Raw genomic sequence first — 82,991 nt, 5'->3', positions numbered from 1 at the left:
GAAGGGTAATCCACGGCGGATTTATTCCAACCGTTTCAAGCCCTTGAGCGTAGTTTGGCGTAGTATTGGAAAGGAACGAAAAGGGTCCAAAGCTCCGCTCTTAATCAGCGAGTCCACGGTTCGAGCCCGTGATCACCCACCAATTAAATCAAGCGGATAGACCATCGTCGCGGGTTACGGATTGCTATCGGGCAACCAACGGGCAACCGGACGAGTGTCCGATTGCCCCTGAAATGACGACGGATTGTATCTCGTGAAGCCCTTTGACTTTTAATCAGAGAGTCGTTGGTTCGATCCCAATCGGGCTCACCACCAATATCAATGCGTTAGCGAAGACGGCAAACGGTCGAATCTGGTCTCGGGTGTGATCCGGGTGCCATCCCGTTTCTTTCTTGGCACCATGTATGGAAGCTTTTCGGAGTTCGCCTCGCCGTCGAACCAAGTCGCTCAATGCGGCTCCTCGAGATGAATGCGAATTGCCCCGATCCGGTAGCCAAGTTCTCTCCGCCAAAACAAATCAGTGCTCAACGAGCGGTTGGTTCGAAACCGACGTGGAGGAGTGGATCCGGTCGAGGCCGACAGTTTTAGACGTCGCGCCTAAGCGCGATAGCGGGCCAGTCATCGCGTCTTTTCTCAGCGTGCGACTAGCGCCCGGGATGCAGCGTACCTACCGAGTTGCAATTCACCGCGCTTCCCGGAGCGAACTAGGCATCTGACAACGACCGCAGCAAAGACGTGTCATGCAAAGCAGATAAAATCATAAGCCCGGCCACAGGTTTGGAAGAAGCTTTATCGACTTCATTCGGTAATCGTTCATGTGGCACCTGCTTTCTTGCGGGCCGCAGGCCGTATTTTCATGGGATATTGCTATGGGCGTTGATGAGAAAAGACTGGCGGCGGTGAAGCGTGCCTACGACGAAGTGATTTCAGATCTCTTCGCCGACAAAATTCCGGATAAGCGTGTCCGAGAAAGCATCGCAAGCGCAGTTCTTTTCGCGGCCAGAGCAAACCGCTGCGACTGGGAGCAGATGGCTTTTCACACAGGGTCGCTCGCCAGCAATCTTATGCAACAACGAAAGGTCCTCGTCCGTGACGAAGGGCGTGTTGCAATAGTGTGATGGATACTCGGTGTCGCCTTCGGCGGTTGAGATGAACCGTGTCCCGCTAGGACGTCGTTTAACCATCTTTTTCTACAGGTCGTGACGGTTTGCTTCAGGCCAATAGCAGCTATCATACATAATCTGGCCTGACCGTCAGGGACGGTCGCTCAATCCCCGACGTCTAGCGGCTCAAGTCCATACCGTCGGAACCGATCACGTTCACGCCCACTTTGGCATGAACTTCCGACGTCAACGTCGCGCGCTGATCAAAAGTGACCTTAACGCCGTCCCAACTCTAAAAGGATGAAGTCAGTGAGACTAAGAAGGTCCTCGTTGCGCCAGGTAGCAGATTGTCATTGTTGTCGGCTGAGACAATGTAGTTCTCGTTGAAGATATTGGCGACGTTAAGCTGTGCACGAACGTGATCATTGATTTGATAATATAGCGCCGCGTCGACGGTGGTAAACGCAGGCAGCTTCACGAGATTGGTGGCTGGCTGGAGCGACGCGTAGAAGTTAGTGTGATGCACGACCCCCAGCCCGGCTGCCCAGTCTCGGGTAAGTTGATACCGGTTCCAAAGGGAAATCGTATCGCTCGGTAACAACGGAAGCGGCGTTCCCGCCGGCAATGTTGCCGAAGTCGCACTCGTAAGCTCGCCAGTTTGGTGACCGTAACCTGCTGCTACCTGCCATCGATCGGTGACGTAACCTGTAAGCGTGACTTCCACACCATCGACTTCCGACTTGCCTGTCTGAATGAAGGTATTAGCGCCCTGGGCAAATCGGACGTTGGTTCGATCAACCTCATAGACTGCCATCGCAAATGCGAGAGCTGGCGTGATGTCCCACTTCAGACCGACTTCTTTATTCACGTATTTTTCGGGCTCAAGGTCCTTGGTTGCGTTCGTGACACTTCCAAACTGGTCGCCCGAGGCCGGCAAATGCGTAACCGAGTAGCTTACGTAGAGCGATAAGTTATCCGTCGGCTTTACGATGACGCCAGCTCTTGGTGAATAAAAGCTGTCATCCTGATCGAAGGTCCTGGGCGGCACCGCGCCCGGCAAAAGGTTTGTGACCGAAGTGCCAAAGGAGTCATGACGAACGCCGCCGATGATCTCGAGGTATCGCCCGATTTCCCACTGATCCTGAATGTAGAAGGACCTGGCATTGGCCGTCACGCGATTTTGCGTCGTCGGTGACGAAAATGAAACCGGCGGCCAGAAGATTGTGGGGGCCGCGAAGGGGACGAAGCATGTGCCATTGGGTAAACTGTTTCCCATGCCAAAGCTGACGCATCCTCCATTGCCACTCGAGACATCAAACTGGCCGCTACGCCTGACGTTGAAGGAATGCTGTACGCCAAACTCAGCGCCCGCCAAAAGCGTGTGACGTGTCCACCCATCTGAAAATTTGTAGATGAAGTCCGTCTGGTTGAAGAGGTTTTCCCTGTTGTTGATGCTGTTGTAGGCGACAATCGGCACGAGCCCCGTTGTTGGATCAAATGGGCCACCAGCATAGATGTTTTGGTACATCTTTTGGTAGTTGGCGTACTGCGTGACGTTCCGGATCTTCAGGCCAAAATCCGTCGTATGTTCGACGGTGGCAGATGTACGATCGACAACGGCATTGGCAAAGCTATCGTCAGGGTTTCCAAAAAAGGTTGATGCGGATGCCGGCGATGGTCCGACCGTTCCCTTAAAACCTGATGGGCGTTCCGAAGGAATACCCCGGTCCGCGGTTCTGTGATCCTCAAAGTGTTCATAGTCGAGGATTACAGTGGTGCGCTCCCACGGCCTGAAGGCAAAGGTCGGATTGACGCCCCACCGCTCGAGATCGACATAATCACGGTAGGAGCCGCTATCTTCATACATCGACGTGATGCGGGCCGCGAAGCCCGGCGTTATTGCGCGATCGAAATCGGTCACAACTCTCTTGTGATCAAAACTCCCGAATTCCACCGTTGCTTCATTGTGGGTGTCCCAATCCGCTTGTTTGGTAACGCGATTGATCACACCACCGGCACCGCCGCGTCCGAAAGCAAGTGCGGCTGGCCCTTTCAGGATCTCCAGTCGTTCGGTGTTATAGAGATCGCGAAAGATCTGGGCGTCGTCGCGAACCCCATTGACAAAAAAGTCTGCGGACGATGCCACCTGCCCGCGAATTGAGACTTGGTCGCGGTTTCCCTCACCCGGATGTACTTCTATGCCGGGCACGTATTTGACGACGTCACCAATGCTTTGGCTTGCCTGATCCCTTATCTGCTTGTCGGTCACCACAGAGATCGATTGCGGCACGTTTCTGAGCGGCGTGTCAGTCTTCGTTGAACTGCTGGATTTTGTCGCTCTGTAGCCGATATCGCCCTGCGCATCTGGCTGCGGGATTCCCGTCCCATCGGAGGTGGGCGTCGACGCGTCTACAGTGCTCGTATTTGACGATGGCTTTGCTTTAGCTGACGTGCTTTTCCCGGGGCGAGTATTTGATGTTTTAGATTTCTTCGCGTTGTTGCCCTGGGGATTGTCGTCGACCTGGACAGAAACCGGAGGCAGCGGAACAGCTTCGCCTTCTTGCGCTTCTGTCTCTACCGGCATTACGGCCAATAGAGAAGCAACGCTGAACGAAAGCAAATAGGCGGCAGCTTTGGAGCGAACAAAAGATCGTCCATTGGTGTTGCGCACAGAGATAACCCTCGAATTTCCTAGCTCCTCTCGATGGCAATTCTTGCCGTAGCAAGTCAAGAATTTTTGGCAATGGCTTCGTTCTAGGCAGTTAGACGAATTCTAAGTGGGGCTTTCGGGCATCACGACCATATCGCGCGCATGGCGGATGAATTGCCTGCCACTATCAAGTTACTGAGAACGCCTAAGGCCTGTGCTGCGCAACAACCGTTCATCTGCAGACATTATGCGCTTGTCGCTTAGGATCGCACACGCCACCTCAGCAATCTCAACGCGTTCGTGGTGACCAGCACCGTGGCACCGGTATCGGCAAGGATCGCCATCCAAAGCGTCGTCACGCCCAGCAGCGTCGTCACGAGAAACACCGCCTTCAGGCCAAGTGCGATCGCGATATTCTGCCAGATATTGCCGAGTGTGGCCTTCGAGAGCGCGATCAATTCGACAACGCCGGTGACGCGGTTTTTCAGCAACGCGGCATCGGCCGTTTCCAAGGCCACATCGGTCCCTCCGCCCATGGCAATACCAACCGAGGCGGCAGCGAGCGCAGGGGCATCGTTTATGCCATCACCGACCATGGCGACGAATCCCGCTTCCTTCAATCGAGCGATCTCGGCGAGCTTAGCATCAGGCAACAGCTCGGCGCGTGCCTCCATGCCGAGCTGTCCGGCGATGGCGTCTGCTGTGCGCGCGTTATCGCCGGTCAGCATCAAGGCTGCGATACCTCGGGACTTAAGCTGTTTGATAGCTTTGACCGCGTCGGCGCGCGGCTCATCGCGAAGCGCAATCAGCCCCTCAATAACTTTGCCAGACATCAAGACCACGACCGTCTTACCCTCGCTTTCGAGCGCTGCAATCCTGTCAGCCAGCTCCGGCGCGACAGTCGTTTGCTCTGCCGCGTGGCGCGGGGATCCGACGGATGCGAAACCGCTCTTCAAGCGAGCGGTCACCGCTTTGCCCGGAATCGCCTGACTGCCGCCGAATACGACGGGAAGCTCGAGCTTGCGCGCCTTTGCGGCTTCGACAATTGCCTGTCCGAGTGGATGACTGATGTTTCCTTCGACGGCGGCGGCGCGGGCCAGGACCGCATTCTCTTCAGCGTTGACGGCAATGACATCCGTCACCTGAGGCCTGCCTTGCGTCAGCGTGCCCGTCTTGTCGAAGGCGACAGTCCTGACCTTGCCGAGCGTTTCCAGGGGCGCGCCACCCTTGATCAGCAGACCCTCGCGGGCTCCTGTGGCCAAACCGGAAGCAATCGCGGCTGGTGTGGAGATGACGAGCGCGCACGGACACGCGATCAGCAGCGTCGCGAGCCCACGATAGATCCACGTCATCCAGTCGCCGTCGAAGGCCAGCGGCGGGATTACGATGACCAGGAGCGCGCCGAGCATGGCAAGCGGCGTGTACCACTGGCTGAACCTGTCGATCATGCGCGCCGTTGGCGCCTTGGACTCCTGTGCTTCCTCGACGAGGTGGATAATGCGGGCGATCGTGTTGTCGGCCGCCGCGCGCGTGATCTCAATGCGCAGTTCGCCATTGGCATTGATGCTGCCGGCATACACCTTGGAGCCCACGGTCTTGGCGACTGGCACGGATTCACCCGTGATCGGCGCTTCGTTCACGTCCGAGTCTCCCGCGATCACCTTTCCGTCCGACGGGATGCGGTCGCCGGGACGGACAATGACCACATCGCCGACCACCAGATCGGCCGCCGGAACCTCTTGTACTTCGCTTGTCCCGTTGCGCAGCATCAGTGCGCTGCGCGGTACGATGTCGATCAGTGCCTCGATACCGGCGCGCGCACGACCGGCCGCTACGGTTTCGAGCCATTCGCCGATCGCGAACAGCACGATGACGACGGCTGCCTCCTCGGCCTCGCCGATGGCAACCGCGCCAAGGACTGCAACCGTCATCAGCGTTTCGATGGTGAAGGGAGAGCCGGAGAGTGCTCCGCTCAACGCCCGGCGGGCGAACGGGATGACGCTGACTAACGCCGCAGCGGAATATACCCAACGCTCGTGTGCGGGCAGAAACCATGCAAGGATGAATGCGAGAAGGAAGATAACTCCAGTCGCAAGAACAAGCTGCGTCTTCGCGTCCTGCCACACGGGCAACCGCACGCGCTTCCGCGGGACACCGCTAACAGATGCGGCGTCCGCAACCGGCTGATAGCCGAGCGCCCGGACCTTCTCTTCGATGACGCGCGGCGACGTCCGGTCCTGATCAAGCTGAAGTGCCAGGGTGCCGGCCGAATAACTGACGTTGATCTCTGAGACCCCCGGCAGCCGCTGCATGGCGATCTCGATCTTGAGGGCGCAGGCGGCGCAATCCATGCCCTCCACGCGAATTTTAAAGGCGCTAATCGCCGCCATCGGTGTCACCTCGACAATGTGTTGTGACACCCTATATGCACCTTGTAGCAACTACAGGGTCAAGCCATGCAGGCCGGAAATCTCTCGATCGGTGATCTCGGGCACCAAACAGGCACGAAAGTAGAGACCATCCGCTACTACGAGCGCATCGGCCTGCTATCGGCGCCGGCCCGCACGGCGGGCAACTACCGCTCTTACACGAAGGACCATCTCAACCGCCTGAGCTTCATCCGCCGCGCGCGTGATCTCGGTTTTTCGCTCGAGCAGGTCCGGGCCCTGCTGGACCTCTCCGACGACCGGAAGCGGTCCTGCTCCGCCATCGACACCATAGCCAAAGAGCATCTATCCGAGGTCGATCGCAAGATTGCCGATCTCAAAGCTCTTCGCCGCGAGCTGAACAATATGATCACGCAATGCAGTTGCGGCACGGTCGCCGACTGCCGCATCATTGATTCGTTGTCGCCGTGAAGAGAGCGACCTTGGGTCCGTCGCACGTGCGCTGTTGCTTTTTCTGGCTATGTCTGCGAAGGGTCACGCACGGTAGGTTTACGGCCGGTGATTTTTGCGCAGAGGCCCTGGTTTAAGAAAAATGGAACGCAGCGTCTGAGAAGCTGATCTGGGGAAGCCGGATACACTCGGCGAAATAGTCCTGCGTATGCTGCCATTCCGGTTTGTTGAGTCGCTTCGGCATCAGGTGCATGTCGCGCATAAGATAGCCAGGATTGAAGTTTTCCTCATCGATCCATGGCAAAAGCGGCTCGCCTTGATCTTCCTTTCTGAGTTCAACCGTCACCATTTCCCTGCCTATGTTCCGCATATGCTTCAGAAGCCGGGTCACGAAGTCCGCAATCAATTCAACTCTGAGTGTCCAGCTCGACCGAAAATATCCGAAAACCCATACAAGGTTCGGTACGCCCGTGAACATCATGCCGTGATATGTGACGGTATCAGCTAGATTTAGAGGCGCGCCGTCTTTCGAGAATGCTATGCCTCCCAAAACGCTGAGCCTGAAGCCCGTTGCGGTGACAATGATGTCGGCTTCGAGCGTTCGACCAGACTTCAAACGCACACCCTGCGGCGTGAACCTGTCGATGATGTCGGTGACGATCGATGCTTTCCCTGCGCGGAAAGGCTGGAAGAAATCGCCCTCCGGTATGAATGCAACACGCTGCTGCCATGGCCGATAAGCGGGCGTGAAGTGTGCTGCCACGTCGACCGATGGACCAAGATTGGCTGCGACGGCGGATATCATTTCCTTCGCCACAGCGTCGGGTTCGTTTTGGGCGCGCAGAAGTCTCCCTTCCTGCTCCTTCAGCAGCTTCTTTCGTATAATCGCGTGGATCCAATTCTCGTCGATTTCGAGTGCGCGCAACTGATCGGCCAGCGCGTCTGCGTTTGTTCCTGGATTGAAATAGGTCGGCGACCTTTGCAGCATCGTCACGTGAGCTGCCTTCTCGGCAAGCGCCGGTATCAGCGTCGCTGCGGTGGCGCCGGAGCCGATCACCAGGATGTTCTTGCCGGTGTAATCGAGGTCGGATGGCCATGTTTGCGGGTGGACAATCTGGCCTTTGAAATCGGCCATTCCCGGCCAATCCGGCGTGTAGCCCTCGTCGTGGCGATAGTATCCCTGACACATCCAAAGGAAGTTGGCCGCAAACGCCAGATTTTCACCCGTTTTCTCGTTGCGAACGACGAGATTCCACCGTTTCCTTTTGCTATCCCAATCCGCCGAAATAACGCGGTGACGGTACCGGATATGACGCTCGAGATCGTCCTCCTTAACGACTGCATTCAGATAGGTGAGGATCCGGTCGCCGGTGGCAATGGGGGATTCCACCCAGGGTTTGAAGCTAAATCCGAAAGTGTAGAGATCACTGTCCGAACGCACGCCGGGATAGCGATGCGTATGCCATGTTCCCCCAAAGGTCTCCTGCGTTTCAAGAAGAACGTACGATAGCTCGGGACACTCCCTCTTGAGCTGATGGGCGCTGCCGATGCCGGAAATGCCGGCGCCGACGATGATGACGTCAAAATACTGAACCTCATCCGCCTGCCCCTTGTGGGTCATCGTTTCCATTTGGCTATCGCTTTCTTGTGCAGGTCGGCCTAGACGGTTTCCATGTACCGGCGCCGCTCGAGATCAGTCACTGTTCGCTCAAATACGCCGAGCTCGAAATCAGCGATGCGGAGAGCGTTGTCGACGACCTCGGGCGACAGCACCTCTCGGATCCCCTTATCGTTGGCAGCGCATGCAACGGCCGCGGAGAGGGTAGTCGGAACCTTATCCACGTTGTCGTCATACGCATTGCCGCTTGCGGGCGGCGGTGGGACCAGGCCAAGGCGAATGCCGCGCAATCCTGATCCAAGCGCAATCGACAATCCGTAATAGGGATTGACGTCCGCGCCCGCCATGCGCACTTCAAGCCGTGTGCTACGGGGCGTTGCATTGATCGCGCGGAAGCCGGTCGTGCGATTGTCTATGGCCCAATTGCGTGTCGTTCCGGCGAACGTCATCGACTGCAGACGCTTGTAGGAATTCACGTTCGGCGCGTAAAAAATCATCGAAGGCGCGAACACGTCGATGTTGCCCGCAACAAAATTCTTGAACGTGTCGCTGAGGCGCAGCGGTTTACCGGCGTCGTAAAACACCGGATCTTTTGTAATCGTCTTCTGCAGGCTGATGTGGATATGGCCCGAACATCCGGACAAATCTTCGCGAAACTTCGCCATGAACGTCGCCATGGCGCCGGCCTGAGATGCAATCTGCTTCGTCGCCAGCTTGAGCATGATCGAAGTGTCGGCCATCTTCACCGGATCAGAGTGATGGAGGTTCACCTCGAACTGACCTTGCCCCCACTCAGGCAGGCAGCCTTCGATCTCATTCGGAAAACAATCTCTCAGCTTTCCGATGATGGGCTCCCAGTAGTGACCTTCCAGAATCGAATAGCAGTGAATATCGCGAGAGCCGGGCTCGATATCAGACCACCGGCCTTTGCGAACTTCGGCCATTGATACCGGCAGCAGGTAGAATTCGAGCTCGAGGCTGGCGCTAGAATCGAAGCCCATGGACTTGGCTTCTGCCACCTTGCGCTTCAACATCGAACGTGGGCAGAGCGGGTGGGGGGAACCTTCAGGTGTCGCCCAATCCATGAAGACAATCGCGGTATTTGCTTCCCACGGAGCAACGCGGAAGGTCGATAGATCAATTACGCCCTTCACGTCCGGAATGCCGGTATCAAACAGCCCCGGCAATACTTCGTCCATCGTCGTCGTCCCCAAAAGAAACGACGCGAAGTGCAGGCCATCCTCGATGGCATGATAGAAATAGGGAACCGTCAGCCGTTTGCCGCGCAGAACGCCCGCTGCGTCGGTTGCCGCAATGATGACCGTCTTGACCTTTTCTCGCGTTATGATCTCGCGGACTTCTTCGATTGTCATTTCAGGCTTCCCTTTCGTTCGCGTTCCCACGCGACGCATACATTCCGGCGACGATTAAAATGATCGAGAGGAAGACGATGAGCGTGGCGACGGCGTTTACTTCTGGCGTTACCTCGCGACGCAGGAGCGACCACAACGTCATAGGCAGAGTATTTTCTCGACCCGTGAGCAGGAAGGTGACGGCGATCTCGTCGAATGAGATCGAAAACGCTATCAACATCGCTCCGAACAGCGCCGAGCGGATGCCCGGAAAAGTTACGTTCTTAAAGATCTCCCAATCGTTGGCGCCGAGATTTGCAGCGGCTTCCGCTTGGCTTTTGCCCAGCTGCTGAAGCCGCGCGAATACCTCGGTGATCGTGACGCACATCAGTGCCGTGCCCTGGCCAAGCATGATCGTGTACAGCGAAAGGCGCAGGTGAATGGTGAGATAAAACCCGAGAAGAGCGATGCCCGTGATGATGCCGGGGAGAACGATGGGCAACATCACGATGCGCCGGAACATACCCTTTCCCGGAAACTCGTAACGATCGAGTGCGATGGCTGCGGGTACGCCAAAGAGTACACTGATAACAACGACACCGAGACCGACATAAACGCTGTTCCAGATGGACGTCAGCATTTGATCGTCCCTGAAAAGTGCTTCGTACCAACGGAACGTGAATCCATTGAACGGCAACCCGGTGTACTGGCTGTCGTTGAACGAAAAGACCATCATCACCAAGATCGGCGCGTATAGAAATGCGAGCACCGACATGGCCAGCGTGGTTACAAGTGAACGATTGCCGAAAGCGCGCATGAGATCTCTCAGAACCGGGTTTGCGTTCTTTCTTCCAACCATCCCGACGCCGAGATGAGCAGAAGACCGAGCGAGATAATCACCAATCCGATTGCGGCAGCCATCGGCCAGTCGAATGCCACGCCGAGGAGATTGATGACCACATTGGAGATCATCACGGAGTCCGGGCCACCAACGAGAACGGGGGCGACGAAATCTCCGAACGCCAGCGAGAAGGTGATGATCGCTCCTGCCACCACACCTGGAACACTGATCGGCAGGATGATGCGCCTGAAGATCATCCAGCCGTCCGCACCGAGATTGCGGGCGGCCTCGATCAAGGATGTCGGCACCCTCTCAAGCTGCGCGTAGATCGATAGAACTGCAAATGGCGTGAAGATATACGTCAGCGTCATGTCCACGCTGAATTCGTTGTACAGAAACAACCGCACGGGTTCGTGAACCAGGCCGAGGCTCTGCATCCCTACATTGAGTATCCCGCCCGATCCAAGGATCGTTTTCCAAGCGTACGCCTTGACGAGATAGCTGGCCCACCAAGGCACGATCACGAGAAGATAGATGAGGAACTTCAGCCGCTGCGTTCGAACGTGGAAAGCCAGATAGAATGCCAGCGGATAGGCGACGATCGAGGAAAAGACGGCTGTCATCAAGCCAATCCGAGCCGATTTTATGATGACGCTGAGGTACGGATCGACCGTGAAAACGCGCACGAAATTGTCGAGTGATAGTCCAGGGATGAACCGCATGTCGTCCACATGACCAAGGCTCGTGTAGAGCAGCGTGGCGTATGGGATCAGCATGAAGATCGTGAACCATGCCAACGGCGGCACCAGCCAAAGAAAGAGCCTTCGGCGTTCAATCGCTCGGGCGCTGCGGATGCTGGTTCTCTTGATCTCGACCGTCTGTTCAATCGTCGTCATCGCCGTCATCTCAATGCACCACAACGTGTGCCTTGGCCGGGTTCACCTTCAAAGCTACGGTCGAACCGTGCGCGACCTGCGGCAGATCCGTGCGTGCATGGACGTGAACGACGCCAGAGTTTCCGTTCAAGGCGACGACGTACTCAACATATTCGCCGCGATAGAGGCTATCGACCACCTTTCCGCCGATTGCATCTGCGGCGGTATCCGTGAATGTGAGATCTTCCGCGCGCAGCATGAGACCCACGGCACTTCCCGGAGCCGCGTCGGCTTTGCCTCGCACACCGACGCGATCGCCGTTTCCGAGACGGACGGTCAAGGAGTCCGCTTGTTTGCTGTCAACGGTAGCGTCCACGATGTGCGCGTGTCCGATGAAGGACGCGACGTAGCGATTGGCCGGGCGATCATAGATTTCCCTGGGGGTGCCAAACTGCATGACCTTGCCTTGCGACATCACCGCGATCGCATCGCTCATCGCCATGGCTTCGTCCTGGTCGTGCGTGACATAGACGAATGTTTTGCCGAGTTCTCGATGCAGGCGAATGAGCTCGAGCTGCATGATCTTGCGCAAGTTGGCATCGAGCGATCCGAGCGGCTCGTCAAATAGAACCACCTTTGGATCGGTCACCAGCGCTCGGGCTAACGATACCCGCTGCTTCTGACCTCCAGAGAGCTGATGGGGCTTTTTGTAGGCATGATCTTTCAGATGCACGAGATCGAGGAATTCAGCGACACGCTGTTGAATTTGCGGTTCCGTATATTTTCCCCGCTTGCTCTTTACGCGTAGGCCGAATGCGACGTTGTCCTGAATTGTCATGTTCGGAAACAACGCAAAATCCTGAAACACCATTCGCATATCGCGATCAGTGACAGGCTGATCTGTGATGTCCTGGCCGTCTCGCAAAATCTGCCCTGACGTTGGGATCTCGAGACCGGCAATCATTCGTAAGGTCGTCGTCTTCCCGCACCCGGAAGGCCCGAGAAGAGTGACGAATTTGCCGGCGCCGATCGTCATGTCGACGCCGTCAACTGCCCAAGAGGCGTGCCCGTGGCCCTCAAAGAGTTTGCGAAGATTTCGAAGTTCAATTCCAGTGGTCATCGCACTCAATGGTCCTATCGTTAGCAAACTAGAAGACGAGCACGCCTCTCGCAGCGCGAACCTTCAGGGGACAGCAAGAACTAATTTGCCGCCGCCTTCACCTGGTTCCATATTTCGAGATACTTCGCCCGGCGCTTCACCGGCTGCCACCAATCGACGTTGGTAAGCGTTGCGGGATCGGTCATGCCCAGTTCGGTATAGGTCGCCCTGGTTTTCTCATCGAGCTCGTCGGCCACATGGACGTTGGGATAGCCAAAGCCCGTGACCTTGTGCGCCAAAGCTTGCGCTTTCGCTGAAGATACGTAATTGAGGAACGGATAGACGCAGGGGTTGCTTTCGGCTCCCTTCACGATCATCCAGCTGTCACTCCAGCCTCCCCGACCCTCTTTGGGCATGAGGTCAGCGATCTTCTTGCCGTCGGCCCGCAGCTGAACGATCGTGGACTCCCACGAGTTTCCGCCCACTGCTTCGCCGCTGGCCATCAAGGTGCCCATCTCACCGGTCGTGAACCAGTATTTACGAATGTTCGGTTTCATCGCGATGAGCTTGGCCTTGACTTGCTCGAGCTGCTCGTCGCTCAGATCGTACGTGTTTTTGAATCCCAGATACCGCGAAGCCGTGTAGACCGTCTCGATATCGTCCCAAACCGAAAGCTTGCCCGCGTACTTCGCGTCCCAGAGGAAGCCGAGTGTATCCGTCTTGGGATCTACGACGGCAGGGTCCGCAATGACGCGAATGATGCCCCAGCCGTAAGGAACTCCCCAAAGCTTGCCGTCCTTCACGTCCCACGCCGGCCGCTTAAACTGCGGGAGAAAGTTCGCCATGTTGGGAACTTTGCTTTCATCGATCGGAGACACGGCATCGGCGCTCACAAGCCGCATGGTCGTGTCATTGGAAGGAGAGATGAGATCGGCGGTTCCGCTTCCGCTCATGATCTTCGACACGATCTCGTCGTTCGTTCCGACATAGACCGCATTCACCTTGCAGCCGGACTCCGCTTCGAAGGGCTCGATAAAGCTCTTGTCCGCATACCCTTCCCAGCAAAGAACAGTGAGCTGTCCCGCCATTGCAGTGCTGGAAAATGCGAAACTTCCAACAACCGCGGCCGTAACCAGACGGTGTAATTTACGCGTCACGCAGTCCATTACTCTCCTCCTTCGTCAGCAGTTGAATGGGTATTTCGCCAATCCGGCTCACCGTGTTGACACGGAACTTGTCCATGATGGCGTCGTAGGCTTCCGAGATATGGCGCGCGATTTCCGTATCCAACGCGCGTGCGTCGCGCTTTCGAACGGCCTCGATGATCGGTGTATGAGAACGAGCGGTTGCGGCTTGCGCCTTGACGTCGTTGGTATTGGTCATGAACCAAAGCCGGTAGGTGACGCCGGAAAGGTTATAGAGTGCCTGAGTCAAAAAGGGATTGCCGCACTCCTGGTAGACCTGGGAATGGAATTCGAAATCCAGATGCAGCAGGCCTTCGACATCTCCTTCGCGCGTTAGCGCCGGCACTGCATCAAAGGTATGGGCGAGACGGCTGATCTGCTTACTCGATGCGTTCTCAAGCCAGAGCCGCCACGCGAGCCGTTCCAAATGCAGCCTCAACGTATAGAGGCTGTTGACCTCTGATACCTCGACGGGTGCAACCTCGATCACTTGGTTGCGCTGAAAGATAACAAGCCTTTCGCCAGCCAGGCGAAGCAAGGCTTCGCGCAACGGCGTACGGCCATATCCAATCTTCTCTGTCAAAAACCGATCGTTGATGGCTGAGCCAGGCTGAAGCTCACAGCGGAGGATCATTGCGCGAACAGCGTGATACGCCTTCGTCGCTTGCGTTTCCCGCTCGCCTTCCGCCTGAGGCAGTCGAAATGGCTCTCTCTTCTTCGGCACAAGCAGCCTCGATGCATCAACAAACGCGTGCAGTAAGGACGCTCTAAAATATATTGTCAATATTTTTATGTGGACTTTCTTGCTCGATTTTTGGACGTTGCATTGCAGCAAAATTATGCGTGTTTGCGAGGAAAACTCGATAATTGACGACACCAATATACTGCTAATATACCTTGTATCCGAAGATGATCAGACGACCCCGTTGTTGCCGTCGACTAAGCCGGAGCCAGTGAGATGACCGTTACATCGTTGAGGGCAGCAGCACGTCCTCAAATGCTCCGACGTCAGTCGATTGGAGATTGAGCGTGGTCGTATCAAGGGAAGCGGATGACGTTCCTGCTGCCGATTTTGATGGCTGGAATCGGAATAGTTGGAAGCTTTTGCGGTCGGGATTCCAAATTTCTCTACCTTTGATCTCCCGCTTTTTTCGGTTCACATCACTCGCGCGTCAGATGCCGGGGATTGATCCGCGGGCCGGCATGCATGCCTGGCTCGTGAAGCGTTTCAGCAGGCCAAGCGGAGATACAGTAGAGGACAGGAGGAGGCCGGCCTTCCTCTCTCTATCTTTGCTCGAAGCGCAAGCCTCAACGAGTGTTTCCGTCTCAAATCTCGAAATCGAAGGACCGGTCACCACCGTGCCGGCACGTCTCTACCGACCGAAGGGCGCAACCCGTTCGAACGTGCCGTTATTGATCTACCTCCACTTCGGCGGTTGTGTTCTTGGCGATCTTGATACCTGCCATACGGCGTGCAGCATCATCTCGGAGCGGAGCGGTTGTCTCGTGCTGTCTGTCGCATATCGACTGGCTCCCGAGCACCGGTTTCCTGCAGCTTTAGAAGACACTTTGGCAGCGTTCCGCTGGGTTCGAGCAAACGCTCAAAGCATCGGCGCGGATCCAAACCGCGTCGCGGTTGGCGGAGATTCGGCAGGCGGATATCTCGCGCTCGCGGCGTCGCTGAGCCTTCGCGATCAGCAGCAGGACATGCCCTGCCTGCAACTGCTGATTTATCCGGTCGTCGATATGGATCGGCGTGCGATGCCGATCACTCCTTTCGACCGGAACTATCCGTTGTCGCGTTCGGATATGATCTGGTTTGCCGAGCAATATATGCGCTCACCCGGCGATGCGGATGATCCAAGATGCTCTGTTGGGCGCGCGAAAAGCCTTTCCGGATTGCCTCCCACCATAATGGTCCATGCGGGCAATGACTTGCTCCTGGCAGAGGGCCTTGCCCTCAGCGATCGCCTGGCACGCGAAGGCAATCATGTGACGACGCTCAATTATCCTTCATTGCCGCACGCCTTCACCGCCATGTCCGGTGGAGTGCCGCGTGCCCGCGAAGCGCTCGTCGAAATCGCGAATACCTTATCTGCACACATCAAAGCATCCGCACAAGGAAGGATCGAGAGATGAAGATCGCGAACGCGAATTGGAGCTACCCCACGAAGGTCTGGTTTGGTCCAGGTCGCATCTCCGAGCTGCCCGCAGCTTGCAAAGAGATCGGTATGTCGCGTCCTTTGTTCGTCACCGATCCAGGCCTTACCAATCTGCCCATGGTCCAATCGACATTGGCTCTGCTGCGAGACGCCGGCATAGAGGCGTCTGTCTTCGACAGGCTTCAGGGCAACCCGACATCGATCAACCTCGCAGACGGTGTGGCCGCCTTTCGCGATGGCAAACATGATGGCGTCATCGCATTCGGCGGCGGAAGCGCTCTCGACGTGGGCAAAACGGTTGCCCTCATGATCGGTCAATCGAGACCGGTATGGGACTTCGAAGACATCGGCGATAATTGGCGTCGCGCCGCGACAGAGGCCATTGCACCCATCATCGCAATCCCGACGACGGCAGGAACCGGTTCGGAAGTCGGACGTGCCACCGTGATCACCGATGCTGACAATCATGTGAAAAAGATCATTTTCCATCCTGCAATGATGCCGCGCATCGCGATTCTGGATCCCGAGCTCACCGTTGGCTTGCCACCATTGTTGACCGCCGGAACTGGCATGGACGCACTTTCCCACGCCATCGAAGCGTTCTGTGCGCCGAGTTATCATCCGATGGCCGATGCAATTGCGATCGAAGCCGTGCGCTTGGTCAAAGAATTTCTGCCCCGCGCTGTTCGCGCCGGAGACGATATCGAAGCGCGCGGGCAGATGCTGTCGGCTGCGGCAATGGCAGCAACGGCCTTTCAGAAAGGCCTCGGCGCAGTTCACTCGGTAAGCCATCCCATTGGCGCAATCTACGGCGTCCATCACGGACTGACGAACGGAGTCGTCATGCCCTACGTCCTTGCATTCAACGCTCCAAACATCGGCGAAAAAATGCAACGGCTGGCCATTTACCTCGGGTTGATAGATGGCAAGTCGTCCGGGGCGAACGCTGTTCGGGCCATCAACGACTGGATCCTCCAATTGAGATCAGAGATAGGTATCCCGGCGACGATCGCCGATATCGGAGTCGAGAATGAGAAATTTGCAGATATCGCGCGGCTCGCGGTCGTTGACCCGACCGCAGGTACAAATCCAATCCCGCTAACTGAAGACAACGTGTTAGAGCTTCTCGGTGAAATGCACTCAGGCACCATTCGAAAGATCGCCTAAGAGCCCGCGCTCCACTCACAACCAAACAAGATCAGAGATATCATGAAGTTCAGACGCGAATTTTACATCAACGGCACCTGGGTCAAGCCGCATAAAGCGCGGGATTGGGAGGTCATCGATCCCTCGACCGAGGAACCCTGCACAGTAATTTCTTTGGGAGACCAGGAAGACACGAACGATGCCGTGAGCGCCGCCAAAGCCGCATTGCCAAAATGGGCTGCAACGCCGCCATCGCAGCGCGCGGCAATCATCAAGAAGGTACTGGAGCAATACGAACTTCGCCGTCAGGAATTCGCCGAGTCGATTTCGTTGGAAATGGGCGCGCCGATAGACTTCTCCTTGGCGGAGCAGGCCACCTGCCTGCCCTGGCACACGCAGAACTACTTGAATGCTTTCGAGCAGATCAAATGGATCCGTCCCCTCGGCCCGCAGGCGCCGAAGACTGCCGTCACCCTCGAACCCATCGGTGTCGTCGGCCTCATTACGCCCTGGAATTGGCCCGTGAACCAGATCGTTCTGAAAGCCGTTCCGGCCATGCTCGCGGGTTGCACGTGTGTGCTCAAGCCCTCAGAAGAAGCGCCCCTCAACGCCATCCTATTTGCAGAGTTCTGCCATGACGCTGGCGTGCCGCCCGGCGTGTTCAATCTCGTGAATGGTGATGGTGCCGGTGTTGGTACCCAACTATCTGAACATCCCGACGTGGAGATGATTTCGTTTACCGGTTCCACGCGCGCGGGAAAGGCCATATCGCGAGCCGCCGCTGAAACCCTAAAGCGGGTCGCGCTCGAACTTGGAGGCAAAGGCGCGAATCTAGTGTTCGCCGATGCCGACCATCGATCGATAAAATGGAGTGTCGATCGGATGATGGAAAATTCCGGCCAGTCCTGTAACGCGCCATCTAGGATGCTCGTCGAGCGCAGCATCTACGAGCAAACGGTGGAACAAGTCGCCGCACTGACGGAAGCTATCAAGGTCGGACCGGCTCTCGAGCCGGGGGCGCACATCGGGCCGCTCGTCAACAAACGTCAGTGGGACCAAGTCCAGAACTACATCCAAAAGGGCATCGACGAAGGAGCCCGCTTACTCTGCGGCGGACCTGGACGCCCGGAGGATTTCAATCGAGGCTTCTACGTCAAGCCCACGGTGTTTGCGGATGTTAAGCCCGGCATGACGATCGAGCGCGAGGAAATTTTCGGGCCCGTCATGGTGATGATCCCGTTCGATCATGAAGAGGATGCGATCCGGATCGCGAATGATACGCCTTATGGCCTCACAAACTACGTTCAAACGAGCGATGCGAACCGCGCCAATCGTCTTGCGCTGTCGCTCAAGTCGGGAATGATCGAGATGAACGGAAAATCGCGCGGCGCCGGCTCTTTCTTCGGCGGCATGAAACAATCGGGACGCGCTCGTGAGGGCGGGATATGGGGCATCGAGGAGTACCTCGAATCTAAGATTATCTCGGACTACCGCTTTGGGTGAGTTGCGCGGCTAGCAATGGCAGCTTCTTGGATAAAGCAACCTATGCATGGCCGTAGCGTAGCTAAGGAGTGGGCGGCGGTTAGCAACTCATGGCTCCCGGTTCTGACGTGTGCCTCGAGGTTGCCCACTCGTATGCCGTTCCGACATATCGATTAAGCCATTGATGTTCTGTGGTAGGTATTGGGCTATAAAAGTCGGAATGACTGTCGATCTACAACATAAGTGTGCTGACTCCTAATCAGCGCATTGTCGGGCAAAGTTGCCGAGTTTCTCATTCGGCTTGGCGCCCCGACTTAGATTTGCGTCGCCGTTTCTGAAGTAGTCCGTCGATGGAAAGTGGGCCAGCGCCGCCGATGCACAGCGCGACGAGCCCGGCGAGATAGAGCAGGTCGGTCTCATATCCCGGTTGGCCAAAGTGGGCGCCGGAGGCATCGAAGGACTGAAGCTTTATGGAGCTAAAGCCGTTTGGCAGATGAACCGTGACTATCGCGACGAGAAGGACGATGCCCATCGGGATCGCCGCGACCGGAACAAAAGCTCCGAGCATGATCATCACACCCCCGACGACTTCGACCGCTATCGTCGCCAAGGCGAGAAAACCGCTAAAGGGCATTCCGATCGCGTGAAGAATATCCGCGAAGTTTTCCCATCCCCGAGCGAGTTTTGCAGACCCGTGCTCGACGAAGCCGAACCCGATAATTAGCCGGAGCGGCAGGCCGTACCAAGCATTCGGGAATGGCAACGGCGTGGTGCAAAGTTTGACGATGTCAAAATTCATAGACTTCCGAGTTCCCTCTCGCTGTTCCCTGGGTTCATTCGGCTGTCGATGAGGAAATGTTACGCGGTAACTCCAAAGCGCCGCTGGACGCGGATCCCGAGCTGAAGATATCTTTCGTCGTAAGCGGACCAGGAAGAACGCGATTTCTGATGAATGACACCAGCCTGGACGGCGCTTTCCGGCGCATCTGTTCGACTGAGGCACCCCTGAAGGTGCGCTTGGCCGACTTCTCGTCTGCCGTTCGCCAGTTCTCCGCACCATTCGCGGATGCCTATGACGATCTGGTCGCGAGGCTAAAATCTGCCGATGCAGGGGCCGGCGCGCCCAGGCCGGGCGAAGCAATGCCCCCCTTCCTACTTCCCGATGAGAACAATCGGCTCGTCGCTTTCGAAGAGCTCATCAAGGAGGGTCCGGTCGTCATAACCTTCAACCGCGGGCACTGGTGCGAGTACTGTCAGATAGAGCTCGCCGCCTTTAAGGCTGCGCTCGGCGAGTTCGCAAAAACTAGCGCTCAGGTGGTTTCGATCATGCCAGAAACGAATGAATACCTTTCGAGCCTGGAGCCGTGCCGCAATTTTCGCTTCCTTGCGGATGTCGATAATGGCTATGCGCTCGAAGTCGGTCTTGCAATCTGGCTGGGCGATGCTGTTCGCGATCTGTACCTTAAGCATGGGATCGAGCTGCAGAGATATAACAGAAGCGACAGTTGGTTTTTGCCCATACCGGCCACCTTTGTGGTCGGCAGAGATTGTGTGATTATTGATCGCTTTGTCGATCCGGACTTCCGCGACAGGATGGAGATCGAGGATATCCTGAAGGCTCTAGGTGAAGCCCTGCAATAGCATCAACTCTCGTTGCTTCGGACGCAGGTATCGTGCTCGATCGCGCTCATGCTTTCGAGCGGTCTTGAGTCTCCCGCCTCGTGAAGGAAAACGCCCTCGATAGGGTCAATTTCTCGCTGCCAGGGCGCCTGCTCGATAACGCGCATCGTTTGGTCGTACCCAGCCTGCCACCGCTTCTTGATCCCGGATGAGGTGAAATCGACGTCCTTGGTGTGGTCTTCGTTTTCGTGTCCGGGCCACAGGAGACGCACGAAATGCATGCGGGTGAGGCATCCGTAGCTTGCCAGCTCGCGAATATCTTCTCGCGAGCGAAGCTCCTCGGGGATACGCATCGCGAGTTCCTTGATTACATGACGCAGACGATGAATCTGCGCTTGGCGCATGATGTGCGTTGCGACCCGGCTCGAATATTGGATGTTCTTCTGGCGGTGAAGCACTTCCCAGATCGTTGCAGGTTCGGGACCGGTCGGGTTCCACATGTGCACGGCAAAGACGAGAGAATTCTTGCGCGGATGATCATCGAAAATCGCCTCGGCGGGCGTGTTCGAGAGAATGCCACCATCCCAATAGAGCTCACCATCAATGCGCACGGCGGGAAATGCGGGCGGCAACGCGCCGGACGCCATGATATGCTTCGCCGTGATTTCGGTCTGAAGGCTGTCGAAGTAGTGCATTCTGCTGGTCCGCACCTGAGCAGCGCCAACTGTCAATCGTGGTTTGCTGCGTCGTATGAGGGAGAAATCGACGAGGTCATTAAGCGTCGCCTCGAGTTCGGATGTGGAGTAGTAGCCTGCTCGTTCCGGGCCGAGCGGGTAATGCGGATTGAAAAAGGCAAAGAGGTTTGGCTTGAAGAAGCCCGAGATGCCGCTGGTCAAAGCCTGCCAGTAGGACAACGATGTCGCGGCTTGAGGCCACAACATCATCGGATCCCAAATCGAGCGTCGAGACATTCGCTCCCAAAATTCGTTCAGCGCAGCGAGCCTATCGCCGGGTTCGTTGCCGACGATGAGCGCGGCGTTGATGGCTCCTATCGATGTTCCGATGACCCAGTCCGGCTCGACGCCGGCTTCGTGCAGCGCGTGATAGACACCCGACTGATACGCACCGAGCGCGCCGCCGCCTTGCAGCACCAGTACGATCTGGCCATAACCTGCCGTGCGATTATCGCGATTTCGTCGTGGCATGTTGGTTGCCTTTATGTTGGAAAGTGCGGTCATCGTAGCCTCTCATCTACTGCTTGGAGGCGACGCTCGAGGTGATCGAAGCGATCACACTTGATGCCATCTTGAATTGCGCATCGCGGTCGCGAATGCCGTGGCGACGGGCGATCCACCCGAAATCGGTGTACACTGCCCAGACTTGTCCAGCTTCATCCTGCCGAACGAGAAGGCGAACGGGCCAGTCAAGGCCGGAATCCGGATTCGATGTGAGAAATTGAATACCCAGTGGCGGATTGCCGAAGATCAGCAGGGTCGACGGCCGGAGCTTGATGCCTGAACCTGCCCCGAGCTGTGATTGATCGATCGCAGAAAAGAACTTGATCCCTTTCTGCGCGATATCGGCTTTGAGCCGAGAGATCGTCTCGCCGAAGCCGTAGACGCTTTTCACCTTGACGATACCGTCTTCCGGCGACGCAGTAGCGGGCTCAGCCGGATATCCAGCCTGAGGAAGGGCGAAGACCATCAATAGAGCCAATGCGAATGCGCTGCAGGCTGAATATCTTCCGAGCATGACCATCTCCCTTTCTCGTTCACCAATTCAAAGCAATCGGCTGGTTGTGACAGGATGGCTAGGACGCTCACATAGCGAAAATATCGATTGGCTTCGGAGTCGATAGTCGCCGCCTATTGCTTCTTGCGAACTCCCCCGCTGGCTGCATTCTCATTGCGGTTCTGGGATAGCGCCGAGCTATCAAATCCAGTCCCAAACGGCATTTCAGTCGCGCGTTCGAAGCTCATAGGTTCTCGGCAGCCCCGCTCCAAAGGGGGCGATGTTAAATCAACCAGGAGAGACCCAATGAAGCTTCTTTCAGCAGCAACGCTCGTTGCCCTCTTTGCCGTTCTCGCATCTCCGACCTATGCAGCCGAAGACTGTGACGGCGGGTTCAAGACGCATATGGGCAAGATGTCGATCTTCATTAACAAGATGTCTGGCTACGAACTGGCCGACGCCGTTCGCAAATCTCTCGACGCCTATGATTCCTGCAAAGCCGGCGACGGGTTCTCGCCTCATGGCGTTTGGGATCAGATCGAGGCCGACATGCAGGCGAAGCACGGCAAGTAAACCGCTGACGCAATGCATGCGAAAAAGCCTCGCAGACTCAACTGCGGGGCTTGTTTGTTCTGGAGGTTGCGATGGTTCCAGCGCGTCGAGGTCGATACGTAGCATTATTCGTCGTTGCTGCTGCGAGCGCGGCCGCAATGTTCGCCAAAGCAGCTAGTGCGGATTCAGTCGATGTCATCTTATCGAACCTGCCGCTGAGGGAAACTGCCGCCTATTCCCGGATGTACGAGGCCGCAGGCCGCCCGAAGCGAGAGATCCTGGAGATGAGCAGGGCGGAAGTCTGGACGATACCAAGTGAAAAATGGGGAGAGATTCTAACTCTCGCGCGAGATGCCGGAACAAAGATCAGCAAGCTCGATTCCAATTGGAATCACGCTCTCGTGCCTATGCAAAACTCCAGCGCGATGACCGCGTCGCAAAGCGCGCTGATGCACGCGACCATGGCCTCGAAGGCCGTCACCGGCGCGATCGTCATGGCGCGGCCTCCGGTTGGACTCGCCGAGAACATGTTGACGAAGAGCGAACTCGTCATTCCGATTGCCACGGGCGTATCGGTTACTGCCAGACGGATGAGCCTGCACAAAATTGAAGACGGCTATGCCTGGCATGGCGTGGTGTCCGAAACCGGCGAGCCAGTCACGCTGCTCTGGTGGGCGTCCGGTCGCATGGCAGGATCAATCACCTATCGCGGGCATGTCTATTCCGTGCACGAGCTAGGTGGAGGCGCTGACGCGATCGTTGAGATGAATCCTGCGCAAATGCCTCAAGAGCACGCGGCCATGCCCCATGGCATGATGGAGAAGATGCATCTTAAGCAGGACCCGCTCGTCACGAAAGGCGATCCGAGCGATCTCACAGAGCCTGGAAATGCAGCCCGTGAAAATTTTCATATGGAGCGAGCTACCACGAAGGACGCTCACGATGCATCGCGGACGGCTGACGTCACCATCGCACCGGGGCCGCTGGATATCACGCAAAAACAATCATCGCCGCAAGTATCTGGCCAAAAGGCAGTCATCCGATTGATCGTCGCTTATACGAAAGCTGCCGCCGGTCACTACGACGACATAAAAACCGATTTGATTCCGTTAGCGATCGAGGATGCGAACGAATCCTTCCGCATGAGCGGAATCAGCAATGTCGAGCTGGAGCTGGCTTACGCCTACGAAACGGACTACGTCGAGAGCGGCTCCCATTTCGAACACGTCTTTCGCTTCGCCGGGAAGAACGACGGTTATATGGATGAAGTCCACGGGTTGCGTGACAAGTACAGGGCCGATGTCGGCATTCTTATTGTCGATGATCCGAATGGTTGCGGTCTATCGGCCGGTGTTCATGTGAACGCCGAGCGGGCATTTGCGGTCGTGCATCATGAATGTGCAGCAAACATGTACTCGCTGGCTCACGAAATCGGTCACATCATCGGTGCGCGCCACGACGAAGCCCTCGATGACAGCAAGAAGCCATTTTCATACGGCCACGGTTACGTCTCCGGCAAGAACTGGCGCACGATGATGGCTTATAAGGACAGCTGTGACGGTTGTCCGCGCGTGCCAGTGTGGTCGAGTCCGAACATCGTGATCCGAGGTATTCCAGCAGGGGATGCGGAAAGCGATAATGCTCGCGTCATCACTGAGAATGCTGCTCGCGTCGCTGGCTTTCGATAGCTGTTGAGGAGGCTATCCTTGGTGATCCGGACGAAAATCCAAATGCCGGGTCAGCCAAGCTGCAGCGGCGAGCGATGCCCCGATACCCGCTACACACGCACCCCATCCAAAGTTGTCGAAGATCTGGCCAAGGACGGCGGTGCCGATCAGGCCGCCTGCGAAATAGCTTGCGAGATAAATGCCGCTCGCGGAGGCGCGATTGCTTTTCGCTGCGCGGCTTACGAAACCAGGCGCCAAAGCCTGGGCGAGGAATGTTCCAACTGCCACTAGAATCATTCCGATGAGTATTGCGGGAAGCCGAGGAACGATCAGGAGAGGTAGCCCGGCTGCCGCGATCGCCAACGCAGCCCAAAGTGAAACCTTGTGGCCCGCCAATTTCGCGATGGTTCCAGCGAGGGGCGTGGTCACAATTGAGGGCAGGAAGACGAAATAAATTAAGCCGAGTGTCATCATGCCAATGCCCAAAGGCGGAGCGACGAGAACGAAATTGATGTAGGTAAACGTTCCGACGAACGCGAAGAGAATGCAAAAGCCGATTGCGAAGCCGGCACGCATCTCTGTCGCCTGCACGTGCGCCCACCATTTCTGCGAACAGACGGCATCCGCGTTGCAGGCTGTCTCCTTCATCGGCGTTTGCCGTATGGTGCCGTAGACGAGTGCGGCTCCCAGCAAATTCAATCCTGCGAAGAAAATGAAGTTTGCGGCAAGTCCGGCATGATCGGTGACAGCGCTTGCAACAAGGCGCCCGATAAGATTGCTCGCGACGTTACCGGTAATGTAGGCCGCAAACGCTCCGGCCGATTGCTCCGCAGTGAAGTGTTCGCCAAGATAGGCGAGCGTCAGTCCAAATGCAGAAGCCATGCACAGGCCCTGCAAGATGCGCAAAGCAGCAAACACACCTATGGTCGGTGCGAACGCAAGTAACGACGTTGGCACGGATAGCGCAATCAAGCTCGCTAGAATTCCGGTACGGCGGTCGATGCGATCACTCAACAGGGCGATCGACAGGCCACCGATCGCCATTCCTAGCGTACATGCGTTGACCGCCAGTCCCATAGCTGCAGCGCTAACACGGTAATGCTCAGCGAGCGCTGGAAGCAGCGCCTGTGTCGCGAAAAGATCAACGACCGTCAGGAACGCCGTGACCGCGATGATAAGCAATTCGAACGAGGAATTCGTCTTGCCGTCTGATTTCGATGGCACATCGAAATCATTGGTCTGCACGGATGGGAGCATGGCTTTGTAGCCTCCGAAGTGCGGATCACTGCCAGAGCATCCGGCCTGGCAGTGATCCGCCAGATCTTTGGATTACATGTTGTGATCTTTGGGATCGGCGGCGATGTCTGCCGAGATCAACACCGTCGGCTTGTCGGAGTTGTTCTTCCACCAATGAGAAAGGTGGCTCTCGACCGAGAGATCGCCGGCTTGGTGCTCGATCGGGACAGAGCAGGTGCTGGCATATTCGGTGATCTTTCCCGAGACGACATAGATAAGCGCCGGCCTTTCGTCGTGACTGTGCCACGCGACTTCGCCGCCGGGAGCAACCTCGAGGCGCCGCATGCGGAAGTGATGATCTGCGACGGCCACTTTTTCGTTTGTGAGATTGATTTCGCCGAGCAGCTTCTCGGTTACGCTTTTGTGCGCGGTGGCACCAGGCTGTTGCCCGTTGGATGTGACGACTTTATTCGCCGGGCATTCGCCCGCACTCGCCGCATTTGCGATGGCCAAGAATGCGCCCGTCAATGCACCGGCGAGCGTCAACGCAATCCACGATTTGCTGAGGGAGGGTGTCATGTTGTGTCTCCGAATTGGAATTTACTCATGAAGCGCCGCAGCGCGTTCCGAAGACACAATGGCGAGGTCGGGCCCTGATTTTAAATATCGGTTTGTTTGCTGTTCGATAGCGCCAAGCTATTGCTGCGCGTGGCAATAAAAAAGCGAGCCTCCTTAGGCTCGCTGAAATCGTCTCGGTTCGCTCGCCGCTATTGAGCAGTCCAGCCACCTTCGACTGGAATAGTGGAGCCAGTGATGGATTTGGCGCCGTTGCTGCAAAGAAAGGCGGCCACTTCCCCTATCTCTTCCGTCGTGACGAAAGCTCTCGTCGGCTGTGCGTGCAGCAGGACGTCGCGAATTACCTGTTCTTCGGTGAGGCCACGCGCGCGGGCGGTTTCAGGAATCTGCTTCTCAACCAGAGGCGTGAGGACGTAACCAGGGCATATAGCATTCGCGGTGATGCCGTGTTCCGCAAGCTCGAGTGCTACGGTCTTCGTAAGTCCAAGGAGGCCGTGCTTCGCGGCAACGTAGGCGGACTTGAACGGGGATGCGACGAGAGCATGTGCCGACGCAACATTTACGATGCGGCCCCAATGCCTCTTCTTCATCTCGGGTACGACGGCGCGAATGGTATGAAAGGCCGCCGACAGGTCGATCGAGATGATCGCATTCCATTTAGAAACGGGAAACGTTTCAATCGCCTCCACGTGTTGAATTCCGGCATTGTTGACCAGAATATCAATTTGACCGAACGCTGTTCGTGCATCTTCGACCATTTGAGCGATTGCCGGCTCGCTCGACATATCGGCGCCGGAGAAGGCGGTGGCAATGCCGCTGCTTTTCTCGAGTTCGGTCCGTACATCATCAATATCGGAAGGGGAACCGAACCCGTTGAACATGATGTTCACGCCGCGCGCCGCAAGTGCGCGGGCGATGCCCAGCCCAATCCCACTGGTCGAACCCGTGACGATGGCGGATTTTCCCTTGAGTTCGCGGGCAAGGCTGGGCAGACCGGTCATGACATTTACGTTCATGGCGATACTCCTAAAGTGAGGTAAGGGAGGATCCGGCCAGCACGGGGGAGGGCTTGCCGGATCCTTGGGCAGACGACAGGAGGCATGGCGTCTGCTGAATTCGCGTTGGCTTGAGCCGATGAGATTGGCTAACGGCGTCCGCGCCTTCGTTTGCATGCAAACTATCTGCGGGGACGCTGGATCAGAAATATCGTTTGAGCTAAGTTTCTATGCCTTTTGGCTATCGGGCGGCTTTTCTTGCCCGGTGATATCCCGCGGACTGAAGTTCGGACCCAACCAGATGGAAATGCATCAAGTTCGATACTTCCTTGCCGTGGCGCGGGAGCTGAACTTCACTCGTGCGGCCGAGAGCTGTAACGTCGCGCAGCCGTCGCTGACGCGCGCAATCAAACAACTTGAAGATGAGCTGGGAGGGGAGCTCTTCCGCCGCGAGAGAAATCTCTCGCACCTGACGGAACTTGGCCAGCGTATGCTGCCGATGCTGCAGCAGTGTTACGACAGCGCCCTCAACGCGAAATCGCTGGCGCAATCGATCAAGAGTGGCGCGGTCGCGCCGCTCACTATCGCGCTTTCGGTGACGGTGAACATCATGCTCCTAATCCCATTTCTATCGGAGCTGATGCGCGTGTTACCCGGTCTTGAACTGCGTTTTTTTCGCGGTACCAACAATGAGATTGCCGAGCTTCTCAAAAAGGGTGACGCCGAAGTCGGGGTTGGCGGACCCCTCGAAGGGGCTTGGGAACGTCTGGACTCGTGGGAACTGTTCACCGAGCCATACCGACTTGTCGTCGGAAGCCAGCACCGTCTCGCATCGCTCGGTGAGCCGATAGCGCCTTCGGAACTGTCTACGGAGCGACTTCTGTGCCGGACCAACTGCGAAAATTCCAAGGACATTCTTGAGTTCCTTGATGCGCATGGCGGTCAGCCGAAGGCAAAGCACGATATCGCGACGGAACCGGATCTGGCGGCTCTCCTAGAGAACAATTTCGGAATCGGCATAGCACCGCGGAGTTCCGTGCTCAGCGCAAATTCCCAGCAGCTGCGGATAGATGGATTGGAAATCGACAGAACCGTCTACGCATATGCTGTTGCCGGAAGACAGCGTTCGATGGCTGCTAGCACTTTCATAAAGATGCTCCGTGCCGCCGACTGGCGTGCCGTGGAAAAACAACTTGCCGGTCCTGAAAGGGGTTCAGCGGTTTCCGTCAGTTCGCAAGTCGCTTGAGCGCGGTGAGGATTTCCGCTGTATCCATCCGCTTGCGGTAATCGGGATCGATGAACCGCGCCTTTACCAGGCCGTCCTGTCCCACGATGAACGTGGCCGGGATTGGAAGCGTCCAATGCGTGTTGCCTTGGAATGTCGAGAAGTCCCATCCGGCAGCAGTCATAGCGCGCCGCTTTTCGTCGCTCACCAGGAACGCCAAGTTGAGCATCAACGCGTATCCGTTGTCCATATCTGAGAGAATGGGGAAGGTGTCTCTGCTTCCTTGCGTCAATTCCGCATTGAAACGCTCACTTTCCGGGGTGATCGCTACGAGTTCCGCGCCGAGCGACTTTACTTCGCGGTAGATTGCTGCGAGGGCTTGCGCATTGATCCGGCAATATGGACACCAGTGCCCGCGATGGAAAGCGATGACTAAGGGACCTTTCGCGATCAAGTCATCGAGCGTTTGAAGCCGGCCGTTCTGATCCGGCATCATGAAGTTCGGCAGAGGCTCACCCGGCTTGGGAGCGTTTTCGCCAACACCCGTCGCCTTCAAATGCTCGATCATTCGATCGACGATGTCCGCGAAATCCGGACTAAGCTTACGGACGTCGTTGGCGAAGGCTTCGAGCCTTGCCGTCAGCGGAGCTTGCATATTCTGGCAACGGACCGTGCAGTCTTGTAGGGCTTCCGAAAGCGTCTTCTCGGCCATTCTGGAGGCTCCACGCTCGAGAAGGATTAGGGCTCCAATCCTTGTCTGCGCCCGAATGTAGTTCGGATTGATCGGAGTCTCAACGGCGCGAAGACGACCCCTTGAGTGCCGCTAGGATCTCGTCAATTTCCATGCGCCTACGGAAGTCGGGGTCGACGAAACGAGCCAGAATTCGAGCATCATTATCAATCACAAACGTTGCCGGCACGGGCAGGAACCAACCGTCGTTGCCGTGAAACGCGTCAAGGTGGTAGCCGCGCCCCTTCATCAGGGTCTTAAGGTTCTCGCCAACCCAAACCACCAAGCCGAGCGATAGAGCATAGCCGCTATCGATGTCAGTAAGGATGCGGATCGTATCCTGCGTTCTGCGTCGCAGTTCGTCCGTGAACTGCTGCCGGTCAGGGATGATCGACACAACCTCGGCGCCGGCTTGCGAGATCTCTTGATGGTGTTCTGCAATCGTCTTGAGCGCGATACGGCAGAATGGACACCAGTGGCCACGGTTGAAACTCAGAACGATGGGACCTCTGGACGTCAGCTCTTCCAGACTGACGAGTGTTCCTGATCTGTCGGGCAGAAGAAATTGGGGCATTACGTCCCCAAGTGCCGGCGCGGCGCTGCCAACTTCGCCAGAATAAAGTCTCGCGACGAGCTCGTCATAGGCGTCAGCGAAAGGGAAGTTCAGTTCGCGAAGCTTGCTTGCATACGCGGCTAGTCTGGCATTCAGAGGCGCAGTCATCGCGCAGACGTCCGCGAAAGCTTCTGCAAGGGTCTCTACGCGCGTCAAGGGTTAATCCTTTTTGACTGGCGACGTCCGGCTCTTCTGGGGCAGCCTTCCCGATTTATATTGATCCGGGGAAGTGTCACGCGCCAATGCTCCCTGGGCGTTGTTTCCATAGGGAGTGGCTATTCTGCATTCAGCGGCTGACACACCTCGTCCCACGGAAAAGGAAACTATTGCGCGTGTGTGTGGTTTGCATCGTCCTCATTGCGGCATCAACCAGGATTGAGGCTTCCACGAGGACGCCGACGCAGCTTGGCGGCCATGCGCGTCTTGAACTTTCAGAATTTTTGAAACGGAGGTTCGGTCTGGGGCGTATCGGCCAGTTGGGTAAGTTCAACGTTGAAAGAGGGGCACAGTTGGCCGGTATTCAGATCGCTGTTCACGAAGATAGTCGGTTGCGGTTGCTGCCCTTGTTTCGCTTGGCGGACGAGTCGGAGAGCCAAATCCTCAGCTACTTCAAGATGGGCAACGTCTTTGTGGCCCATGATCGGGATCTGATTGTCGGCATAACTCAACTTGTGGAAGAAGATAATGCGATAGAAATAGTCAGCCTGGCAGTTGTTCCCGAACGGCGCGGAGAAGGCATCGCAACGGGGCTGATAGAAGAAGCCGAGACGGTTTGTCGTTTACGTGGTGTTCGACGGCTGATCGTTTGCACCGGGTCGTGGGAGACCGAAAACATTATTTTCTACGTGAAGCGCGGTTTTCGCATCTTCAATGTGGTGCCGGACTTCTTCACGCCCGAAAAGGGATATGATCTGGCGATACGCGACCAGGTACAACTTGAGAAAGCTGTGACGGGAGCTTAAGCCAGGATCATTCTGATCGCCGCCGCTCAGCTCAATCCTTCACGGATCCTCACTCTCCGCGAAAGCCCATGTACGGCCTCTTGGTAGGCCCCGTGCTGTAAAACCTTAGTGATTTTGCTCGAAATCACATTGGCCTGGGCAGGCACTTCTACTTGTACCTGTCGGGTCTTTGCCGCGCACACGACGCTCCGGAAACAAAATTTGCGCACGATCGCAAGACCGTGCGCAAATTCTCTGTGCCTCATCGTTGGCGCTCAATCGTTGCTACCAGCCGTACGACAGGCGAGCGTAGTAGACCGATGGCGAGGGCTCGATGCTGTGGGTCCGGGCTGTGATCGTCCCGGCGGAATTCCGCGTCGTCAACGTGCGATCATCGTCGGGGTGAAGCAGTTGCTGGCCGACAAAGTCAGAACGACGTGCTCATCGAGCGAGATGCGTGCCGAAGCATCCAAGCGGTCGAGATTCGAGAAGCTCGTATGCTGGGTTGTCCCGTTCACCTGCTCGATGTTTTGATCGTAAGCGTATGTGCGGTTGTAGCCCAAGCCGAACGTCGTCGCCCATGCTCGCACGTAGTAGTCGGCGCCGACGTTCGTGATCAGGTCAGGTTGCTCGGCGAAGCGGCGCGTTTGGCCGGTCTGCTGATCGGTGAGTTCCGACTTGATTGCCGTTCCGCTAGCCCAGAGAGTCAAATCCGGAAGCCCGATCATATGCATCGGCAGGCGGCCTTCGAGTTCCACACCGTAGAGTTCGCCGTCGCCGGCGTTACGTGGCGTTGAGATCCAGCGGGGGGATCCACCCTCCTGAGTCAGGATTCTCTCGATCTTGTCCTCGAAAGAACGGGCAAAGAAATTGGCCGACAAAAGTCCAGATCGCTGGAAGAGGAAGAAATCGGTGCCGACATCCAAGCCCCATATCTTTTCCGGCGAGATGTCGGGATTGCTCCGCTGATCCGGATCGGCAAGCGTTCCGCTGCCGGTAACGATCGTAGGCGTCAGGTCGCGCAGGTCGGGACGACGCAGCGTCCGGGCGACGCCTACCCTGAAGTCGAGGTTCGGGGCCGCCGAGAGCTTGTATTGGATCGACGGATTTAAATCTGCTGCGTCGTTATCGAAGCTGTTCTTCGCAAAATCTACCGTTTCGGTGACGCTATATTCGAACCGCAGGCCAAGCGTCAGCTTGTCATGGCCGAAAACCGAAAACGCATCGCTGACGTAGGCGTGATAAATTTCTTCGCTGATCTCGTAGTTGCGCTCGGGAAGCGGAACATTGGTCAGACCGCGCACCTCGTTCTCGGCCCGCTGCGTCTGCGCCCAGCCTATTCCGGCTTCGAGTTCATGGCGACCGACGCGCGTTGTGACAGAGCCACCGGACGCGATGCGTTCGAGATCGATGGGTACGAAGCGTGGCGCCTGTACGACGGGCGAGCCGCCCGGCAGGCTCGTTTGCGTGGATTTTCGTGTCGTGTCCTCGCGCGCGCGCTGGTAGTCAAAGAAGACGCTTGAACTCGAAAGCCCGCTGAATGCGTGCTGCCATTCCAGATAGCTGCCGTATGTTTCACGGATGCGATTGCGAACTTCATGCGTATCGCGGTTGGCCGAACCTTGGTCGTTATTAAGCCGTAGCGTGTGCTGGTCGCGGAATTCGTCAGTGCGAAGATACGTGGGTGACCGCGGAATTGTTGACCGCATTGCCGGGATCAACGGTCGGAGTTGCGGACTGGGAATCCGATGGTTGCGTTGCTGGCGCTTGTGCGGAAGCAGACGAACCGCTTTGAGACGCCTTTGACTTTTTGCTTGCTGCTTTCTTGGCGGGGGCTTGTTGGTCGGTCGCCATAACGGTAACCGGGGGGAGCGCCGTTCCTTCTTCTTGCGCATTGGCAACCGTGAAGGAACCCACCAAAGCGCAGCGCTGCGCACGCCGAGTGAACACGCACGTCCCAAGTCATTCCGTTTCCCTCAATACGAAAATTTGAGGGGTAAACATCATGCGGAACACAAGCTCACAATAATGTATACAAAAACACAAAACATTATGGCGCGCGTTGGCACAAAAGTGTCACATAAGCAATGTGTGCTGATTAATTGGCCGGGAATTTTTCCTGCCGAATCCGGGGTGATTTCACGGCGCCGCGTGAAGGTTGCGACGCCTTAGCCGGCGTCGCGCCCACAGAAGAAGCCCGGTCGAAAGCAACAGGTTCAGTACAAGCGAAGTTACCGCGTTGGCCGAAGCGGACCAAATGCCCGCCCAGTTGCCTTCATGAAGCAGCTTCGGCCAATTACGCGGTTTGACAACGAGTCCGCCGGTCGAAACGGCATAGTTGCGAGATTCGCCGTCTTCGATGAATCGCGCTTCGGCACCGTTTTTTCTCAGACGCAGGGTCAAGAGCGTCGACAGATCTCGTTCGCGTGCAACGATGCGCAGCGCTTCGATGATCGAGCGCGGCGTAGCGTCGGCCGCAATAATCGGCTCCGGCCCTGAAAACGTGACTTTGTATAGCATCGCCAGCCCGGTGAGCGGCGCGATGAGGATGAGCGGCAGGGCAGTCCATGCGGATGCCGTGTGCCAGCCGCTGACCGTGTTGCGTAATGGTCTGATACCCATCACGAGCCCGATCACAACCAGAGAGAGCAACGCGATGGTGGAGATAGTGACGCCCCAACCGCCGTCCTCGAGCAGTAATGTTTTGTGAATCCGGCGCGCCAGCGAATACACGGCAAGCGTGGTGCTCGGTTGGCAGGCGATCTCGCCGGTCTCAAGATCGATTTCCGTACCTCCACGGTCGCGGAGGACAAGCGTGCCGAGATGACCGTGAACAAAGATGCGGTCTACGGTGCCTTGCGGATCATGCTTTGCGAGAGCCGCTTCGATTTTGGTCGCGTCGACAACTTTGGGCTTCAACGTCGAAGCCACAATCGCGGGCTCGAATGCCAGGATGAGGCCCGTCAAAAAGATGATCATCAAGGGCAATGCAAAAAATCAGCGCCAACCATCGGTGGAGGCGGAGTGTCCAGGCTTTCAGCAACGTCAGACTCGGATTGTTTGGTGTTGTCAGGGCGTAAGGGGAAGCTGGTAAGCCGCACTTCCGCACGCGCTTGAGGCTTGCTTCATGTTTTCTACAGCGAATGGAGCAGTCTTAGCCAGCGGAGTTTTTGCTTTCGCGATTGGATCGTTTGCAAAGTGGCATCCAGTGCCGCTCGATCAGTTGAATACGTCTCCTGAGAAATGTCGGCGCGTCAGTTGCTATCGACGAACTCCAGAAGTCAGTCGTCCTCATCGAGAAGACGCTGCGCGATGTCCCCTCTACGAGCTCGACTGGGAACCCTGTTAGGTCGCTCTAATCAACCGGCAAAAAACTGCGCGCCCATCGCTGCGGCGGCCGCGCCCATCACAATCACAGTGATCCATCCTAGCGTCAGCAGCATTCCTTGAATGCGGAAGGTTTTCATCACTCGAGTATCGCGGGCGAGAATCAGCATCGCGATCAGGACTGGAACGGCGACCAAGCCATTGACAACTGCGCTATAGAAAAGCGCCTTGATCGGATCGATTGGTGTGAAGTTCAGGATCGTGCCGATGATGGTCGCCACTGCGATCGTCGCATAAAACGCCTTTCCCTCGCGCGGATCGAGAGCAAGTCCGGTCCGCCAGCGGAAGGTTTCTCCCGCAGCATAGGCAGCCGAACCTGCCAGCACAGGAATGGAAAGAAGACCTGTCCCGACTATGCCGGCGGCGAAGAGCAAGAATGCATAATCTCCGGCAATCGGTCTCAGCGCTTCGGCAGCCTGCGCCGAGCTTTCGATATTCGTTTTCCCTGCCACGTGAAGCGTGGCCGCAACCGTCATCATGATCGATATTGCGACCAGATTCGAGAAGGCCATGCCAACGGCCGTGTCGAGGCGGATACGCTGGAGTGCGCTTTTCGCTTGCTGCGGCTTCCGGTTCAGCGGCTGCCGCCTCGGAATTTCATTGATATCTTCGACCTCTTGAGAGGCCTGCCAGAAAAAGAGATAGGGACTAATCGTCGTGCCGAAGATCGCAACTACGGTTTGCCAATAGTTGCTCTGCATGGAGAGGTTCGGCAACAAAAGCCCTGTCAGGGCGTCGCCCCAAGAAACCCGTACGGCAAACAGCGTCGCGACATAGGCGAAGAGCGCAAGCGCAAGCCATTTTAGAACGGAAACGTAGCGTGCATACTGGAGGAAGATCTGCATGAGGATGCAGATCGCGCCCAAGCCGACAACATACAGAAGGCGGGGCCCGCCCATGAGCAAGACCCCGGCGTCGCCCATCGCGCCAAGGTCGGCGCCGATGTTGATGACGTTGGCGAAGAACAGAAGCCCCACCAGCGCGTAAATTAGCGGAGCGGGAAAGCGGCCGATAATGTTGCCGCAGATCCCCTTACCAGTCGTCCGGCCGATGCGCGCGCTGATTTCCTGCACAGCCACCATGAGTGGGTAGGTGAGGAGCATGGTCCACAGCAGGCTGTATCCAAACAAAGCGCCTGCCTGAGAGTACGTGGCGATGCCGCTTGGATCGTCGTCTGAGGCTCCGGTGATCAGCCCCGGCCCGAGCACTCTGAGCAATCTCGGCTTGCTTGGTCCGACCACGGCATCTGCTTGTACTTCGGGATCATCCTTATTCATGCGGCATCATCCGAAGTTAACTCAGCGGCAAGGTCCGCCGATCCTCGACCGACGGCGGAGTTTTTCGGCCAGCGAGGTAAAGCAAGAAGGCCAAGAGTGTTGCTGCCGCTATGGTATCCAGCGTGCTGAGAGACTTAGCGGGTTTAGACGTCACGGCTTTAATCGCGGTTGAAGCGGCGCTGACGCTCGCCGAAGCTGTTTGCTTTGCCGTCTCCAGCTCGTGGTTGGCGACGTTTGTCTTCGAACGCCCGATCAGCCAGAAGATGAAAGCGAGAAGCAGAAAAGCTCCTCCGAAAATCACGCACGACAAAATTGGGCCAACGTACGTGGCGAGCCCCATTGTCCCTGCCGCAAGAGCGAAGCCGGCCGCGGCGACAATGCAAGCGATCATCGCGGCCGAGGCTTCGTAAGACTGTTTCTTGTTCTCAAAAAACTGTTTCAACCGAGCAATGATGGACACGCAAACGTACCTTCTTAAGGGAGTGTCCAGACGTAACCCCATGAGGGTTTGAGCTGTTCCGCCTGTGCCTTGAAGAAGTGCGCTTAATGATGCCGCTGCGAAGTTCAGCGCCCCCAGGCATCGCCAGGTAATCGTCCTGAACTTCCGTCAGTCTGGCACCGCAATGTCTGTTAACGATGAGTCTGCTTCGGTGTTTGGTCAGTTCAGGGAGATAATCGACCGATCCTGGAATGCCTGCATCGCCGCGCACTCAGTCTGTTGGCTCTATCACAATCTCGGCCGCAGCGAGTCGACGATAGAGGTCACGGCGTCGTTTCAGGGGCCACCAGTCGTAGAGAAATGTTTCAATTGGCTTCCAGTTCGCAACCCAACCGACAAGAAGGAAGCTTTCCGCAATAGTGCTGGCAAGAGGACCGGTGCCAAGTCGCGAACGCACGATCTGGCTCAACATGAAGCAGACGACGAGAATCGGCAGGCCGATAGCAGCGTAACGGCGCCCGTTCCGAAAAAGCTCGTTAAGTTCGCGCTGCTCGGCCTCGGCACGTTGTTGGAAGTAATTTCGAAGCGCCAACCTTAGACCGCGCTCCTCTGCCTTCTTGGCTTCAAATGCGGGAAGATGAATAGCTATGGCAAGCTTCGCGTATCTTGGGAGTTCCCGCGCCCACCCCACGATATATTCTGCAGCTTTGTCGTCGAGATCCCTTTCCGTGAATGGCGAAGGATCAAGCGAGTTGAAAAGTTGAGCGAGCTCCGCCACGCGTACTTCGATGATTTGCCGATCTGAGAAGTTTGACGCCATATCGACCGACAATCGCTGAACTGCTGCCTGGCGTAAGTCAGCGTACGGCCAGGGCGCGGGCTCCAGCGTACCGGTCGTCAGGCCCAGGAAATAGCAGGGATTTCGCCATGACAATGCTCCAGCTCGAATGGGGGCGGGAAGCAATTCTTGAATGCACTCTCTGCCGGCGACGCTCATAGGATGGCCACCGATGAAGCTGCTTTAGTGCAATTTCAGCAAGCTGTCGAATCTACGCTGCAGACATCACATGCGGTCACACTCCGAGAGGTGGTGGCGGGAACGTTGTCGGTGACATGTTGTTCGCTGTCGTCCAAGTGCGTGCGCCGCACGCGACTGGAAGCGCTGAAAATCTGGACCGGCGGCAGCGCATATCAGAACTTCGACGATGACAAGGGATTATTCGAAGAGGGGAAGGTTGCCGATATGGCGGTATTGAGCGCCGACCTGCTGCAGGTCTCTGATGCCCGCCTTCGATGGATGAAGTCAGCGATGACAATCGTCGGAGGCAAGATCGTGCACGAAGGCGATTGGCCGGACTATGCACAAATCGGAGATGATTTCTTCTACACTGGGACATAAATCCTTCAACGAATCGAGGCGAGCATCCGCGCGGGGCGATATCCGCGTCGCGTTGGTGCTCGTCGACGACTTCCGCACGTGTGCGCATGGCCAGCTAAAGGCCATGTAGGGCGACACGCCCTAACACGCACAGACCGACAGATGTCAGAGGGGTCGCGGGACATCGATCCGGCCGCGTGGACATTCCAAGGATGCTCGATCCCAATTGGCGAGCCGCGCGGCTGCCTCGTATGTTGTTTCGAGGAAGCCCAGCAGCAATTGATCGGGATCGGACGCGTTTTGCACAACACTGTACGGCAGGATGAACTCGCCCGCCTTCTCGTCAAAGAAGGCTTCGCCGGGCGTGACCCGTTGCGATGAAAAGCCGTTCGGCGCCGGATAGGCATACGAATAGAATGCCGGGTAGTCGACCGGGCCGCCTCCAGGCCAGAAGCCGGCAGAACTGACTTCGTGTGAATAGGCTTCATGCGTTACGGGATCTGGCAACCCAGGAACGCCGCCCGGATGAAGGGGGGCGCGGCGTCCCGAAAATCGCGTTACTGCAAGATCGAAACTGCCCCAGAACAAATGGACCGGGCTGACCTTGCCCAGGAAGCCTGTTCGAAAATACTTCAGCACGCGATCAACCTGGACGAGCGCATGCCAAAATCGGTTCACCGCATCCGCGTCGTAGGACTTATGCATCGTGTCCCTCGCGAATGGAATCGCGTCAGGGATTTCGTTTGGTTTGCCATCGATTGTGGTCGCTACTCCGAGTTCATCCGTCAGTTCACCGAAGCGCTTGTAGAAATCAGCCACGCTCATGGGCTGCAGTGCGAAAGCTCCTCTCGAGCCGTCGGTGACGGTGCCGATCAGGCTGTGATCAATGAAGTCGAAGTCGAACTGCACGCCCCGATTGCCGGCAGGGATCAAGGACGTCGTGAGGCCGCGGGACGTGACATAGAACGTCGCGTGCCACGAGTGGTTTACCCATGGGGCGCGCGCGAGGCGATACTTGCCCACAATCTGCGTCCATAAATGCAAGGTGGCGCAGGTATCCTTCCATGGTGCATAGGGAATGTCGGGCCACGCATTTGTCATGACTGGTTACCTTTTATTTCTGGAAAATAGAGACCTTCCTGTCGGCGGATCCACCACTGGCCGGTCTTGGCGCGTGTGGCCGGATCGGCAAATCGATAGTCGAAGAGAAGCGCACGCACGTGTTTGGGCGGATGGTCGGGAAACGGGTTCTGACCTAGCAACGCAAGCACGGGTGGGCTGCCTTCGAGAAGGCGTCGAAGCAGACGTTCGAACCAAGGATTTTGCGCGAAGTTGCCGTATGCCGCGAACCACATTTGCCAATCGAGCCGCGGCTGATGCGGGATATTCCACGACGGGGCGCGATCGATTGGCCCGGGCTTATACCGGAAGTCGTACTCGCGCCAATTCTGACCGTCGTCCGAACCTTCAACAATGATCTCCGGCCGGCTCGTCGTCGTTGTTGCGAACGGTCCGTAGGCATTGACGATGAGCAACGGCGAAATTGCTTGAGTTATGGAATCCACAACGGGCAGATTTGGCAATGCGAGTGCCTGAAAGATGCGATCGACACCGACAGGGACAACCAACAGCGTCAGCAGAAGCGCGCAGGCCGTCGCGGCTTTTCCCGGATGCGGCGCACGATTTTGGATCCACAGGCTCAGCTTTTGTGGAATAGCGTGCCGGATCGCGGCGTCATCGAAGAGAAAAACGCAAAGCGCAATCGTCAGTAAGTTGAAAAAGCCGTAGTTGCCCGTGAGTATGATCAAGGTTTGGAATATCAGGATGCACCAGGCTGCAAATGCACGCAGCCGGCGCGGCAGAAAGATCAGAAACACGAGAACGAGCTCAATGACGAGCGTCGCCGCGGTGCCGACCGCAAGAATCCCGGGCGGCAACTGAGCGGCATACCACGCAAGAGGCGTCGGGAGAGGCTGCGACATGAAATGGTACTTGAGCGCAGTGAGATCATGCCACGTCGGCTGCGCGGAGAGGGCCTTCACGATTCCGGACATGAAAAGATAGCGGAAGATGAGCCAGCGGTAGAGCCAGACGACGATGCGCGAGCCCGCCGTCAGGAAAATTGCCAGGAAGCCGGATTCGAGCAACAGCAAGTCCCACTGGTAGCTCATGAAGATTTGGCCGGCGTAAACGCACGACAGGTAAAGAACGAATAGCGCGATCAGTGCAGCGCGGGTCCATATTCCGAATACAACGAGAAGCCCCAAAAGAATGCCGAGGCCGGTCGCCGCGAAGAGCGCGTCATCGTTGGCATTCAGCCAGAAGAGTGTCGGCATTTGCCAATAGGCCGACACGCCCCATCCCTGATGTGCCGCATTCAGATATTCGGCGGCAGGACGAATACCACGCTCGCCGACCAGCCCCTGGATTTGCACCGCTAACGATGCGAATGCGATGACGTAAATGCCGCCGAGCAACCGCAGGAACAGCCACGAGACGAGCTCATAACGTTCGGGCTCCGGGTGTGCTCCCCACAAGAAGTAAGAAAGCCGGCTAAGCAGACCTCTGCGCTGCGCGAAGAACGCGTAGGCCCGTTCGCTCACAGCGGCGAATCCCGGGATGTGTTCGTACATCCACCACCAGGCGGCGCGACCCGGCGCGTGACGCAAGGTCCTGTAGGTCGCCGCCGCGCCCGCGTAGATCGTGCCGTCGGGCTCAATGAGTTGAATGGCGCGTGCGAAGTGTTCCCGGGGGATGGCGGGAAAATCCCCCGCGGCCTCTTGGTAAGGCCGATAGACGACGCGGTCGCCGGTCTGCTGCTTCCAATAATTTACCCAATAGCGACAGATCCCGCAGTCGCCATCGTAAACTAATGTTGCGTGTCGTTCTGCGGCCATGATCGATAGTCCTGCAGGAGCGGACAGGCAAACGCGTTAGCCTTCAGAACACAGAATGCCGGAAGAGGTTTATGGTTTCCGAAAGGCGCTGCTTCCTGCGTGACGTTTTTCACCCGACGATAGCGATCGCCCGTTGCACTTAGCGACGTCAGAAAACAAAGTCACCGGTTTCGGTTACTTGCCGTTCGGAAACGGATACCACCGGAAACCGATGGAGGCGGTGGCATTGCATCGAAAGCCGCCAACGAAGCGCCAAAGGTGAATGTCGAGGCCGATGCAATGAGGACAACTTCCAAAAGCGAATTGAACCCCGCATGGACCTACTCCTGACGTTACCGGTTAGCTCCGATTTTCAGTCATCTCGCGCGAGGTTCCGGTCGGGCTGCGCCAAGCGGAGTGCCACCCAGCGTCGGCAGGACGGTAGCTTCTGATTGCACTTGACCTCAATCCTCGGGCGGGCGGGCGAGGCGTCCGCTGCAATGCCGGCCACGCTGGCGGGATCGACATTGAGGTCGCGGGCGCACTTGGTAATGAGCTCTTGTGCGGTCATGCGCGCCAAAAAAGTATTGGCGGCAATAGCAGCGGAGCTGAGCAGTGTTGAAACCCTCGCTTGGGGCGGCGCGCGCAACACGCGCACCGCGCCGCTTGGGCCAGCGATGAATGCGAGGCGCAGATTTGTGAAGCTCGTCGCCAGGCCTTCGCTCGCAAGGTGTGCGGCATTGTCTTTTGAATACGCCTCCGCGGCTCGCCGGGCGAAAGCGCGGTCCTGGCGCAGTCCTAGCAGGGCGACGGCCGAGAGCGATGTCGTCTCCTCAGCGAAGTGCCGTCGGACGACGTCGAGAAACGTTTCCTTGATGAATTGGAATGGGCCGACGGCGGTGGAACGCGGATTGCGAGCCCCGTCTTGACCGCTCGACTCCGCCATCATGAGGCGGTCGAGAAATGTCTCAAGCGTCATCGCAGGCGGCGAGGTTTCAGCGGCCGCGTTTGTTTCGATCCGCTCCGGCGCCTTTTGCGCTTTGTCGGTTTCCTCGGCGGAAGCTGAGACTAGCCCGATAGCGAAAGCCGCAAGTGTGGCCCATGCCAGGGCGGTGCACCGCTGCGGCGTCGTGAGCAGATGCTGACTGCATTCCAGCATCGCAAGCCATCCCGTGACTAATCCCAAGACTAGACAGGCTGTTCCAGCTTATCCAACTCTACTACCTAATTCTATGTGCGCCAACCGGCACACCTCAGACGAGGTCCCTAAGGTGAACCAGTGCCTGCTCATTGGCCCGTTCGCTGACGTGACCGGAGAAATCGAGAAAGCCCACGTCAAGTCTCCGGGCGCGCCGACCCGTCATTGGAGGAATTCGCGGCGGATGCGAATGGTTGCTTCCGGATTTTCCGTTCTTGATTTTGGTTGCATTCGATCCAAGCGCGCCACCGCGTTCGGCACGTTTCCGCATGGATAACGGTGTCCGCGACTTCTTCAGCGTCATCTGCTGTCTTGCGGACTACCTTACATGGCGGCCGAAGTGCGCAGTTGCAACCCTATCATTATGACGCCCACTGCGGCGACCCAGCTTCCGCTTGCTCGCAGTGCGATCAGTCGCCAATCCCTGCCGCCCTGACGGAAGGAAATGGCGAGAGCCGTAATCAACGTGACGAAAACATAACCGATAGCTCCGACCCCGCAGATAAACAGGAGGCGGTCCGTGTCTCGCGTCATCGCTTGGCCGTTCTGGTAGCCGTGCAGCAAAGCGATGAGCGTGCCGAGTCCTAAAAAGATCGGAAAGGGAAGTTTGGCGGCTGCTGCAACAGCCAGGCCGGTGACGACGATGACTGCAAGGTTCCAGGCTGGAGAGATGGACAGAGCCGGTGCAACGACCGACAGCAGCGCTCCTCCGACAAGGGCGACCGGAAATGCGAACAACAGCCAGCGTGCGTTCCGCGGATCCTGAATAGAAGCAAGTATTGCGAGCGCAAACCATGGCACGATGTCCTCAGGACCGGAGAGCGGATGAAGAACGCCGCCGTAAAAGTCGCCGAGGGTCGTGTTGATCAGATGTGCATCGGCGCTCGCCGGCACGCCTACGAGTGCGAGCGCCGCAGCAAAGCCGCGGATCAGCGTTCTCTTTTTCAAGCGACCAATCCCATTGCGCTCAAGAGGAAGTATCCACCGATTGCACCGATCGCGGCGCCGCTGGCGCGAACGAGCTGTGCGCCGACCGGCCAACGGGTGAGTACGCCGATCAAGATACCGCAGAGATGCAAGAGGCCAGTGGCGATGACGAAGCCGACACCGAAGGCGAGGGGATCGGCGGCCTCAGGCAGCTCGCGTCCATGCGCGTAGCCGTGGAAAACAGCGAAGACGCTTACAAGGAGGGCAGCGACCCAAAGCGGAGGGCGGATATTCATCGCGACCGCTAGCCCGAGCGCAATTCCTGAAATCGCAATCATGATTTCCGTGAAGGGCAGATCAAATCCCGAGACGCCGAAGAGGCCGCCGATCGCCATCACAAGCGGGAACGCAATCGGCAGTATCCAGATCGCGGGATTGCCGAGTTGGGCACCCCATAGACCGACTGCCACCATGGCGACGAGGTGATCCACGCCGGTGATCGGATGCATGAAGCCGGACAGCAAACCAGCGGACGTTCCCGTTCCCGTGTGCGCAAACGCCGGCGCGAGGGGCATGAGCGCGAATATCGCGGCCCAAGCCAAGCTCGTTCTGAGCGAAGCGATTTTCATATCCTTACTCCTTCGGGAAATCTTTGGCTTTCAGATACGCGAGAGAAACCAAAATGAGGCGACGCTACCGATGACGTAGGCGGGTAACGCCGCAGCCCATTGAGGCAGCATGGATTGCGTTGTGCGGTGAGCCCACATCAGCGCGAGGACGAGTAAGACGAAGAGGAGTTGTCCGATCTCGACGCCGACATTGAAAAACAGGAGGGCCATCGGCAGGATCGCCGACGGAATACCGATGGTGGTGAGCGCCGTGGCGAAACCCAGTCCGTGCAGAAGACCAAACATGAAGGCGACAAACCAAGGATAGCGAGCCGTGAGGCCTATCTCACCGCGCTGAAGCTTGACGATCTCCACGCCTAGAAAGACGATGCTGAGCGCGATGGCTGCATTGAGCGGCCGCTCGGGAACCCCAACCCATCCGAATGTCGCTGCGGCCAACGACAAGCTATGCGCGACGGTGAAAGCCGTGATGGTGCGAACGAGCATCCATGGGCCGCGCACAAGCCAGATCAACCCGAGAACAAACAGAAGGTGATCGATGCCACGCAGGATGTGATCGATGCCAAGATTGATGTACGTGTTGGCAAGGTCGAGCCAGGCATTCAGATCGTGACCAGGATCGCGAGCGACGTTCACGACAGGATTGGCCGCGCTGACGGTATAGGCTTGGACCGGGCCTTCCATAGTGATGACCCGGATCATCGCCGCCGATTGCTTGCTGCCGAGGCCGGTAAAACTGAGCTGACCGACCAGGCCCTTTTCTCCACAGTTGAGATCGGGCGCATTCCAGACGCAGTGTTCAGGAAAAATCGGATGGTAGCTCAGTTCCGTCGGCGGCATCGTCCACTGCGTGAAGTAGCGGCCAGGCGCCATCTCGCGCAGCGTCATCACGGCCATCGAAGCCTCGTGAGCCGTTGCCGTACCCGCTGAATAGAAATGGGAGCCGAGGAAGGTCAGCAACGTCAACAAAAGTGCTGGCGCACCGGCGAACACGTTTCGCGCAGCACCGATCATGGCTCACCGCGCTTGACGACGTAGGCCTTCGCCATGTCGCGTATTGCGGCCACGCCCAGGCGGCGCGCGCGGTCGTCTTTCCACTCGTTGATGAGCTGGGTCTGGATCTCGTCCATTCGAACGGCGTGGCCGGGAACGAAAGAGTCGAGACGGATGATATGCCAGCCAGCAGCTGACTGCAGCGCCGTCCACTTGCCGACTGGGAGGGCGGCGATCTGGTCGACAAATGTCTTGCCGAAGGATGACTCGAGACTTGGCTTCGGGCGGTCGGCAAAAATTTGCGCGCGCAACCGCACCTCTTCCGGCTCGCTGCCGGATTCGATCTGTTGAAGCGTCGTTTTGGCCTGGGTTTCGGCTTCCGGTCCGGTGAAAGGGACCTCGAAGAAGCTGACAAAATCTGGAACGTCGTACTGGCCGCGTCGCTCTTCGAACCATTCCGAAAGTTGTTGTTGGGTCGGCTCTTCGACGTTGACGTTGCCAAATACGAGAAGGCGCATTTTCTGCATGATCCGCTCGCGGATCATGTCGTCGCCGCGGTCAAGGCCCTGTGCGAGAGCCTCGCGATAGGTCACCTCGTTGAGGATCCAATTATCGATCAAGCGCGAGAGCTCGGCTTTGCTCGGCTCGATGTCGTGCTTCTCTTTGTAGAGGTCGATGATTGATTGCCGAACCTCAGGCGTCACTTCGATGAGTCGCTCTTTGCTCACTGATGGCGTAACGGCGGCGTGGACTGCAAACAATAGTGCGCCGATCAGCAGAAAGTGCAGAAGCGGTTCGCGCGCCAAACTTGCAAATGCTGAATTCCGTGGAACGTCTGTTGACGGCATCGTTCTGCCGTCGGCAGGCGGCGTGAAAGTCATAACGGCTATTGGACTCCCTAACATCTCGGTCGCGGAATTCGGCCGCGTGTGGCCGGCACTCACTGCGCGAGCAAACTGCGATTAACCGCACCGAGATGTCGGGCCTATGACAGTGCAAAGCGATGGAGCGAAATGAGTTTCGTTCAATTTGCGCCGACGGGTCGCTTTCCTGGGACGCTGTTATTTTTCCTTCAGACCTCTGTCATCGTCAGTAGTTATCCGTCGCGCGGTCCGCTCTGAAGCGGTTTAATCAAGAGGCTAAAGGGAAGTTGAGGGGTATGTCTAAATCAGATTCGTACAGTCGCCGTGTCGCGCAAGCGTCCGCGCTGGTGATCGCAGCGAGCGTTGCCGGGTTCGCGCCGGCCAACGCCGGAAATTCCGCTGAAACTGACAGCTATATGGCGGGTGACTTTCACAACCACACCACCTGCACCGACGGCACCACCTCGCTCGAGACGATGATCACCAAGTCGATCAATACGTTCGATCTTGACTGGATGGCACAGGCCGGCCACGGCGGCAGCTACACACGTGATTGCCGTTACGACGATCCGGAAGGTGATTCCTCGAAGACGGGCAGTGGCAAGCTCTGGGAACAGACGATCGGCGCCGGCGCAATCAAAGGCGACGTCGTGAACTCGACTTCGAGCTCTCCGGATGGACTCCCTCACCGCGCCATGTGGCGTTGGCAGATGCTTCAGGAAATCGTGTATCCCGAAGTTTCGCGGATGTCGAAGAAGCTCAAAAATCCGATGCTGTACGTTGGCCTCGAGACAAACTCTCCCGGCCATGAGCACGTCAGCAGCACGGTTCTCGGCGCGCAGCGTTCTTGGGATTGGAAAGGCCGCACGGGCAACGCCGACGCGCTCGCCGAGTTCGAATACCGGTTCGATCGCAGCGACACGGATATGAGCGGTCCGGGCGGTACGCCGGGCGTCGCCAATAGCGGCATCTGGAAGGGCAAGGTGGCGAATGCCACGGGCGCCGGTCTGGGCACTGCGAACCACATGAACAAAGCCGTTCCCAGCGTTGCCTGGATGCAGGCCCATTATCCGCTGCAGAGCTACTACGTTCCTGCTCACGTCGAGCGCGCTGGCGTGTTCGACCCGAACGGCAACCGTGGCTTCAACGTCGAGCACTTCCGCGACTTCAATAATGCGGGCCCGACGGTTGCAGTCGGCTTCGAAACGATGCCGGGCCATCAGGCCAGCAATAACCGCGGCGAGTATCGCAAGAATTTCGGCGGTGCGGGCATCGACTCCGCTGGCGTAACGACCTTTGGCGGCACGGGCATTTACGGCGCCAAGATCGGCGGCCTGTGGGATGCAATGCTGGGCGAAGGCCGCAATTGGTTCTTCTATGCGAGCTCCGATTGGCACAACCGCGGCGCGTTCAGCCCGTACGTTCGTGAATCGACGCAGGACTTCTATCCTGGCGAATATCAGAAGCTCTACATCCCGCGTGCTGGCAGCCGTTCAGTTCTGCTGCGTCCGCAATACATCGTCGATGCGGTTCGCGCCGGCAACTCGTTCTCGGTTTCGGGTGACCTGATCTCTGGCGAGTTGTCTTACAAGGCAGAGATTGTCGAGGAATGCGAGAGCCACAACAAGAAAAAGCCCTGCCCGAGTACGGCAGCTCCCGCTAAAATGGGCGAGACTTTGGTTGTTCCTCGCGGCAAGTCGGTTCGGATCACGCTCACGGTTACCGATCCGGACAAGGCGAATAACTCGCCGTACAAGTTCAACAACCCATCGCTGCTCCAGGTTGGAATCAAGCAACCGCTGAACAAGCCGAAGCTTGACCATGTCGATTTCATCCGCGGCGAAATCACGGGCGTTATCGCGCCGACTGATGCGAAGTACACGGACGCGACCAACTCCTCGGCTGCCATTTATGCCACGTTCGATGGCAGCAAGTGGACGAAGAAGGGCCAGACGCGTACGATGAGCTTCGTTATCCCGAACGTCCAGAGCAACCAGTACATCCGTGCGCGCGGCACCAACCTGCCTCGTTCGACGCCGGTCGAGACCGATGCTCAGGGCAACCCGCTGGCGGATCTCGATCCGACGGCAGTTACGGATGCGAAGAACACGATCCCCTGCACCGACAAGTCTTGCCCCGCGCACATGCAGGTCTTGAACGGCCAGAAGATCTCGAGCTACGACGTCGCAGCTTGGGCGGATCTGTGGTTCTACACGAACCCGATCTTCGTCCGTGTATCTGATCAGCCGAAGCTTCTGGTTGAGAAGAACGCCGAGCTCGCACAGCAGCTCGCGAAGAACTAAAGGCAGAGGTGCGATCGTTATCTAGCGGTCGCACCGTCTTATCTAGAGATGCGACTGGGGGCCGGGTTCCGGGCCCCCAGTTTTCTTTTTCGCAAGCGCTATGCAAAGGCGGATACGGCGGAGCCGCGGCCCTCGGGGCTGCGCCATGTATCTATTTCAAAGCATGAAAAATTCTGAGCGGCTCAATAGCCGCGCGCCGCGTTGCCGTCTATTGGCGCGTCTATTACCGATTCAACGAAGCAGACGCGAGGGAGCGTGATGGCCGGACGAGACCAAAGCAGGGCAGCTTCTGAGGCTACAACCTTTCGGCCTTGGCATAGATGTTCAAGGGATATCTGGCGGCGCGGCATTTTCAGGAGGTACTGCCACCGGCATTAGTGGATTGCTCTGGTGCGGCAGGTCTTGGGACGTGACGGTGAAGGGAATGACGCCGCCATCCGAGTGATGGTGCTGCCGCACATCGGCAATCCATTCGATCTGATATTTGCCTGGCGGCAGCGGCTTGGTCACCGCGATCTCGACCTTGAAGACATCCTCATCCGTCTTTGGCCATTCGATCGGCCATATCTCGCGCCCGTTGTCGACGCCGACAAGCCGGACCTCGGTCACATGAATTTCCTCCGAGAAAGTGATCTGCATCTTCGTCGGGGGATCTCTGAGGATATCGCCGACGGAGGGAACGGAGGCGTCATACATTTCCTGAGAGCTTGCCTGCGCCGGCATGAGCAGCGATGCTCCAAGTACCAGCATGGGGATGTAGACGCCGATCACGGTAACGGTCCTCATGATCATCTTCTTTTGGACGAGGGGCCTTGGTCTGGAAAGCAAGCGTCATCAAGTTTCAAGAGAAGTTGACCGCATAGCCGAATGAATCGAGCCGTTTGGGAACCGCGTTGAAGGCAACCGAAATGCGCCGGTTGCCGTGATTCACCGGCACTTCGTGAAGCAAATAGCTCGGAAACAAAACGAGGTCCCCGGCAGAGATCGCCGGCATTGCCCATTTACTGCCGTTGAACGGACCGTATTTCACATTCTTGTTCTGATTGCTGAAGATGAAATCGGTGCCGCCGAGGCTCTTGTGAAATACCAGATTCGCAGAGCGATGAGAGTTTGTCAGGTAGAGCACGCCTGATACGAAGCTATTCGCATGCGTGTGGATCGCTTGCTTTCCGCCGGTTTCCAGGATGTTGATCCAGATCTCTTTGATCATCCACTCGAGGTCTTCGCCGAATAGTAGAGCACCGAACTCGACAAGCTTGGGCCGGATGAGCTCGCTCACCTCGAGAAAAGACTCTCGACCGCCCGGGCTCATAATTTCGCTATGCGACAGCTGGTTCGATTTGTCGTTATCAAGCTTGCGGGAAGCTGCGAACTCGCCTGTCAACCGGCGTATCAAGTCTTCATCCAAAAGCTTTTCAACGCGCATCACCGGAGTGGGAAATAGCTGAGCAATTTGGCTCATGAATGCTGAGTGTCTCCGAAGTTAGCCGCGCCCTTTTGCCTTTGTCATGTGAACAACCGATGACAGTAAAAGCACCGGAATATTTCGGTAGCGCGCCAACCGGCATCGCGCCATTGTCCCGCCCGAAAAACGTTTCGGAGGGGAAATGCTGAAGGCTTATCGCCATCTTCTTATTGTGGCTTGCGTCTTCCCACTTTGTGCGCAACCTCTGCAAGCTGCCGGTCTGACTGTCGCTGGCGATAGTCCGCGTGACAACGTAACGCTCACGATCGAAGACATGGCCATGGGCGCTATCCTTCAGAACCTCGGAGCAAAATACGGATTCAAAATTCTGGGAGTGGAGAAGGTCGACGAGGGCGGCGACACGCTGTCCGCAACTCTCTCTGGAAACCTCAACAGCATTCTCGAGCGCCTGCTTCGCAACCGCAACCACGTTATCGTTCGCTCAGCCGATACCGTTAGCGGCATCGAGAAGGTCATCGTCATCGATGCTGTTTATGGCGCCCGCCAGGCGAAGGCCGCTGTGAATGGGGCCGCAGGCCATGCTCCGGAAGCGCCTAGTCAGGCATATTCCGACGACGGGAAACGCACTCGTCCGCGAAATGTTGGAAGCGGTCCGGACGAATGAGTTTTCTGAGCATGTGCGTGTAGATCCACATGCCATGTACTGCGCCGTTTCTCTAGTGACTGAGGTTCACGGAGAGCGATGTGCCATCGCTGCGCTCCAGAAACACGGACGCTGTTTCCACCCTCGCAACGCGCCAGCTGCCCACCATATCCCCGCTCTCGACTCGAAAGCTCGTTCCATCGGCCGCATTGCGCAGGAGCGCTATTGCACGATCTCCGTTGAGAACCACGCCGAGTAATTCGTAGACTGGCTTCTCACCGGCCGGCGCGTCCTGGTGCTTGGCAGTCTTGGCCTCGTCCGGGCGCCTGCGGCTTGGCGCGAGCAGAGGGCGCTCGACCGTATCCCTCAGATCTTCTTTCGCGATCGCTACCAAAGGATTGCCGATTGAGATTTGTCCCGGCGCCTCGTTTCCATCGTCTGATGACAAGTCGGGATCGGTTTGTTTTTGCGGTTCGCCGGATGCGATGGCCGGCGCGGAGGCTATGGGGTTTGGCTGCTGGTTGTCGAACCAGACCAGGCAGGCAAGAGCCAGACAAGCCACGATCATCAGGTGGAGACGGTACTGCTTCATCCCTCAGGGCGTCCCGTTCTTTTTGGAGAAACCGCTCAACTGAAGCGTCACATCGTAGGGGCCGATGTAATTCGGATCGGGGGTGTTGAAATCGCCCTGCTTGGACCGGATGGCAATCTCATCGAGGAAGATCAACGGCGTGCCTGTTTCCAGGTCGTAAAGAATATCGCGGAGCCCATCGACTCCGACGCTGATCGAAAGACTCATCGGAATGCGCACCAAATTTCCATCCTCCTGCGGCGGCAGGATTTGAAAGCTTGATGCGGCTCCGTCGTGCGCGACCACGAGATTATTCAGCAATTTTTGCAGGTTGGCGCCCGCGATGCCTGTGGTCTCGCCTTTGAGAAGCAGATCCGTGTCCTGCCCGAGCATGGCCAATTCGCTGTTCTCCTTACGAACCCCTCCCTCCGTGGCCAACTGCTGTTGGAGCTTCGATAGTTCCACCTGATGTTCCGCTATGGCGGCATCGATTGTGCTCAAGCGCACGAAAGGCGCGGCTGCGAATAGCACCATGAGCGAGAGTGCGGCGGCCAATACAGAAAGGGAAGCGACGCTGGCGGATATCTTAGAGCGCGCGTTCATGGCTGGGCTTCCAAGTTTGCGCCGCCTTCGGCGCGGCCGACGATGGAGAATGTCCCGACGGTGTCGCCTTCTTGGCGTGTTGTCGGAGCGGAAAAGCGAACGTCCTCAAAATGCGGGCTGTCCTCGAGTGTCGTGATCAATGCCGTTGGGTCATCGGACTTTCCAACGATACGAGTCTCGCGGCCGTGGATTTCAAACTCCGTAAGGTAGGCGCTGTCCGGCAATGCCCGGCTCATGGCTTCGAATAGGAGAAATGCAGGCGGCTCGGTGATTTTGCGCTTGGTCAGATGCTCGCGCTGTTCCTTGAGGCGCGTATTTTCGTCGTTGAGCTTCGTGATCTCCTCGACTTGCGATTTGGCGGCGGTAATTTTCTCTTCGAGGCCATCGTTCCGGGACGTACGGTCGAAGTCCAAGTAGAAGCCGAAGCTTCCCATCGCGACGCTTGCCGCGAGAAGAACCATCAACACAATGTGCAGCACATGCCCGGTCTGCTTTAGCGCATCCGCTTCCAGGGACAGGAGTTCGATACCAGTCGCTGCTGCGGGTTCCGATGCGAAGTCGACCGCGTATGGTCTCAGTCCGAGCGCGTGAGCTCGATGCAATGCGTTGTCGACGATCTTTCGCGTCGTTGCAGCGACGTAGATGTCGAGTTGGTCCGGCGCGTCCGCATTGGTGCCGACGATCTGGTAGCCATAGTGGGTCTCGTCCACCGGCCACGGGACGATGCGATCCATCTGGTTTCGCAGAAGGGGCTCGACGAGATCACTTGCGGCGGTTGGAATTTGAATTGTACGGTCGACGATATCGCTTGCCGACAGCCGTAATAGAATCTTCCTGCGGTCTTTGCTTGCTTCCTGAATGGCACGCTTTTTCAGTGCCGCGATCTCCTCGGGGGCGGCGTTCGGCGAGAGTTTTAGGACAAGTCCGTTAGCGCTCGCGTCGTTGGCGTGCACAGACATTCCTTCAGGGGCGTTTAGGATAAGCGTGCTCCAGCCGCGCGGTCCCGAGTTGCGGGCCGTCAGTATGCGGCTCAAGTCGCGGATCCATCGCGAATAAAGTTGAGCTGCGGCGCTGGAGAGTTCGTCTACGGTCATGGTTCTGCTCGGGCGATCTCGTGCTGCATGTCGGTCAATTGAGGAGTGCAATGGGACGTTCGGAAATCACGCGGTAGGGGGCATCGTTATCGAAAGCGGGGATGAGAACGAACGCTTTGGCTGCACGATAGTCCTGGCGGGGCGTCTGCGTTTCGACAGACACCAAGTAGGCAGGGCCGGTCTCGTCGGTGAAGAAGGAGCTGACTTTGTCCATCACTGCAGGAGCACTCGACTGGTCTTCGACGGCGGTCCGCACGTACGTCCGCACCTTCTCGATATCGAATAGGGTCATGTTGGGAATTGAGGAGAGAACGGAGTCTGGTGCGAACCGAGGATTTACAAGACCCTCGCGGCTATAGACGGTGAGGTACGGCAGGAGCTGCTTGTAGAGTTCGAGCGTCATGCCCTCGACGTAACGGAGTTGCGTGACATCTAGGAAAGCTGCAGGTCGCGATGGATCGATCGATTTTGCGCTGCTAATTTTAGTATTCTGGTCCAAATCGCCGACCGTCTCGCCGCGGACCTGGAGAATGCGATCGCGGATTTCTCTCGCTTGTTGGTCAGACGAGGTGAATTGCCGAAAGAGGCCGAGTAGAAGGTCGCCATCGGCTCGGTTCAAGTCGATGAGACCGTTGGGGTCCGCCATGGTGATCTTCAGGTTAGCGCCAGCAAACACCACATGGTGGGGCCTGCCGTCCGCCAGCCAACGGAGATCCTCATCGTCATCGATCAAATGTGCGGCCGCGATTTCGGCGCCCGCATCGAGAAGCGCTTCTGCACTCGTTATCTGAATTTCAGACGATGCCAAGGACGCTCCGCTGCGGGCGGTGACACCGAAGGCCGACACGAGAAGAGCCGCGGACGCGACGATCCAGAGAACGATGAGGAGCGCTACACCACTTTGTCTGCCCGTCTCTGTGTCGCTGCACCCGTCCGGGAGTGGAAATATCGGTCTACTCATGTCCAGCTTTCTCTCTGGCGTTGGCTTCGTCTTGATCACTGTTTGATGCTTTCCCAAGTGCGCCGTCCGTCGAGGCGCTGCAAAGCGGAGACTTATCCTCGATGCAGGCAAGTTCCGCATCGGCGCGAATGGCGACTACGAGCGGCGGCGTGAGGGGCTTCTTCTCACTGACGTCGATGATCTCGAGGCGGACGAGACCGGGCAGCCGGTTCGCGTAGGGCCACGACATAAGCCAACCTTTCTGGCCATCGCTCGCCACGGCGTAGGAAAATCGATAGACGAACGATCCCTCGAGCAAAGACACGCGATTTGCGGGCGTCGCGCCCGGAAAAGTCTGCATGGCGGTCTGATAGGGTGCGCGCGCTCTGATCAGCTCTGTGCCTTGGCCTGCTGCTGCGGCCGAATAGCTGACGAAATAGAGACCCGTTTCAGATGGGTAAGGCGGCTCGACGGTGACGAAGGAGAGCGCATCGCGCGTGCCGGAAAAGACGTAGCGCGGATATTCCCCGTTGGCGTTGATCAAGCGCTGCAGGCCGGCTGCATCTCTTTTCAGGATGTCATATGCGCGGGAGACCATGTCCAAGGTCTCGATATGTTTTGAATTCGCCTCCCAGTTCGTCGAGAAGGTTCGGATCCCAACACCCAAGAGCCCGAGGACGACGCTCAGAATCGTGATGCTGACGAGCAATTCGATGAGCGTGAAGCCGGCTTCGTCAGCCCGCTTGAAGCGGAACTTCGTCTGGTTCTGAAGCATCGGTGCGAAGCTATTCATCGACACGACCGAACTTCAGCGTATCAAGTTGGAGGCGTCTCGCGCGGTCCCAGGTGACAGCGACGCGGATGCGGTTGAGGCGCCATTGTTGGGATTTGATACTGGCCCAAGGAGCCTCCTCCCGCGCGATATCGATTGACCAGTTGAAGCGGCCGTCCGAGCCTTTGCGGGAACCTGGATGAATATTCCACCCGCGGGTTGCTTCGGCGAGCATGGATTGTGCAATAATTCGCGCTCTCGTTCCGTCTGTCGCAGCACTCGCCGCCCGCATGGCGGTCGCGTGCGCCTCGTATAGGCCGACGAACGCAATTGCGAGGATCGTCAGAGCCGTCATGGTCTCGAGAAGCGTGAAGCCTGCTTGAGGATCCGCAGCCAGCTCCTCAATTGAGCACCCTTGTCGACACGCGGCCTGTGAGCCAGTTGACGCGAACCTCATAGGCTTGCCTTTCAGAACTCAGTTTAATCGTCGCTCCCGTGGAGCTGCCGTTCGGAAAGAAGCGAATTCCGCTCGTCGTCGGGGAGCGGCGTTCGCTTTCAGCGGCAGTCACGTCGACAGCAATGGCGCGATTGATAGTGACGGGCGCGCGTCCATCGTCGAACGCGACCCGGCGGGCATTGACGTCGATGATGGCGACGCGGTCCTTTCCCCTGGCGATGGCAGTGGAGCGCAGATCGCGTAAGCGGGAAGCTGTCTCTATCGCAGCCGCCTTCAGCTCCAGCGCGGCCGTTCCGGGGCGATTGAATGCCGACAACGCGACGACCATCATGCCGACAACAACCATAACGGCCAGAACCTCGAGCAGCGTGAAGCCGGCGGCGTGATTGCCGGGCGCGCTAATCCCCGGTCGAAACATCCTGATCCTCGCCTGCTCCACCCTCACGCTTATCGGCGCCCAGCGAAATGATGTCGAAGGCGCCGTGCTGGCCCGGGAAGCGGTAAATGTAGGGCTGTCCCCAGGGATCGAGCGGCACCCGATCGATCTTGAGATAGGGGCCGTTCCAGGCATTGACGCCGGAAGGCCGCTGCACGAGCGCGCTCAGTCCCTCGCGTGCATCTGGATAACGGCCTGTATCGAGCTTGAACAATTCAAGCGAGGTGCTCAGGCTCGCGATCTGGACCTTGGCGGTCTTCGTACGCGAGCTGCCGAGATAACCTATGACGCGCGGCGCAACGAGGCTCGCGAGAAGCACGAGGATCACCATCACCACTAGAAGTTCGATGAGCGTAAAGCCTGCCTCGTGGGATCGGTCCCGTGTGTTGCGGCCGTCGTGCTTGCGGTGACGGTCCTTTGACTCTCCATGGCGTCTGCGGCGCGAAAGATGCAGCATTGAAAACATGGCCTTCCTTTTCGATCGTGTGTCGATGTTGCTAGAGCGCCAAGTCATTGACGCTGATGACGGCGCTCAGAATGGACATGATGATGCCGGCGACAAATCCGCTCACGAGCAGAATGATGACGGGCTCCAGGATCGTGAAAGTCCGCTGCACCGACGTTTCGAGTTTTTCCTCGAACATGTCCGCCATGTGGGAGAGAGAGGCCGTCAGGTTGCCGGTCTCTTCGCCGACGCGGAGCATGTTGACGACGACGGGCGGGAACAAGCCGGAGCGTGACAACGGTTCGATGAAACTCTTTCCTTTGCGAAGCGCGTCGTAGGTTTCGTCGAGAACGTCGGCCGCGAACTTGCTGCCGATGACGTCACGCACAAGCTTCATCGCGACGGGCAATGCAACTCCATTCTCAAGCAGAATTCCGAGTGCGCGACAGAAGCGGATCGTGAGATTGAGCTGCATAATGGTGCCAATCAGCGGCATACGAAGCAGCGACGTCTCGATCCTTTGCCGGCCGAGTCCCCGTTGCCAGGCAAAGATGATTGCCAGTACGGCGATGCTGAGCCCGATGAGCAAATAGTGGCCATTGGCGATAAGCCAATCCGATGCTCCGATAACGACGCGGGCCTGTTCAGGAATAGTTGTCCCGCCCTGAATGATCATTTGCTTGAAGCGCGGCACGACGAACAGAAGCATGATCGCGACGGCGGCGATGGCGACGACAATCAAGATGCTCGGATAGAGAACTTGCGACAGGGCTTTGCCGCGGAGCTTTTGCGCTTTCTCGCGCCATTGCACGATGCGATCGAGAACGGGCTCGAGCGTGCCGCTCGCCTCGGCGACGCGCACCATGCTGACGTAGATGGGCGGGAATGCCTTGCCTTGGGCCTCCAGTGCTTCGTGGAAACTCTTTCCACTCCTGATCAGCCCGGCGATGTCGCCGATGAGCCGCTTCATGTTTTTGGAGCGTGCATCACTTTGCAAGAAGCCGAGACATTGATCGAGTGGCAGGCCCGCTTTCAGCAGCATGGCCAGCTCGCGCGTGAAGAGGGTGATCTGGCTGTTGGAGGTTTTGACGGAGATATTTCCGATCGCGCCGTTCCCTTTGCCAGCGCGCTTACCTTCGCTGACATCGATCGCCATGTGTCCGAGTTTGTTCAGGTACTCGATAACGCTGGCGGGACTTACGGCTTCCATTTCGCCGGTCAGCTTGCCGCCGCTGCGGGTAACAGCGCTGTATCGGTAGAGAGTCACTGGAGATCCTCGCGGCGGCTATATGTCAAGCGCCACCCGGCGCACTTCCTCGGGCGTGGTCAGCCCGGCGCGGCACTTCGCGAGCCCGTCCGTGATCATTTTGGTCATGCCGTTGCGGCAGGCCACGTCCTCGATTGCTGCCGGGCGCGCATTTGGCTGGATGAGATTGCGGATCTCATCGTCCACGTCGAGCACCTCAGCGATGACGATGCGATCGCTGTAGCCGGTGCCGAAACATCGATCGCAACCGACCGCACGCCACTGCTCTTGCACGGCTAACTCCGACGCCATCGAACCGTGGTGCCGGGAAAAGAAGGCTTCTTCCGGCGCTGCCTCTATTTTCTTGCAGTGGGAGCACAGGACTCTTACGAGCCGCTGACCGATGACGCAGCGGAGCGATGAGGCAAGAAGGAACGCGTCAATGCCCATATCGAGAAGGCGCGGGATGGCGCCCGCTGCGGTGTTCGTATGGAGCGTCGACAGGACGAGATGGCCCGTAAGTGCCGCATGAATGCCGATGCTTGCTGTTTCGGCATCGCGCATCTCGCCGACCATCATGACGTCGGGGTCGTGCCTCAAGAACGAACGCAAGGCGCTCGCGAAGGTCAGGCCGATTGCAGGCTTCGCCTGCGTTTGATTTACGCCTTTGATCTCGTACTCGATGGGATCCTCGATGGAGAGGATTTTCCGGTGCGATTGATTGAGTGCGGAAAGCGCGGTCGCGAGCGTGGTGGTTTTGCCGCTGCCCGTCGGCCCCGTGACGAGGATCAGCCCATAGGGGGCTGAAAGCTGGCTGCGAATGACGTTCTCATCGCGTGGTGAAAAGCCGAGTGCGGTGAAGTCCAAGACGCGACGGACGTTGTCGAGCAAACGGATTGCGACGGCCTCGCCATGGATCGTGGGTATGGTAGCGATGCGCAAATCGAGGCGGTGGTCGTCGACGCGGATGCGGGCGCGTCCGTCTTGGGGCAGGCGCCGCTCGGCAATGTTCAGGCCAGAAAGGATCTTGATCCGCGAGATGATCGCCTTCGACATTTGCGATGGAGGCGGCGTCGTATCACGAAGCATGCCGTCCACGCGCATGCGAACGGCAAGGAGTCCGTCGAACGGCTCAATATGGATGTCGGTGGCACGCGCGTGGACCGCATCCTGAAGCATTTGATTCACAAATCGTACGACCGGCGCGCCGAGGGCCATGTCGCGTAAATGCTCGACGTCGTCGCCTGATGTTTCAGTTGGCGCCTCCGTCCAAACCGACGGCGCATCGCGGCGACGGGCCGCATGCTCGATCGCGTTCTGAATGTCTTCGGCCGATGCGGCGAGTGGGACGATCGGGCGCTCCAATGCGAGACGCACGGCGTTGATCGTCTTGACGTCGGACGGATCCTCCATGGCGAGGAGCACCGCGCCGTCGACCTCTTCGAGCGGAAGGACTTTATTCTCGCGCAAGAACGCATGAGAAATACTGCTGAAAGCGGATGGCTGGTTCAGCCATTGGTCTTCGCGGACCACCCGAACGCCGTGATACTCGGCAGTCGCCTGAACCAGAGCGTGCGTTGTCAGCGCAGAGGACTTTCGCAAAGCGGCATGCAGCGTCGCGCCCGTCTCCCGACGAAAGCGCTCGACCTTCTCGAAGTCAGACCTCGATATGAGGCCACGCTCCAGCAGATAGTCCTCGAATGCGGGCGCGCCATCGCTCGCGACGCTCGCGTGATCGCTCGTTCTAGCGCTTTGGATTTGAGTACCGTCCACCGTGGGCCAAGGGGGTTGCGCACTACCAGACCCGCTCGAGGCAGTGGCCGTGGATGCAAAGCTACGATTACTCAATGCCGTGCGGCATCGCGGGGCGGACATTGTCGCAAAGCTGTGACAGGCGGATGTCATGGCATGGCGGGGGACATCAACAAGCAGGCGATGACGGCATTCGGACTCTGGTCTCGGCGAAGTCGCCGACGGCTATCGTTCGGCTGATGCCTTCGTTGATGAACCTTCGTGGGGGTGAGCGCGAACGGTGGACGATGACGTGGGATGCGAAGGCGCGCGTTGCGAAGGATTTATGACGTTACGTGCGGGCAACAGGCGAATTTCAAAGACGAAGAGCGATGAAGGAAACTCGTGCGATGTGCAAAGCTATCGCGATAAGGCGTCGCGCGCTCTGTTTCGAGTCATCGAAGGTCTAGCGTCGTGAACGAGAAAGAAGCGGGAATGCTCGCATTTTGGCTGGTCCTGGTATCGCGCACGCCGCGTGAGCAAGAGAAGTTTCGACCGGTCGACCGCGTTCGAAGCTCGATCGCGAGAGGGTAAGATCCTGCAAGTTTCCGATTCAGCACTTAGCGGCGCAAGGCGCTCGCTAATGATTTGCCGGTTGCGTTCGTTCCTGGCGAGCCTTGTTTGTGCGGTGCTTGCCGCCTGTTCGGCTCCGGGCGTGGTGCCCTCGTTGGCGCCGCCGGATATGATCGACCAATTGTCGAATGCAGATCTATCCGCCAATGGCGGACGGCCGACGCGACAGCAAAGTCCGGAAAGGTCGAACGTCGATGGATATGCCGAGAAATATCCAGGCACGGACACGGTGGCTAAGCCCAGGCAAACATCGCACGGTGTCACGCAGGGGCGGAACGGCTTTGAGCTGAATTTCAACGATGCCGAGCTTTCGGATCTGACGAAAGTCATATTGAAAGACACGCTCGGCATCCCGTTCGCCTACGACCCCGCCGTGCAGGGACGTGTGACGCTATCGACCGGCGGCGCCGTGTCGCGTGAGGAATTGCTTGCGATACTCGAAAGTACGTTGGCGATGAATCACGGCTCCTTGATCGTCGAGGGCAGCCTCTATCGCATCGTCCCGATGACGGAAGGCAATCTCAAAGCCGTCTCTTCCTTCGACTATGCGAGAGAACGTGAGTCCGTCGGTCCAGGGTTCGGCGTGACGATCATGCCGCTCAAGTTCGTTTCGAGCACGACGATGATGCGGATGCTCGAGTCCGTCTCGGCGCGCCAGGACGGACTCGGCGTGAGCGTCGAGAAGAACCTGCTCATCATTCGTGGCACGGGCCGCGAGCGTGAATCGCTTCTTCAACTGGCATCGACGTTCGATGTCGATTGGATGCGGGGCCAGTCGGCCGGCATCTATGTTCTAAAGAACGCGGCGCCCGATGATGTCATCAAGGAACTGCAGCAGGTCTTCCAGACTGAAGGGCAGGGCAAAGGGCTCGTGCTCTTTCAGCCGATCGCCCGATTGAACGCGATCCTGGTTCTGACACAGAAATCGAAACTCCTGGATGAGATCGAATCCTGGGTCGCCCGTCTCGATCGCGCCGGTGGCGAGGGTGAGGACTTTTACGTCTACCGCGTGGAGAATGGCCGGGCCAAGGATCTTGCAGCATTGCTCATGGAGGCGTTCACGGGATCCAGTGGAGGCGGCGGGGGCCGTCAAGCCGAGGAAACGCAGGTTGCGCCGACCGAGATCGCCACCACCATGAGCTCGCAAAGCCGTGGAAGTAGTAGCAGCGGCACTAGTAACAGCATTGGCGGAGAACGGGAGGGCCCAGCGTCGTCCGACAAGCGGGCTGGTGACAATGCCATTGCGTCGGCGGCAACGTCATCGCTTGCAGCCGATACCATGGTGATTTCGGGAGGCGGAGGTGGCCAGTTGCGCGGGGCGGGGGTTCGCGTCACGCCGGATGAGCGCAACAACAAGCTGCTCATCAAGGCCTCGGGCTCGGACCTGCGGAAAGTCCTCAGCATTCTGCGCCGCATTGATCAGCCGCCCTTGCAGGTTCTGATCAATGCCACGCTAGCGGAAGTGACGCTCAACGATAACCTCAAGTATGGCGTGCAATTCTTCCTGCAGAAGAACGGCGGTAAAGGCGGCGGCCTTGGCTTCACGAATGGATCGCAGATCGAGATTTCGCCGGCCGCTCCCGGCCTGAACTTCATTGTCGGCAACATCGCGTCGAACCCGAGAGTCGTGCTCGATGCGCTGGCGACCGAAACCGCGGTGCGCGTTGTCTCGTCACCGTCGGTCGTGGTGCTCCATAATCAGACGGCGACCCTACAGGTCGGCGACGAGGTTCCGATCACCACGCGGCAGGCGACGAGTGTCATCAATCCGGACTCGCCGGTCGTGAACGAGATCATGTTCAAAAATACCGGCGTGATCCTCAAGGTGACACCGAGGATCAATTCGAACGGTCTCGTGACCATGGAAATCGAACAGGAAATCAGCGCCGTTACCGGCGCCACGAATTCCGAGACGTTGACGCCGACCATTTCGCAGCGTCGCATCAGCAGTACGATTGCGGTGCAGAGCGGCCAAATGGTTGTACTCGGTGGTCTCATCAGCGAGCAGGTCGATCGCGAGAAGAAGCGTGTTCCCGTTGTGAGCAAGATTCCTTACCTCGGCGACTTGATCGGCAATACCACCAACGGGCGATCCAGAGCAGAGCTCGTCGTGTTCTTGCGGCCGACCGTCATCCACGATCCGCAGGACGCAAGCAACGTAACGGAGGCCGTTCGCAGCGGAATGCAGTCCATGGCACCGCGGGCCGCGGCTTGGGATACCGGGGGCGATAATCGGAAGCTCAAATAGCTGGCTACAGCCGGGCGGCAGGAAAGCCCGGTTGATTGAAGAAATAAAAAGTCCGGTTGCGAAATTTATTCAAGCAGCCCTTTTGCACGGGCTGCTTGCGCGTTCGAGTTCGTGCCGCCGCGCCTTTCGGCTGCCGCACTATGCAATTGCAAAGTCGAATTCCGATCGTTCCTCAATTCGATCGCGAATCTTATCGAATGTCGTGCGGGTATCAAACCAAGGTGAAATTGCACTTCTCAGCCGCGAGTTTATTTCGAAACGACGGCCACCAGTCCAGATTGGTGCGCATGGCGTCATCCATTCTGCGAGCCGAGACTCGACCGGCGCGCCATTCGCCCAAATTACATGATGGTCTTCCAACTCGATGTGGAAATACGTGATCGAGTCGCAGTCATAATCCGAGCAACGCACGATCGATCTGCCATTGACCAAATTGCGGGCCGGTATAAGGACGCCATCGACGTAGAGAGAGTGATTGGGCGAGAGGTAGAGATCTCTCCGGGGCTGGTTCGGACCAAGCGCACCCTGACACACTTTGATAGGAGCAACGTCGTCACTCCATTTCTCGTTGCCACGACGTTCAGACGTCCAACTTCGAATTTTCTTAATTGCTCGAGTGTCGCCTGAAATCGTCGGGAGAGCATCTCCCGCTCGAAGGTCCTCGACCGTTCTTTCGACGTTTGCCGTGAGGATCTTGGTGCCGGCTAGAAAGCAAGCCAACCGACCTCCACCGCCACCGCCGCCGCTCCAGCCCGAGCCACCGGAACCGGGGCCGTCTCCGAAACCAAAGTCCCAGCCACCGCCGCCGCCGGAATTCCCGCCACCACCTGAATTGCCACCGCCACCGGCGTTGGCGCTGCCGCCACCGGAATTGCCACCGCCGCCCGCGTTGGCGCCGCCGCTGCCTGAATTGCCACCGCCGCCGCCGGAATTCCCGCCACCACCTGAATTGCCACCGCCACCAGCGTTCGCGCTGCCGCCACCGGAATTCCTTCCGCGTGACCTGGTGGTGCCGCCACCGGAATTGCTACCGCCACCGGCGTTGGCGCTGCGGCTGCCGGAATTGCCGCTGCCGGCGTTGCCACCGCCACCGCCGCCACCACCAGCGTTGGCACTACCGCCGCCGGAATTTCCGCCACGACCGCCGCCGCCTTGGCAGACATGATGGGAAGAATCCGAATTGCCGCGCGAATTGCCGCCGCTTTCGCCACGGGTTTCGCCGCGGGTGTCGCAAAATCGATCATTTTTGTTGGCGCTATTCCCTGGGCCGTCGGCCGCTGGGTTCCATCCGGCTAAAGCGCTTTTCGCAGCAAAACTCGATACGAGAGCCGTAGAGCCGACTATACCCGCAATTGCAATGACATTGCGCCGTGTTCTTCCAGGGCGGACCTTCGTCACATCGCCGGACTGAGGCATTTGCGTTTTAATATGGGACATTTTTCATTACTCACGACAACTTGGACGCCCACCTTGCAAGATAGGTGACAACGTAAGGCTTAACGCAATTTGCGAGCGGTAAAACCCGATTAAGGAGACCCCCACCACGCCGCAGGATATCGTCAATAAGCCAAACGTGGCATCATTTTTTTTTGCCAGGTCCCTGTGCCCAGGGGCCCGGGAAATTCAGGGGGAGTTTTGTTGCGCCGCCGTTGCGCGGAATGACTCTGCGGCCGGCTGATCGAGATCAGCGGTCCGCTGTTCAAGCCTGTGATCACCCACCAAATAATTTCAAGTGCTTACGCTTTTCATCAGAGTACATTCCGACGCGTTGGTCGCGGGGCCATTTTCGGTCTTGCTGCGTTTTGCTTTTCAGGTTGCTTTGGATCGAAGTGCGTTATTGCTGCGCAATCTGCTTGAAGGGAGCGTCTCATGACTGCAACTTTTCCCGCATCCCATCTGCGTTTGAAACGCGCCTACGAACCGCCGGAGTCTTCCGACGGCGTACGGATACTCGTCGATCGGCTCTGGCCTCGCGGGGTCAGTAAGGAAAAGGCTTCGCTCGACGAGTGGGAAAAAGACATTGCGCCGAGCACCGAGCTTCGGAAATGGTTCGGCCATGATCCCGCTCGCTGGGCGGAATTTCAGCGCCGCTACCGCGCCGAGCTTCGGGAACAAGCAGATATTCTGAAGCACATTCGATCGCTGGCCAAGTCGCATACCGTTACCCTCGTTTACAGTGCGCACGACGAGGAACACAATGACGCGGTTGTGCTGAAGGACGTCCTGCTCGGACGTAATGCCTAAGTGTTTTCTTTGCGCCATCCAAGTAATGGCAATTCGAGGTGCCAAGTTCGCTGGCCAGCTGTCTCTCAGACTAACGCAGCCTGAGCCCGGCCCGCGGTTGCGAGGATTCCCAGTACGTGCCTGACACAACGATCGGCCCAATGGAGACCGCGTCGTCTGATGCCAACGCACTCGACGCTTTGGTGAGGTCTATCCGTGCCTGCCGGGTTTGCCGCGACAATCCCCGCTATGGGCAGCCGTTGGCCCATGAGCCACGACCCATCCTCCAAATTTCAAAGACGGCGCGCATCTGCATCGTTGGCCAAGCTCCCGGAACGCGCGTCAATAAAAGCGGTCGACCTTTCGATGATCCATCCGGTGTCAGGTTGAGGCAGTGGCTCGGTATTGACGAGACCACGTTCTACGATTCTTCCAAGGTCGCGATCATCGGTATGGGTTTTTGCTTTCCGGGGTTGAGGCCAGACGGCAGCGACTTGCCGCCCCGCCGGGAGTGCGCGGAGATATGGCGAGCGGCATTGTTCGCGCAAATGCGGAATGTGAAGCTGCTCGTGATTATTGGCGGCTACGCTCAACGATGGCATCTGGGCCAGAAGTCGGCGCAGCAAGGCGTCAATCAGACGGTGCAGCAATGGCGCGATGTTTACGACGCCGGTTCGTCCATACGCAGAATTCCGCTGCCGCATCCATCGTGGCACAATAACAAATGGCTTGAACGCAATACTTGGTTCGACACGGATCTGCTTCCGGTGCTGCGCGCCGACGTGCGCCGCCTGCTTCGATGAAGCCGCCATGTGATCGCGATACGCTCAGACATTTGTCCGGCGATCGCATTAAATGTCCGTGTAGTGAAACCGGCGACTGTGCAGTAGGCTGCGGTTTGCACATTGCCGAATGAGCCTAGGAGCACGCTTTCTCCTTCGAGATGCGCAGTGTTCTGAGTGCTCGCCCCGAAATTCCGAAAGTTCGCCCTTGCAGAATGCCCGCCATTCCTTTTGACTGCTGTCCAGCATTGGCCAAAGGAAGCTAAGAAGACGACATCTGAACTCCCACCCCACGACTAGGAATAGCCAGTGCCGCTTGGAAGCGTTGCTTCAAGCGACGGTTTTCCTTGCGGAATATTCAGGAGGATTCGATGATAAAGCCCACCGCCGGCGCATTTCTTTTCGGCATTCTAGCGATTGGATATTTCGCCGTTGTCCAACCCGCTCCCGCAGTCGCCCAGTCGGTAGATGAGCTCGCAGCTGTTTGCGCGGGTTGCCACGGCGAGAATGGCGTTCCAATGGACAAGACAATCCCCAACATCTGGGGGCAGAACCGCTCCTACCTGCTGAACCAGCTTGTCGCTTTCAAACTAGGCCACCGTACGAATGAGCAGATGGCCCCTGTGGTCGAGTCGCTCAGCAAGACGGACATGGAAGCGCTTGCGACGCACTTCTCGAAACTGTCGTGGCCGGATCTGCAGCAGCCGCCGGTGCCGGATGATGTGAAGGCTAAGGCCCGCGCAATTCTCGATCCTTTGAATTGTCGGGGCTGCCACCAGGAGCACTATCAGGGCGATACGGTGAGGCCGCGTCTTGCCGGCCAGCAGGACGATTACCTGGTTAAGACGATGACCGATTTCCATACGGGCGATCGCAAGACCTACCTCGGCATGGTCGCCTTGATGAAGTCCATCGATGAAGCGGATATCAAGGCGCTCGGCGCGTATCTGGCCGCTGTGAAGCTCCCCGGTCATTGATCAGGGCCACTAGTCAACTCGGGGGCTCTTGCACGTCCTGACGTTTCGACATGGCGTTTGACTATTCATATCCTGCGGTCGCTATTTGGGCTTCAGGATCGGAATGGCCGTTGATTCACGAGGCTCAAGTCTTGTCGCCGATGGCAAACCGCTCACGTCCTCCAATTCCAATTCAGACATCGTCATTCGTAGCAAGGGCAATATGCCATTAACGGGATGGGAAGTCCCCATTTCGATTTTGACCCCACCACTTGTCCCATGCAGGCCACAGCCCACAAGCAAATGCTCTTGATCCATTGACCGCATGTTTGTCCGTATGCAGCATCCAGGCACTGCATTTGAGATGAAAGTTTTGCGACAATGAACAGATGGCTTGTGTTGGCGGCCCTGCTCGTTGCTGGTTGTGCCCAATCTCCGGCCCTGAGCGATACGGGGTCCGCTGGCCACAGCAGCGCAGGCCCAATTCTGGCGACCAACTCGACGGGGAACGCAACCGCCGAGATTATCTGGCCCTGCCCACAACAGGGAGTCTGGGTCCCCGACTTCCTGAAGACAAACCTCAACATTCTGGTCGATGGAAAGGCCGTTGGCACGATCAAGACGTGCCAGCACACGAGCGTGAGCCTGGCAGCGGGAAGCCGCTCAATCCGTCTCGGCGACCCTCTTGTCGACTTTGGCGCTTTCTCGGGCAATGGCGACGTATTCCAGGTTCCCGCCGGCGGAACTCTTCACCTGCTCGCCAGTCCCGATGGTAACACTCATCTCGTTATCCATGAGGTCAGCAGCAATCGCGCACGTATGGAAATTGCAGAGATCGATACGCATTAAGGGGATGCTATGAAAACCACGCTTGCCGCGGCCACGTTCTTCGCCGGATTTGCCATGACGATTGGAGCTGCGGACGCAGGCGACCTCTACGTGATCTCGCGCTGCGCTCCAATCTCTTTGCTGACCGGATTCATTCCCCAAGACCCGTTTGCCCTTTCGAGCCCCATTTACGTCGACGGGAAACCCGTAGGCGAACTGCGTGTCTGCGACGCCCTTCGCGCTTCCGTGCCGCCTGGGAAGCACAACGTGCGTGTGAAGCTCATGGGCAAGAGCGACTCCGGGATCTCGAGTGATGCCGGCATGAATGTTATTGCCGACACAGAACCGATCTACATCGTGATGTACAACAACAACTTCACCGGCGCCGACTCTGTGGACCCCAAAAGCGGCCGGCAATTTCTCTCCAACGTCCGCACCGCGCGCGGAAAATAACCGCGGGACCTCTTGGAGCTTTGATTGGCGCAGTCGTCGGCTGTGAGTCGCTCAACTTCCGAAACAGCGATCGAGCTTGATGGATCTACATCGATTGGCTGTGCCGGTCGTGGGAGAATGATTTCCGGCTCGAACAAGTCATCTGGCATTGCTGTCGACGGTCTGGGCGGCACGAAAGGCCGCCCGACGAGCGGGCTTAATTGGGGCTCCTGCTGGTTGCCAGATGTGATCATGACAAGTATTGGCCACTCGGGCGCAATCAGGTGGACACAATCGGTCGATAATCAGCGCCCAGAACTGCAACTGAGGTAACATGATGCGCATTTTTCCGATTGGTTTGGCTGCGGCCGCTCTTCTTGTATCGGCGGTATCGGCCGAAGCCCAAAGTCTCCGTCTTGATGACCGGGGCTTTTCCTTCAAGTTCGGTCCGAATGACCGACAGGGAGACGTCGAAGGGAAGCGGGCCAATTGTGAAGTCTATGCCCGTATCGCGCAGGTTCAAGCCGATGCCAACGAACGGTTTAGGTGCGGATTTCGCGGCCCGCGCTGGGATCGCGATTTGAGACCCCATTTCACGTGGTGCCGGTGGACGCCCCGCCGTGTGGTCGCGGATGAGCAGCGGGGTCGGGCCGAACAACTTCAGGACTGCTTCAACCGTCTCGGCGATTTCGACGGCCGTCGCTGAGCTGCGCATCGCGTAAGGTCCAATTATTCTGCGCCTCGGGAAGACTCTTCCCGGGGCGTTTTTTTACCGGTGAAACGCAAGACAGGCGCCGCGCGAGCCGCCGCTATTTGCGTTTCCCAGTTCCCCATCCAGCTTTGATGGCTTTGGAAACTTCCTCGCAAGCCGTGGCGGAAGAGTTCTGGAAGCTTCACAGCCAGCCAAAAGGCGCGTGGACAGTGGAGGCGATATACAAGGGTTGATCGATGATCCGACCCGCCATTTCGTCGTAGCGGACGTCACTGCCTTCGTGCCGGCGGTGACGTCCTGTCTGCCATACAAATTTCGAAACCGGCGCGACGGAATATTAAACCCCTTCATCCTTTTCTTCGATGACTTTCGGCATTTCCGGATATATGACGCGCTCGGACATGAACCGAGCCCGTGTGAGCCCCGTTTGTTCTGTCCATCTCCCGAAATGCAGTCGCGAAAGAAAAAATAAGAAATGCTCGACGAGAAGCTTGAACCGATTTTTGCTGATGTTCTGCGCCGTAATCCTGGCGAGGACGAATTTCACCAGGCAGTACGAGAGGTTCTCGATAGCCTCGGTGCGGTCATCGCCAAACATCCCGATTATGCCGAAGGGGCGCTGATCGAGCGCATTTGCGAGCCGGAGCGGCAAATCATCTTCCGGGTGCCTTGGGTTGACGATAAGGGGCAAGTGCAGATCAATCGCGGCTTTCGCGTCCAGTTCAACTCGGCGCTCGGCCCATTCAAAGGCGGCTTGCGCTTCCATCCCAGCGTGTTGCTCGGCACGGTCAAATTTCTTGGCTTCGAGCAGGTCTTCAAGAATGCGCTCACCGGTATGCCCATCGGTGGCGGCAAGGGCGGCTCGGACTTCGATCCCAAGGGACGCTCCGAGCAGGAGATCATGCGCTTTTGTCAGTCGTTCATGACGGAGCTCTCGCGCCATCTCGGAGAATACACCGACGTTCCGGCCGGCGACATCGGTGTCGGCCAGCGCGAGATCGGCTACATGTTCGGCCAGTACAAGCGGATAACCAATCGCTACGAGTCGGGCGTTCTCACAGGCAAGGGCCTGACGTGGGGCGGATCGCGAGTGCGGACAGAAGCGACGGGATATGGCGCCGTCTATTTTGTCGAGCGCATGCTCGGCACGCGCAAACAAAGTTTCGAAGGCAAGAATGTCATCGTCTCCGGCGCGGGCAACGTTGCCATCTACACGATCGAAAAGGTGCGCAAGCTCGGCGGGCGTGTGATCGCGTGCTCGGATTCCCACGGTTACGTGGTCGACGATAGCGCCTCGGGTATCGACCTCGACCTGCTCAAGGAAATCAAGGAGAAGAAGCGCGGACGCGTTGCCGATTACGCCGCGGCGCGCGGCGCTGGGGTGACCTACGTTCCGGGTGGGCAGATCTGGGATGTTCCGGCGGACATCGCGATGCCTTCTGCAACTCAGAACGAGCTGACAGGACAAAACGCGCGCACGCTCGTGAAGAACGGCGTAATCGCTGTTGGAGAAGGCGCCAACATGCCCTGCACACCGGAAGCCGTTCGGGTATTCATGGACGCAAACGTGCTGTTCGGGCCCGGCAAGGCGGCTAATGCCGGCGGTGTCGCGACGAGCGCGCTCGAGATGCAGCAGAATGCATCGCGCGATTCCTGGACCTTCGAAGCGACTGAACAGCGTCTCGCCAACATCATGAATGGGATCCATGACCGCTGCGCGGAAATGGCGGACGTATACGGTGAGCCCGGAAACTACGTTCTTGGTGCAAACGTCACGGGCTTCATCAGGGTCGCGGAGGCAATGCGCGCCCTTGGGGTCGTGTGACAGGCGAGTGCTGAAGGCAAATTGAACGCAGAAGCGGCATGGTATTGCCGCTTCTTTTTTTTCCAATGATTGCTTCCTCGTCCACGCTGACTTTTGCCGATGCTGAGCACGTAGAATTTAATCTAATTCGTCTGTGTCACTCTTTGAAAATGGCAATCACAATCCGACGCCGTTAATGCGCGACGCCCATTCGCGGCATCTACTTGGAGGACGTGCGCCGAGGCATTTCGAGCGCACTCATCTAGGTAGGAGAGTTCCATATGGGAAAATCCCTCATCGTTTGGTCCTTGGTCGTGCTGTCCTGCACTGCCGGGGCGATCGTGCGGGCGGAAGCGCAGACACCGTTGGGAGAAGACGAGTGCGCTGACGTCTGGAAGAAGGCCGGCGGGCATGACCTCAGCCCGGACCAGGCGAAGCCGTTCGTCAAGAACTTCGTGCAGCTCGACACCGACAAAAACGGCGCGATCAATTGGGATGAGTTCAAGGCTGGTTGCGCGAACGGCCTGGTGCACAAATAACGTGGCAGAATGGCGTTAAGCGCTTTGGTCCGATCGGCGCGTGGAAAGCTCGCGTCGATCGTTCTTTATTTTGGTTGCTGTCGATGTGCGGACGGTGGCGTCGTGCTGAGAGAACGCATCGCGTCTCGGTTCGCTTCGCGTAATGCGGGCGGTGCATTTTGTGGTCTTGGAATGCGTGGAGCATTGATCCACGTCAAATGAAGGTATAGCTCATCGCTTCTCCTTAGCGATTGTCGAACCGAGCGCGAACCGGCGAGCATGTTCTCATGCGAAAGGCCCCGGAGAGACGACGCGTCGGATGGTACACACCATTGTCAGCGTGATTTAAAAAAGTGCGATCGTGCAGTTTCTGGGCAGATACCGATCGTGAGTAACAGAGATCAATTTTTCCATATGCGAATGAATATTTCCATCATCCGTGCGGTATAGAACCCGACGACGCGATTCGTTTTCTGTTCGCGGTGCATGGGCCGATAGCGCCCGGGTTGGATACAAGGCACAACGATGGAAAATGAAACGCGCAACACTACACTGAATGACCGCCTCGCCTTCATCGGGCTCGATAGCGATCAATGCGCGAGCATCCGCAGCATCAAAAACATTATCGACGGAGAGCTTCCGGCTGCCCTAGAGCAGTTCTATCGCACCGTTCAAGAAACGCCCGAAAGCCGCAAGTTCTTCAAGAATCCGGCGCACATGAATTCGGCGAAGAGGGCCCAGATCGCTCATTGGGAGTCGATAAGCGCGGCAAGATTCGATGAGCAGTATTTCGCCAATGTTCGGAGGGTCGGCGAGGCTCATGCGCGTATCGGCCTTGAACCGCGCTGGTACATCGGTGGCTATGCGATTGTCGTTCAACACCTCATCAAATCCATTCTGAACGATACGTGGCAAAAAGGCTTCTCGTTCGGGCGCCAAAGAAAAGGTCCTGAGGAAGTCGGCCAATGCCTTGGCGCGTTGGTGAAGGCCATGATGCTGGATATGGATCTCTCGATTTCCATTTACGTGGAAGCTGCGGAGGCCGCGCGATTGAAGCTCGAAAGGGAGATCGCGCTTGAAGCGGATCGCAAGCGCGCTGAGGAAGCGGAGCGGGAGGCCGAGAGAAAAGGCCAAGATGAAGCGGCCAACAGCGAGCGCGCGGCAGCCTTGACCGCAATGAGCACTGCCATTGCGAAGCTTGCCAAAAAGGATTTGACCTCACGCATGATGCACGATCTGCCCGTCGCCTATCGGGGTGTGCAACGTGAATTTGACTCCGCTGTGGAGCAGTTCGAAGCCGCGCTCCAACACGTCGCGGCAAGCGCCGATGCGATGGTGTCCGGCACCAAGGAGATTTCGTCGGCGGCCGATGATCTGTCGCGACGCACCGAGCAGCAGGCGGCAAGCCTCGAGGAAACCGCTGCTGCGCTGGCGGAGATCACGACGACAGTGACGAAAACCGCGAGCGAATCCGCTCATGCCCGCGATGTGGCGGCAACGGCTAAAGGCGCGGCGGAAGCAAGCCGAAAGGTTGTTCGCGAGGCCATGGACGCGATGGCCGATATTGAAAATTCCTCGAAGGAAATCGCGAAGATCATCGGCGTGATCGACGAAATTGCTTTTCAAACAAACCTGTTGGCCCTCAACGCGGGCGTCGAGGCCGCGCGCGCTGGCGATGCCGGGCGGGGGTTCGCGGTCGTCGCGTCGGAAGTACGGGCGCTCGCGCAGCGCTCCGCAGAAGCAGCGAAGCAAATCAAGTCACTGATCTCTCGCTCGAGCGAGCAAGTGGATCATGGTGTACGCTTAGTCTCCGACAGCGGGGCGACACTCGAACAAATCATTTCGCACGTGACGAGCATCAACGAGATGATCTTGTCCATTGCCCACGCCGCCGAAGAACAGGCTACGGGGTTGGCACAGGTCAACATTGCGATCAACGATCTCGATCAGACCACGCAACAGAATGCCGCCATGGTGGAGGAGACGACCGCTGCGTGTCACAGTCTCGGTCAGGAGACCAGCCAACTCTCGCGCCTCGTCAGCGAGTTCACGCTAGGGGCAAGCGGCGTCGCGTCGCTTCGTAAGACCGCGGATCGCATGGCTTCCAAGATCACGCCGAAGTTGCTGCAATCGTCCGGCAAAACGAGCGCGCCGTCCCGACGTGCCGCTTCCGCGAATGATAAGCCTGAGTGGGAAGAGTTTTGAGAACGATGGACGCAAGGTCTCGTAGCTGGTTTCGGGCAGTTACGTGACTTCTGTCGGACGAGGTCCGACGTTACCGGACGGCGAGATGGGGCAGCGCGATTGCGCGCCGATGCTTTGCCGGGTTATCCAAAAATATGGTCCGATAGTTCGCGGATCGTCGGGCAATGAGGATTGAATAGTTGATGGGCCAGATCAAAGGTCTTCTTTTCGATAAAGATGGCACAATTCTGGATTTCTACAGGACGTGGGTGCCCATCAATCGAATGATGGCGCTCGACGCGGCGGGTGGGGATGTCGATCTTGCCGCGGAGCTGCTGCGAGCAAGCGGCCACGATCCGGATACAGATTTCGCGACGCCTGGAGCGGTGCTGGTCGGGGCTGACGCCAGCGAGCTCGCCGTGAGCTTTGCAGACTTTCTGAAGGAGCGCGCGCCGCCAAATCTGCTCGAAATCATTGCAAGGAATTTTCGCGAGGGCGGAGCCAAGTACGCGACGTTGATCGACGGCGCGACAGAGGAACTCGCAAGGTTGGGCTCTTCGGGATACCGGTTGGGGCTGGCGACGAACGACACGTTCGATGGTCTCGAAGCATCGCTCGGGCGCTTCGGGGGCTTGCTCGAGATGTTTGAATTTCGCGTCGGCTGCGATAGCGGACACGGTGCGAAGCCCGAACCCGGAATGGGATTGGCGTTCGCGAAAGTCGTTGGTCTCGAGCCTTCCGCTTGTGCGATCATTGGAGATTCAACCCACGATCTTGAAATGGGCCGTCGCGCGGGTTTCGGGCTGTGCGTCGGAGTGCTGACCGGTCCGTCCCGTCGCGCCGATCTCGAGCCGCACGCGGATATCGTGATCGATAGCATTCTCGACCTCGCCAACGTCCTGAATGAACGCAGTGCGGCGCTGTAACGAGGCTCCGGCCGGAGAGCTCAATGCAGGCCGTAGCTTTCGCCCGAACGATCCAAAGGGCAAATAGTCAACATCTGAGGTCACGGATCGCGCGTTCCGCGCATTCTCCTTCGATCTCTGCGTCACCGCGACCCACAGACATCATACCAAATTCCCGTCGACCCAATTGTTGGGCGAACTGGACAGAGGTAATGAGTCCGCGGTGGGAGCGCTTGGTATTTTGCAGGCCCCATGTTCGCCGAGATCGTGCGCCTCCCGCGCGACTCTCCGCTGTCTGGGGATTGCGATGATGAAAGACTCGCCCGTTCTATCGAATATCGTCGATGCTGTCGGCAATACGCCATTGGTGCGTTTGCAAGAAGCCTCGGATCAGACGGGCTGCACCATTCTCGGCAAGGCCGAGTTCATGAATCCCGGCCAATCCGTGAAGGACAGGGCTGCAGTATTCCTGATCGAGGACGCGTTGAAGCGGGGCGCGGTCGCACGGGGCGGGGTCATCGTCGAGGGCACCGCCGGCAACACGGGCATCGGATTGACGCTGGTCGGCAAGCACTATGGCTTGCGCAGCGTGATCGTCATTCCCGATACGCAGTCGGCTGAGAAGAAGACGACGCTCCGCATCTTCGGCGCGAAGCTCGTCGAGGTGCCGGCGGTTCCCTACGCAAATCCCAATAACTACGTGCACTATTCGCGCCGCCTTGCCGAGGCGATTGCGGCTCGCGAGCCCAACGGCGCTTGCTGGGCCAATCAGTTCGACAATCCTGCGAACCGCGACGGCCACGCGCGCACGACGGCCGAAGAGATTTGGCAGCAGACCGCGGGGAAGATCGATGGCTTCGTTGCCGCCGTCGGAACCGGGGGAACGCTGGCCGGCGTCGCGCTCGGCCTCCGGAACAAGAACAAAGCCATCAAGGTCGCGCTTGCCGATCCGCCGGGAGCGGCGCTCTATTCTTATTACACATCCGGCGTGCTCAAAGCCCAAGGTTCATCGATCACCGAAGGCATCGGGCAGGGCCGGGTCACACGCAATCTTGAAGGTTTCACGCCCGACGAAGCTTATCAAATCCCGGACGACGAGGCCGTCGCCATAACGCATCGGCTGCTCGAAGCGGAGGGGATTTGCGTTGGTGCTTCGACGGGCGTGAATATTGCGGGCGCTATTCGTTTGGCGAAGAGCTTGGGGCCGGGCCACACGATCGTGACGATCCTCTGCGATCACGGAATGCGCTACCAGTCGAAGCTCTTCAATGCCGAATTCCTGCGGGCGAAGGGCTTGCCGGTTCCGGCGTGGCTCGCTTCAGAGCAACTGGATGTTCCCAACGTTTTCCTGCCGGGTTGAGGCCTAGGTAGCCTAGTTGCGGCGTGTACCTTGCGCGTCCGTCGCCCTATCTTGCTGTCGTCATAAGCAAAGCAGTTATTCTTTGTTCGTTATGACGCCGCGAAAATCTAACATTCCGGACGACTGATGATCCGCAAAAATTCCGGATGGTTTCGATCGTGGTACATGATCTTCTTGCGGCCGGCCCCCGTTTGCTTTCAAGCGATTCGAACACGGAAAAACCCGTTTTCCCTTGGAACATCGATACCATCGTTTCCGAACTCAGGGAGGCGAGGGGGCGCAGCAAAAGAGTGCTCCAGGCGGGCAATCGCCGCGCGCCGCTACCAAGTCCCGAGAAACTTCAACAAGCCATACAAGGCATCTACGCGTCGCTGTTTCCGCGTCATGCAGGCGCGTTCGATCATAGCGACGAAGGTATCGCGTTCTTTGTCGGCAACACGCTGAATGCGGCCCTGCATATCTTGCTCGACCAGGTTCGGCGCGAACACGCTTTCGTCGATGAAGAGCGGGCTTCGCACGAGAGTTTGCTTTCTGCCGAGGAGATCGTCACGGCGTTCTCACGCGAGCTGCCGCAAATCTATGAGCTTCTGGAAAGCGACATTCGTGCGGCCTACGAAGGCGATCCATCAGCAAAGAGCACAGAAGAAGTTCTGCTGAGTTTCCCGGGCATCAAAGCCATTGTGCATCATCGCGTCGCGCACGCGCTGCATCTTCTCGGTTCACCCGTGATCGCGCGCATTATCGCCGAACTCGCGCATTCGCAAACCGGCATCGACATTCATCCGGGCGCGAAGATCGGCGGGAGATTCTTCATCGACCACGGCACCGGCGTCGTGATCGGCGAGACCGCCGTCATCGGTCAACGCGTGCGGATTTATCAGGCGGTGACGCTCGGGGCGAAACGGTTCTCGGTCGATGAAGGTGGTGCGCTGGTCAAAGGTGAGCCGCGCCATCCGATCGTTGAAGACGACGTCGTCATCTACGCCGGCGCGACCATTCTCGGTCGGATCACGATCGGCAGGGGCTCTTCCATCGGCGGCAATATCTGGCTGACGCGCAGCGTTCCGCCGAACAGCACGATCGTGCAGGCGCAGGCGCGTTCTGAAACGTTTGATCACGGATCGGGCATCTAATTCCAATATAACATCGTTGACCAGTGCGTTCTTTCTACAGATAAGCGTGCTGACGAAATTTAGCACTCTAATATAGCAGAGATAGGGATGCCATGGCAGACGAAGCCCAAACGGCGCTAGGCGATATTGCGGCACGCCAATTAGCCAACGCGACGAAGACCGTACCGCAAATGTCGAGCATCACGCCGCGTTGGCTGGTGCACTTTCTGAGCTGGGTGCCGGTCGAAGCGGGCATATATCGCGTCAACAAGGTGCGCGATGCCGATAGCGTCGAAGTGGCATGCTCGGTGCGCGACGAGCGTGTTCTGCCGCAAACCTATGTTGATTACATCGAGAATCCGCGCGAGTATCTTTTGAGCGCTGTGCAGACGGTTCTCGATATTCATACGCGCGTTTCCGATCTCTACAGCGTTCCGCACAATCAGATCAAAGAGCAGCTTCGCCTGACGATCGAGACGGTGAAGGAGCGCCAGGAGAGCGAACTGATCAATAACAAGGAGTACGGCCTCCTTGCGCACGCTGCGGCCTCGCAGAAGATCAAAACGCGTTCCGGTCCGCCGACGCCCGACGATCTGGACGAGCTGATTGCCAAGGTTTGGAAAGAGCCTGCGTTCTTCCTCGCGCATCCGCAGGCGATCGCAGCGTTCGGACGCGAATGCACCCGTCGCGGCGTACCGCCGCCGACCGTCACGCTATTCGGTTCGCCGTTCCTCACGTGGCGCGGCATCCCGCTCATTCCGTCCGACAAGCTCGAGGTGAAGGGCGGAAAAACCAACATTCTTCTGATCAGAACGGGCGAGGCCAAGCAGGGCGTCGTCGGTCTCTTCCAGCCGGGGCTGCCGGGCGAACTGACCAAAGGTCTTTCCGTCCGCTTCATGGGCATCAATGATCAGGCGATCGCCTCCTATCTCGTCTCGCTCTATTGCTCGCTCGCCGTTTTGACGGACGATGCGCTGGGAGTTCTGGAGAACGTCGAGGTGGGCAAGTATCATGTCTATAGCTAATCCCGGATCGGGTGCTGCCGACCTCGATGCTTTGGCGGCAGCGGCGCGGGATCCCAGCGGCGGCGTTCAACCGCCGGCAGGGCTTCCGGACGTCGCGACGCTGACGAAGCTCGCCAACGCATTCTACGCAGCTTTGCCGGGTCAATCGTTGCCGGTATCGGCAGGGCCTTCGCTACCAGGATTCGGCGCTTCGCCGGTTGAGGTCGCCGGTTCGTCAGCGCCGCATGCCGCGGCGGCTGCCGCGTCGCCTGTGCCGTCGAATGGAGTTTCGGGCGCGTTGCCAACGGCTGCGATTGGATCACCGTTCGATCGCTCCGCGATTGATGATCGCGCATTCGACAGCCTCGTCGGTGCCGCTATTCCTTCGCCGCCGTCGAGCACCCTTTCCGGGCCTTCGCTCCCTGGTTTCGGAGCGTCTCCGCCGGAAGCAGCTGGACAAGCCGTCGCTCAATCAACATCAACGACAAACTTCACATCGCCTCCGGGCATTGACGCGCCAGCGACTGCCGTTCCGGTTTCGACGCGCGAAGTCTCGGTCATCGATCTCAAGGGCGTCGACACCCTGACGCGCACACCAGATCCTCTGTTGCCATCGAGCGTCGATGCCGGGCCATCGCTTTCCGGATTTGGCGGCTCGCGGGACATACCTGCTCGGCCGGAAACTTCGCGTTCGACGGATGCGCTCCCTGGGATTTCCCAGTCTTCGCCTCCGCAGCCTCCGCCGGCGACGCCGCCGCCCGAGGTGCTATCCAATCATACCGGCATCGAGACGCCGCATTCGGGCGGGTCTATCCGCCAGTACGACCGCATCGCCCTGCCGTTCGAAGCCGAACTCAGATCGCTTTTGGCGCCGCTTGCAGCAGAGCCGTACGCGAATGGGCGCGGTGCGGATGTCGGATCGGGTTTCTATTTTCTGGACCGGCGAGAGCCGTCTGCGAGTGGCATCAGCGTCCCGGGCGTCCAAGCGCCGGCGCGGCTGCCGGCATCGGGTGGCACCGGTTTCGATGTCGATGGCGTTCGCCGCGATTTTCCAATTTTGAACGAGACGGTCAATGGCCGTCCGCTCATCTGGTTCGACAACGCGGCGACGACGCAGAAGCCGAAGTCCGTCATCGATCGGCTCAAATATTTCTACGAGCACGAAAACTCGAACATTCACCGCGCGGCACACGAGCTTGCTGCTCGGGCAACCGACGCCTACGAGGGCGCGCGCTCGAAAGTCGTGCGTTTTCTCGGCGCGGGATCGGCTGAAGAGATCATCTTCACGCGCGGCGCGACTGAAGCGATCAATCTCGTCGCCGCTACTTTCGGACAGCAGCATATCGGGGCCGGCGACGAAATCGTCGTCACCAACCTCGAGCATCATGCCAACATTGTACCGTGGCAACAGCTTTGCCTCGCAAAAGGCGCGAAACTCAGGGTTGCGCCGGTCGATGACTGCGGCGCGTTGTTGCTCGATGAGTTCGGGAAGCTGCTGAACAGCCGGACCAGGCTTGTCGCGTTCACGCAGGTATCGAATGCGCTCGGTACGATCACGCCCGCCAAGACAATTGTCGAAATGGCGCATCGCGTCGGCGCTCGCGTGCTTATCGACGGCGCGCAGTCAGTGTCGCACATGAAGGTCGACGTGCAGGATCTCGACGCCGACTTCTTCGTTTTCTCCGGCCACAAGATCTTCGCCCCGACCGGCATTGGTGTCCTCTACGGCAAGAAGGCGCTGATGGACTCGCTGCCGCCTTACCAGACCGGCGGCAACATGATCCGCGACGTGACGTTCGAGCGGGTCGAGTTTCACAAGTCGCCGCAACGGTTCGAGGCGGGCACCGGCAATATCGCCGATGCCGTCGGCTTGGGTGCAGCAATTGATTACGTCGAACGCATCGGGCTTAAGAACATCGCCGATTACGAGCACAAGCTGCTCGTATACGCGACGGAGCGGTTGCTGCAGATCCCAGGTCTCAGGATCATCGGGACCGCGCCCGAGAAGGCGAGCGTGATCTCGCTGACATTGAAGGGCATACCAAGCGAAGAGATCGGGTCGCGTCTCAATAAGTATGGGATCGCGGTGCGCTCCGGGCATCACTGCGCGCAGCCGATCCTGAGACGCTTCGGCCAGGAGACAACGGTCCGGCCGTCGTTCGCATTCTACAACACGTGCGGCGAGATTGATGTGCTGGTTGGTGCGCTGAAGGACATACAAGCCGAGACGGGGCTGACGCGGCTCTAACCGGTCTCGGGCAATGTTCTTATCGGGCGCGCCTCGAAAGGGTGAGCTTGTAGGAATGGCCGGTGACGAGCCGGTGATACAGCGAACCGCAGATTACGATGAAGGTTGCGCCAATCACGATGGGCGCGACTAGAAACGTCCATCCTGAATGGGCCAATGCGATGACGATCGGGTTGGCGCCAGCCGGCGGATGAAGCGTATCCGTCAAGAGCATCGCCGAAATGGCGATGCCGACGCCAAGCGCGATCGCTATTGGCGATGATCCGATGCATGTCGCGACAAGCAGTCCGCATGCTGCCGTTACTAGGTGTCCGCCGACGACATTGTACGGCCGGGCCAACGGGCTCGCGGGCGCACCGAAGACCAGTGCACAACTCGCTCCGAATGGCGCGATGAGCAGCGGCGCAATTTCTGTCGCGTTGGCGATCGTCAGCAGCAGGATCGTAAGAAAGGAACCCAAGCCCGCGAATGCCGCAAGGCGCCATGGTCTCGCGAACAGCCAAGCGACGGCGCGGCTCTGCGAAGATGCCGGTGATACATCAGAATCGATTTGGGTCATTGCATCCATGATGGCAAGGCGAGGGGTCGCCGAAGCACAACGGGTGCTTCGGCGACTGGAGTTCGCTACTTCTTGAACTTCGCGGCCTCTTCCGAGCCGCTGGTCGCGTTGCCCGCGCTGTAGGAGTGCGCACCGACTCCCGCCAGCTTGCCGCCCTGCACGACGAGATATTCGTTGCGGATGGGCTTGCCTGCGAAATAGCACTCGAGGATCTCGCGCGTGCCTGCAGCGTAGCGCGTCTGCGCTGAGAGGGAAGTGCCCGAGATGTGGGGCGTCATGCCGTGATGAGGCATGGTGCGCCACGGGTGGTCCTGCGGCGGAGGCTGCGGGAACCACACGTCGCCCGCGTAGCCGGCGAGCTGCCCGCTTTCGAGAGCGCGAACGATGGCGTCGCGATCACAGAGCTTCCCGCGCGCCGTGTTGACCAGATAGGCGCCGCGCTTGAAGTTCTTGAGCGACTTATCGTTGATCATATGCTCGGTTTCGGGATGCAGCGGGCAGTTCAACGTCACCACATCGCAAACCTTGGTCAGGCTTTCGAGGCTCGAGTGGTGGGTGAGGTTGAGCTCCTTCTCGACAGCCTCGGGGAGGCGATGGCGATCCAGATAGTGGAGGTGGACGTCGTAGGGCTTCAGCAGACGCAGTACGCGAAGGCCGATGCGGCCAGCTGCAACGGTGCCGATGTGCATGCCTTCGATGTCGTAGGAGCGCGATACGCAATCCGCGATATTCCAGCCGCCCTTGATCACCCAATTGTACGAGGGGATGTAGTTGCGGACGAGCGAGAGCATCTGCATCACGACATGCTCGGCCACGCTATTGCTGTTGCAATAGGTGACTTCCGCAACCGTGATGTTGCGGTCCATCGCAGCTTGCAAATCGGTATGATCGGATCCGATACCAGCTGTAATGATCATCTTAAGTTTGGGAGCCTTGGCGATGCGTTCGGCGGTCATGTACGCCGGCCAGAAGGGCTGCGAGATGACGATTTCCGCGTCGTGCAGTTCCTGATCGAGCTTGGAGTTCGCTCCGTCCTTGTCGCTCGTTACGACAAGCGTGTGACCGGCGGCTTCAAGGAATTTCCGCAGGCCGAGTTCGCCTGAGACGCTGCCGAGCAGCGCGCCGGGTTTGAAATCGATGGCCGAAGGTGTCGGCGTCGTCTGGCCATCGGGATATTTCGTGATCTTCGGGATGTCGTCGCGGGCGTAGGATTTAGGGTAGCCGTCGACGGGATCGTCATAGAGGACACATACGATTTTTGCCATGTTGATCTCCTTCATGGAATTGGCCATGAGGCGGCGCTTCGTCAGGGGGCGCCGGACGAATGACATATAGTCATGGAGGTGAGACGTTTCGTGGCCTTGGCCGGCCGGCGTCGCTCCTCGCGCTTCCTCACCCTGACCGCTGGCTTTCTATGGAGCCGTCCGCTTGCCGGGGTGCGTGGACTGTCGAGGCAGCACCGTTTTGGGTCAAACAAATGGTATTTAACGGCTGATTGATGCCATCGATCAAACGCTATGGAGCGACTTAAGGCTGAGCTCCGCTTCAAGGTCGAGCCGATCGGCGCAGCGCATCAATGCGTGGGCCAGTGGCGTCAGCGGATCGCGATCAGAAGCGACGAGGCCTATCGCTTGGCTGTGTACCGGTTCGACCATGTCGATCAGGGCGAGTTCATTGCATCCTGCAAAAATATAGGAAAACGTGTGCGGGATGATGCTCGACCATTCTCCGCTGCAGACGTGTGAGCAGACGGCGAGAAACGAATTCGACGTAATGGTCGGCGAAAGCTTCAGACCTAACGAACGAGTGATGTTGTTCAGAACGCGCCGGTTCTGCATGCTCTCTTGCAGCAGGCATAGATTTTCGCTTACCGCCGTCCGCCAGGTGACCGTATCGCTCTGAGCGATTGGATTATCTTTGTGCGTCACGAAGAGGTAGTGCTCGCGATACAGTGGCTTCCTGCGCACATTGGAAAGGGGCTCATTGTCGAGATAGGTGAGCCCGGCGTCGATCTCGAATTTGTCGAGGGCGCTCTGAATCTGAACCGATGACATCGATTCAATGTCGATCGCCACATTAGGATATTTGGCGCAGAACGGAGACGTCAGCTTGGCGACGGCCGGCATTGCCGCTGGTACGACGCCCAGCCGCAATATTCCCTTCAGCCCTTGACGAAGTCCTTCGACGTCCTGCTTCAGGCTTTCGTAGTCCGAGATGATTTGCGATGCCCATTCGACCACGCGCTCGCCCTCGGGAGTGAGCCCTATGAATCTCGGCTCGCGGATCACGAGACGCATATCGAGTTCGCGTTCCAGCGCCTTGAGGCCGGACGACAACGTACTCTGCGTGACGTGGCAACGCTCCGCCGCGCGCCCGAAGTGCTTTTCACGCGCCAAGGCAACCAGGTAACTCATCTGTCGAACGAACACGGCTCAGCCCATCACATCCTAAAAGCGCACGATATAGCGTTTCAGCTATTTCGATGCCAGCGGTATGTGACGTCCGAGATCACCTCATGGAAACTTCCGCCGGCCGAAAGCATTTTTCCTCGTCGCGGAACGGCCGTGCCATTCGTTCTGAATTTGGGTCTTCGATGAGGCGATAAATGAGTCCGGGTATCGCGAGGACCTCGCCAGTTCGAAGATTGTCCGCAATCGGTTGTCCGTCGCGGCGGGTCGACGCGATGCCTGAGAAAATGAAGAGGCGCCCTGATGAGTCGCGCATGTATTCCGGAAACTCATGCCCGCGATAGCATCCTATCGCTGGCCCAACTGGAACCGGATCGACGAAGGTGAATTTCGGCTGACGCCGCCCCTGAATGAGCGCCCGAGGGAAGGCAGAGATCGTCAGGTCCGACATCATAAACATGAGCGCTCGTTTTCCTATGTCGACGTCACACAGCCGCCAGCCGAAGCACCGGGGGCAACGAACAGCATCACGCGTGCCCCCAAGACGTAAAAGATCGAAAATTTCAATCGACAGCATTGCGAGAATTAATGTTGCAGCGCACGGCAAGGTGCCGGTCCGCACAGGCACGCAATGATGTTCCGAGCTTTAATAAGTTTCGAGCGAACCGCTGATTTCCGACAGCAGCAACTGGCGCGCGAGTTTTCTCGGTGCGCGGGGGTTGGTGATTATGAAAACCGGTGATGATGGCCGCTCGCTCTCTCGGAGGACAGGCCAGAGCCGGCCGGCCTGAACATCGGGATCTGCAAATCTCTCGGGCAGGAAGCAAATGCCTACGTTCAACAGGGTCAGCCGCTTGGCAGCGTCGAGATGCTCCGACAATCCGGCAACGACGCGGCCAAGACCATGACGGGTTCTGAACTCGGTCAATGCGCCCGGTTCATCGGCGCCAGTCAGAATGAAGGCTTCCGATGCGAGGGTGCCCGGATCGTCGAACGTCCGGCCGAAGAGCCGGTGTGCCGGGCCGACGTACGGCCGGTGGACCTCGTTGAACAGAAAATCGTATTTGAGGTCGCTGCGCAGAGAGCTCGCGGGAGCCACGCCGATGTCTATCTCTTCGCGCAGGAGGGCGCCTGCAACCGAATCCCAAGTCTTGATATCGATGATGATCTCGGCTTTGGGGTGACTGCCATGGAAGCGCGAAATGGCGCTGTCCAGCTGATCGCACACCAGACAGGAAACAACTTGGATAGAGACACGTCCGGCGACACTGTCGCCCGCTTTGGAGACCTTTTTCGGCAACTGCTGCACAAGTCCATTGATCGATCCGCAGGAGTCCGCGATCAGCATGCCTTCATCAGTCAGCGCGAAGCCGCTCGGTCCCCGATCGCAGAGCTTCACGCCAAGCTGCGATTCGAGCCGCTTGAGCGCCAAGCTCAATGCCGGCTGCTTCCGGCTGAGTGTTCCACTCGCGCGGCTGATGCCTCCGGACTGCGCGATCACGTGAAACGTCTTCAGCAGATTCCAATCGAGGTTTCGCGAGAAGGAAGCAATGCTCTTGGCCATGGGCGTGTCCTCATTGGGGAAGCAGAAAAACTGATCAGCGGTGCGTGGCGCGGGCATGGTCGCGGTCTCTGTTCTGGCCATCGCAACATGGCACAGGGCGTTCAATGAACTCTGTCCTATTCGGCATTGCGAGCGCCGCAAGCCTCGGGGTTGCGGATTTCATGGCGCGCTTCAGCTCGCGCGCGCTCGGGGCGACATTGACGTACGCCGTCGTGCTGCTGATCGGCGTAATAACGTCGTCGGTGTGGATCGCCGTCAGTGGCGAGAGACTCATCTGGACCCCCGTCGGATGTGCGCTCGCCATCGTGCACGGTTTAAGCGTTGCCGCAATGTGTATGCTGCTCTACGCGGGTTTGGCGCGCGGTCCGGTTGCGATCGTCGCCCCAATCGTTGCAGCGCACCCAGCCTTCGTGCTCGTCGTCAACGTAGCGATGGGGCTTCGACCTACGTTCTACCAGTGGGCGGCGATGGTCGTGATCATTCTCGGCGGCATCCTCATCGCGCGAAGCGCGGAAGGACATCCGCAATTTGCGGCGTCCGATCGTAAAGAGCTGCGCAAGACGATCATCATCGCACTCGGCGCGTGCCTCGCCTACGTCGTACTCGTCACGACGGGGCAGGCGTCGGCGCAGCGTATCGGCGAACTGCAGACGTTGTGGCTTGGACGCTTGAGTGGCTTTCTGCTGGTTGGCGTCATGCTCGCCGTGCAGCGTCGCAGCATCGCCATCCCGCGTGCCTGGATCCCGTTCGTCGGTGCTCAGGGACTTCTCGATACGCTCGGCTATATCGCGTTTCTTGCGGGATCGACGACCAGCAATCCTCACATCACGATGGTCGTTGCGTCGACTTTCAGCGTCGTGACCGTCGTGCTGGCGAAGTTCGTCCTGAAGGAACTCGTCAGCCGCCAGCAATGGCTTGCCGTCGCGATGATCGCGGCAGGAACGGCCGTGCTCTCCGGATCGGCCTGATTCGGTGCTTTCAGCCTTTTTGCCTATGGTCTGGAGCTTCTCCGTCGGGGTCGCGCCAAGACGGTAAATATTACTAATAGGAGGCGCACAGCGAAAGTTGCTTGGAAGGAACGAAAGTTTCGTGATAGTAGACGTCCCCGGAAACTGGAGTCGCGAAAAACGCCGCCAATTCGGACAGCCGGCCTTCGCCTGCGCGGATTGCATCGGGTTCTCGCGTCCTGAGGGGAAGCAACAGCATGTCCGTGAAGTCCGACATCGAAATTGCACGCGAAGCAAAAATAAAACCCATCGCGGAGGTTGCCGCCAAGGTCGGCGTCCCATCGCAAGCGCTAATTCCTTACGGGTGGACGAAGGCGAAAATTTCGTTCGACTACCTCAAAGACATTGAAAGTTTCAGCGACGGCAAGCTGATCCTCGTCACCGCCATCAGCCCGACACCGGCGGGCGAGGGCAAGACGACGACGACGGTCGGTCTCTCCGACGGCTTGAACCATATCGGCAAGAAGGCGATCGCGGCGCTGCGTGAGCCGTCGCTCGGGCCGTGCTTCGGCGTCAAGGGCGGCGCGGCGGGCGGCGGCTACAGCCAGGTCGTCCCCATGGAGCTGCTCAACCTGCACCTCACCGGCGACTTCCACGCGGTGACCGCGGCGCACAACATGCTGTCGGCGATCGTC

77 protein-coding genes are annotated in these 82,991 nt (G+C 58.0%); 29 read left to right on the top strand and 48 right to left on the bottom strand.

Annotated features, from left to right (window positions below; genetic code table 11):
* Window positions 1-815: 815 nt before the first annotated feature.
* A complete protein-coding gene (locus K2Q04_RS21460; protein WP_291167489.1) occupies window positions 816-1,118 on the top strand; it encodes a hypothetical protein in 303 nt (100 codons plus the stop codon).
* A gap of 277 nt (window positions 1,119-1,395) precedes the next feature.
* On the opposite strand, the gene K2Q04_RS21455 is transcribed toward K2Q04_RS21460, so the two are convergent.
* Together K2Q04_RS21455 and K2Q04_RS21450 are read right to left on the bottom strand one after the other, a co-directional pair.
* The gene (locus K2Q04_RS21455; RefSeq protein ID WP_291167488.1) at window positions 1,396-3,774 is read right to left on the bottom strand and encodes a TonB-dependent siderophore receptor; all 2,379 of its coding nucleotides are present in this window, start codon (window positions 3,772-3,774) and stop codon (window positions 1,396-1,398) included.
* 239 nt (window positions 3,775-4,013) lie between these two features.
* Complete coding sequence (locus K2Q04_RS21450) at window positions 4,014-6,143, bottom strand: heavy metal translocating P-type ATPase (protein ID WP_291167486.1); 2,130 nt, start codon at window positions 6,141-6,143, stop codon at window positions 4,014-4,016.
* A 66-nt stretch (window positions 6,144-6,209) separates the two neighbouring features.
* On the opposite strand from K2Q04_RS21450, the gene K2Q04_RS21445 reads away from it, so the two are divergent.
* The gene (locus tag K2Q04_RS21445) at window positions 6,210-6,611 is read left to right on the top strand and encodes a helix-turn-helix domain-containing protein (protein WP_291167484.1); all 402 of its coding nucleotides are present in this window, start codon (window positions 6,210-6,212) and stop codon (window positions 6,609-6,611) included.
* A gap of 112 nt (window positions 6,612-6,723) precedes the next feature.
* Here the strand turns inward: K2Q04_RS21445 and K2Q04_RS21440 are convergent, their stop codons facing one another.
* From K2Q04_RS21440 to K2Q04_RS21410, 7 genes are all read right to left on the bottom strand, one after another.
* A complete protein-coding gene (locus K2Q04_RS21440; protein ID WP_291167482.1) occupies window positions 6,724-8,220 on the bottom strand; it encodes an NAD(P)/FAD-dependent oxidoreductase in 1,497 nt (498 codons plus the stop codon).
* A 29-nt stretch (window positions 8,221-8,249) separates the two neighbouring features.
* Window positions 8,250-9,581 carry a glutamine synthetase family protein gene (locus K2Q04_RS21435; RefSeq protein WP_291167480.1) on the bottom strand — a complete coding sequence of 444 codons (1,332 nt, stop codon included), beginning with the start codon at window positions 9,579-9,581 and terminating at the stop codon, window positions 8,250-8,252.
* A gap of 1 nt (window position 9,582) precedes the next feature.
* Entirely contained in the window at window positions 9,583-10,377 is a 795-nt protein-coding gene (locus tag K2Q04_RS21430; protein WP_291167479.1) for an ABC transporter permease, read from the bottom strand.
* 8 nt (window positions 10,378-10,385) lie between these two features.
* Window positions 10,386-11,297 (bottom strand): ABC transporter permease, encoded by a 912-nt coding sequence (locus K2Q04_RS21425; protein WP_291167477.1) that lies wholly within the window; start codon window positions 11,295-11,297, stop codon window positions 10,386-10,388.
* 10 nt (window positions 11,298-11,307) lie between these two features.
* Window positions 11,308-12,396 carry an ABC transporter ATP-binding protein gene (locus K2Q04_RS21420; RefSeq protein WP_291167475.1) on the bottom strand — a complete coding sequence of 363 codons (1,089 nt, stop codon included), beginning with the start codon at window positions 12,394-12,396 and terminating at the stop codon, window positions 11,308-11,310.
* 80 nt (window positions 12,397-12,476) lie between these two features.
* Window positions 12,477-13,532, bottom strand: coding sequence for an ABC transporter substrate-binding protein (locus tag K2Q04_RS21415; RefSeq protein WP_291167473.1), 1,056 nt, complete (start codon window positions 13,530-13,532; stop codon window positions 12,477-12,479).
* Window positions 13,522-14,283, bottom strand: a complete 762-nt coding sequence (locus tag K2Q04_RS21410; RefSeq protein WP_291167471.1) for a GntR family transcriptional regulator — start codon at window positions 14,281-14,283, stop codon at window positions 13,522-13,524. The genes K2Q04_RS21415 and K2Q04_RS21410 overlap by 11 nt, the downstream gene beginning before the upstream one ends.
* Before the next feature lie 479 nt (window positions 14,284-14,762).
* Between K2Q04_RS21410 and K2Q04_RS21405 the strand changes: the two genes are divergently transcribed.
* The 3 genes from K2Q04_RS21405 to K2Q04_RS21395 are packed head-to-tail and all read left to right on the top strand — an operon-like array spanning window position 14,763 to window position 18,370.
* On the top strand, window positions 14,763-15,698 hold the full coding sequence (locus tag K2Q04_RS21405; protein WP_291167469.1) for an alpha/beta hydrolase: 936 nt from the start codon (window positions 14,763-14,765) through the stop codon (window positions 15,696-15,698).
* Complete coding sequence (locus tag K2Q04_RS21400; RefSeq protein WP_291167467.1) at window positions 15,695-16,888, top strand: iron-containing alcohol dehydrogenase; 1,194 nt, start codon at window positions 15,695-15,697, stop codon at window positions 16,886-16,888. Before K2Q04_RS21405 ends, K2Q04_RS21400 begins: the two co-directional genes overlap by 4 nt.
* A 42-nt stretch (window positions 16,889-16,930) precedes the next feature.
* Window positions 16,931-18,370 (top strand): aldehyde dehydrogenase family protein, encoded by a 1,440-nt coding sequence (locus tag K2Q04_RS21395; RefSeq protein WP_291167464.1) that lies wholly within the window; start codon window positions 16,931-16,933, stop codon window positions 18,368-18,370.
* 271 nt (window positions 18,371-18,641) lie between these two features.
* Here the strand turns inward: K2Q04_RS21395 and K2Q04_RS21390 are convergent, their stop codons facing one another.
* Complete coding sequence (locus tag K2Q04_RS21390; RefSeq protein WP_291167462.1) at window positions 18,642-19,148, bottom strand: DoxX family protein; 507 nt, start codon at window positions 19,146-19,148, stop codon at window positions 18,642-18,644.
* A gap of 212 nt (window positions 19,149-19,360) precedes the next feature.
* Here K2Q04_RS21390 and K2Q04_RS21385 point away from each other — a divergent pair, with 212 nt between their 5' ends.
* Entirely contained in the window at window positions 19,361-19,990 is a 630-nt protein-coding gene (locus K2Q04_RS21385) for a peroxiredoxin-like family protein (RefSeq protein WP_291167500.1), read from the top strand.
* Window positions 19,991-19,992: 2 nt separating this feature from the next.
* Here the strand turns inward: K2Q04_RS21385 and K2Q04_RS21380 are convergent, their stop codons facing one another.
* Both K2Q04_RS21380 and K2Q04_RS21375 read right to left on the bottom strand, forming a co-directional pair.
* The gene (locus K2Q04_RS21380) at window positions 19,993-21,174 is read right to left on the bottom strand and encodes a patatin-like phospholipase family protein (protein WP_291167496.1); all 1,182 of its coding nucleotides are present in this window, start codon (window positions 21,172-21,174) and stop codon (window positions 19,993-19,995) included.
* A gap of 46 nt (window positions 21,175-21,220) precedes the next feature.
* Window positions 21,221-21,721, bottom strand: coding sequence for a DUF302 domain-containing protein (locus tag K2Q04_RS21375; protein ID WP_291167459.1), 501 nt, complete (start codon window positions 21,719-21,721; stop codon window positions 21,221-21,223).
* A 285-nt stretch (window positions 21,722-22,006) separates the two neighbouring features.
* Between K2Q04_RS21375 and K2Q04_RS21370 the strand changes: the two genes are divergently transcribed.
* Entirely contained in the window at window positions 22,007-22,273 is a 267-nt protein-coding gene (locus tag K2Q04_RS21370; protein ID WP_291167457.1) for a hypothetical protein, read from the top strand.
* A 71-nt stretch (window positions 22,274-22,344) separates the two neighbouring features.
* Window positions 22,345-23,940, top strand: a complete 1,596-nt coding sequence (locus tag K2Q04_RS21365; protein WP_291167455.1) for a M12 family metallo-peptidase — start codon at window positions 22,345-22,347, stop codon at window positions 23,938-23,940.
* A gap of 12 nt (window positions 23,941-23,952) precedes the next feature.
* Here the strand turns inward: K2Q04_RS21365 and K2Q04_RS21360 are convergent, their stop codons facing one another.
* The 3 genes from K2Q04_RS21360 to K2Q04_RS21350 form a co-directional block, all read right to left on the bottom strand.
* Window positions 23,953-25,176 (bottom strand): MFS transporter, encoded by a 1,224-nt coding sequence (locus tag K2Q04_RS21360; protein ID WP_291167452.1) that lies wholly within the window; start codon window positions 25,174-25,176, stop codon window positions 23,953-23,955.
* A 72-nt stretch (window positions 25,177-25,248) separates the two neighbouring features.
* Complete coding sequence (locus tag K2Q04_RS21355; RefSeq protein WP_291167450.1) at window positions 25,249-25,734, bottom strand: cupin domain-containing protein; 486 nt, start codon at window positions 25,732-25,734, stop codon at window positions 25,249-25,251.
* A 188-nt stretch (window positions 25,735-25,922) separates the two neighbouring features.
* Window positions 25,923-26,732 carry a 3-hydroxybutyrate dehydrogenase gene (locus K2Q04_RS21350; protein WP_291167494.1) on the bottom strand — a complete coding sequence of 270 codons (810 nt, stop codon included), beginning with the start codon at window positions 26,730-26,732 and terminating at the stop codon, window positions 25,923-25,925.
* A 295-nt stretch (window positions 26,733-27,027) separates the two neighbouring features.
* Between K2Q04_RS21350 and K2Q04_RS21345 the strand changes: the two genes are divergently transcribed.
* Window positions 27,028-27,972: a LysR family transcriptional regulator gene (locus K2Q04_RS21345; protein ID WP_291167448.1), complete on the top strand. Its 945-nt coding sequence runs from the start codon at window positions 27,028-27,030 to the stop codon at window positions 27,970-27,972.
* On the opposite strand, the gene K2Q04_RS21340 is transcribed toward K2Q04_RS21345, so the two are convergent.
* Window positions 27,953-28,663: a peroxiredoxin-like family protein gene (locus K2Q04_RS21340; protein WP_291167444.1), complete on the bottom strand. Its 711-nt coding sequence runs from the start codon at window positions 28,661-28,663 to the stop codon at window positions 27,953-27,955. The two genes, K2Q04_RS21345 and K2Q04_RS21340, sit on opposite strands and share 20 nt — an antisense overlap.
* A 79-nt stretch (window positions 28,664-28,742) precedes the next feature.
* The gene (locus K2Q04_RS21335; protein WP_291167441.1) at window positions 28,743-29,450 is read right to left on the bottom strand and encodes a peroxiredoxin-like family protein; all 708 of its coding nucleotides are present in this window, start codon (window positions 29,448-29,450) and stop codon (window positions 28,743-28,745) included.
* A gap of 182 nt (window positions 29,451-29,632) precedes the next feature.
* On the opposite strand from K2Q04_RS21335, the gene K2Q04_RS21330 reads away from it, so the two are divergent.
* A complete protein-coding gene (locus K2Q04_RS21330) occupies window positions 29,633-30,256 on the top strand; it encodes a GNAT family N-acetyltransferase (protein WP_291167438.1) in 624 nt (207 codons plus the stop codon).
* A gap of 359 nt (window positions 30,257-30,615) precedes the next feature.
* Here the strand turns inward: K2Q04_RS21330 and K2Q04_RS21325 are convergent, their stop codons facing one another.
* The 5 genes from K2Q04_RS21325 to K2Q04_RS21305 all read right to left on the bottom strand — a co-directional run bounded on the left by K2Q04_RS21325 (window position 30,616) and on the right by K2Q04_RS21305 (window position 36,272).
* On the bottom strand, window positions 30,616-31,944 hold the full coding sequence (locus tag K2Q04_RS21325) for a TonB-dependent receptor (protein WP_291167435.1): 1,329 nt from the start codon (window positions 31,942-31,944) through the stop codon (window positions 30,616-30,618).
* Between the two features lie 430 nt (window positions 31,945-32,374).
* Window positions 32,375-33,223, bottom strand: a complete 849-nt coding sequence (locus tag K2Q04_RS21320; RefSeq protein ID WP_291167432.1) for a PepSY-associated TM helix domain-containing protein — start codon at window positions 33,221-33,223, stop codon at window positions 32,375-32,377.
* A gap of 371 nt (window positions 33,224-33,594) precedes the next feature.
* A complete protein-coding gene (locus tag K2Q04_RS21315) occupies window positions 33,595-34,899 on the bottom strand; it encodes a divalent metal cation transporter (RefSeq protein ID WP_291167430.1) in 1,305 nt (434 codons plus the stop codon).
* Between the two features lie 16 nt (window positions 34,900-34,915).
* Window positions 34,916-35,359 (bottom strand): hypothetical protein, encoded by a 444-nt coding sequence (locus tag K2Q04_RS21310; RefSeq protein WP_291167427.1) that lies wholly within the window; start codon window positions 35,357-35,359, stop codon window positions 34,916-34,918.
* Between the two features lie 250 nt (window positions 35,360-35,609).
* On the bottom strand, window positions 35,610-36,272 hold the full coding sequence (locus K2Q04_RS21305) for a hypothetical protein (protein ID WP_291167424.1): 663 nt from the start codon (window positions 36,270-36,272) through the stop codon (window positions 35,610-35,612).
* 66 nt (window positions 36,273-36,338) lie between these two features.
* Between K2Q04_RS21305 and K2Q04_RS21300 the strand changes: the two genes are divergently transcribed.
* Window positions 36,339-36,737 carry an amidohydrolase family protein gene (locus tag K2Q04_RS21300; RefSeq protein WP_291167421.1) on the top strand — a complete coding sequence of 133 codons (399 nt, stop codon included), beginning with the start codon at window positions 36,339-36,341 and terminating at the stop codon, window positions 36,735-36,737.
* A gap of 144 nt (window positions 36,738-36,881) precedes the next feature.
* Here the strand turns inward: K2Q04_RS21300 and K2Q04_RS21295 are convergent, their stop codons facing one another.
* The 7 genes from K2Q04_RS21295 to K2Q04_RS21265 all read right to left on the bottom strand — a co-directional run bounded on the left by K2Q04_RS21295 (window position 36,882) and on the right by K2Q04_RS21265 (window position 44,220).
* On the bottom strand, window positions 36,882-37,817 hold the full coding sequence (locus K2Q04_RS21295; protein WP_291167418.1) for a DUF5996 family protein: 936 nt from the start codon (window positions 37,815-37,817) through the stop codon (window positions 36,882-36,884).
* The gene (locus tag K2Q04_RS21290) at window positions 37,814-39,613 is read right to left on the bottom strand and encodes a lipase maturation factor family protein (protein ID WP_291167414.1); all 1,800 of its coding nucleotides are present in this window, start codon (window positions 39,611-39,613) and stop codon (window positions 37,814-37,816) included. Before K2Q04_RS21290 ends, K2Q04_RS21295 begins: the two co-directional genes overlap by 4 nt.
* A 352-nt stretch (window positions 39,614-39,965) precedes the next feature.
* The gene (locus K2Q04_RS21285) at window positions 39,966-40,751 is read right to left on the bottom strand and encodes a hypothetical protein (protein WP_291167410.1); all 786 of its coding nucleotides are present in this window, start codon (window positions 40,749-40,751) and stop codon (window positions 39,966-39,968) included.
* Window positions 40,752-41,114: 363 nt separating this feature from the next.
* On the bottom strand, window positions 41,115-41,738 hold the full coding sequence (locus K2Q04_RS21280) for a HupE/UreJ family protein (RefSeq protein WP_291167407.1): 624 nt from the start codon (window positions 41,736-41,738) through the stop codon (window positions 41,115-41,117).
* Window positions 41,735-42,346, bottom strand: a complete 612-nt coding sequence (locus tag K2Q04_RS21275; protein WP_291167404.1) for a HupE/UreJ family protein — start codon at window positions 42,344-42,346, stop codon at window positions 41,735-41,737. Before K2Q04_RS21275 ends, K2Q04_RS21280 begins: the two co-directional genes overlap by 4 nt.
* Window positions 42,347-42,376: 30 nt before the next feature.
* Window positions 42,377-43,360 carry a HupE/UreJ family protein gene (locus K2Q04_RS21270; RefSeq protein WP_291167401.1) on the bottom strand — a complete coding sequence of 328 codons (984 nt, stop codon included), beginning with the start codon at window positions 43,358-43,360 and terminating at the stop codon, window positions 42,377-42,379.
* A complete protein-coding gene (locus tag K2Q04_RS21265) occupies window positions 43,357-44,220 on the bottom strand; it encodes a peptidylprolyl isomerase (protein ID WP_291167398.1) in 864 nt (287 codons plus the stop codon). The genes K2Q04_RS21270 and K2Q04_RS21265 overlap by 4 nt, the downstream gene beginning before the upstream one ends.
* 278 nt (window positions 44,221-44,498) lie before the next feature.
* On the opposite strand from K2Q04_RS21265, the gene K2Q04_RS21260 reads away from it, so the two are divergent.
* Window positions 44,499-46,505 (top strand): hypothetical protein, encoded by a 2,007-nt coding sequence (locus tag K2Q04_RS21260; RefSeq protein ID WP_291167396.1) that lies wholly within the window; start codon window positions 44,499-44,501, stop codon window positions 46,503-46,505.
* Window positions 46,506-46,829: 324 nt separating this feature from the next.
* On the opposite strand, the gene K2Q04_RS21255 is transcribed toward K2Q04_RS21260, so the two are convergent.
* Both K2Q04_RS21255 and K2Q04_RS21250 read right to left on the bottom strand, forming a co-directional pair.
* Window positions 46,830-47,291, bottom strand: coding sequence for a copper resistance protein CopC (locus tag K2Q04_RS21255; protein WP_291167393.1), 462 nt, complete (start codon window positions 47,289-47,291; stop codon window positions 46,830-46,832).
* Between the two features lie 55 nt (window positions 47,292-47,346).
* Window positions 47,347-47,967, bottom strand: a complete 621-nt coding sequence (locus K2Q04_RS21250; RefSeq protein WP_291167390.1) for a TIGR02466 family protein — start codon at window positions 47,965-47,967, stop codon at window positions 47,347-47,349.
* Between the two features lie 145 nt (window positions 47,968-48,112).
* Here K2Q04_RS21250 and K2Q04_RS21245 point away from each other — a divergent pair, with 145 nt between their 5' ends.
* A complete protein-coding gene (locus K2Q04_RS21245) occupies window positions 48,113-48,595 on the top strand; it encodes a hypothetical protein (protein WP_291167389.1) in 483 nt (160 codons plus the stop codon).
* Window positions 48,596-48,647: 52 nt separating this feature from the next.
* Here the strand turns inward: K2Q04_RS21245 and K2Q04_RS21240 are convergent, their stop codons facing one another.
* The 10 genes from K2Q04_RS21240 to K2Q04_RS21195 are packed head-to-tail and all read right to left on the bottom strand — an operon-like array spanning window position 48,648 to window position 56,911.
* Window positions 48,648-49,166 carry a hypothetical protein gene (locus tag K2Q04_RS21240; RefSeq protein WP_291167388.1) on the bottom strand — a complete coding sequence of 173 codons (519 nt, stop codon included), beginning with the start codon at window positions 49,164-49,166 and terminating at the stop codon, window positions 48,648-48,650.
* Between the two features lie 3 nt (window positions 49,167-49,169).
* Window positions 49,170-49,748: a type II secretion system protein GspM gene (gene gspM, locus K2Q04_RS21235; protein ID WP_291167385.1), complete on the bottom strand. Its 579-nt coding sequence runs from the start codon at window positions 49,746-49,748 to the stop codon at window positions 49,170-49,172.
* Entirely contained in the window at window positions 49,745-50,842 is a 1,098-nt protein-coding gene (gene pilM, locus K2Q04_RS21230) for a pilus assembly protein PilM (RefSeq protein ID WP_291167382.1), read from the bottom strand. Before pilM ends, gspM begins: the two co-directional genes overlap by 4 nt.
* A gap of 34 nt (window positions 50,843-50,876) precedes the next feature.
* Window positions 50,877-51,803, bottom strand: a complete 927-nt coding sequence (locus K2Q04_RS21225) for a type II secretion system protein GspK (protein ID WP_291167379.1) — start codon at window positions 51,801-51,803, stop codon at window positions 50,877-50,879.
* Window positions 51,796-52,575 carry a type II secretion system protein J gene (locus K2Q04_RS21220; protein WP_291167492.1) on the bottom strand — a complete coding sequence of 260 codons (780 nt, stop codon included), beginning with the start codon at window positions 52,573-52,575 and terminating at the stop codon, window positions 51,796-51,798. The genes K2Q04_RS21225 and K2Q04_RS21220 overlap by 8 nt, the downstream gene beginning before the upstream one ends.
* Window positions 52,568-53,011, bottom strand: coding sequence for a prepilin-type N-terminal cleavage/methylation domain-containing protein (locus K2Q04_RS21215; RefSeq protein ID WP_291167376.1), 444 nt, complete (start codon window positions 53,009-53,011; stop codon window positions 52,568-52,570). Before K2Q04_RS21215 ends, K2Q04_RS21220 begins: the two co-directional genes overlap by 8 nt.
* Window positions 52,956-53,429 carry a GspH/FimT family pseudopilin gene (locus tag K2Q04_RS21210; RefSeq protein WP_291167373.1) on the bottom strand — a complete coding sequence of 158 codons (474 nt, stop codon included), beginning with the start codon at window positions 53,427-53,429 and terminating at the stop codon, window positions 52,956-52,958. The genes K2Q04_RS21215 and K2Q04_RS21210 overlap by 56 nt, the downstream gene beginning before the upstream one ends.
* Window positions 53,410-53,904, bottom strand: coding sequence for a type II secretion system major pseudopilin GspG (gene gspG, locus K2Q04_RS21205; protein WP_291167369.1), 495 nt, complete (start codon window positions 53,902-53,904; stop codon window positions 53,410-53,412). Before gspG ends, K2Q04_RS21210 begins: the two co-directional genes overlap by 20 nt.
* 40 nt (window positions 53,905-53,944) lie before the next feature.
* A complete protein-coding gene (locus K2Q04_RS21200; RefSeq protein ID WP_291167366.1) occupies window positions 53,945-55,159 on the bottom strand; it encodes a type II secretion system F family protein in 1,215 nt (404 codons plus the stop codon).
* An 18-nt stretch (window positions 55,160-55,177) separates the two neighbouring features.
* Entirely contained in the window at window positions 55,178-56,911 is a 1,734-nt protein-coding gene (locus K2Q04_RS21195; RefSeq protein ID WP_291167363.1) for a GspE/PulE family protein, read from the bottom strand.
* A 601-nt stretch (window positions 56,912-57,512) separates the two neighbouring features.
* On the opposite strand from K2Q04_RS21195, the gene gspD reads away from it, so the two are divergent.
* Window positions 57,513-59,750: a type II secretion system secretin GspD gene (gspD, locus tag K2Q04_RS21190; protein WP_291167360.1), complete on the top strand. Its 2,238-nt coding sequence runs from the start codon at window positions 57,513-57,515 to the stop codon at window positions 59,748-59,750.
* A gap of 138 nt (window positions 59,751-59,888) precedes the next feature.
* Here the strand turns inward: gspD and K2Q04_RS21185 are convergent, their stop codons facing one another.
* Entirely contained in the window at window positions 59,889-61,187 is a 1,299-nt protein-coding gene (locus K2Q04_RS21185; protein WP_291167356.1) for a Hint domain-containing protein, read from the bottom strand.
* 432 nt (window positions 61,188-61,619) lie between these two features.
* On the opposite strand from K2Q04_RS21185, the gene K2Q04_RS21180 reads away from it, so the two are divergent.
* The 5 genes from K2Q04_RS21180 (at window position 61,620) to K2Q04_RS21160 (ending at window position 64,992) form a co-directional block, all read left to right on the top strand.
* Window positions 61,620-61,994: a DUF488 domain-containing protein gene (locus K2Q04_RS21180; protein WP_291167353.1), complete on the top strand. Its 375-nt coding sequence runs from the start codon at window positions 61,620-61,622 to the stop codon at window positions 61,992-61,994.
* A gap of 116 nt (window positions 61,995-62,110) precedes the next feature.
* A complete protein-coding gene (locus K2Q04_RS21175; protein ID WP_366935779.1) occupies window positions 62,111-62,776 on the top strand; it encodes a uracil-DNA glycosylase family protein in 666 nt (221 codons plus the stop codon).
* A 350-nt stretch (window positions 62,777-63,126) separates the two neighbouring features.
* Window positions 63,127-63,732 (top strand): c-type cytochrome, encoded by a 606-nt coding sequence (locus K2Q04_RS21170; RefSeq protein WP_291167350.1) that lies wholly within the window; start codon window positions 63,127-63,129, stop codon window positions 63,730-63,732.
* 360 nt (window positions 63,733-64,092) lie between these two features.
* Window positions 64,093-64,560, top strand: coding sequence for a hypothetical protein (locus K2Q04_RS21165; RefSeq protein WP_291167347.1), 468 nt, complete (start codon window positions 64,093-64,095; stop codon window positions 64,558-64,560).
* A gap of 9 nt (window positions 64,561-64,569) precedes the next feature.
* Window positions 64,570-64,992 (top strand): hypothetical protein, encoded by a 423-nt coding sequence (locus K2Q04_RS21160; protein WP_291167345.1) that lies wholly within the window; start codon window positions 64,570-64,572, stop codon window positions 64,990-64,992.
* A gap of 259 nt (window positions 64,993-65,251) precedes the next feature.
* Here the strand turns inward: K2Q04_RS21160 and K2Q04_RS21155 are convergent, their stop codons facing one another.
* Window positions 65,252-65,686 (bottom strand): hypothetical protein, encoded by a 435-nt coding sequence (locus K2Q04_RS21155; RefSeq protein ID WP_291167343.1) that lies wholly within the window; start codon window positions 65,684-65,686, stop codon window positions 65,252-65,254.
* A 472-nt stretch (window positions 65,687-66,158) separates the two neighbouring features.
* Between K2Q04_RS21155 and gdhA the strand changes: the two genes are divergently transcribed.
* The 8 genes from gdhA to K2Q04_RS21115 all read left to right on the top strand — a co-directional run bounded on the left by gdhA (window position 66,159) and on the right by K2Q04_RS21115 (window position 76,818).
* Window positions 66,159-67,508, top strand: a complete 1,350-nt coding sequence (gene gdhA, locus K2Q04_RS21150) for an NADP-specific glutamate dehydrogenase (RefSeq protein WP_291167340.1) — start codon at window positions 66,159-66,161, stop codon at window positions 67,506-67,508.
* Window positions 67,509-67,768: 260 nt separating this feature from the next.
* Window positions 67,769-68,026 (top strand): EF-hand domain-containing protein, encoded by a 258-nt coding sequence (locus tag K2Q04_RS21145; protein WP_291167337.1) that lies wholly within the window; start codon window positions 67,769-67,771, stop codon window positions 68,024-68,026.
* A gap of 504 nt (window positions 68,027-68,530) precedes the next feature.
* On the top strand, window positions 68,531-70,210 hold the full coding sequence (locus tag K2Q04_RS21140) for a globin-coupled sensor protein (protein WP_291167335.1): 1,680 nt from the start codon (window positions 68,531-68,533) through the stop codon (window positions 70,208-70,210).
* A 182-nt stretch (window positions 70,211-70,392) separates the two neighbouring features.
* Complete coding sequence (locus K2Q04_RS21135) at window positions 70,393-71,115, top strand: HAD family hydrolase (protein WP_291167332.1); 723 nt, start codon at window positions 70,393-70,395, stop codon at window positions 71,113-71,115.
* 286 nt (window positions 71,116-71,401) lie between these two features.
* Entirely contained in the window at window positions 71,402-72,454 is a 1,053-nt protein-coding gene (locus K2Q04_RS21130; protein ID WP_291167329.1) for a cysteine synthase A, read from the top strand.
* Window positions 72,455-72,600: 146 nt separating this feature from the next.
* The gene (epsC, locus tag K2Q04_RS21125; protein ID WP_291167326.1) at window positions 72,601-73,587 is read left to right on the top strand and encodes a serine O-acetyltransferase EpsC; all 987 of its coding nucleotides are present in this window, start codon (window positions 72,601-72,603) and stop codon (window positions 73,585-73,587) included.
* Between the two features lie 92 nt (window positions 73,588-73,679).
* A complete protein-coding gene (locus K2Q04_RS21120) occupies window positions 73,680-74,591 on the top strand; it encodes a family 2A encapsulin nanocompartment shell protein (RefSeq protein ID WP_291167323.1) in 912 nt (303 codons plus the stop codon).
* Window positions 74,578-76,818, top strand: coding sequence for a family 2A encapsulin nanocompartment cargo protein cysteine desulfurase (locus tag K2Q04_RS21115; protein ID WP_291167321.1), 2,241 nt, complete (start codon window positions 74,578-74,580; stop codon window positions 76,816-76,818). Before K2Q04_RS21120 ends, K2Q04_RS21115 begins: the two co-directional genes overlap by 14 nt.
* A gap of 19 nt (window positions 76,819-76,837) precedes the next feature.
* Here K2Q04_RS21115 and K2Q04_RS21110 read toward each other — a convergent pair whose 3' ends face one another.
* The 5 genes from K2Q04_RS21110 to K2Q04_RS21090 all read right to left on the bottom strand — a co-directional run bounded on the left by K2Q04_RS21110 (window position 76,838) and on the right by K2Q04_RS21090 (window position 81,349).
* Complete coding sequence (locus tag K2Q04_RS21110) at window positions 76,838-77,377, bottom strand: HPP family protein (RefSeq protein ID WP_291167318.1); 540 nt, start codon at window positions 77,375-77,377, stop codon at window positions 76,838-76,840.
* Window positions 77,378-77,442: 65 nt separating this feature from the next.
* Window positions 77,443-78,642: an NAD-dependent formate dehydrogenase gene (locus K2Q04_RS21105; protein WP_291167315.1), complete on the bottom strand. Its 1,200-nt coding sequence runs from the start codon at window positions 78,640-78,642 to the stop codon at window positions 77,443-77,445.
* Window positions 78,643-78,885: 243 nt separating this feature from the next.
* Window positions 78,886-79,791 carry a LysR family transcriptional regulator gene (locus K2Q04_RS21100; protein WP_366935778.1) on the bottom strand — a complete coding sequence of 302 codons (906 nt, stop codon included), beginning with the start codon at window positions 79,789-79,791 and terminating at the stop codon, window positions 78,886-78,888.
* A 94-nt stretch (window positions 79,792-79,885) separates the two neighbouring features.
* Window positions 79,886-80,245, bottom strand: a complete 360-nt coding sequence (locus K2Q04_RS21095) for a hypothetical protein (protein WP_291167309.1) — start codon at window positions 80,243-80,245, stop codon at window positions 79,886-79,888.
* 186 nt (window positions 80,246-80,431) lie between these two features.
* Window positions 80,432-81,349 (bottom strand): LysR family transcriptional regulator, encoded by a 918-nt coding sequence (locus tag K2Q04_RS21090; RefSeq protein ID WP_291167307.1) that lies wholly within the window; start codon window positions 81,347-81,349, stop codon window positions 80,432-80,434.
* 104 nt (window positions 81,350-81,453) lie between these two features.
* On the opposite strand from K2Q04_RS21090, the gene K2Q04_RS21085 reads away from it, so the two are divergent.
* Together K2Q04_RS21085 and K2Q04_RS21080 are read left to right on the top strand one after the other, a co-directional pair.
* Window positions 81,454-82,317 carry a DMT family transporter gene (locus K2Q04_RS21085; RefSeq protein ID WP_291167304.1) on the top strand — a complete coding sequence of 288 codons (864 nt, stop codon included), beginning with the start codon at window positions 81,454-81,456 and terminating at the stop codon, window positions 82,315-82,317.
* Between the two features lie 236 nt (window positions 82,318-82,553).
* A partial coding sequence (locus tag K2Q04_RS21080; RefSeq protein WP_291167301.1) for a formate--tetrahydrofolate ligase occupies window positions 82,554-82,991 on the top strand: 438 nt, incomplete at its 3' end.

Source organism: Hyphomicrobium sp. (genome assembly GCF_019753045.1).
In the GTDB taxonomy this organism is placed as follows: Bacteria; Pseudomonadota; Alphaproteobacteria; order Rhizobiales; family Hyphomicrobiaceae; genus Hyphomicrobium_B.
This window is presented reverse-complemented; position numbering and strand designations above follow the sequence as displayed.

Coding starts and splice junctions, on each gene's coding strand:
- K2Q04_RS21325 (WP_291167435.1), bottom strand. CDS start 31,944: ATGCGGTCAACAATTCCGCGGTCACCCACGTATCTTCGCACTGACGAA.
- K2Q04_RS21140 (WP_291167335.1), top strand. CDS start 68,531: ATGGAAAATGAAACGCGCAACACTACACTGAATGACCGCCTCGCCTTC.
- K2Q04_RS21380 (WP_291167496.1), bottom strand. CDS start 21,174: ATGCCACGACGAAATCGCGATAATCGCACGGCAGGTTATGGCCAGATC.
- K2Q04_RS21165 (WP_291167347.1), top strand. CDS start 64,093: ATGAACAGATGGCTTGTGTTGGCGGCCCTGCTCGTTGCTGGTTGTGCC.
- K2Q04_RS21430 (WP_291167479.1), bottom strand. CDS start 10,377: ATGCGCGCTTTCGGCAATCGTTCACTTGTAACCACGCTGGCCATGTCG.
- gspG (WP_291167369.1), bottom strand. CDS start 53,904: ATGCTGCATCTTTCGCGCCGCAGACGCCATGGAGAGTCAAAGGACCGT.
- K2Q04_RS21115 (WP_291167321.1), top strand. CDS start 74,578: ATGTCTATAGCTAATCCCGGATCGGGTGCTGCCGACCTCGATGCTTTG.
- K2Q04_RS21295 (WP_291167418.1), bottom strand. CDS start 37,817: ATGACAAATGCGTGGCCCGACATTCCCTATGCACCATGGAAGGATACC.
- K2Q04_RS21265 (WP_291167398.1), bottom strand. CDS start 44,220: ATGACTTTCACGCCGCCTGCCGACGGCAGAACGATGCCGTCAACAGAC.
- K2Q04_RS21155 (WP_291167343.1), bottom strand. CDS start 65,686: ATGCGCAGCTCAGCGACGGCCGTCGAAATCGCCGAGACGGTTGAAGCA.
- K2Q04_RS21185 (WP_291167356.1), bottom strand. CDS start 61,187: ATGTCCCATATTAAAACGCAAATGCCTCAGTCCGGCGATGTGACGAAG.
- K2Q04_RS21255 (WP_291167393.1), bottom strand. CDS start 47,291: ATGAGGACCGTTACCGTGATCGGCGTCTACATCCCCATGCTGGTACTT.
- K2Q04_RS21445 (WP_291167484.1), top strand. CDS start 6,210: ATGCAGGCCGGAAATCTCTCGATCGGTGATCTCGGGCACCAAACAGGC.
- K2Q04_RS21240 (WP_291167388.1), bottom strand. CDS start 49,166: ATGAAGCAGTACCGTCTCCACCTGATGATCGTGGCTTGTCTGGCTCTT.
- K2Q04_RS21135 (WP_291167332.1), top strand. CDS start 70,393: ATGGGCCAGATCAAAGGTCTTCTTTTCGATAAAGATGGCACAATTCTG.
- K2Q04_RS21180 (WP_291167353.1), top strand. CDS start 61,620: ATGACTGCAACTTTTCCCGCATCCCATCTGCGTTTGAAACGCGCCTAC.
- K2Q04_RS21215 (WP_291167376.1), bottom strand. CDS start 53,011: ATGAGGTTCGCGTCAACTGGCTCACAGGCCGCGTGTCGACAAGGGTGC.
- K2Q04_RS21340 (WP_291167444.1), bottom strand. CDS start 28,663: ATGGCCGAGAAGACGCTTTCGGAAGCCCTACAAGACTGCACGGTCCGT.
- gspD (WP_291167360.1), top strand. CDS start 57,513: ATGATTTGCCGGTTGCGTTCGTTCCTGGCGAGCCTTGTTTGTGCGGTG.
- epsC (WP_291167326.1), top strand. CDS start 72,601: ATGGTTTCGATCGTGGTACATGATCTTCTTGCGGCCGGCCCCCGTTTG.
- gdhA (WP_291167340.1), top strand. CDS start 66,159: ATGCTCGACGAGAAGCTTGAACCGATTTTTGCTGATGTTCTGCGCCGT.
- K2Q04_RS21405 (WP_291167469.1), top strand. CDS start 14,763: ATGCATGCCTGGCTCGTGAAGCGTTTCAGCAGGCCAAGCGGAGATACA.
- K2Q04_RS21160 (WP_291167345.1), top strand. CDS start 64,570: ATGAAAACCACGCTTGCCGCGGCCACGTTCTTCGCCGGATTTGCCATG.
- K2Q04_RS21120 (WP_291167323.1), top strand. CDS start 73,680: ATGGCAGACGAAGCCCAAACGGCGCTAGGCGATATTGCGGCACGCCAA.
- K2Q04_RS21110 (WP_291167318.1), bottom strand. CDS start 77,377: ATGACCCAAATCGATTCTGATGTATCACCGGCATCTTCGCAGAGCCGC.
- K2Q04_RS21350 (WP_291167494.1), bottom strand. CDS start 26,732: ATGACCGGTCTGCCCAGCCTTGCCCGCGAACTCAAGGGAAAATCCGCC.
- K2Q04_RS21440 (WP_291167482.1), bottom strand. CDS start 8,220: ATGGAAACGATGACCCACAAGGGGCAGGCGGATGAGGTTCAGTATTTT.
- K2Q04_RS21130 (WP_291167329.1), top strand. CDS start 71,402: ATGATGAAAGACTCGCCCGTTCTATCGAATATCGTCGATGCTGTCGGC.
- K2Q04_RS21365 (WP_291167455.1), top strand. CDS start 22,345: ATGGTTCCAGCGCGTCGAGGTCGATACGTAGCATTATTCGTCGTTGCT.
- K2Q04_RS21245 (WP_291167389.1), top strand. CDS start 48,113: ATGCTGAAGGCTTATCGCCATCTTCTTATTGTGGCTTGCGTCTTCCCA.
- K2Q04_RS21270 (WP_291167401.1), bottom strand. CDS start 43,360: ATGATCGGTGCTGCGCGAAACGTGTTCGCCGGTGCGCCAGCACTTTTG.
- K2Q04_RS21260 (WP_291167396.1), top strand. CDS start 44,499: ATGTCTAAATCAGATTCGTACAGTCGCCGTGTCGCGCAAGCGTCCGCG.
- K2Q04_RS21210 (WP_291167373.1), bottom strand. CDS start 53,429: ATGTTTCGACCGGGGATTAGCGCGCCCGGCAATCACGCCGCCGGCTTC.
- K2Q04_RS21145 (WP_291167337.1), top strand. CDS start 67,769: ATGGGAAAATCCCTCATCGTTTGGTCCTTGGTCGTGCTGTCCTGCACT.
- K2Q04_RS21085 (WP_291167304.1), top strand. CDS start 81,454: ATGAACTCTGTCCTATTCGGCATTGCGAGCGCCGCAAGCCTCGGGGTT.
- K2Q04_RS21390 (WP_291167462.1), bottom strand. CDS start 19,148: ATGAATTTTGACATCGTCAAACTTTGCACCACGCCGTTGCCATTCCCG.
- K2Q04_RS21370 (WP_291167457.1), top strand. CDS start 22,007: ATGAAGCTTCTTTCAGCAGCAACGCTCGTTGCCCTCTTTGCCGTTCTC.
- K2Q04_RS21170 (WP_291167350.1), top strand. CDS start 63,127: ATGATAAAGCCCACCGCCGGCGCATTTCTTTTCGGCATTCTAGCGATT.
- K2Q04_RS21460 (WP_291167489.1), top strand. CDS start 816: ATGTGGCACCTGCTTTCTTGCGGGCCGCAGGCCGTATTTTCATGGGAT.
- K2Q04_RS21220 (WP_291167492.1), bottom strand. CDS start 52,575: ATGAATAGCTTCGCACCGATGCTTCAGAACCAGACGAAGTTCCGCTTC.
- K2Q04_RS21285 (WP_291167410.1), bottom strand. CDS start 40,751: ATGCTGGAATGCAGTCAGCATCTGCTCACGACGCCGCAGCGGTGCACC.
- pilM (WP_291167382.1), bottom strand. CDS start 50,842: ATGACCGTAGACGAACTCTCCAGCGCCGCAGCTCAACTTTATTCGCGA.
- K2Q04_RS21375 (WP_291167459.1), bottom strand. CDS start 21,721: ATGCTCGGAAGATATTCAGCCTGCAGCGCATTCGCATTGGCTCTATTG.
- K2Q04_RS21450 (WP_291167486.1), bottom strand. CDS start 6,143: ATGGCGGCGATTAGCGCCTTTAAAATTCGCGTGGAGGGCATGGATTGC.
- K2Q04_RS21090 (WP_291167307.1), bottom strand. CDS start 81,349: ATGGCCAAGAGCATTGCTTCCTTCTCGCGAAACCTCGATTGGAATCTG.
- K2Q04_RS21360 (WP_291167452.1), bottom strand. CDS start 25,176: ATGCTCCCATCCGTGCAGACCAATGATTTCGATGTGCCATCGAAATCA.
- K2Q04_RS21100 (WP_366935778.1), bottom strand. CDS start 79,791: ATGAGTTACCTGGTTGCCTTGGCGCGTGAAAAGCACTTCGGGCGCGCG.
- gspM (WP_291167385.1), bottom strand. CDS start 49,748: ATGAACGCGCGCTCTAAGATATCCGCCAGCGTCGCTTCCCTTTCTGTA.
- K2Q04_RS21300 (WP_291167421.1), top strand. CDS start 36,339: ATGGCCACCGATGAAGCTGCTTTAGTGCAATTTCAGCAAGCTGTCGAA.
- K2Q04_RS21395 (WP_291167464.1), top strand. CDS start 16,931: ATGAAGTTCAGACGCGAATTTTACATCAACGGCACCTGGGTCAAGCCG.
- K2Q04_RS21425 (WP_291167477.1), bottom strand. CDS start 11,297: ATGACGACGATTGAACAGACGGTCGAGATCAAGAGAACCAGCATCCGC.
- K2Q04_RS21420 (WP_291167475.1), bottom strand. CDS start 12,396: ATGACCACTGGAATTGAACTTCGAAATCTTCGCAAACTCTTTGAGGGC.
- K2Q04_RS21345 (WP_291167448.1), top strand. CDS start 27,028: ATGGAAATGCATCAAGTTCGATACTTCCTTGCCGTGGCGCGGGAGCTG.
- K2Q04_RS21400 (WP_291167467.1), top strand. CDS start 15,695: ATGAAGATCGCGAACGCGAATTGGAGCTACCCCACGAAGGTCTGGTTT.
- K2Q04_RS21355 (WP_291167450.1), bottom strand. CDS start 25,734: ATGACACCCTCCCTCAGCAAATCGTGGATTGCGTTGACGCTCGCCGGT.
- K2Q04_RS21095 (WP_291167309.1), bottom strand. CDS start 80,245: ATGTTTATGATGTCGGACCTGACGATCTCTGCCTTCCCTCGGGCGCTC.
- K2Q04_RS21315 (WP_291167430.1), bottom strand. CDS start 34,899: ATGAATAAGGATGATCCCGAAGTACAAGCAGATGCCGTGGTCGGACCA.
- K2Q04_RS21275 (WP_291167404.1), bottom strand. CDS start 42,346: ATGAAAATCGCTTCGCTCAGAACGAGCTTGGCTTGGGCCGCGATATTC.
- K2Q04_RS21435 (WP_291167480.1), bottom strand. CDS start 9,581: ATGACAATCGAAGAAGTCCGCGAGATCATAACGCGAGAAAAGGTCAAG.
- K2Q04_RS21105 (WP_291167315.1), bottom strand. CDS start 78,642: ATGGCAAAAATCGTATGTGTCCTCTATGACGATCCCGTCGACGGCTAC.
- K2Q04_RS21225 (WP_291167379.1), bottom strand. CDS start 51,803: ATGAGTAGACCGATATTTCCACTCCCGGACGGGTGCAGCGACACAGAG.
- K2Q04_RS21250 (WP_291167390.1), bottom strand. CDS start 47,967: ATGAGCCAAATTGCTCAGCTATTTCCCACTCCGGTGATGCGCGTTGAA.
- K2Q04_RS21290 (WP_291167414.1), bottom strand. CDS start 39,613: ATGGCCGCAGAACGACACGCAACATTAGTTTACGATGGCGACTGCGGG.